We start from the raw sequence: 113,638 nt of genomic DNA on the forward strand, positions 1-113,638 counted from the left end.
GCCGTTCCGATCGGTGCTGCTCGGCCTGTTCTTCGTCGCGGTCGGCATGATGCTCGATCTCCACGCGATCGCGGCGCGGCCGCTGTTCGTGGTCGGCATGGCGGCGGCGCTGATCGTTACCAAGACCGCGATCATCATGGTCATCGGCCTGCTGTTCCGTATGACATGGCGGCAGGCGTTCGCGCTCGGGCTACTGCTGAGCCAGGGCGGCGAGTTCGGCTTCGTGCTGTTCGCACAGGCGCAGAACGCCTGGCTCATCAAGCCCGAGGCGGCGAGCCTGTTCGGCGCGATCGTCACGCTGTCGATGGCGACGACGCCGTTCCTGATGGCGCTGACCAAGCGGCTGCGCACTGAACCGATCGTCGCCACCGGCGACCGCGAGGGGCCACGCGCGGACGGCGCCAATGCGCTGATCGTCGGCTACGGGCGCTTCGGCCAGACGGTCGCGCAGATGCTGATCGCGCAAGGCATCCCCGTCACGCTGATCGACACGGACATCGAGATGATCGACGTTGCAGGCGAGTTCGGCGCCAAGGTCTATTACGGCGATGGCACCCGGCTCGACCTGCTCCGCCAAGCGGGCGCGAGCGAGGCCGAACTGATCCTGTTCTGTATCGACAAGGATCAGGTGACGCTCGATCTGGTTGAGGCGGTCCACACCGCTTTCCCCAAGGCCGGCATCTTCGTGCGCGCCTATGATCGGCGCTCGCTCATCAAGCTCAAAGGCAGCCCGGCAGCGGCGGTGGTGCGCGAAGTGCTTGAATCGGCGGTGAAGATGGCGCGGCTGGCGATGGCGAGCCTCGACATCGACGAAGAGGAAATCAACCGCAGCGAGGCCCATTACCGCGCGCGCGACAAGGAACGGCTCAAGGCGCAGCTCGACAGCGGCGATTTCCGCACCGAGGCGGCGCGGATGCTGGTACAGGATGCACGCGAGGAATTGCGGGAGGGCGGCTGATGAACTGGCTGGTAATTGCGGCGGCACTGTCGGGCGCGCTCGCGGTCGGCGCCGGTGCGTTCGGCGCTCATGGCGCGAGCGGGCAGGCGCAGGCGTGGCTCAAGACCGGCGGCGAATATCAACTGATCCATGCTGTCGCCGCGTTGGTTGCGGTGCAGATCGGCGCGCGCGGGCCGGGGTGGCTGTTCGTCGCCGGCGGCTTCGTGTTCGCGGGCACGTTGTACCTGATGGCGCTCGGCCTGCCGCGCTGGCTCGGCGCGGTGACGCCGATCGGCGGCGTGTTGCTGATTGCGGGATGGCTATGGCTCGCGTGGAGCGCGGCTCGGTAGCAATATTCTCACCGTTCGTCCCGAGCGAAGTCGAGGGACAGGCCCGGAGCGCAGGCGCTTCGATTTCGCTCGGCACGAACGGACGCTTTTACGCCGTCCGCTTGCCGTCGAGCAGCCGCACGATCGCCGAGAAATCCAGCGCGCCGTTGCCGGCGTCGGCGAAGCGCTGATACAGCTCCGCCGCACGCGCGCCCATCGGTGTGTCGGCATCGACCGAGGCCGCTGCCTCCATCGCCAACTTCAAATCCTTGAGCATCAACGCGGTCGCGAAACCGCCCTGATAGTCGCGGTCGGCGGGGGTCTCCGGGCCGACACCGGGCCACGGCGCGTAGCTGGTCAGCGACCAGCTTTGCCCCGAGCTGACGCTGGCGATCTCGAAGAATTTCTGCGGATCGAGACCGAGCTTGTCGGCGAGCAGGAACGCTTCGCATGTCGCGATCATTTCTGCGCCGAGCACCATATTGTTGCAGATCTTGGCCGACTGGCCCGCACCGCTCGCGCCGGCATGGATCACCGCCTTGCCCATCTGCGCGAGATACGGCTGCGCGCGCGCGAAGGCGTCGTCCGCACCGCCGACCATGAAGGTCAGCGTGCCCGCATTCGCCGCCGCGATCCCGCCCGAAACGGGGGCATCGACCATCGCGAACCCGTTGGCCGCAGCGCTTTCCGCGACGCGCTTGGCGGTCGCGACGTCGATCGTCGAACAATCGATCAGCAAGGCGCTTTGCGGCGCGGCGGCGAACACGCTGTCGGCATAGACCGTCTCGACATGCCGCCCGGCGGGCAACATCGTCACCACCGCATCGGCGCCGTCGCACGCTTCGGCCGCACTGGCGACCGGCACGCAGCCCGCCGCTTTGGCGCGATCGAGCGCATCGGCGGAGAGATCGAAGGCGGACACGTCATGCCCGTGCTTCGCGAGGTTCGCGGCCATGCCGCCGCCCATGTTGCCGAGCCCGATAAAGCCGATGCGTGCCATGTCTCTCTCCTTAGCGGCCGACCCAGACGGCCGGCCGTTTCTCGACGAAGGCGGTCATGCCTTCGCGCTTGTCCTCGGTGGCCGTGAGGAGCTGGAACAGCCGGCGCTCGCTCTGGATGCCCTGCGCCAGCCCGCTTTCGAACGCGAGGTTGACCATTTCCTTGTTCACCATCGCGGCGAGCGGCGGCATCGCCGCGATCGTCGCGGCGGTCTTGAGCGCGTCAGCGAGCAGATCGGCGGCGGGCACGATCCGCGCGACCAGCCCCGAACGCTCGGCTTCCTCAGCCCCCATCATCCGCCCGGTCAGGCACATCTCCATCGCCTTGGCCTTGCCGACCGCGCGCGTCAGCCGCTGCGAGCCGCCCATGCCCGGCGCGACGCCGAGCTTGATTTCGGGCTGGCCGAACTTGGCGGTGTCCGAAGCGAGGATGAAGTCCGCCATCATCGCCAGCTCGCAGCCGCCGCCGAGAGCGAAGCCGTTGACCGCTGCGATCCACGGCTTGCGCGTGCCGACCACGCCGCTCTGCCAGCCGGAGAAGAAATCCTGCAGGAAGAAATCGGCGGCGGGCTTGTCGACCATCTCCTTGATGTCGGCACCCGCCGCGAACGCCTTCTCGCCGCTGCCGGTCAGCACCGCGCAGCGCTGGCCGGGATCGGCGTCGAACGCTGCGAACGCGTCGATCAGATCAGCCAAGACTTCGGTGTTGAGCGCATTGAGCGCCTGCGGGCGGTTGAGCGTGATGAGCGTGACGGCGTCATGCCGTTCGACCAGGATATTTTGATAGGTCATGCCGGTGTCCAGGCCTCATGTGCGGGGAGGGGTGCGAAGATCGCGTCGATCGTGGCGTCGCTCACGCCTTCGGGCGTGGCGGGGTTCCAGCGCGGCGCATTGTCCTTGTCAACGATCAGCGCGCGCACGCCCTCTATGAAGTCGTGCCGCTGCGCGAGCCGGGCGGCGACCGCATATTCCTGCCGCATCTCGTCGGCGAAGTCGGCCATCGCCGCACCCTCGGCGAGCAGGCGGAGCGAGACCTTCATCGCCTGCGGAGACTTGGTGCCGAGCGTGGCAAGCTGCGCCGCTGCCCATTCGCCCGGATCGGCGGCGAGCGCCGTCAGCACGTCTTCCAGCCGGTCGGAAGCGAACAGCCGGTCGATCTCGACGCGGTGCGACAGGATTGCCGCATCGGGGGCACGGGCGTTGGCATCATCGAGGATCGTCGCGACGGCCTGCGGTGTTGCCGCGACCGCAGCCTTGATCGTGTCGAGCGCCGTGGCAGGAACGAAGTGCGTCGCGAGGCCAAGCGCGAGGCATTCCGCGCCATCGAGCCGATAGCCGGTCAGCGCGATATATTGCCCGATCCGCCCCGGCAGCCGCGACAGATACCAGCCGCCGCCGACATCGGGGAACAGGCCGATTCCGGTCTCGGGCATGGCGAATTTGGTGTTCTCGGTCGCGACCCGGTAGCGCGCGGGCTGCGAGATGCCGACCCCGCCGCCCATCGTGATCCCGTCCATGAACGCGACGATCGGCTTGGCATAGGTGAACAGCCGGTGGTTGAGCTGGTATTCGACGCGGAAGAACTCGCGTGCCGCGCTGCCGTCGCCGGCGCCGCTCTCCGCGATCATGCGGATATCGCCGCCCGCGCAAAACCCGCGGCCCTCGGCATGGTCGATCAGCACCGCTTCGATCGCCGGATCGCGCTCGGCGGCAGCGAGCGCATCGAGCATCGCCACGCACATGCCGGTGTTGAGCGCATGGATCGCCTTGGGGCGGTTGAGGCGGATACGCAGCACCGCGCCTTCGGTCGTCGTGAGGACGTCGGTCACTTCAGCAGATCCCGGCCGATGATCATCCGCATCACCTGGTTGGTGCCCTCCAGAATCGAATGCACGCGCAAATCGCGCCAGAAACGCTCGATCGGATAGTCCATCAGATAGCCATAGCCGCCGTGCAGTTGCAGCGCGCGATCGGCCACCGCCGAACCCGTATCGGTGGCGAGCCGCTTCGCCATCGCCGCGAACCGCGTCTTGTCGGGCGCGCCGTCGCTCACCTTCGCCGCCGCCATGTAGAGCAGCGCGCGCGCCGCCTCCAGGTCGGTCACCATGTCGGCGAGCGTGAACTGGGTGTTCTGGAACTCGGCGATCGCCTTGCCGAACTGCTTGCGATCCTTGGTGTACGTCACCGCCTCGTCGAGACAGCGCTGCGCGCCCCCCAGCGAACACGCACCGATGTTGAGCCGCCCGCCGTCGAGCCCGCTCATCGCGATTTTGAAACCCTCGCCCTCGGCGCCAAGTAGATTCTCGGCCGGCACGCGGACGTTATCGAGAATGAGTTGCGCGGTCGGCTGCGAATGCCAGCCGAGCTTGCGCTCCTGCGCGCCGAAGCTGACGCCGGGCATGTCCTTCTCGATGACGAGGCAGGAAATGCCCTTGGGGCCGTCCTCACCCGTGCGGACCATGACGACATAGACTTCGTTTTCGCCCGCGCCCGAGATGAACTGCTTCGATCCGGTGACGACATACGAATCGCCATCGCGCACCGCGCGCGTCTTGAGCGCCGCCGCGTCCGATCCCGAGCCGGGTTCGGTGAGGCAATAGCTCGCGATTCGCGCCATCCCGACGAGATCGGGCAGATATTTCGCCTTAACGTCAGCGCTGCCGAACGTGTCGATCATCCACGACGCCATGTTGTGGATGCTGATGAACGCCGAGGTGGAAGGGCAGCCATAGGCCATCGCCTCCATGATGAGCGCCGCCTCCAGCCGCCCGAGCGCGATGCCGCCGCTCGCTTCCGAAACGTAGATCGCCCCGAACCCCAGCTCCGCCGCCGCGCGGATCGTGTCGCGCGGGAAGATGTGCTGCGCATCCCATTCCGCCGCGAACGGCGTGATGCGATCGGCGGTGAAGCGCCGGGCCAGCTCCTGGATCTCGCGCTGGTCGTCGGTCAGGTCGAACTGGGTCATGCGCTCATCACTTCCGCTTCAATTTCCACGCGCCACTCCGGCCGGATGAAGCCCGACACGATCAGCGTCGTCGTGGCGGGACGCGCCGTGCCGAACCAGCGGCCATGCACGGCCGCGACCGAGGGAAAGTCGGCGCGGTCGGTAAGATAGATGCAGGTACGCACCGTGTCGGCGATGTCGCCGTCGAGATCGGCGATCGCCTGTGCGACGATCGCGCAGCACCGCTCCATCTGCGCCGCAGCGTCGCCGGCCGTGGATGATCCATCCGGCTCGATCGGGGCGGTGCCGGCGACCATGATCTGGTTGCCGGTCCGTACCGCGCGCGAAAACCCAAGAACCGGCTCCAGCGGCGAACCACTGCTGACGCGACGCTTCATGCCACTATCACCTCACCCCATCGTCGGAATGACGAAAGCGTTCGCCGTATCGCCGACTCCGCCGTCGGGCCAGCGCTGCGTGACGGTCTTGACCTTGGTCCAGAACTTCACGCCTTCCATGCCGTGCTGGTTGGTGTCGCCGAACGCCGAGCGCTTCCAGCCGCCGAAGGTGTGATAGGCGACCGGCACCGGGATCGGCACGTTGATGCCGACCATGCCGACGTTGACGCGCGACGCGAATTCGCGCGCGGCATGGCCGTTGCGCGTGAAGATCGCGACGCCGTTGCCATATTGATGCTCGCTCGGCAGCCGCACCGCATGCTCGAAATCGTCCGCGCGTACGATCTGGAGGACCGGGCCGAAGATTTCCTCCTTATAGGCACTCATGCTGGTGGTGACATGGTCGAATAAGGTTGGGCCGACGAAGAAGCCGCCCTCATGGCCCTGCAATTCGAAGCCGCGCCCATCGACCACCAGCTCGGCGCCTTCGTCGACGCCGGTCTGAATCCAGTCCTCGATCCGCTTCTTGTGGATCGCGGTGACGACCGGGCCGTAATGCGCGTCGCTGTCGGTCGAGACGCCGACACGGAGCTTCTCGATCGCCGGGATCAGCTTCTCGCGCAGCGCGACTGCAGTCTTCTCGCCGACCGGCACCACCACCGGCAGCGCCATGCAGCGCTCGCCCGCCGAGCCGAACGCCGCGCCCGACAGATCGGCGACGACCTGGTCGAGATCGGCGTCGGGCATGACGATGCCGTGGTTCTTGGCGCCGCCCATCGCCTGCACGCGCTTGCCGGCCGCGACGCCGCGCGAATAGACGTAGTGCGCGATGTCGGACGAGCCGACGAAGCTCACCGCGCTGATCGCGGGATGGTCGAGGATCGCATCGACCATTTCCTTGTCACCGTGGACGACCTGCAAGATGCCTTCGGGCAAGCCGGCTTCGAGGAACAGTTCGCCGAGCCGCACCGGCACCGACGGATCGCGCTCGGAGGGCTTGAGGATGAAGGCGTTGCCGGTCGCGATCGCCACGCCCGACATCCACAACGGGATCATGCCCGGAAAGTTGAACGGCGTGATGCCCGCGCCGATGCCGAGCGGCTGGCGCATCGAATAGACGTCGATGCCGGGGCCGGCGCCCTGCGTATATTCACCCTTGAGGACATGCGGGATGCCGCAGCAGAACTCGATCACCTCGAGCCCGCGCTGAATGTCGCCCTTCGAATCGGCGATCACTTTGCCGTGTTCGGAGGAGAGCAGGTGCGCCAGCTCCTCCATGTTCTTCTCGACGAGCGCCTTGAACGCGAACATCACGCGCGCGCGGCGCTGCGGATTGGTCGCGGCCCAGCCCGGCTGCGCCTTCTGCGCGGCGGCGACCGCCCGGTCGAGATCGGCTTGCGTGCCGAGCGCGACGCGCGCCTGCACCGCGCCGGTGTTGGGATCGAACACATCGCCGGTTCGCGCCGATGTCGTGGCGCCCTGGCCGACGATGAGGTGGTCGATCTCGCGGATCGCGGTTGCCATGCGAAGCTCTCCTTGGTCGCGGGTCTTGTGCCGCACCCCCTCCTCGCCGGCAAGGGCTGCAAAAGCAACGGGTGGACTTGCAACACGAAGCTGCAATAACGCAGGTCCATGAACTGGGACGACATGCGCTTCTTCCTCGCCGTGACCCACGCCGGGCAGATTGCGCGCGCCGCCGTTCAGCTTGGCGTCGATGCCACCACCGTCACTCGGCGCATCCGGCGGCTCGAACAATCGCTTGGCCACACCCTGTTCGAGCAGCGCCGCGACGGCCAGCACCTCACCGAAATGGGCGAGCGGCTCGCGGCGAAGGCCGATGCGCTCGAACGCGCGATGTCGGACGTGACCGAGCAGGGCGCGCATCCGCTCGAAGGCGTGGTTCGGGTCAGCGCGTCGGAGGGGTTCGGGACGTGGTTCGTCGCGCCGAGGCTCGGCGCGTTCAGCGCGAATTACCCGCGTCTCAATGTCGATCTGGTCGCGAACAGCGGTTTTCTCAGCCCGTCCCGGCGCGAGACCGACTTGGCGATCGTGCTCGCGCGCCCGCGCAAAGGCCCGCTCGTCTCGCGGCGGCTGACCGATTACGCGCTGCGGCTATACGCATCGCGCACCTATGCCGAGCGCACGCCGATCAGCTCAAAGGCGGCACTGCGCGCGCATCCGCTGATCGGTTACATCCCGGATTTCCTCTACGCGCCCGAACTCGATTATCTCGAAGAGATCGACCCACAGCTCAGCCCCCGGCTGCGCTCATCGAGCATCAACGCACAGCATCGCATGGCGGCGGCGGGCGCGGGGGTGGCGGTGCTGCCGTGCTTCATCGGCGATACCGACCCTGCGCTGGTGCGCGTGCTCGACGATGTCCGCATCACGCGATCCTTCTGGCTCGCCACGCACCGCGACGTGATCGCGCTGCCGCGCACCCGCGCGTTCGTCGACTGGCTGGTCGGCGCGGCCACCGCAGATCGCGAGCTGCTGCTGGGCTTGTAGATAGCTCCGTTCGTGCTGAGTAGCGGCCGAGTAGCCCGCAGGGCGTATCGAGATGAGCAGGTCGGATCGGCCCCCGGACGATCCTGAACATGCCGGGGGCATGTTCACCTGCTCATCGTATCGCAGCACAGGGACCGAGTCCCACCTGTGCTTCGATACGGGCTCGATACGGCGCAAGCGCCTACTCGATCCCTACTCAGCACGAACGGGAAGAGAGTAGCGATAGTTGGCTCGGGTGGAGAACCCGACCGATCGCCGCTATAGCCCGACGTCAACGAACATGAGGAGCAGGACCATGACCGGCAACGTGAGCGGGATCGCCAGAACGGGGCGACACTAATGGCCGGTCTGTGGTTCGACGAGCTGAGCGTAGGTCAGGTCTTCCATCATGCGATCCGGCGGACCGTGACGGAAACCGACAATCTGCTGTTCTCGACGCTGACTCACAATCCCGCGCAACTGCACCTCGATGCCGAATATATGAAGGACAGCGACTACGGCCGCATTCTCGTCAATTCGACCTTCACGCTCGGGCTGATGGTCGGCGTGTCGGTGGGCGACACCACGCTCGGCACCGCGATCGCCAATCTCGGCTGGGACGAGGTCCGCTTCCCCGCGCCGGTGTTCATCGGCGACACTTTGCACATCGAGACCGAAGTGGCCGAACTGCGCGAGTCCAAATCGCGCCCCGAGGCCGGCATCGTCACCTTCCTCCACCGCGCCTATAACCAGCGCGACGAACTCGTCGCTTCGTGCCGCCGCTCGGGCCTGCAACGGAAGAAACCGGCATGACGCCGCTGCGCTCGTGGCTGTTCGTCCCCGGCGACAGCGAGAAGAAGCTCGCCAAGGTCGATGGCTGCGGTGCCGATGCGGTGATCCTCGATCTCGAGGATTCGGTTGCTCCCGCCAACAAGGGCATGGCGCGCGATCTGGTCGCCGCTTTCCTCAAGGCGCGACCTCGCGACGGTCGCACCGTGCAAGTGTGGGTGCGGGTAAACCCGTTCGATACCGGCCTGACCGCAGACGATCTCGCTGCGATCGTGCCCGGCGATCCCGACGGCATCATGCAGCCCAAGATCGACGGCCCCGAGGATGTCCGCGCGCTTTCCGCGCAACTCGACACGCTGGAAGCCGAGCATGGCCTTGCCGCCGGTGCGATCCGCATCCTGCCGGTCGCGACCGAAACGCCGCTCGCACCGTTCCGGCTCGGCGACTTCGCCACCGCCGGGCTGACCCGGCTCGCCGGTCTCACCTGGGGCGCTGAGGATCTCTCGGCGGCGCTCGGCGCCAGCACCAATCTCGGCGCGGATGGCGCCTGGGCGTTCACCTATCAGATGGTCCGCTCGCTGACGTTGCTCGCCGCGCACGCCGCCGGGGTGCCGGCGATCGATACCCTTTACGTCGATTTCCGCGACGACGCCGGGCTGCGCGCCGCCAGCCGGGCCGCGCGTGCCGAAGGATTTTCAGGCCGGCTCGCGATTCACCCGGCGCAGGTCGCCGGCATCAACGCCGCCTTCTCGCCGAGCGAGGAAGACATCGCTTTCGCGCGTCGCATCGTCGCCGCGTTCGAGGCCGCGCCGGCGGTCGGCACGATCGGGATCGACGGCAAGATGTACGATCTGCCCCACCTCAAGGCGGCGCGGCGCACGCTGGCGATGGCGGGCGGCTGAGGCCGGTCAGGGCGCTTTTACGGGAGCCTTAAGCGACGTCGGCAGGTCCGCCCATGCCGTCCCGGCGACCATCCGCGCGCGGCCAAGCTCGAACAATGCCTGCATCGCCGGCTGGCGGAAGTCGAGCGACGAGGATTTTTCGTCGGGCGGCACCGCCGCCACCCAGGTCGCGACATGGTTCTGCTGGCCGAACGCCGCGACGGTTGCAAGCGAGGTACGCTGCGTCGCCTTGCTCGCGGTGTCGAAGCTGCGCGACAGCAGCGACATCAGCGACCGCTTCGTCACCGCGAATTCGTCGTCGGCCTTGCCGTTGACGAGTACGTAGATGCTGCCGCCGGAGGTACGCCCCGCCGGCAGGATCAGCGCGGTATCGGGCAAGGCGAAGAACGCGCCGATCGTGCTGCCATCGACATGCAGTTCGTGCGCGACGTGGTTGCCCATCTGCGCCTCGATCATCACCGGCGGGAACACGCCCGGAATTGCGGCGGATGCGGTAAGCACGGTCGCGAACAGGTCGCGCGCCGCCGGGCCGCCACGCGCCGCGATCGCGCCCATGTCCCACACGACGAGGTCCTGGCTGTCGAGGTCGGTGGTCGCGACCAGCAGGCGGCGTCCGCGTGCCTGTTCGCGCGCCACCGCCGCCATCATCGCCGGCGTGACGAAGCTGTCGACCAGCCCGCGAAGCCGCTTGCCGGTGTAGATGCTATCGCGGAACAGCGGCTGTACGAACGGGAACGGCAGCAGGTGCGATGCGGTGCCGTCGGTGAAGCCCTTCTTCAGCTCGGCATCCCATTTCGGCCCGAGGAAGGCGAACGGCGCGATCAGCGCGCCCGTGCTCACCCCTGTCACGACGCTGAACTCAGGCCGGTTGCCCGCCCGAGTCCAGCCGTACAGCACGCCAGCGCCGAACGCGCCGTTCGCACCGCCGCCCGACAGCGCCAACATCGTCGGCGGATTGCCGGCGGCGTCGGGCCGGAACATCGCGCGCACCGCCGGATCGTTGATCCCGTAGCGGACGTGCGGGAAGCCGACCGGATAGGCGATGGCATGTTCCGCCTGCGTGAAGTCCTCGCGCGGGATGGTGACGCAACCGCTCGTCGTCAGCAGCAGCGCGGCGAGGAGGGCGCGTAGTGTCGGTCGAAAACCCAACCCTCCGTTCGTCCCGCGCGAAGTCGAGGGACATGAGGCAAGCGCTGCGTGTGGTGCCTCGACTTCGCTCGGCACGAACGGATTGGGACAGGGGGGGCGGCTGAACTGTGCGTCCGCCATCACCGTGGCTGCGCGTCGAGAAACGCCTCGACCGCGCCGAGATCGACCGCCTTGTCGACATAGCTGTCGCCGATGTCGCGCGCGAGCAGGAAGGGCAGGGTGCCGGCGTCCATCTTCTTGTCGTGGAGCATGTGCCCGACCAGCGTCTTGCCGCTCGCCGACACGCCCGCCGCAGCAAGCCCATCGGGCAGCCCGACCGCGCGCAGATGCTCCGCCACGCGCATCGCCGCTGCTTGCGGCGCGATGCCCTGCGCCGCCGAGAAGCCATAGGCCAGCGCCATCCCCGCCGCGACGCCCTCGCCGTGGAACAGCCGCTCGGAAAAGTCGGTCTCCGCCTCTAGCGCATGCCCGAAGGTATGGCCGAGGTTGAGCAACGCCCGCCGCCCAAGCGTCTCGCGCTCGTCTTCGGCGACGATCCGCGCCTTGGCCGCGACCGAATAGGCGATGGCATATTCGCGCAGCGTCAGATCGCCGGCGAGCAACGCGGCGCCGTTCGCCTCGCACCATGCGAAGAAATCCGCGTCGTCGATCAGCCCGTATTTCACCACTTCGGCATAGCCCGCGCGAAGCTGGCGCGGCGGCAGCGTCTCCAATACGGTCGGATCGATCAGCACCAGCGCCGGCTGGTGGAACGCGCCGATCAGATTCTTGCCCGCGCGCGTGTTGATCGCGGTCTTGCCGCCCACCGACGAATCGACCTGCGCCAGCAACGTCGTCGGCACCTGCACGAAGCCGCAGCCGCGCTTGAGGATGCTGCACGCGAAGCCGACCAGATCGCCGATCACCCCGCCGCCGAGCGCGATGACATGATCGCCGCGCTCTACGCCGAGATCGAGCAGCCGGTCGCTGAGCTGCTCCAGCATCGCCCAGCTCTTGGTCGATTCGCCCGGCGGCAGCACGATCGGCTCGCTGGCGACGCCCGCCGCCGACAGCGCCGCGCGCAGCGTTTCGAGATGGGGCAGCACGTTCTCGTCGGTGACGATCGGCATCAGCCGCCCGCGCGCCAGCGGCGCAAGGCGATCGGCGGCACAGGCGAGCAACCCGGCCTCGATCACCACATCATAGCTGCGCTCGCCGAGTCCGACGCGGACAGTCGTCATAATCCGATGGCCTTGAGAATGGCGTTGACGGTGGCATCGTGCGGCGCTTGCTGGCTGACGATGCGGAGATGCGCCTGCGCGTAGATCGGATTGCGCACCCGCGCCAGCTCCTCGAGGATCGCGCGCGTGTCGCCGTCGCGGAGCAGCGGCCGCGTATCGCGCCGCCCGACCCGTGCCACCAACACCTCGGGGCTGGCGTCCAACCACACCGACAGCGTGTTGTCGAGAATCAGCGCGCGGGTATCTTCCTGGATGAACGCACCGCCGCCGGTCGCGATCACGCGCGGCTCGCCGGTGATGAGCCGCGCGATCACCCGCCGTTCGCCGTCGCGGAAATGCGCTTCGCCGAATCGCGCGAAGATGTCGGAGACGGTCATCCCCGCCGCCGTTTCGATCTCGGTATCGGCATCGACGAAGGGCAAATGCAGCCGCTGCGCGAGGCGGCGGCCGACGGTCGACTTGCCCGCGCCCATCAGTCCGACGAGGACGATCGGCTGGCCGTGCCAGACAGGGTTGGGGGCGGGGCTTTGCAACATGGGAAACGGGCTATACAGCGCACCTGCCGCTCGGGCAAAAGGGCCTGCCGGGCCGGTTCTGCCCATTTGTTACAAGGTTTGCCAATGTCCCGCTCGCTGGTTGTGCTTCTGGTCGTGGTCGTCGTGCTCGTCGGCGGAATGTTTGTGCTGAGTGGCCGCGCGCACGAAAAGCCCCTGACCCATGTCGAGAAAGTTGTCACGCTTGCGAATCTCCAGGGCTGATCTTGCGCTCCCCGTTTTCGTCGGGGCACTGGCGGGGGTGATCGCGCTGGGCGTGGGGATACCCGCGCTCGGCCAGAGTTCGCCGCAATCGATCCTGCCGCCCGGTTTCGGTGAACCCGCGCCGACGCCGACGCCGCGCGCGACTCCTCGCGCTGCGGCGCCCGTCAACGCGGTGATCCGCACGCCGCCGAGCCCGCTCGCGCCGCCGCTGCCGGATAGCAACGGCGCGCCGCCGCCGGTGCCGCTCGCCGCTGCAACGCCGACGCCGACCGGCACGCCGGCTCCCGGCGTGATCGCGAATCCGGTCCGTTACGACATGCCGGCCTATGCGCGCCGCTGGATCGGGCGGGTCGGCCCGATCGATCTTGCCGCGGGCGGCTTGCCCGCGACCGCGTTCGGCGCCGCCCCCGGTCGCTATGTCGAAGCGCTGATGCGTGGGCTGAACCTGCCGATCGCCTCGCGCTGGCTCTCGATCGCGCTGCGGCGGGCCTTGGTTTCGCACGTCGATACGCCGCCCGGCATCAACGGCGCGGACTTCGCCGCCGAACGGGCGTGGCTCCTGCTGCGCATGGGCGAATCGGTCGCCGGTCGCGCGGTGGTGCAGAGCGTCGACAATCAGGATTACACGCCCAAGCTCTACGAAATCGCGATGCAGTCCGCGCTCGCCAACGGCGATCCGGCGGAATTGTGCCCGCTCGCCGAGGGTGGCTATGCGCTCGGTTTCGAACGCGGCTGGGTGCTGGCGCGGGCGATGTGCGCCGGGTTGGCCGGTCTTCCCGGCAAGGCGCAGCCGCTGATCGCGTCGGCCGACCGGAGCCGAGTCGCGACCGGCATCGATTTGTTGCTCGCGCAGAAGATCGCCGGCTCGGGCGCGCGCGGCCGGCAGGCGGTGACGATCGAATGGGACGGTGTCGATCGGCTCACCGCCTGGCGGTACGGGCTGGCGATGGCCTCGGCGACCGAAATCCCGACGCCGCTGCTCGACGGCGCCTCGCGCAACGTGATGGCGTGGCGCGCACAGTCGCCGCTGCTCGCCGCGCACATTCGCGCACCCGCCGCCGAAATCGCGGCAGCGCGCGGCGTGTTCTCGAGCGCAGCGCTGGTCGATCTTTACGGCGCGGTCTCGGAAGAAGGCGACGATTCGCTGCCCGAGGCGGCGATCGCGCGCGATCTCCAGACCGCCTATAGCGGCGGCGATATCACGACGCGTCTCGCGGCGATCACGTCGCTGTGGGATGCGCCAAAGGGCGCGAGCGCACGCTACGCGCGGCTGGTTCTCACGGCGGGCGCGGCGGCGCGCGTGCCGGTCGGCGCGCAGGGCGCGGATGCCGACCGTCTCGTCGCATCGATGCTCGCGGCGGGCCATGACGTGACCGCCCAGAAATGGCGCCGCGCGGTGGCGACATCGAGCGACGCCTGGGCGATGCTGGCGCTCGCCGATCCCGAGGGGCGGCGCTACGGCTATTCGGCGGTCAGCAATTACGCCGGCACCGGCGACGCGACGCTCAAGCGCAAGATGTTCTTCGTCGGCCTTGCCGGGCTTGGCCGGATGTCGCCGGGCGATATCGAACAGGGCGCGCAGGCGCTCGACGTGCGAATCGGACAGGAGAACGCTTGGACCCGCGCGCTCGCCCGCGCCGCCACGGCGAATCAGCCCGGCACGGTGGTGCTGCTCGCGGCGGTCGGCATGCAGACGCCGGCATGGTCGGGTGTATCGCCGGAAGCGCTGTACCATATCGTCGTGGCGCTCCGCGCGGTCGGGCTTGAGGGCGAAGCGCGGATGATCGCCGCCGAGGCGATCGCCCGGCTTTGACCGATCCGGCGCAGCCCGGCGCCGACCGCGCGTTGATCGAGCGCTTCCTCGAAATGATGGCGGCGGAGCGGGGGGCGGCCAGGAACACGCTCGCCGCCTATCGCAGCGATCTCGCGCTCGCGTCCGATATCCTCAAAGGCGCGCTCGTGGCGGCGACTGCCGACGACCTCACCCGCCTGTCGGCCACCTGGAGCGATCTGGCGCACGCCACAGTCGCGCGTAAATCCGCCGCGCTCCGCCGTTTCTTCGCCTTCCTCGCCGATGAAGGCCACCGCCCCGACGATCCCGGCGCGGCGCTGCCCCGGCCCGGCACGCGGCGGCCGCTCCCCAAGGTGCTGAGCCTCGCCGATGTCGATCGGCTGTTCGCGGTGATCGCCGAGCGACTCGCCGCCGAGCCGCTCGACATCCGCGACCTGCGGCTCGCGGCCTTGGTCGAACTGCTCTACGGTTCGGGCCTGCGCGCGACCGAACTGGTGTCGCTGCCGAGGAACGCCGTCGCGCCCGACCGGCCCTATTGCATCCTGCGCGGCAAGGGCGGGCGCGAGCGGATGGTGCCGATCTCGGACCGCGCCCGCGCCGCCGTCGCCGCGTGGCGCGCCTGTGTGCCCGCCGACCAGCCGTGGCTGTTTCCGTCGGGCAAGAGCTTCCTGTCGCGCGTGCGGCTGTTCCAGGTACTCCGCGCGCTGGGCGCCGAAGTGGGCATCCCGCCGGACCGGATCAGCCCGCACGTTCTGCGCCACGCCTTCGCCACCCACCTGCTCGCCGGCGGTGCCGACCTGCGCGCGCTCCAGACGATGCTCGGCCATGCCGACATCGCCACCACCGAAATCTACACGCATGTTGATGCCAGCCGCCTCGTCACGCTGGTCAACGAACGCCATCCACTCGCCGAAGCACGCGCACGCGCCGATGAAAAGCAGGCGACCGTGAAGCGCGCGTAACACCTACTCCCCTTCCATGACCGAGGGAGGGAGTAGGTCGCGCGCGCAACATGCCCGTTACGAACCATTGCCAATTCCGCGCCCACGCCGTAACCGACACGACCTGATGGCAACCTTCCTCGACTTCGAAAAGCCGATCGCCGAGCTTCAGGCTCGCATCGACGAACTGCGCGCAACTGCGGATGGCGGCACGGTGGATATTTCCGCCGATGTCGCCCGGCTCCAGGCCAAATCCGACAAGCTGCTACGCGACACCTACATCAAGCTCACGCCCTGGCAGAAGACGCTGGTCGCGCGCCACGGCGAGCGCCCGCATTTCGGTGACTATGTCGCGGGGCTGTTCGACGAATTCATGCCGCTCGCCGGCGACCGCGCCTTCGGCGACGATCAGGCGATCCTCGGTGGGTTCGCGCGGTTTCGCGGCCAGCGCGTGATGGTGATCGGCCACGAAAAAGGCCACGACACTGCGACTCGCATCCGCCACAATTTCGGCTCGGGCAAGCCGGAGGGCTACCGCAAGGCGATCCGGCTGATGCAACTCGCCGACCGGTTCGGCCTGCCGGTGCTGACTTTGGTCGATACTTCGGGGGCGTTCCCCGGCGTGCAGGCCGAGGAGCGCGGCCAGGCCGAGGCGATCGCACGTTCGACCGAGCAATGCCTCGCGCTCGGCGTGCCGATGATTGCGGCGATCGTGGGCGAGGGTGGCTCCGGCGGCGCGATCGCGCTCGCGGCGGCCAACCATGTGTTGATGTTCGAGAATGCGGTCTATTCGGTGATTTCGCCCGAGGGCTGCGCCGCGATCCTGTGGCGTACCAACGAACGCGCCGCCGACGCCGCCGAGGCGATGAAGGTAACCGCGCAGGATCTCAAAGGGCTGGGGGTGATCGATACGATCGTGCCGGAGCCGCTAGGCGGCGCGCACCGGGATCCGGCGGCGGCGATCGGCGCGTTGGGTGATGCGCTTGCCGAATCGCTCAGCGAGTTGAGCGGGCTGGATGCCGCTGCGTTGCGCCGTGCGCGGCAGGAGAAGTTCCTGGCGATGGGGCGCTTTTGACGGTCACGCGGCCGTTAGATTTTTCTAAATACTGTGGCGCAAAAAGAATGGCGGCGGGACCCGTGTTCCGCCGCCATTCCATTTCACTTGACTATTATGGTTTGGGAGTCATGCTGGTCGAAACGCTCTCGAAGGTGCTCGTAAGCTTCTGGCCTACTTGCGTCATCGCGGCGATCGCGGCAACGGCGATCAGAGCGGCGATCAGGCCGTATTCGATGGCGGTCGCGCCCTTGTTGTTCTTGATGAACTTGCGGATGGTCTGCATGTGTCCGGTCTCCAGTGGTGTAGTAGCTTCAGTTACCCGGCCGAACCGGATGTACCGGGCCAGCGAGATCCGTGTAGGCGGGCAGTCTTGATAAAAGTTTAAGGTGATCCGGGAACCAAATCGGATTTCCGTCACCGCCCCGGCGTGACGCTTTCGACCTTGCTGGCAACGTCGTTCCACATGGTCGTCGTGACGCGCGCGACGCCGAGGATCGCGACGAAGACCACGACCACGATGAGCGCGAGGATGAAGCCGTATTCGACGGCAGTCGCCGCACGCCGATCGCGCCACAGCGTTTTGATCATATTGGCGAACATGCGTCTTGCCCCCGGCGCGAATTTCCCGCTCTGGCTAGACGCTGGGTCTTAACGAACGGCGAAGGGACGCGGGTGATCGACAACAGCACCATCTTGCTCGTCGTCGCGGCGGCGCTGACCGATCCGCAAGGGCGAATCCTCGTGCAGCGTCGCCCGGCGGGCAAGGCGATGGCGGGGCTGTGGGAATTTCCCGGCGGGAAGGTTGAGCCCGGTGAGGCACCCGAGGCGGCGCTGGTGCGCGAACTGGCCGAGGAACTCGGCGTTGGCGTGGCGGCGGAGGATCTCACGCCGCTCACTTTCGCCACCGCGCCGGTCAGCGAGCGGACGCTGTTGCTGTTGCTTTACCGCTGTGACCGCTGGCAGGGCGAACCGCAGCCGATCGACGCCGACGCGCTCGACTGGCGTCGCCCGGCGGACTTGCGCGATCTGGCGATGCCGCCCGCCGACCTGCCCTTCATCGATGCGTTGGCGGCGTTCGAATCGCGCGCGCCGGAATAGACGTCGGGCGCGGCCGTCGCCGACCGCGCCCGAACCTGTTCAGGCCTTGATGACTTTATCCAGCGCGGCGCGGAACTTCGCCATGTCCTCCGCCGAGCCGACCGTCACGCGGTTCATCGTCGGATAGGCATCCCACGAACGGCCGATCTGCACACCTTCGGCGACGAACGCCGCCTGCATCGCTTTGGGGTCTTTGCCCGCGCCCCAATCGACCATGAACATGTTCGCCTGCGACGGGATATACTTCAGCCCGCGCTTCTTGAGGTGTGCCAGCGTCTCTTCGCGCACCGCGATCATCTCGTTGCGGCGCGCGACGATCTTGTCAGCGAGCGGTAGCACAGCGGTGCCGCACGCGACCGCCGTCATCGGCAGCATGTTGGTCACCTGCCCACCGTCATAGCGCATCATCTTCTTGTAGAGATCGGGATGGGCGATCGTCAGGCCGAGCCGCATACCGGCCATGCCGAACAGCTTGGAGAAGGTCCGCATCACGATCACGTCATTGCGCGAGCAGGCGAGCTTGGCGGCGCTCTGCGCGCCGGCGAAGTGGATATACGCCTCATCGACCAGCACCACCGAATCCTTCGGCTTGTTGGCGAGCAGCCACTCGATGTCCGCGATCGGCGTCAGCGTGCCGGTCGGGTTGTTGGGCGAGCAGATGTAATAGAGGCCGGCATTGGGATCGGCGGCGAGCATCGCCTTCACGTCATGGCGATAATCAGGGGTGAGCGGCACGCGCGTCGGCTTGACGCTCAGCCACGCGGCGGTACGCCAACTCTGCTCATAGGTCGGATTGGCCGTAACCAGCCCTTTCTGTGGCGAGCAGAAGGTGATGACCGCGCGGTTGAGCGGGTCGCTCGACCCTGGCCACGCCAGAATGCACTCGGGCGTAACGCCTTCGACCTGCGCAACCGCCGCGGCGAGCTTGGCATGCTCGTTATCCGGCTCGTAGCGGTTGCCGACCGATGCGATCGCCGATGCCGCCTGAACGCCTTCGGAGAAGGGACCGGTCCAGCATTCGTTCGAGCCGATCCGCACCGCGCCGATCACCGCTTTGGCGGACTGCTGCGCCTGCGCAGCCGTGGTGATGAACTGGCTGGCCGTCGCGCCCGCGCCGAGCAACATCGCGATTCGGCCGATCTGGCGGCGCGAATAGCCGCGATCGTGAAGGTCTTCCCGTGCTTCGCGGTCGAGTAAATCGGTGGTCATCATGCGCTCCCTGTTTTCACACCTCGCAAGGCCGCGTCTCGGCGACGGCCAAACGAACAGCGGCCCCCATGGAGTCGCACTGCGCACGCTCCGGTTCCGTGAGTCGGATCACACCACAGGACGGGAATGCTGTCCAGACGTTAAGAAAACAAATCTCCCGTGAGGAAATTAGCCGACCCGCACCAGCCCGGCCGCGAACCGCCTCGCTTTCTCGACATAGCTCGCCGCCGAGGCGGTGAGGTCCGCGATCTGCTCCTCACTCAAGTCGCGCATCGCGCGCGCCGGGCTGCCGACGATCAGGCTGCCGGGCGGAAAACTCTTGCCTTCGGTGACGAGCGCGCCCGCGCCGACCAGCGACCCCGCACCGATCACCGCGCGGTTGAGGATCGTTGCGCCCATGCCGACCAGCACGCCATCCTCGATCGTACAGCCGTGCAGGATCGCGTGATGCCCGATCGTGCAATCCGCCCCTACCGTCAGCGGTGTGCCCGGATCGGAGTGGAGCATCGCGCCTTCCTGAACGTTGCTGCGCGCGCCGACCGCGATCGTGGTGTTATCGGCGCGGATCACCGCCCCGAACCACACGCTCGCCTGTTCGCCGAGCCGCACGTCACCGATCACTTCCGCGCTCGGTGCGATCCACACACCGTCGGCAAGCGTGGGCTGCTGCCCCTCGAAGGCGTAAAGCGGCATCGGCGTTCCTTCGGGACGATCGTCGCCCCGGCGCAGGCCGGGGCCGGTGGGTGTATGGGCAACCGGCCCGACAGCAACGCAGCGGCCCCGGCCTGCGCCGGCGCGACGGTTACGCCTTCAGACAGGCGATCACCGCCGTGATCGCGACCGACGTATCCGCCACGTCGCGCACCTTGATCGAATCGATCCCCGCCGCGCGCACCGGATCGTCGTTCCCGCCCGGATAGATCGCGTCGCCCATGAACAGGATGTTCTCGAACACGATACCGGCATGGTCGCACAGCCGGCGCATGCCGTAAGCCTTGTCGATGCCCTTGCGGGTGATATCGACCGAGGTTGCGCCGCCGATGTTGATCGAATGGTCGGGGATCATCGTGCGCAGGATCGCCTGCAACTGGCGGCGCTTCTCCTGCTTGGGGTCCCAATGTTCCTTGGCCTCAAGCGGCGCCTGCTGGCCGAGCGCCGACAGCGTGATCTGGCTGCCGCGATCCTCGATCCGCTCGCCCCAGGTCTGCTCGCCGCCGAACCCGGCCTGATCCCACGCCTTGTTCAGAGCATCGAGCACCTGATCGCGCTCTTCCGGTGAGAAAGCATCGTTGTAAATCGTGTTCCATACGCCGTTCTGGAACCGGAACAGCTTGGTGCCGGTGGTCGGCATGATGAACAGCCGTTCGAGCTTGGCATCGGCCTGCATCCGGCCGACGACCTGCTTTTCGAACTGCGGCCAGTCGCCGCCCGAAATCACCGCGACCTGCGCCACGTCGAGCAAATTCTTGAGCAGTACGGACATTTCGTCGCCGATCGGTTGCTTGCTCTCGGCGAGCGTCCCGTCGAGATCGAAGGCAATCATGGTCTTCATCGTGAACCCCCCAGTGGCGAAAAGAACCTATCCGTAAAAAGGGCGCCCCGAACCCGGAGCGCCCTCATCACCGTAGCTGCCGTGGGGCAGCTCCGAAAGACCGTTACTTGGTAACGTTGTCGGCCTTCGCGTCGCCATCGGCGCGGACGTTGTCGGCCGTGTCGTGCGCGTTGTCGGCTGCGTTCGAGAGCACGTCCGAGGCGGTTGCGTTCGTCGTGTTGTCAGCCATCGCGTCCATGTTGTCTGCAGCCGAATCGATGTTGTCGGCGACCATGTCGGCGTTGTTTTCGATGGCGGCGGCTTCCGGGTTCTTGTTGCAGGCGGCGAGCGACATCAGGCCGGCGGCGACGAGAACAAGGGCGATTTTCTTCATGCGGTTGCTCCCAAAGCAGTCTGTAGTTTCGCGGCCAGCCCGATGCCGTCGCGAAGCGAAGTGTAACCAACGCGAAGCCGTAACGTTCCAAATCCCATTCATATCCCTCAATCGGAATATCGCGGGTTTGGTGCGTTACGTCTTGCGCTGGCTGGCTTTATTCCGCTGCGGGCGCTGGCGCAATCTCTTCCGGCGCATCCGCGACGACGGCGAGCATCGCGGTCCATGCGGCGACGTTCTGGCGCAACTGCTCGGGGTCGATCCGGTCGAGCGTATCCTCGGGGGTATGGTGCCAGTCGAAATAGCGCAGCGCCGACTGGTGGAGGTCGATTCCTGCCACGCCGAGCGCGAGCGTCGGCTCGACATCGGTGCCGCCATGCACCGCATCGCGCCCGCGCACCACGCCGATCGGCGCGAGCGCGACCGCCAGCCGATCCTCGACCGGCTTGGCGGCGGCTGCGAAGCTGGTGCTGAACTTCCACACCATATCTGCCCCCGAATCGGATTCGGCGGCGAGCGCGTGGCGCTCGTTGGCATGCGCCTTGGCATAGGCGATGCCGCCGAACCCGCCGGTTTCCTCGTCGCCGAACCACACGACGCGGATCGTGCGGCGGTGCTTGCCCGCTTCCATCAGCCGCTTGGCCGCCGCCGCCGTGATGGCGATGCCGGCGCCGTCATCGATCGCGCCGGTGCCGAGCTCCCAGCTATCGAGATGCCCGCCGATCGTGATGATGCCCGCCTTGGGGTCGGTGCCCGGCACCTCCGCCACGACGTTGCCCGAGGGGCGCGTGCCGACGAATTTGGGCGTCAGCGTCAGGTGGAGCGTCACCGGCTTGCCGAGCTTGACCATCCGTTCGAGATTCTCGGCATCGGCGACCGACAGCGCCGCCGCCGGAATCGGCGCGACGCCGGGCGCGAAATTGGTGACGCCGGTGTGCGGTCCGCGACCATGATCGGTGCCGATCGAGCGGATCACGATCGCGGCGGCGCCCTTCTTGGCGGCGACGGTGGGGCCAAGGAAGCGGGCGAGGCCGTTGCTGCCATAGCCCGATCCATCCTGAGTCGGCTGCATCGCGTTCGACACGAAGGCGATCTTGCCGGCGAGGCTGCCGTCGGGCGCGAGCAGCAAATCGTTGATGGTCTCGAAATACACCACCGGCGCGGTCAGCCCCTCAGGCGGGGTCGCGCCCGAATTGCCGAGCGCGGCGAGCCGCAGCGGCTGCGGATACGGCGTGATCACCTCGGCGGTCTCGGCGCCACGTTCCCAGACATTCTGGAGGTCGTAAGGTTCGATGTGAACGTTCTTGAAGCCGAGGCTCTTGAGCTTGGCCACCGCCCAATCCCGCGCGCGCCCTTCCTGCGCCGAGCCGTCCGGGCGCGGCCCGATCTCGGTGGTGATCCCCGACACGATATCCCATGCGACATCATCCTTCAGCGCCGCATCGCGAAGCGCCGCCACCTTGGCATCGGGCGCGACCGGCGTTGGCAACACGCGTTGCGCCAGCGCGGCGGCGGGGAAGGTGAGGGCGCAGGAAAGCAGCGCGAGGCGGAAGAGGCTCATTGGCTATCTCAATATCGTAGGAAGGGCGGACGCGAGTCCGAACGTAAAATGCTGGCGGTCGGACGTGAGTAAGGGAAGATCGAGCCGTTCGGCAATCGCGATGTGGATGGCGTCGTCAAATTGAGGCCTGAAACCGCCACAAACCGTCACGCCGGACTCGTTCCGGCGTCCACGGTGCTGCGCGCAAGCTCCGAAGTGCGGCAAGTCCAGCCCCCGGCGCTTACGTTGCCAATCGGCGCCGACATCCCTAAATGCCCCCTTAAATTCCAGTACTTCAAATCCCGCAATCTTAGCCCCGGAGCACGACCCCGAATGGCCGTCCAATATTCCTATGTCATGAAGGGCCTGACCAAGACCTTCCCGGGCGCCGCCAAGCCCGTGCTCAACAACATCCACCTCCAGTTCCTGCCCGACGCCAAGATCGCGATCATCGGCCCGAACGGCTCGGGCAAATCGACGCTCATGAAGATCATGGGCGGGATCGATCCCGATTACACCGGCGAGGCCTGGGCGGCCGAGGGCATCAAGGTCGGCTATCTGCCGCAGGAGCCGCAGCTTGATCCGACCAAGGACGTGATCGGCAACGTGCGCGACGGCGCCGGCCCGATCGCGGCGATGCTCGCGCGCTTCAACGCGATTTCGGCCGAAATGGGCGATCCCAAGGAGGACACCGATTTCGACGCGCTGATGGAAGAGATGGGCGATCTCCAGGCCAAGATCGACGCCGCCGACGGCTGGAGCCTCGACAGCCAGCTCGAGCAGGCGATGGAGGCTTTGCGCTGCCCGCCCGGCGACAGCCCCGTCACCAACCTGTCGGGCGGTGAAAAGCGCCGCGTCGCCTTGTGCAAGCTGCTGCTCGAAAAGCCCGACATCCTGCTGCTCGACGAACCGACCAACCATCTCGACGCCGAAAGCGTCCAGTGGCTGGAGAACTATCTCAAGGAATATACCGGCAACGTCATCCTCGTTACCCACGACCGCTACTTCCTAGATAACGTCGTCAACTGGGTGCTCGAGCTAGATCGCGGCCGCTATTACACCTACGAAAGCAATTACTCGGGCTATCTGGAAAAGAAGGTCCAGCGGCTCGGCCAGGAAGAGCGCGAAGAGCAGGGCAAGGCCAAGGCGATCGCTGACGAATTGGCGTGGATGCGTCAGACCCCCAAGGCACGCCAGACCAAGTCCAAGGCGCGTATCCGTGCGTTCGACGAGCTGATGGCGGCGCAGGAAAACCGTTCGATCGGCAAGGCGCAAATTCTGATCCAGATCCCCGAGCGGCTCGGCGGCAAGGTGATCGAGGCCAAGGGGCTGACCAAGTCCTATGGCGACAAATTGCTGTTCGAGGATCTCAACTTCACGCTTCCGCCGGGCGGCATCGTCGGCGTGATCGGCCCGAACGGCGCCGGCAAATCGACCTTGTTCAAACTCATCACCGGCCAGGAAGTGCCTGACGAGGGCACGATCGAGGTCGGCCAGACGGTGCGGCTCGGCTTCGTCGATCAGTCGCGCGACGATCTCAACCCGAACAACAACGTCTGGGAAGAAATCTCGGACAAGCTTGAGGTGTTCCGCTTCGGCAAGCAGGAGCTTGGCACGCGGGCGTATGTCGGCGCGTTCAACTTCAAGGGGCAGGACCAGCAGAAGAAGGTCGGCCAGCTTTCGGGCGGTGAACGCAACCGCGTTCACATGGCGAAGATGCTCAAGGAGGGCGGCAACGTCCTGCTGCTCGACGAACCGACCAACGATCTCGACGTCGAGACGCTGCGCGCGCTCGAAGAGGCGTTGGAGAGCTTCGCGGGCTGCGCCGTGGTCATCAGCCACGATCGCTTCTTCCTCGATCGCCTCGCCACGCACATCCTCGCGTTCGAGGGCAACAGCCATGTCGAATGGTTCGAGGGCAATTTCGAAAGCTACGAAGAAGACAAGCGCCGCCGCCTCGGCGACGCCGCCGACCGCCCGACCCGGCTGGCGTACAAGAAGCTGACCCGCTGACCCCCTGATCGGGCGGGGCGGGCTGGCGGTCAGAGCGTGTTCATCTCGACCGCCAGCCCCGCGATCGTCGCGGCGGCGATGCGTGCGCCGAACGCGATCTCGCGCTGTTCGGTATAGCTGTCGCCGTCGTGTCTCCACATCTGATGGATGACGGCCCTGTTGACGTCCACGACCCAATATTCAGGTACGCCTTCGCGCGCATAGATGCGCCGCTTGCGACCGAGATCGTTCTTCACGGTGGCGTCCGCCACTTCGATCACCAGCGCGAGCGAGGTGAGCGGGATCAACCCTTTGCCTTCGGGCTCGGCGGTGAGCGAGATGTCGGGTTCGGGTACGTTGTGCGGCGGCATCGCGATCGAGCCTTCGATCAGCGCTTCCAGATCGCTGCCGATGTAATCGAGTGTGTCGGCGATCAGGCGATACAGCCGCGATTTGATCCGCGCATGGGGCCGGTGCTGCGCGTTCCTATAGACAATTTCCCCCTCGATCAGCTCGGTTTTACCGTAAGCGTCGAAAGCGCCGAGTTCATCGAGCGTGAGATAGTCCGCGACCCGCAGTTTGACGGGCAGGGGTTCGATCGTGAGAGGCACGATTTCGCTCATCGCCGCATAGTATCCGTTCCCGGGCTGAATGTCAGTCGCCGTAGTACAAGCGGTGGCGTCCACCGTCAGGTCCGCACCGTACCACGAGCGCCGCGCGACACCAATCCGGTCGCGCCATTGCGAACCAGACCAACCGCCCGCCGCATTTTTGCTTTTGATACGAGACAACTTACCATCGCTTCCTTATACTGTCGGCATGGTTCCAGGCGTGGTGAAATTCGCATTGCTGGCCGCCGGTGCATCCGGCGCGTTCGCCGTTGCCGGCGTCGCGCAGGATCAACTCGGCTGGGGACGTGCCACGCAGGCGCTGAGCCAGCAGGACCCGGCGCGGGGCGCCGCGCTCTCCGCCGCGATCGCGCAGTGGAAGTCGCTCCAGCAGACCAGCGGCTATCCGTTCGAAAGCTATGCCAATTTCCTGATCGCTCACCCCGGCTGGCCCGCCGAGATGACGCTGCGCCGCGCCGCCGAGCGCGCGATTGACGGCACCACGCCGGTCTCGCCAACCACGACGGTCGCGTTCTTCCGCCGCTTCCCGCCGCTCACCGGCACCGGCAAGGTGCGCTTCGCCGAGGCGCTCGCGGCATCGGGCTATCGCGACGAAGCCAATCTCGCCGCGCGCAACGCCTGGGTGTCGGGCAGCCTGTCCGTCGCCGACGAGGCGAAGATCATCACCGGCTTTTCGGGTGCGCTGAGCCAGGCCGATCAAGACACGCGTATGGACATGCTGTTGTGGCAGGGTGCGATCTCCTCCGCGCAGCGCCAGCTCGCGCTCACCAGCGCCGCGCGGCGTCCGGTGTTCGCGGCGCGGCTCGCGTTCCGCAGCAACGCGCCCGACGCCTCCACGCAAGCCGCTTCGACGCAAAGCTGGGGCATGGCCGATCCGGGCTGGCTGGCCGATCGCGCGACGTGGCTTCGCAACAACGGCGGCTTCGGCGCCCGCGAACTGCTCGCGCGCCGCTCCACGCTCGCGACGCGGCCCGCCAATGTCGAGGCGTGGTATGAGGCGCTGCTCACCAACGCGCGCGGCGCGGCGGCGGATGCGCAATATGCCACCGCCTATGACATCGCCCGTCAGGTCGATGATGCCTATCCCGCCGGCACCGACGTCAGCGGCCAGCCTTATGGCGAGCGCGACGATTATACGAGCCTCGTCTGGCTCGCCGGCCAGACCGCGCTCAAGAACCTCGGTCGCGCCGCCGACGCAAGCACCTTGTTCGCGCGCTACGCCCACGCCTCGAAATCGCCGACCACCCAGTCGAAAGGCTATTATTGGGCAGGCCGCGCCGCCGAAGCCGCCGGGCAGCGCGATATCGCCACCGGCTATTACAACCAGGCCGCCGGCTTCCCCGACATGTTCTACGGGCAACTCGCCACCGAACGGCTCGGTCGCGTGCTCGCCGCGCCCGGCGCGCCGGTGATGCGCCCGGTCGATCCCGCCGTGCGCGCGGCCTTCTATGCCCGTGAGACCGTGCGCGCCGCGCAATATCTCGGCACCGCCGGCAATTGGCAGGACCAGAGCGCCTTCGTCCGCCAGATCGCCACCGACGCCAAGACCGACAGCGATCACGTCCTCGCCACCGAACTCTCGCGTACATTGGGCCGTCCCGATCTCGGCGTGATGGTCGGCCGCAGCGCGCTCCAGAACGGCCTCAGCGACTATTCGACGGTCGGCTTCCCGACGGTGCGTGTGCCCGCCAGCGCCAATGACGATTGGGTGATGGTCCACGCCATCGCCCGGCAGGAAAGCCAGTTCGATCGCGCCGCGATCAGCCACGCCGGCGCGCGCGGGCTGATGCAGTTGATGCCCGGCACCGCGCGCGAAACCGCCGCCAAGCTCGGCGTCGGCTATGACGCGAACAACCTGACCACCGATACCGATTACAACATCATGGTCGGATCGAGCTATTTCGCGCGGATTTACAACCAGTTCGGCAGCTATCCGCTCGCCGTCGCGGCGTATAACGCTGGACCCGGCAACGTGAACAAATGGCTGCGCGCCAATGGCGATCCGCGCACCGGTAGCGTCGATATCGTCGACTGGATCGAGGCGATCCCGATCTACGAGACGCGCAACTACGTCCAGCGCGTGCTCGAAAACGCGGTGGTGTACGATCTGATGAACCCCGAACACGCCCGTTCGCGCGGCGCGAACCGGATAAGCTGGTATCTCGGTAAGGGCCGGCCCGGCTGATTGCCGGCGGCGCGGCTTGCCGCGCCTGTGGCGATATCCGCCGCGAAACGACCAATAAAATACGAATATCGTATACCCTGCTGTTGACTGCACGTTACGCTCAAGTAATGAGACGTGCAGCCTAAACGGCTGAATATCTGTAAATACTCAAAAAAATTTTCTGTTGGGAGATCGCGGGAGAAGACGTGTCTTCCTCGCGGCGGGTCGTCGCGTCTCTAATTGGTATTGCGCCGGCCTGACCTGTTTCAAATGGGGATCGCGCACGCCATGACTACAAATGCTGTATCCAAATTGGGACTCTTCGTGAGTTTCGTCTTGGCGATGATTGGTGAAGCCGGCGCGCAAAAACCCGCAGAAGCGCCACCCGTCCCCACCAAGACCGTGAATCATGCCATGTTTCGGGCGATGCAGGCGTCGATCAACCGACGCCGCCAGCAGGAAGCCGGCCGTCGTCGCGCCGCAAGGAAGGGCGCAGGCGGCCCCAATCGCCCGGACTGTTCTCGCGCGAAGGGGGATTCCTGCCCATATAGCCCGTAAGCGCGCGTGACAGCGCGTTGACCCGGCATGATCCTGCGGTATCGCATCGCGGGATGACCGATCGACCCAATTACATCACCCCCGCCGGCTATGCGGTGCTGCGCGCAGAATATGACGCCTTGCTGGGCGATGAGCGTCCCAAATTGGTCGATGTCATCTCCTGGGCGGCGGGTAATGGCGACCGATCGGAGAATGGCGACTATATCTACGGTCGCAAGCGCCTGCGCGAGATCGACCGGCGGCTCGGCTTCCTCGCACGGCGCATGAAAGCCGCCAAGATCGTCGATCCGTCAGCGCAGGCCGACCGCACCCGCATCTGGTTCGGCGCGACCGCCACCATCGCCGACGAGGACGACGCCGAGCGTGTGCTGACTCTGGTCGGCGACGACGAAACCGACGCCGGGGCAGGCCGGATCGGCTGGAACGCCCCACTCGCCCGCGCTTTACGCGGCGCTGCTGTCGGGGATGTCCGCCGCGTCGTCCTGCCGGCGGGCGAGCGCGAGTATGAGGTGATAGCGATTTCGTATCCTGAGGCGGTGGGGCGGGGTGTTGTTGGTTCCGACTAGGCGTTTTAACCGTAGTCTTCTCGGAACAAGTACGATGATCGCAAACACGCGATTTGTGGACGGCATTCTTTCGCTCTCGGTGAAAGCCAGCGTTTCTAAAGGCCCACTTCGTCGTATTTTTGCGGTCTTGGTTTTGCATATGCGGAAATAAAAATCCGAGATCCACTTTGTTCGTTTCGAGTGAATTCGAGGTGGCGGCGGCTGGTGGGCGGGGCGCATTTTAAAGTAACCCAAGCGTGCATGCTAAGCTATTGAAGGGCAAGTATCTATAATTGGTCATTAATCCAAAACGGAGGCAGTAAAAACCGGTTGTTCGATTAGGTGCTTATTATATTTAAAAATATGTCTTAAACGGTGATTGCAATATTTCTGGCGAAGGACTCGTATTTCTGTTAATTGAAATCGACTCATATCGGGGGAGAGTCCGCGTGAGTTTCGGCCTAGAAAAAATTCTGCCTCTTGTTCCAGCGGTTGGGGGTGTCGTCCTAGTTCTTGCGGCTGTATATGCTCGAAGCCTCATCGACGTTCTTGGTAAGAGCCTGGACAAGCTTAACTCGCTGAAGTCGCTTCCCGCAAAAGACCGTGAATCCGCTCTCGAGGTAATTGAGATCGGCTTGAAGATCGATAAGATCGAGACTGCAAAATTAAGCGCGGCCCACAGATTTGAATTGATTAAAGCGGCTATGGAGGAGCGCACGACGAAGGCTTGGCAACGCTTTTGGTTGCTCGTTTTGACGGGCGCGATGATGCTGATCCTGGCGGCGGGTTGGTTCGCCTATTCGGTTCTTACTAAAAGCCGAGAAGATCAATTGAATGATGCGCTGACTCGTGATCCAGACGCATTTTCTCAGGTATTAGAAAGGAAAGGCTATTATAGTATCAAAGGAATGGGAATTGTAAATTCTCTTGCGAGTATAACGGGACTTGATACGAGTGATCTACGTAAGGCGATTGAGCAGGCGCAGGCGCTAGACCGCTGTGACCCAAGTAGTCGGGAGCCGTGCAACGTTACTCTTGTGCAACTACGCGCCCGCGCTCGAAGTCGGGAGGCGCCCTTCAACGATGTGGGAATATTCGTCACAGCCGCAAAGCCAGAGTATGATCCGCCTCGTCGTTTTTACGTGAACGTCACGGAATTCTTCCCGTTCAAGCATGTGCCAGTCGTTATCCGCAGCCTTGATGGGAGCAGATATCTGCGTCTTATGCCAAGGGTCGCGATCGTCGGCAGCACGGACAAAGATCTCATACATCTAAACGAGGCGCAAATAGGATATATTTTTGGAAATAAAAACCTTTTTGGTGGAAATAAGGGTGGGGCATCAACGGTAAAAGCGGTTGCCCTGCCGGTCACCCAGGACAACCCACAACTATTTGACCCATTTTGTTCAGATTTTTGGAAAAATAGAGATGCATTGTGCTTGCTAAAGGGGAAAACACTTGGTTTGGATGATTTAATTGACAGGGCAACTCGCGCTGTGAAATCATGATGATTAGGCGTGCTCTGGAGGGTTTTTCGAAGATTTGAATCCAAATAATGTATCAGCAAAATCAGAGACTTGGATTGCATCCTTGGATTGCATCATCGTTGCTTCTTTCAGAAAGCAGTCCGAGCAGTTTTCACCACTCCCGGTCTTTCCGTATCCGTTCGTCGCTCGCGCACGTAAATCTCGGGCCCATGTTCCACTTTGGCCACCGCGCCCCCGGACACCCCCACACCTCCCAAGCGACCGGCGCACCCCGCTTTGCGACAAGTCGCTGCAGACTCTATGGTCTTGTCGCCCGCGCGTGCTACGCGTCGCCTGCGGTTCGTGCGGTGTGCGGGCCATGTGCAAGGGAAGTCAGGTCGTAATGCAAGTCGTTCAGCGCGTTTTCGTGAGTGGCAAGGTTCAGAATATCGGGTTCCGCGATTGGTCGGTGCGCCGTGCGCGCGATTTCGGCGTGTCGGGCTGGGTGCGCAACCTGCGGGATGGTCGGGTCGAGCTGCTCGTCGCCGGTGAGGAAGAGGCGGTCGATGGCATGGTCGAGGCGGTTCGCGAAGGCCCCGAGAAGGCGCGGATCGACAATGTCGAGGCCCGCACCGATACCGAGCGCGCGCCCAAGGGCTTCACCAAGCGCTTCACCGCGTAAGGTTTTTTGAAGATGCGCGAGCGCGCGCATCTCGACGGTGCCGGCCCGCTCCCTCACCAAGACGAACAGGCTTTCGTTTCGCCGTCGGCGCTTGTAGGGCGGCGGGCATGTTCACAGGCTCGATCCCCGCTCTCGTCACCCCCTTCGCCGAAGACGGCAGCTTCGTCGAAAGCGCGTTTCGCGATTTCGTCGAATGGCAGATCGCGGAGGGCTCGGCCGGGCTGGTGCCGTGCGGCACCACCGGCGAATCCGCGACGATGGATTTCGAGGAGCATTTCCGCGTCGTGAAGACCTGCGTCGATCAGACGCGCGGCCGCGTGCCGGTGATCGCCGGCGCGGGCAGCAACGATACGCGCGTCGCGATCCGCAACATCAAGGCTGCCAAGGACGCCGGCGCCGATTGCGCGCTGATGGTGCCGCCCTATTACAACCGCCCAAGCCAGGACGGCATCTTCCGCCACTTCGCCGCGATCGTCGAGGCGTGCGACTTGCCGGTGCTGCTCTATAACGTGCCCGGCCGCACCGTCACCGATATCGCGCCCGAGACGATGGGCCGGCTCGCCGCCGCGTTCCCGGACAGCATCGTCGGCGTCAAGGATGCGACCGGCGCGCTGACTCGCGTTTCGCAGCAGCGCGCGGCGTGCGGCCCGGCGTTCGTGCAGCTTTCCGGCAACGACGAAACCGCGCTCGCCTTCAACGCGATGGGCGGGGTAGGGTGTATTTCGGTCACCGCCAACGTCGCCCCGCGACTGTGCGCCGAATTCCAGGCCGCGACCGACGACGAGGATTACACCGCCGCGCTCGGCCTCCACGACCGGCTGTTCGCGCTGCATCTGGCGATGTTCACCGATGCCTCGCCGGGGCCGGTCAAATACGCCGTCTCGAAAGTCATCCCCGGCTTCCCGACCGCTTTGCGCTTGCCGATGACCTGGCCGAACGAGGCTGCCCGCGCGGCAGTCGATGCGGCGATGGCGGCGGCTGGGGTTTTGTAGCGCGGAACGTCTGGAGATGGTGGGAGGCGGACAGCAGCGGCTGCCGGACGTCAGGCGGGAAGGTAGCCCGTCCGCTTCAGAAAGGCGGTGAGAGAGGCGGGAAAGTTTTTGAAGCGCGTAATGTGCCCGGGACCTCTTTGGGATTGGCAGAACCGTAGTAACCCAGAGAAGGGAAGCGCCGGCCAATGTTTGCATGTTCCACGCGATCTTCGGACGGAGGCTGCTCATCGCTCTCATCGGGATCGCCGACAGGTGTGTCGTGGTAGCTTAGGACAAGCTCATCCAAAACTCGCGCGAGCAAATCGATCGAAGGGGCTTCGCATTTCGTTACGAGATCGATGAAACGTTGAGCAGCGAGTATGTTTGGCGGAGACATAGTCACGTTAAAGCCGCTGCCTGTCCGCCGCTTCGCGGTAACGCCGAGCACGCGACCGCAGACGCCCGCCGCTGATCGTCACAATCAGAGCGGCTACAAGCGCTACCGAATGCCAGGCGGTCGCAAGATGCGTAGACGCGATTAGCGGCATCGTCATCAATCCCGAGATGACCATTCCAACTCCGATCCGATCGGCAATGACGGCGTTGAAACCCATAGTATCTTTTATCTTTCAGCCGGAGTCCGCACGCGCTCGCCTCGGCTACCCCCGCCGCAGCAGCGTGATCCGCCCCTTGCCGAACACGCGGCTGGTATCCTCGACGAAGCCTCCCACCTCCAGCGGTTCGCGCTTGGCGGTCTCCACGCTCACCAGCGTCGCTTCGTTGACCCAGCCGAGCCGCGCCAGCTTGTCGAGTGCGACCGCGCCGGCGCCGCTGTCATAGGGCGGGTCCATCAGGATCACGTCGAGCGGCTTGGGGGCGACGCCGAGCGCCATCACCGATTGCGCGCGCACATCGGCTTTCGCGCCGAGCTTGGCGATGTTGGTGCGCAGCGCGTCGAGCGCGGGCTTGTCCTGTTCGACGAACAGGCATGAGGCGGCACCGCGCGACAGCGCTTCCAGCCCGAGCGCGCCCGAGCCGGCGAACAGATCGGCGACCGCGAGCCCTTCGAAGCTACCGAGCCGGCTGGTCAGCATCGAGAACAATGCCTCGCGCACGCGGTCGGCGGTGGGGCGGGTGGCTTCGCCCTTGGGGGCGATGAGCGCGCGGCCGCGCCATTCTCCAGCGATGATACGCATTACTTACGGGTCCGTGTCGGGCGGGGTTTGGACGGGCGCGCCGGGCCGCGTGGCGGCGTCGGGCGGTCGGTGGGGGCGCCTTCGCGCTTGGGGCGCGGGTCGGTCGCGGTGCGGCGTGCGCGCGAGGTGCCCTCGCCGCGTGCCGGAGCAGGGGCGCCGGCCTTGGGCTTGGCGTCGTAGAAGCGCTTGGGCTTGATCGGGGCCGGGGTGGCGGGGCGATCCTCGGCGGGGCGGCTGTCGCGGGGCGACCAGGTGGACTCGCGCGCCGGGCTGGTCGTGGCGGCGCGGCGGGGGGCTGGCTTGGCGGCGTCGCGTGGCTGGCTGGCTGCGCTCGCTGGCCGTGCGCTGGGCTTGCGGGCCGGACGCGGCGCGTCGGCGAAGGCGGCGCGGTCTGCGCGCGCGGCGGTTTCGCGGGTGATGCGGGGTGCGGCGGGGCTGCGAGTCTTTGGCGCCGCAGACGCGGCTTGCCCCTCTCCCCGACCTTCTCCCCGCAAGCGGGGCGAGGGAGAGCGTTGTGGACGGCCCTCGTCGCTCAGCATGCGGATCGGCTCCGTCGACCGTGATCGCGCCGGCTGCGGCAGGTCGAGTCGAGTCGGGTTCTTGCGGAACGAGGCGACATCGTGCCCGCGCACCTCGCCGACCGCGCCGGGGGCGAGATCGCCCAGCACGAACGGGCCGTAGCGCGTGCGGATCAGCCGCGAGACCTTGAGGCCGAGATAGTCGAGCACGCGCCGCACTTCGCGGTTCTTGCCCTCGGTCAGGATCATCTCGATCCACACGTTGGCGCCGGTGCGCCGTTCCAGATTGGCGTCGATCGAGCCGTAGCGGACGCCCTCGATCTCGACGCCGTGGATCAGCTCTTCAAGCTGTTGCTGCGTGATCGGGCCGTAAGCGCGCGCGCGATAGGCGCGCTGCACGCCGGTCGCGGGCAGTTCGAGCTGGCGCTTCAGCTCGCCGTCGGTGGTGAGCAGCAACAGACCTTCGGTGGCGAGATCGAGCCGCCCAACCGGCATCACGCGCGGCAGCGTGTTGGGCAATCGGTCGTAGATCGTCGCGCGGCCGGCGGGATCATGCTCGGTGACGAGCAGGCCGGGCGGCTTGTGATACAGGAACAGCCGCGCCGGCGCGGGCGCCTCGACGGGCGCACCATCGACGGTGATTCCGTCGAGCGAGGCGAGAATCGTCGCCGGCGTGTCGATGACGGTGCCGTTGAGCGCGACGCGACCGTCCGCGATCATGCGTTCGATTTCGCGGCGCGAGGCGATGCCCGCGCGGGCGAGCAGCTTGGCGATGCGCTGGTCGGAGCGCGGTTGCGAGTCCGAAGGCGTTTTGGAAGTAGGGCGTTGCACCGCGATCCTATAGCGAATTTCGCTGTGCGCGCGCGCAAAATTTCTTGCGACCGATTCGGACACCGCGCGTTAAGAGACGCATCCGTAACGAGGACGCGTCAACCGCGTCGATGCGGTCAGGGAAGGCAGGACAACCGGGCATGCTGTTCGGGCGAAAAAAGCGGCGGATCAGTCGGTTGCTCATTGTCGAGGACGAGCCGCTCGTCGCCTTCGATACCGAGCATTTCCTGCGCGAAGCCGAGTTCGAGATCGTCGCGACGGTCGATCGCGTCGCCGATGCGCTCGCCGTGTTGCGCCGCCCGGAGGATGTCGATCTGGTGCTGGTCGACGTGCGGCTGTCCGACGGCAGCGGCATCGACGTGGCGCGCGTGGCGCATGAGGCGGGCGTGCCGGCGATGTTCGTGACCGGCGAATGCCCGATGGGCGGGCAGGCGGTGGCGGTGGGCTGCCTCGCCAAACCCTATGCGCAGCGCGACCTGCTCGGCGCGATCGCTGCGGTCGAGATGGTGATCGAGGGCAAGTTGCCTAAGCGCCTGCCGGGCGGGTTCACGTTGTTCAAGGCCGACTGAAAGTCGAAGCTGCGGCGCCGCGTGTATTCGCCGAACACCGTTGCAGACGTCACCCTGATCCCGTAAGCCCCGGCTGCGATGCGGGAACATCGCGATCCGGGGGGATGCATGCGACATACACTGTCTGCGGCGATGGCCGTTCTTTGCCTGCTGGCGTCGTCGACTGCGTTCGCGCAGGAAAAATCGGGCAACAAGCCCGGTTTCACCTTGCGGCCCGGCTCGACCAGGATTTTGCTGATCCGCCCGACCATCAAGGTCGGCGCGCAATCGACCGGCGGCATGTTCGAGCCGAATGCCGATTGGACCCAGCAGGCGCGCGACAATCTCGGCGCGGCGCTCGACGCCGCGCAACAGCAGCTTGGCAACCAGGTGATCGTCGCCCAGGAACCGATCGGCCCCGCCGCCGCGACGTTCGCCGGCTACCGCGCCTTGTTCTCGGTGCTGGCCGATTCGGTGATCGAGTATCAATTCTTCCCCGGCAACCGCCTCCCCACCAAGAAGCGCAAAGGCGCGTTCGAATGGACGATGGGGCCGGGCGTCGCCGAGATCGCCAAGGGCACCGGCTGCGATTACGCGCTCTTCATCTTCGATGAGGACCAATATGGCTCGACTGGCCGCAAATTCCTGCAGGTGTTCGCGGCGATGGCCTATGTCCAGGTAAAGTCTGGCGAACATCGCGGCTATGCCGGGCTGGTCGATCTGCACAGCGGCGATCTCGTCTGGCTCAACGCCGATCAGGCGATGGGCGGCGATGTCCGCACCGTCGAAGGCGCGCAGAAGCGGGTGCGCCAATTGCTGGAGAACTTTCCGGGCAGCACGCCGCCCGCCGCGCAGATCGCCACGGCAAGCGGGCAGTGACCTCCCGCCTGCGCCGGCTCGCGCTGCTCGGCGCGGCGGCGGTGTTCGGTGTCGCGGCGAGCGCGCCGAAGGAACCGCTGCCGCCGTATAGCGGCGCCTATGAGCCACAGACCGTCGACGAACGCGGGCTGTGGATGCAACTCGACGAGGCCGAGCGCAGGCTGCGCGACTCGGCGTTCGTGCTCAAGGAACCGGCGCTCACGGAGTATGTGCGCGCGGTGCTGTGCCGGACCGTCGGCACGGATCGCTGCCGGGGCGCGCGCATCTATGTGGTGCGCAATCCCGAGTTCAACGCGTCAATGGCGCCCAACGGCATGATGGTGGTCAATTCCGGGCTGTTGGTCCGGGTCCGGGACGAGGCCGAACTTGCCGCCATCCTCGGCCATGAATTCGCGCATTTCGAACAGCGGCACAGTCTGCACCGCTTCCAGCACACCCGCTCGATGACCGATGTGGTGGCGTGGATGAGCGTGGTCGCCGCCAGCGGCGCATCCTATCAGGTCCGCAGCACCGCCATCAATGTCGCCAATTCGGCGGTCGGATCGATGTTCGCGTTCGGCCGCGACGAGGAGCGCGAGGCCGACCTGCTCGGCGCGAAGTACATGATCGCCGCCGGCTACGATCCGAATGCGCTGCCTGATATCTGGAACCGCGCGATGGATGAGGCCGACGCCACCGCGTTCGGCCGCAAGCAGAAAAGCCACCGCTACGATCGTCTGTCGTTCTTCGCGAGCCATCCGACCGACCTCCAACGCGCGACCTATCTGCGCACGCTCGTCGCGGGGATGGGGCAGGGGGATGCCGGTCGGGAGCCGTTGCAGACGGCGGTGAAGCCGCTGCGCGGCGCGTTCCTCGCCGACCAGATCAAGCTCAACGATTTCGGCGGCACCGAATATCTGTTCGGCCAGCTCGCCGGCGACACCTGGGATGCCGAACTGCTCTGCGCGCGCGGCGATCTTTACCGCACGCGCGGCAATCCGCGCGATCTCGTCTCGGCGGCTGCCTTCTACACGCAGGCGATCGCGCTCGATCCCGCCAATGCCGACGCGTATCGCGGGCTCGGCCTTGCGCAACTTCGCGGCGGCGACGCGCACGGCGTTGACGCGCTCAAACGCTACCTCGCGCTGCGCCCCGATGCGCCCGACCACGCGATGATCCAGACCCTGTTGCCATGAAGGCTCAAACCATGACCTTGAGAAACGCCGTATCCGCGCTGATCGTGCCGGCCCTGCTGATGTGCGCCGCGCCGGCGAGTGCCGGCAACACACTGATCGCCAAGGGGCAGGCCGTCGCGGTCGCCAAATCGGCGCTGACGATCCTGCCCGACCGCGAGTGGAACAAGATGGGCGCGCGACCGGGCCGAAATTCGGAGACGTGGACGCTCGACGGCGATGGCCTGAACGATGTCACCTTCTACGGCGGGATCGAGACCGACCGCACCTTGTTCCGCGAAGTCAGCAAGCGCGTGAAGCCGCTGCCGCGTTTCAGCGCGACGATGCTGCTGACCGATATTCCGGCGCTGCTGGAAAACAGCTATCGCATCGCGCTCGCCACGCCCTTGATGACGATCGAGAGCGTCGCGCCCTGCGCCTTCGTCGGCGCGAAGGGTGTTACCTTCACCTACAGCTTCACGCGGCCGAACGAGGACGTGCGCCGCAAGGGCGAGGGCTATGCCGCGATCATCGCGGGCAAGCTCTACATGGCCACCTTCGAAGCGCCCGACATCTATTATTACGACCGCGACATCGCCGGCTTCCGCGCGCTCGTCGCCAGCGCGCGGATCGGAGCGCCGCCCCAATCCTGACGTCATGCCGGCGCGAGTCCGGGGTGGCGGTCAGCGCAGGTTACTGCGCGTCGTCATCCTGATTCTTCACCACGCCGCCGGTGCCGCCGACGCCGTCGGCCTCACCTTGCCGCGCGAGCGGATCGGGTTCCGGGCCGCCTTCACCACGCTCGACCGCGTCCTTGCGCGCCTCGACGATCTGCTGGAGATCGCTGCGGTCGTCCTTGCGCGGCGGATAGGCATCGGGGGATTCGGGCGCGCCGCTCATGCGAAATCTCCGAGGTCGGTGGGCTGTCCGGGCGCGATCGCCGGGTCGCTGGTCGGCATTGGTGCCGGCACATCGATATCCGGGGCGACCGGCGCCACCTCGGGCGGTGCGGTCTCGGGTGTACCGGGCTGGCTCGGCTGCGGGGGCAGTTCGGTGGGGGGTGTGGTTGCCATCGGGTTTCTCCTCTGTCCGACATCAAACGAACCGGCCCCGCGCGAAGTTTCACGAAGATTCCACGCGCGTGACTCCGTGGCTTGCCCCGCCGCCGATCCTTGCTATAGACGCCCCCCACACCCGACGGTGTCCTGTGCGGGCGTGGCGGAACTGGTAGACGCAGCAGGTTTAGGTCCTGCCATCGCAAGATGTGGGGGTTCGAGTCCCTTCGCCCGCACCAGTCGCCGCCGCATGCAGGGGCGCCGCGATTCTGATTCGTGAAGAGGCCTGAGAAGACCCATGCAGACTGTCGAGACGCTCAACGAGGGGCTCAAGCGCGCCTACACCCTGACCATCACGGCCGCCGAGATCGATTCGAAAGTCGATGCCGAGCTGAAGCGCGTCGCGCCGCAGATCAAAATGCCCGGGTTCCGCCCCGGCAAGGTGCCCGCCAATCTCGTCCGCAAGATGCATGGCCCGGCGCTGACTCAGGACGCGCTCAACTCGGCGATCCAGGAAGGCATCCAGACGCTGATCGCCGAACAGCGGCTGCGTCCGGCGATCCAGCCGTCGGTCGCGCTCGATGAAGGTTTCGAGATTGGCAAGGATGCCGAGGTCAAGGTTTCGCTCGAAGTCCTGCCCGACGTGCCCACGCCCGCGATCGACGGCCTCAAGCTTGAGCGCCTGACGGTGCCGGCCGGTGACGCCGAAGTCGATGCGCAGGTCGCCAAGTTCGCCGAGCAGCAGAAGAAGTGGGACGACGCCGCCGAGGACCATGAAGCCGCGCAGGGCGATCTCGTCACCGTCGATTTCGTCGGCAAGACCGCCGATGGCGTCGCCTTCGATGGCGGCACCGGCACCGACATGGGCGTCGAGATCGGCTCGGGCCGCCTGATCCCCGGCTTCGAGGACCAGCTTGTCGGCGTGAAGATCGGTGAAGAGCGCGTTCTCAACGTGACCTTCCCGGCGGATTACCCGGCCGAGAACCTCGCCGGCCAGCCCGCCACGTTCGAGATCACCGCGACCAAGGTGCAGACCCCGGGCGAGACCGTCATCGACGACACGCTCGCCACGTCGCTCGGCCTCGAGAGCCTCGAACAGCTCAAGGGCTTGCTCAAGGGCCAGATCGAGCAGGAGCTCAACGGCCTCACCCGCACCCACATGAAGCGCAAGCTGCTCGATCAGCTCGCCGAGGGCCATGATTTCGAAGTGCCGCCGACGATGGTCGAGGCCGAGTTCGACCAGATCTGGCAGCAGCTCCAGCACGAAGCGACTCACGAGGCCGATCCGGCCGCCGCGCTCGAAGAGATGGAGAAAGAGCGCGACGATTACCGCAAGATCGCCGAGCGGCGCGTTCGCCTCGGCCTGCTCCTGTCGGAGATCGGCCAGGCCAACGGCGTCGAAGTGACTCAGGTCGAGATGAACCGGCTGATCGCGCAGGCCGCCCAGCAGTATAACGCGGACGATCGTCAGCGTTTCCTCCAGTACATCCAGCAGGAGCCGATGGCGGCAGCCCAACTCCGCGCGCCGCTGTACGAGGACAAGGTTGTCGATTTCCTGTTCGAGAAGGCCGAGATCACCGATCGCGAAGTGACGCGCGAAGAGCTTCAGGAAGCGATCGAGAGCGAAGACGGCTTCGCCAGCGGCACGCATGTCCACGAGCATCACGATCACGACCATGATGAGCATGACCACGAAGGCCATGACCACGATCACGCTCACGGCGACGATCATGACCATGCCGACGAGACCGAGCTGAAGGCCGATGATTCGGCCGAGCCGGCCCCGGCCGAAGCGACCGCCGAGGAGCCGGTGAAGAAGGCTGCGACCAAGAAGCCAGCCGCCAAGAAGGCTGCGCCGAAGGCCGAAGCCGAAGCGGGCGAAGCCACCGCCGAGCCCAAGAAGCCGGCCAAGAAGGCCGCCGCCAAGAAGACCGAGGCCTGAGCCGCACGACCCCGCCGCGTGACCACACGCGGCGGGGTTGAGCAGCGTTGAGCGATTAGGGGCGGGACTTGTCAGAACCACGCATCGCCGTCCTGCTCCCCTGCTATAACGAGGAAGCCGCGATCGCCGCGACGGTGGCGGGGTTCCGCGCCGCGCTGCCCGGCGCCGACATATACGTGTACGACAACAACAGCCGCGACCGCACAGTCGAGGTCGCGCGCGCCGCCGGCGCGATCGTCCGCACCGAGCGCATTCAGGGCAAGGGCGCGGTCGTGCGCCGCATGTTCGCCGATGTCGATGCCGACGTCTATGTCATGGCCGATGGCGACGCGACGTATGACGCCGCCTCGGCGCCGGCGATGGTCGCCCGCGTGCTCGACGAACAGCTCGACATGATCGTCGGCGCGCGCATCACCCAGATCGACGCGGCCTATCGGCGCGGCCACCGCTTCGGCAATGCGGTGCTGACCGGCATGCTCGCGCGGCTGTTCGGGCGCAGCTTCACCGATATCCTGTCAGGCTACCGGGTGTTCTCACGCCGCTTCGTCAAGAGCTTCCCGGTGCTGTCGGCGGGGTTCGAGATCGAGACCGAGATCAGCGTCCACGCACTCGAACTGCGCATGCCGGTCGCCGAGGTCGCGACACCCTATTACGAGCGGCCGGAAGGGTCCGCCTCCAAGCTCAGCACCTATCGCGACGGCTTCCGCATCCTGCGCACCATCGTCCAGCTCTACCGGATCGAGCGCCCCGTGCTGTTCTTCGGCGCGATCGGTGTGGCGCTGGCGCTGATCGGCGTGCTGCTCGCGGTGCCGCTGGTCATCACCTACATGCACACGCATCTCGTGCCGCGCCTGCCCACGGCAGTAATGGTGACCGGCCTGATGATCCTCGCGGCGCTCTGCCTGTTCGCCGGGCTGATCCTCGACACGGTGGTGCGCGGCCGCCGTGAGATGCGCCGGCTCGCCTATCTCTCGCACCGCGCGCCGGGCGTGGAACGCCGCGAGGGTTAGCGGATCGCGCCAACCGCGCGAGGCGCACTTGCCAAGTCCCGACGGAGTGCCGATGTAGGCGACCGCAAGGGCATAAAGGACGTACAGATCATCATGCGCAACCCGTTCGACACCGGCGATTTCATGGCTCCCCTCAGCGCGGCCGGGCTTGTCGCCCCCGGATATCAGGGCCAGCCGACCCAGGCCGGCCTCGTTCCCATCGTCATCGAGCAATCGAACCGCGGCGAGCGCAGCTTCGACATCTATTCGCGGCTGCTGCGCGAGCGGATCATCTTCGTGACCGGCGGGGTCGAGGATCACATGGCCTCGGTCATCACCGCCCAGCTTCTGTTCCTTGAGTCGGAGAACCCGAAGAAGGACATCTTCATGTACATCAACTCGCCGGGCGGTGTCGTCACGGCGGGCATGGCGATCCATGACACGATGCAGTACATCCGGCCGCGCGTCGGCACGGTCTGCATCGGGCAGGCGGCGTCGATGGGCAGCTTCCTGCTGTCGGCGGGCGAGCCGGGGATGCGCGTGGCGCTGACCAACTCGCGGATCATGATCCACCAGCCCTCGGGCGGTGCGCAGGGCATGGCCAGCGACATCGAGATCCAGGCGCGCGAGATTCTGCGGATGCGCCATTTCCTCAACTCGCTCTACGCCAAATACACTGGCAAGACGCTGGAGGAGATCGAGAAGTCGATGGACCGCGACAATTTCATGTCGGCGGACGAGGCGAAGACGTTCGGGCTGATCGATCAGGTGTTCGATAAGCGCCCAGCGATCGCCGAAGACGGCAGCACTCCGCCGGCGCTGCCCGCCGTCTGAGGCCATGTTCGGGGGAGCGCCCCGTCGCCGGTCTACGGCGGTGGGGGGGCTTCCTTCGTCCGGGATATGACCGACCTGACAGGCGGTGCCGCGCCGCTTGTTACGCCGCAAACTGTGCCCATATCACCGCTCATCAGGCCGTAACCGCCGGGCTGAAGCGATATTCGGCATTGCCCGATAGCCAGAAACGCGCCTAGTCTGTTATGCTTTCGTCCCCACAAGGGGCATTGGGACACGAGATTTTATGACCAAGCTGAGTGGCGGCGATTCGAAAAGCACGCTGTATTGCTCCTTCTGCGGCAAGTCGCAGCACGAAGTGCGCAAGCTGATCGCCGGGCCGACCGTGTTCATTTGTGATGAGTGCGTCGAGCTGTGCAACGACATCATCCGCGAAGAGACCAAGTCCGCTCTGGTCTCGAAGAAGGACGGCGGCGTGCCGACCCCGCAGGAAATCTGCGACGTCCTCGACGATTATGTGATCGGCCAGAAGCGCGCCAAGCGCGTGCTGTCGGTGGCGGTGCACAACCATTACAAGCGCCTCAACCACGGCCAGAAGGGCGCGGATGTCGAGCTTGCCAAGTCGAACATCCTGCTCATGGGACCGACCGGCTGCGGCAAGACGCTGCTCGCCCAAACCCTCGCTAGAATCCTCGACGTGCCGTTCACGATGGCCGATGCGACGACGCTGACCGAAGCCGGTTACGTCGGCGAGGATGTCGAGAACATCATCCTCAAGCTGCTCCAGGCGTCCGACTATAACGTCGAGCGGGCGCAACGCGGCATCGTGTACATCGACGAAATCGACAAGATCAGCCGCAAGGCCGAGAACCCGTCGATCACGCGCGACGTGTCGGGTGAGGGCGTGCAGCAGGCGCTGCTCAAGCTGATGGAAGGCACCACCGCGAGCGTTCCGCCGCAGGGTGGCCGCAAGCATCCGCAGCAGGAATTCCTGCAGGTCGACACGACCAACATCCTGTTCATCTGCGGTGGCGCGTTCAGCGGCATCGAGAAGATCATCGGGGACCGTCTGCAGGGCAAGTCGATCGGCTTCGGTGCCTATGTCGCCTCGCCTGAGGAACGCCGGACCGGTGAGACGCTCAAGGCGGTCGAGCCCGAGGATCTGCTCAAGTTCGGACTCATCCCCGAGTTCGTCGGCCGCCTGCCGGTGATCGCGACGCTCGAGGATCTCGACGTGCCCGCGCTGGTGACGATCCTGACCGAGCCGAAGAACGCTTTGGTGAAGCAGTATCAGAAGCTGTTCGACATGGAGACGGTCAAGCTCGGCTTCACCGACGACGCGCTGACGCAAGTCGCCAAGAAGGCGATCGACCGCAAGACCGGCGCACGCGGGCTGCGCTCGATCCTCGAAGGCATCCTGCTCGACACGATGTTCGACCTGCCCGGCATGGACGGCGTCGACGAGGTGATGATCGACAAGGACGTGATCGAAGGCCGCAAGGAACCGATCCGCGTCTACGCGAAGAAGGACAAGGCGGGGGCTGGGGCGGCCTGACCGTATGGAGAGGCGGCGGGGCTTTGAAGTTCCGCCGCCTGCTCGCTTGCCTATTTTGACGTCGTTCGTTGGATGAGTTGGTAAACGGATCTGGCGTTTTCGATTTGCTGAAATTGCGGAGTCGCATCAAAGGCGGGCGACCAAGTCCCAAACCCGTTGTTTACGAAGAAAGACTGCGCCGCGCCGAACCGGATCGAGCCGGTTCCGTTTGTCTTCTCTTGCAATTCAAGTGCCGGTAGGCGCGCAAGATCAAGTGACTTGATCGAACTCGACCAGCCGGATCGGGAGATCAGGATGCGTTGATCGGTTACCGCATAGGTGATCGACCGGCGGACTGCGATATCGACAAGAAATCTGCCGACAATGACGTAGACGCCCATCACCAAGAATGGAATTCCGAAGAGCTTGAACTCAAGTGGAGCGTCGGTTGTCCAAACTTGAATATTCCAAAATAGCGCGAAGCCGCCCCAGAAGAGGCTGAAAGGGATCAAAAAAATCTCGACCGGTCGTAGAATCAGTCCGGTGCCGGGGGAGCCTGTCCACACGATCTTTTCACCCGGCAATAGGTGATTTGAAATTGTATTGCTCATAATTCTCCCCCTGAGCCTACTTGTGTGTAACGAGACCAACTAGGCCCCGACCTCACCGCGCCTTCTGCGCATCCCGCCACGCCTGAAACGCCTCCAGCGCCGCCGAACGGCGCAACACCCGAGCATCGGGATCGATCACGACATGCGCGCCCGCCGGCGCTGCGATCCGCCCGGTGCCGTCCGCCATTGCCAGCCTTACCGACCGGTCGCCGATCTGCACCGTCACCGGCATCGGGAAGACGCGCCCGCCCGGCGCCACCCAATGCAGGTTCAGCGTCCCGCCGCTCCGCTCGCTCAACAGATCGGGTAGCCCGGCCTGGCGCAGATAGACGTCGAAGAACCAGCCATAATCCTTGCCGGTCACCCGCGCGACGATCGCCTGATAGCCAGCGCTGGTCAGGAAATGCGGTGCGAAATTGCCCGGCCGGGGATCGCTGCGCCCGTACACTGCCAGCCGAGTCACCTCTCGAAACGCGCGGTCACCGATCAGCCAGCGCAGGGTGTGGAGCATCCACGAACCCTTGTAATAAATGTCCTGCCCCGGCCCGCCGCGATCGACGCGGTAAACATCCTCTTCGGTGCGGGAGGCACCCGACACCATAGGGCGCAGATTGGTGATCTTGTTGCGCTCGTCGTCGAGCATCGTCGCGTAGCGGGCATCGCCCTCGCGCCACCGCCCGTAGAACGGCTGCATGTAGGTGGCATAGCCCTCGTGCAGCCAGAAATCGTCCCAGTCGCGGGCGGAGAGTTGGTTGCCGAACCATTCGTGCGCGAATTCATGCTGGAACAGCCAGTCGAACCCCTCGGGCGCCTTGGCATAGCCATTGCCGTAGGCGTTGATGGTCTGGTGCTCCATGCCCTTGTGCGGCGTCTCGACCACGCCGAGCTTCTCGTCACCGAACGGATAGGGGCCGATCTCGCTCTCGAAGAAATCGAGCGTCGGCGCGAACTCGGCGAACAGCCCGCGCGCCTGTGCGTCTTCACCGGGCAGATACCAGTAGAACAACGGGATCATGTTGCCGAACCGGCTTTTGTAGCTGCCCGACAGTTGCTCATACGGCCCGATGTTGAGCGCGATGCCATAGGTGTTGGGGTGTTTGACTCGCCAATTCCAGGTCGTGCGCCCGTCGGCGAGCGTATCGACGCCGAGCAATTTTCCGTTGGAGGGCGCCTTCAGGCCAGCCGGCACGGTGATGTGCAGCGTCGCCGCGCCGGGCCGTCCGGTCGGGAAATCGAGGCACGGCCAGAACAGGTCGCAGCCATAGCCCTCGGCGGTGGTCGCCACCCACGGGCGGCCATCGGGGGTCTTGGCCCAGACGAAGCCATCGTCCCACGGCGCCTTCACCGCGACATGCGGCGTGCCGGCGTACGTGATACGCGCGACCACGCGCCCGCCCGCCACGAGGGGATGCGGCAGCGTGATGGCCAGCTTGCCGTCCGGGTTGGCCCATGCGCTCGCCGGCAGCGCCACGCCGTCGATCGCGATGTCGCGCACCGGCAGGTTGCGGTCGAGATCGACCAGCAGCCGCGTAAGCGGCGCGCGCGCGGTGAAGGTCAGCGTCGCCACGCCGGCGATGCGTTCCTCTGCGGGAAACACCTCGAAGCGCAGATCGGCTGCCTCGAACGAAAGCTTTGCCTGGTCGGGATCGACCGGCCCGCCTGATCGCGCGGTCTGCGGCGTCAGCGCCGGCTCGCCGGGGCCGGGCAGGTCGGCGGCGCCGAGCAGCAGCGCGGCGAGCGGCAAAACCGCTGTACAAACCCTCATGCCGCGACGATCGGAGAACGACGATTGATGGAAGCGCTCTGCGCACCATATAAGGAAGAACAAGGCGCGTCGCTTGCGCCCCTCGGAGTGTTCATGACCCAAATCTACCCTGTGCTGCCGCTGCGCGATATCGTTGTGTTCCCGCATATGATCGTGCCGCTGTTCGTGGGTCGCGACAAGTCGGTCGCTGCGCTGGAAGCGGCGATGGCTGCCGACAAGGAAATTTTCCTCGTCGCGCAGCTCGATCCGGCTGAGGACGATCCCGACCGCGACGATCTCTACGACATCGGCGTCACCGCCACCGTCCTGCAATTGCTCAAGCTGCCCGATGGCACGGTGCGCGTGCTGGTCGAAGGCAAGAAGCGCGCGAAGTTCACCGATCTCGACACCGCCGAGGGCCATCTGACCGCGTCGGTCGAGCTGGTGGAAGGTGCTGAGGGCGAAGAGGATCTCGACGCCGCCAGCAAGCAGGTCGCGCACGAAATCGCCGCGCTGATGCGTTCGGTGGTCGATCAGTTCGAAAATTACGCCAAGCTCAACCGCAAGCTGCCGGCGGAAACCGCGGTGCAACTCGGCGAGATCGAGGAGCCGAGCCGGCTCGCCGATTCGGTCGCCGCCAACATTTCGGTCAAGGTGTCGGACAAGCAGGCGCTGCTGGTCGAGACCGATCCGGGCAAGCGGCTCGAAATGGTCTATGCCTTCATGGAGGGCGAACTCGGCGTTCTGCAGGTCGAGAAGAAGATCAAGAGCCGGGTCAAGCGCCAGATGGAGAAGACCCAGCGCGAATATTACCTCAACGAGCAGTTGAAGGCGATCCAGCGCGAGCTCGGCAATGAAGGCGAGGAAGGCGAGGGCGACGAAATCGCCGAGCTGACCCAGAAGATCGCCACGCTCAAGCTCTCCAAGGAAGCGCGCAGCAAGGCGACCGCCGAGCTCAAGAAAATGAAGACGATGGCGCCGATGTCCGCCGAGGCGACCGTCGTGCGCAACTATCTCGACGTGCTGCTCGGCCTGCCGTGGGGCAAGAAGTCGAAGATCAAGCGCGACATTTCGGCGGCGCAGGCGGTGCTCGATGAGGACCATTATGCGCTCGAGAAGGTCAAGGACCGGATCATCGAATATCTCGCGGTGCAAGCGCGCACCAACAAGCTGAAGGGGCCGATCCTGTGCCTCGTCGGCCCGCCCGGCGTCGGCAAGACCAGCCTCGGCAAGTCGATCGCCAAGGCGACGGGGCGTGAGTTCATTCGCCAATCTTTGGGCGGTGTGCGCGATGAAGCTGAAATTCGCGGCCACCGGCGCACCTATATCGGCTCGCTGCCGGGCAAGATCGTCACCAATCTCAAGAAGGCCGGCACCAGCAACCCGCTGTTCCTGCTCGACGAGATCGACAAGCTCGGCCAGGATTTCCGCGGCGATCCGGCCTCGGCGCTCCTCGAAGTGCTCGATCCCGAGCAGAACGCGAAGTTCCAGGATCATTACCTCGAAGTCGATATCGACCTCTCGGATGTGATGTTCGTGACGACGGCGAACACGCTCAACCTGCCGCAGCCGCTGCTCGACCGCATGGAGATCATCCGGCTGGAGGGGTATACCGAGGACGAGAAGGTCGAGATCGCTCAGCGCCACCTGATCGCCAAGCAGATCGAGGTGCATGGCCTCAAGCCGGGTGAGTTCACGCTCACCACCGAGGGGCTGCGCGCGCTGATCCAATATTACACGCGCGAGGCGGGCGTCCGCACGCTGGAACGCGAGATCGCAAGGCTCGCGCGCAAGGCGCTGCGCCGCATTCTCGAAGGCAAGGACGTGACCGTCACGATCACGCCCGACAACATCGGGGATTTCGCGGGTGTGAAGAAATATCGCCACGGCCTCGGCGAAGAGGAGAATCAGATCGGTGCGGTTACCGGCCTCGCCTGGACCGAAGTCGGCGGCGAATTGCTGACCATCGAGAGCGTCACCGTGCCCGGCAAGGGCGCTGCCAAGGTGACCGGCAAGCTCGGCGACGTGATGAAGGAATCGATCGAGACCGCCTACAGCTTCGTCAAGGCGCGCTCGCCGAGCTATGGCATCAAGCCCAGCCTGTTCGCGCGCAAGGACATCCACATCCATCTGCCCGAGGGCGCGGTGCCCAAGGATGGTCCGTCGGCGGGTGTGGGTATCGTCACCTCGATCGTCTCGACGCTGACCGGAGTTCCCGTCCGGCGCGAAGTGGCGATGACCGGCGAGGTGACGCTGCGCGGCCGCGTGCTGCCGATCGGCGGATTGAAGGAGAAGCTGCTCGCGGCGCTGCGCGGCGGCATCACCACGGTGCTGATCCCGCAGGAGAACGAGAAGGATCTTGCCGAGATTCCGGCGAACATCCGCGACGGCCTCAAGATCATTCCCGTCAGCCATGTCGATGAGGTGCTGCGCCTCGCGCTCACCGCGCCGATCGAGCCGATCTCCTGGACCGAGGAAGATGATCTCGCCGCGCAGCCGCCAGCGGGTGTCGCCCCGATCGGCGGCGAACGTCGCCACTGATCGTTAACGCGGCGGAAGGACGAAATTCCGCCGCGTTTTAGCGAGGTTTATCGCATTTTGCTTTGACAGCCCCGGCCCGCCTGTCGTTACTGGAACACCGGCTTTCAAGCCGAGAATCAGTTTCCATTGTAACGGGGGTTCCGCGGGCATGAACAAGCAGGAGTTGATCGGCACGGTTGCCGACGCATCCGGTCTCGGCAAGGGCGATGCGAGCAAGGCGGTCGAGGCGGTGTTCGACGCGATCTCCGAGGCGCTCAAAAAGGGCGATGAGGTTCGTCTGGTCGGTTTCGGGACGTTTTCGGTGAGCAAGCGCAAGGCGTCGACCGGCCGCAACCCGCGCACCGGCGAGCCGATGACGATCAAGGCATCGTCGCAGCCGAAGTTCAAGGCGGGCAAGGGCCTCAAGGATTCGGTGAACTGACGATCCGAATCGGCTGGAGGGGCTGGACAAGCCCCGATGGCCTGTCTTAAGAGGCACGGAACAGGGCGGCGACGAGCCGCCCTATTTCGTTGGCGAAAGCCAAATGAAGCATCGCGGTCCCACCGGGGCCAAGGCGATGGGCGCGTAGCTCAGCGGTAGAGCACACCCTTCACACGGGTGGGGTCACAGGTTCAATCCCTGTCGCGCCCACCATGCCCGACGGCATGGAATTCCGTCACCCCGGCGAAGGCCGGGGCCGCTAGATATCTTGGCGGAACGGGTGGTCCAAACACAGCGGCCCCGGCCTTCGCCGGGGCGACGCATCATCCCCACCGCCGCTCGCGAAACCACTTGGTAATCACATACTTGGTGCCCGCGCGCACCTTCATGCCGTGGTGGATCGTCGCCGGGTTGAGCGTGCCGTCCGCGCGGCGGTTGTTCCACAAGATGAGCTTGCCGGTCTCGGGCTGGATGATCTTGTCGATCGCCTTGAAGCGCGTCGCGCCGCCGGCTTCGGGCGCGTTGAGATAGATCATCGCGGTCCAGGTGCGATTGCCGGCGACGCCGCAGAACCGCTCGAAGTCGATGCCGGTCGGCGTGAAATAGTCGGTATGCGGTTTGAACTCCTGGCCGACCGCATAGCGTTGCCCTTGCATCGGCTCGCCATGTGCGCCGTCGAGTCCGGTCAGCGCGAGCAGCTTCGCCTCGACTGCGGCCACCAGCGGATCGGCGGCATCGAGATCGCCGGTCTCGCTGGTGCGATAGCGCGAATCGCCGTCGTGGTCGGTCAGGGTGGATGGCCGGCGCACCGCGTCGATCCGCGCGCACAGCGCCGCGCAGGTTTCCGCGTCGAGGAAGTGCCGGCGCAGGAACAGCATAACCTTCGGGTTCGGCACGCGCTGCACCTCAGGCTGCGCGGCAAGATGCGCGGCGATCCCGGCCGAGGGTTCGCCGGAGCCGAAGCGGGGTACGGGGGGATCGATCGTGTGCATGGTCCGTGCGCTGTAGCCAAAAGCACACGCCGCCTGCCAGTGTGCGGCGCACACGCGGAAAAGGTTCACACGATCGCCCCGGGACTGTAACACGCTGTCCCTAGCGGTACGGCGGGTGCCGGGGTGGATTTTTGGAATGCGATTGGTTCTCGATCCGCGCGCCCGGGCGCTGTTGCGCCGGCTGCCCCGGGTCACGGTCTATTCGGCGGCCGAACTGGCGCTGATCGCGGTGCTGGCGGTGCAATGCGCGCGGCTGGTGTGGGCGGTGGTGACGCCGGTCGCGCCGCTCGGCGACTGGCGGCCCGTCGGAGTCTCGGTGCCCGGCGCGCCGGGGGACGTGCTGCGCAGCTTCGATCCGTTCTTCCGCCTCTCGGGCGGCGACGCGCAACCGTCGACCGTCACCTCGCTCCAGTTGACGTTGTTCGGTACGCGGATCGACGGCGCGATGGGCGGCGGCTCGGCGATCATCGCCGGGCCGGACGGCGTCCAGAAGAGCATCGCGGTCGGGCAGGAGGTCGCACCCGGCGCGACGCTCAAGGCGGTCGCGTTCGATCACGTCACGATCGACCGTGGCGGTGCGACCGAAGAGCTGTTCCTCGCGCAAGGCGATGCCGGCAGCACACCGCCGCCAGCCCCGCTGCCGCCCTCCGCGCCGCTGTTAACGCCGGGTGCGCAGCCGACCGGCCTCACGCTTTCGCAGCTTCGCGCCGAAACCGGCATCATCCCACGTGTCGATGGCGGGCGCGTGAGCGGTCTCGTCGTGCGGCCGCAGGGCGGCGCGACCGCGTTCCGTCAGGCGGGCCTGCGCGACGGTGATGTCGTCACCGCGATCAACGGCCGGCCGGTCAGCGGGGCTGGCGATCTCGAACGTCTCGGCGGGCAACTCGCCGGCGGCGGCACCCTCTCGATTACGGTCGAACGCGGCAGCCAGACGCTGCCGCTCGCCATCACGATAGCAGGTCCATGAACAAACTGATCCTTGCCCCGCTGCTCGCGCTCGCCTGCGTCGGTCCGATCGCCGCGCAGACGACGATGAACGTGCGCGATGCCGATGTCCGCGCCTTCATCGCCGATGCCGCGCGGGTGACCGGGCGGACCTTCATCATCGACGCGCGCGTGCAGGGCAAGGTGACGGTCGTCACCGACCGACCGCTGTCGCGTTCCGAATATTTCGAGGTGTTCCTTTCGACGTTGCGCGCCAACGGCCTCGTCGCGGTGCCGACCTCGAACGGCGCGTTCCGCATCCAACCGATCGACAACGCCGCATCGCAGCCGAGCCGGGTCGGCACCAATGGCGCGGCGCGCAACAGCCTCGTCACCGAGATCGTGCGGCTGCGCGCGATCGACGCCGCCTCGGCGGTCGATACGGTGCGCGGGCTCGTCAGCACGCAAGGCTCGGTGACGGCGAATCGCGGCGGTAATTCGGTGGTGATCGTCGATTTCGCCGATAACGTGCGCCGCGTCCGCGAAGTGCTGCGCCGGATCGACACCGACAACGCTTCCACCCGCGTGATCGCACTCAAGAACGCCGGCGCGCGCGAGATCGCCACCGCCTTGCAGGCGCTGGCCGGGCAGACGAGCGGCGGCGGATCGGCGCAACCCGGCAGCCCTTCGGCAGTGAGCGTCGTCGCGGTTACCAGTTCGAACGCGGTGGCGCTGCGTGGCGATGCGGCGAGCGTCGCACGGCTGGCGGCGGTCGCGCAGGATCTCGATGCGCGCGCCAAGAACGGCACCGAGATCAAGGTGATCTTCCTCGAAAACGCCGATGCCGAGCAAATGCTGCCGGTGCTCCAGCAACTCGTCGGCCAAGCGCCGACGCCGGTGCAGACCCAGCAGCTTTCGCAATCGACCTTCGGCGGCACCAGCGGCAGCGGATCGAGCGGATTCGGCGCCGGTACGCCCAACACCAACATCGTCCCTCCACAGAACCAGCCGGTGCAGGCTGGGACCGCACCGACGCAAGCTGCGGTCACCGCCGAGGGTGGCAAGACCGCCGCTGTCGTCACGCGCTTCGCCGGTGCCAATGCGATCGTCATCGCCGCGCCCGCCGAGGTGCAGCGGCAATTGTCCGAAGTGGTGCGCCAGCTCGATACGCGGCGCGAACAGGTGCTGGTCGAGGCGATCGTCGCCGAAGTGTCGGATGCAACCGCAAGCAAGCTCGGCGTCCAGTTCCTCCTCGCCGGGCTGCCGGGCAGTGGCGTGCCGACCTTCGCGACCAGTTACAGCAATTCCGCGCCCAATCTGCTGACCATCGCCGGCGCGGTCGGCGCTCGCTCGCTCGCTACCACCACGACTACGGTCAACGGCAACACCACCGTTACCACCACCAACAACGCGGTGAGCGATACGCTCGCCCAGTCCGCGCTCTCCTCCATCCTCGGCGCCACCGGCGGGTTCGGCGGCGGCGCGTTCAACATCGGCAAGAACGCGATCTTCGGCGCGATCATCAACGCGGTGAAGTCCGACACCACTTCCAACCTGCTGCAAGCGCCATCGCTGACCACGCTCGACAATCAGGAAGCGCGAATCCTCGTCGGGCAGGAGATTCCGGTCACGACGGGGCAGGCGCTCAGCCAGAATTTCGACAACGCCTTCCGCACCGTCCAGCGCGAGAACGTCGGCATTCAGTTGCAGGTCCGCCCGCAGGTCAATTCGAGCGGATCGATCAAGCTGATCCTGCATCAACAGGTCAGCTCGATCGCGGGGCCGGTCTCCAGCGACAACAGCGACCTGATCCTCAACAAGCGCGAGGTCGAGACGACGATGACGGTCGATGACGGCCAGATCGCCATCATCGGCGGGCTGCTCAGCGACGACGAGCGCCGCACGATCGAGAAGGTGCCGCTGCTCGGCGACATTCCCGCGCTCGGCCAGTTGTTCCGCTCCAAGGCGAAGCAGCGCACCAAGACCAATTTGATGATTTTCATCCGCCCGACCGTGTTGCGCACGCCGGAGGACACGCAGCGCCTCACCGCGCAGCGCTACGGCTATCTGCGGCTCCAACAGGGCCAGCAGAACCCGGTCGATGAGCCGTCGATCGACCAACTGGTGCGCGATTACATGGGCGCGGCCCCGCCAATCCCGAGCGCGCCGGTGCCCGGCAACATCGAAGACCCGCGCATCGGCGTGCCGGTGGTGCGCAACTCGACTCAGATCGTCCGACCGGAGAAATGACGATGGACTCGGTGCTCGACCTTGCCGAACCCGCACCGCTGCCCGCCGGCATCGTCTCCATCCCCTATGCGTTCGCGCGGCGCTTCGGCGTGGTGCTCGGCGGTGCCGTGGACGGGCATCTCTCGGTCGCGATGCGCGAGGGTGGCGATCCCAAGGTGCTGCTCGAACTACGCCGGCATCTCGCCCAGCCGTTCGATATCGGCATCGTGCCGGCGGATGCGTTCGATCGCCTGCTGTCCGATCGTTACGCGATGGACGGGCAGGCGGCGGCGATGGCGGCGGGCGGGATCGGCATGGCGGGCGAGCTCGACATCCTCGCCGGTGATTTGCCCACCGCCGACGATCTGCTCGACACCGCTGACGATGCGCCCGCGATCCGGCTCATCAACGGCATCATCGCCGATGCCGCGCGCAACGGCGTGTCGGACATCCATATCGAACCCTATGAGACTGGCCTGGTCGTGCGGATGCGGATCGATGGGGTGCTGCGCGAGACGCTGCGCATGCCGCCGCATGTCGCGCCGGTGGTGGTCAGCCGCGTCAAGGTGATGGCGCGGCTCGACATCGCCGAGCGGCGCATCCCGCAGGACGGTCGCATCGGGCTGACGTTGGGGGGCAAGCTGCTCGACGTGCGCGTCTCGACCTTGCCGAGCCGCGCGGGCGAGCGGGTCGTGTTGCGTATCCTCGACAAGGAGAATGCCGGCATCACGCTCGACGTGCTCGGCATGACCGAGGCGATGAATGCGATGCTCAAGGCCACGCTGACCGAGCCGAACGGCATCGTCCTCGTCACCGGGCCGACCGGATCGGGCAAGACCACGACACTCTACGCCGCGTTGCGCCTGCTCAACGACGGCACCCGCAATATCCTGACGGTGGAAGACCCGGTCGAATATGCGGTCGATGGCGTTGGCCAGACGCAGGTCAACCCCAAGGTCGGCCTCACCTTCGCGGCGGGCTTGCGCGCGATCCTCCGGCAAGACCCCGACGTGGTGATGGTCGGCGAAATCCGCGACCGCGAGACCGCCGAGATCGCGGTCCAAGCCTCGCTGACCGGGCATCTCGTGCTGTCGACCGTCCACACCAACGACGCGGTCGGCGCGATCACCCGCATGCGCGATATGAAGATCGAGCCGTTCCTGCTCGCCTCGACGCTGCGCGCGGTGATCGCGCAGCGGCTGGTGCGGCGCTTGTGCGAGCACTGCCGGCGGCCGGTGCAGGCGTCGGGATCGGTGTCGGCGTTGCTCGGCTTCGATACCGGCACGGTCGTCTATGAGGCGGTCGGCTGCGACGAGTGTAGCCACAGCGGCTTCAAGGGCCGGATAGGCGTGTTCGAGGCGGTACGGATCGACGAGACCTTACGCCGCCTCATCAACGACGGCGGCGACGAATCGCTGATCGCGCGCCATGCGTTCCTCCACGCGCAGAACCTTGGCGCGGCGGCGCGGCAATTGGTGCGCGAGGGCAAAACCACGCCGGAGGAGGCGGTACGCGTGTCGCGGCGTGATATGGCGGATGTCGAAGCGCCGCTGCTGCCTGAAGCTGAGGTCGCTGGCCGTGACTAACGCGCAACCTGCTCCCCTCCCTGAAAGGGAGGGGCTGGGGGTGGGTCGGCTCACGAGGAAACGCCTCGGTTGCCGCAACCCGACCCACCCCCGACCCCTCCCTTTCAGGGAGGGGAGTAGTAGAAGAAGGGCTGGCCGTGCCTGACTTCGACTATCTCGTCATCGACACAAAGGGCCGCGAGGTGCGGGGCCATGTCGCATCCCCCTCGATCGACGCCGCGCGCGCCACGCTCGATCGCAAGGGCCTGTACGTCCTAAAGCTCGAAGCCGGCGCGCCGCCGCCGCCACGCGGCAAGGCGTTGTTCTCCAACGTTCGCATCGGGCGGCGGCGGATGAACACCAAGCAGCTCACATTGTTTACGCGCCAGCTCGCCACGCTCAACCGCGTCTCGCCGCTTGAAGAGGCGCTCCGCACGATCACGCGGCAGACCGAGCAGGATCATGTCCGCGACATCGTCCATTCGGTCCATGCCGGCGTGGTGGAGGGGCGTCGCCTCGCCGACTCGATGGCGCGCGAGCCGAAGAGCTTCCCGCCGCTGTACCGCGCGATGGTCGCGGCGGGCGAGCGATCGGGCGCGCTGCCTGAAATCCTCGAACGGCTCTCCGCGCTGCTGGAGCGGCAGGCCGAGATCAACGGCAAGATCCTGACGACGCTCGCCTATCCGACCGTGCTCGCGCTGGTCGCGACCGCCGTCGTTACCGCGCTGATGATGTTCGTCGTGCCGCAGGTGGTCGAGCAGTTCGATACCGTCGGCCAGCAATTGCCTTTGCTGACGCGCCTCGTGATTGGCGTGTCGCACGCGCTGGTCGGCTGGTGGTGGCTGATCGTGCTGGTGATCGTGCTCGCCGGAATCGGCTTCTGGCAGGGCATGAAGCGCCCCGCGATCAAATACGCCTTCGACAGCCGGCTGTTGCGTTTTCCGTTGCTTGGCCGGCTGCTGCGCGATCTCCACGCCGCGCGGATGGCGCGCACGCTCGCGACGATGGTGGCGAGCCGCTTGCCGCTGCTCGACGGGCTGGTGTTGACCTCGGGCACGATCCACAACGCCCGGCTGCGCCGCGCGACCGACGAGATCGTCGAGGCGATCCGTGGCGGCGGCAGCCTGTCGGCGGCGATGCTGCGCGCGGGCGTATTCCCGCCGCTGCTCACCTATCTCGTCGCGTCGGGCGAGGCGGCGGGGCAGCTCGACGAGATGCTCGCGCGCGCCGCCGACTATCTGGAGCGCGAGTTCGACCGCTTCACCGCGACCGCTTTGTCGCTGCTCGAACCGCTCATCATCGTCGTGATGGGGGGCGTCGTCGCGACGATCGTGCTATCGATCCTGCTGCCGATCCTCCAGCTCAACACGCTGGCCGGCCAGTGATCTCATGAGGACCGACATGACCCGACCCCGCACCGTCAAACGCCGCCGCAAGCAGGACGGCTTTACCCTCGTGGAATTGATGGTGGTGATCGTCATCATCGGGCTGCTCGCCGCGATCGTCGTCATCAACGTCTTCCCGAGCGGCGACAAGGCGCGCATTACGCGCGCCAAGGCCGACATCGCCACGATCGAGCAAGCGCTCGAACTCTACAAGCTCTCGAACGGCGCGTTTCCGTCGACGTCCGATGGCCTGAACGCGCTCGTCAACGCGCCGGCGGGCGGCGATCCGTCCAAATACCAGAAGGGCGGCTATCTCAAGAAGCTGCCGCTCGACCCCTGGAACAAACCCTATCTTTATGCCTCCCCCGGCCAGCACGGCGAGGCGGACGTCTGGACGCTCGGCGCCGACGGCAAGGATGGCGGCGAGGGCGTCGATGCCGATATCGGTAGCTGGGAGTAACCGGAAGCCTGAGCGCGAGCAGGGCTTCACGCTGGTGGAGTTGATGATCGTCGTCACCATCATCGGCCTCGCCTCGGCGGCGGTCGCGCTGAGCCTGCCCGATCCGCGCGGCCGGCTGACCGACGAGGCGGCGCGCTTCGCTTTGCGCGCCCGTGCGGCGCACGATCTCGCCATCGTGCAGGCGCGCCCGGTCAGCCTCTGGGTGACGCCGGTGGGCTACGGCTTCGAAGTGCGGCGCGACGGGGCATGGCAAGCGATGTCCGATAAGCCGCTGCAAGTGACGAAATGGGGCGCGGGCACGCAGGCGACCACCGGCATCGCCGGGCGCGACCGCGTGGTGTTCGATTCGACCGGCATCGCCGACCGCCCTTTCGAACTGCGCCTGCTACGCGACGGCGAGGCCCGCGACGTGCATGTCGGTGCCGATGGGACGGTGCGGGTCGATGGTTGATCGCGCAATCCGTTCGTCTCGAGCGAAGTCGAGGGACCGATCGGGCGCGCAGGTGTCTCGACTTCGCTCGACACGAACGGTTTGGGTATCGATCATATCCCTCGACTTCGCTCGGGACGAACGGGGTTCGCGCGGCTTCACCCTCATCGAAATGATGGTCGCGCTTGCCGTGTTCGCGCTGGCCGCGCTCGCGCTGATCCGGCTCGAAGGCGCGACGATCCGGGGGGCTGGCATCCTCGATTCGACGCTGACCGGGCAGATCGTCGCGCGCAACGTCGCGATCGAGGCGGTGACGGATGCGAAGCCGCCCACGCTCGGCATCGCCAGCGGCACCGAGCAGAATGGCGGCAAGGCATGGCGCTGGACGCGCAACGTCGCCGCGACGGGGGACTCGCGAATCCTCAAGATCGACGTGACTGTGACCGACGGTGATGGCCGCCCGGCGGGCAGGCTGACGATGATCCGGTCGGGGAGTGGATCGTGACCCGCAGACACCACCGTTCCCCCGCGAACGCGGGGGTCCAGAGTCACGGACGCAACACTGCTTGGCCCTGGGCCCCCGCCTGCGCGGGGGCACGTTCGCGGGGCCGCGAACGTGGCTTCACGCTCGTCGAAGTGATGATCTCGCTCCTCATCTTCGGCATGCTGGCCGCCGCCGGGGTCGCGTTGCTGTCGTTCAGCGTGCGTGCGCAGGGGGTGATGGCGGGCAAGCTCGATGACACCTCCGCGCTCAACCGCCTCGCCTCGATGCTGCAAGCGGATCTCGCGCAGGCCTCGCTTCGCCAGACGCGCAATGATCGCGGCGATCCGCTGCCCGCCTTCACCGGCGAGCGCGGCTCCGGGGCCACCCCGATGATCCGGCTGGTGCGTGGCGGCTGGAGCAATCTCGATGGCGCGCGTCGCGCCGGGTTGCAGAAGGTCGAATACCGGCTCGACGGCGATACGCTCATCCGTATCGCCTATCCGATGCTCGACGGCGCGGCGCCGTATCCGCCGACCGCGATGCTCGTGAAGGTGCGGCAGGTCGGCCTGCGCTACCGCGTCAACGGCGCGTGGAGCGACCATTGGGAAGGTTCGCCGCAATCCCCGCTGCCGCAGGCGCTTGAGATGCGGCTGGTGCGCGACGACGGCACTGAGTTCCGCGAACTGTTCCTCGTCGGCACCGGCTATGGCGAACGCAAGGGTGGCTGAGCATAAGCCCTCCGAAACCGGCGCCGCGCTGCTGACGGTGCTGCTGCTCGTCGCGGTGATCGCGGTGCTGGCGGCGACCGCGCTCGAACGACTGCGTATCGCCATCAAGCTCGGCGGCAATGCGGTCGCGCTCGATCAGGCGCGCGCCTTCGCGGAAGCCGGCGAGGCGCTGGCGATCAACCGGATCAGCGATCTGCTCGGGCGCGACGCCACGCGCGTGTCGCTGGCGGGCGGGTGGAGCGACACGCCGATCCCGCTGCCGGTGACGGGCGGCATCGCCACGCTGCGCATCACCGACGGCGGAAATTGCTTCAACCTCAACGGCCTCGTCACCAAACAGTCCGACGGTCGCTATGTCGCCAATCCCGACGCAGCGACGCAATTTGCGAATCTGATCCGCCTCGTCGGCGCGCCCGCGCGCTCGCCCGAGGGGATCGCGGCGGCGGCGACCGACTGGATCGACAGCGACACGCAGGCGCTCAGCGGCGGCGCGGAGGACGGCGGCTATGCCGGCCTCGAAACGCCCTACCGCACCGCCAATACACTGATGACCGACCCGAGCGAACTGCGCGCGGTGATGGGTGTCACCCCCGAAATCTATGCGGCGCTGCGGCCTTGGCTTTGCGCGTTGCCGGTCGCCGAGCCGACGATGCCCAACGTCAATACGGTGCTGCCCGAACAGGCGCCGCTGCTCGCGGTGCTGATGCCCGGCGCGCCCAACGTCGCGGCGGTGCGCAGCGCGCTGCTGAGCCGGCCCGTGACAGGCTATGATGACACTTCGAAATTCTGGCAGTCGTCGGCATTCGGTGCAGCCGGGAACTATGGCGACGCGACACAGAAGAGCGCCGTCACCACCAAATGGTTCGCGCTGCGCACGGATGTGACCGTGAACGGCACCGATCTTCAACAAAACAGCCTGATCGACGCATCGACCCTTCCCGCACGGCTCGTCTCGCGGCAATGGGGCGAAGTGTCATGAGCGAAACCCTCGTCCTGTTCCTGCCCGGTGCGACCGCGCCGTGGCGCTGGCTTCGCGTCAAGGATGGCGTGGTCGCGGCGCGCGGCGAGGGGTTGCCGGTGCTGGCGCCCGATAGCGCGCCGCCGGTGGTGGTGACGCCAGCCGATGCGGTGACGTTGCACTGGGCCGAACTCCCCGATCGCTCTGCCGCGCAAGCGGTGACGGCGGCGCGCATCCTCGCCGCAGACGCGAGTGCCGCGCCGCTCAGCGACGTGCATGTCGCGGTCGGTCGCGAGGCGAGCGGCGGCGAACGTCCGATCGGCGTCGTCGCGCTCGCGCAGATGCGCGGCTGGCTCGACCTGTTGGCGGCGAACGGTGTCGAGGCAGGGGTGTTGTTGCCCGCCCCGCTGCTGCTGCCGCGCCCAGACAGCGGGTTCGTCGCGGCCGATCTGGAGGGGGAAGGCGTCGTGCGCGGCGCGACCACGGGGTTCGCCGACGAAGCCGGGCTGACCGAGCTCGTTACCGGCGGCGTCGCGCCGGAACGTCTGGACGGTGCGCAGCGCGATGCGGCGATCGTCGCGGCGGTGGCGGCACCCGCGCTCGATTTGCGGCAGGGCGTGTTCGCACGCCGCACGCGGTTCACGGTTGACTGGGCGCTGATGCGCCGGCTCGGCTGGCTTGGGCTGGGTATCCTCGGCGTCAGCCTCGCGATCACGATCGTGCAGATCGTGAAATATGATGTCGCCGCCGCCGATCTCGAACAGCGTGCCGATCTCGCCGCGCGCGCTGGTTTGCCGCAGGGCGAGACCGTCAACGATGCCGACCGCCAGCTCGACGCGCGGCTGGCGCGGCTGCGCGGGCCGGGGCTTGGCTTCAGCCGCACCGCCGCGACCGTGTTCAGCGCAGTGCGCGCGGTGCGCGGTGCGGAGGTGACAAATCTCGCCTTCGCGTCCGACGGCACGCTCCGCGTTGGCATCGCGGCGGACGGCGAGGGGGCGGCGACCGATCTCCAGCAGCGGCTTCGCGCCGCCGGCCTCACGGTCGATCCTGGCGCGGCGCTGACCGCGTCGGGCGGGCGGATCACGGGAACGCTGACGGTGAAGCCGCAATGATCGCGACGTTCAAACTCTGGTTCGACGGTCGCTCACGCCGCGAGAAGCACCTGCTGATCGTGATGGCGGCGCTGTTCGTCGTCACCATCGTCTGGGCATTGTACCTTCCGATCGGTGATGCGCTCGCGACGGCGAAGACGCGGTACACCGATGCGGTGATCCGCCTCGGCGAAACGCAGACCCGCGTGCGAGCGGTCGAGATGCTGCGCAGGCGTGGCGGCGCGCAGCTTGCCGGCCCGCTCGACACCGTGATCCGCGACCGGGCCAACGAAGCCGGGTTCGATCTCGCCAGCGTCGGGCCGGCGCCGGGCGGTGGCGTTCAGATCGCCATCGCCAAGGCGAAGCCCGCCGCGCTGCTCGGCTGGGTCGCGACGCTAGAAGGCAGCGGCATCCTCGTCGATTCGCTCTCGGCGACCGACAATGGCGACAAAACGGTGGCGGTGCAGATGACGGTCAAGGCGCAGGGCCAGTGAAGCGGATTCGCCTGACCACCGGCCCGGTCGCGATCTTCGGCGCGGTGTTCGTGGTGGCGCTGCTCGCCTTGCTGCCGATGCGCGTGGCGCTCGGCGCGATCGGCGTGGGCGAACAGGGGCTGACCGCACGCGCGGTCGAAGGCAGCATCTGGGGCGGCACGCTGCGCGAGGCGCAGGTCGGGCGGATCGCGCTCGGCGATCTGCATGTCGCGGTGTCGCCACTCGCGTTGCTGGTCGGGCGCGCGCGCGTTGCGCTGACCGGCAAGGCGACCGATCTCGGCCGCAGCGTCGATGGTGCGATCGAGATCAGCCGCCACAGCTTCGGTCTGTCCGGCATGAGCGCGAGCGTGCCGACCGGCAACATCTTCGCGCCCGCGCCGATTTCTTCGCTCGATCTCGATTCGGTCGATGTCCGCTTCGAGGGCGGCAATTGCGTGCGTGCGAGCGGCCGCGTGAAGGCATCGCTGAGCGGTGATATCGGCGGCGTCGCGCTGGGGCAGGGCATGGCGGGCGAGGCGCGCTGTGACGCGGGTGCGCTGCTGTTGCCGCTCGCCAGCCCGGCGGGGGCCGAAAGCGCGGTGCTGCGGCTGTGGCAGGACGGGCGCTACCATGCCGACCTGACGATCCGCTCCGATGATCCGGCCGCGGCGGACCGGCTTGCGCGCGCGGGATTCCAGCACGGCGACACGGGATATGTGCTTTCGATCGAAGGAAAGCTTTGACGGCCTTGACGGGTCGCCCTCCCGCCCGCTAGGAGCGCGCCTTCTAACGGCGATCGTAGTTCAATTGGTTAGAGCGTCGGCTTGTGATGCCGGATGTTGCGGGTTCAAGTCCCGTCGGTCGCCCCATTTTCCCGCACCGCTTTTGAGCGGCGAGCGCGCTCAGCGCTCCAGCAGGCGCGGCATCAATTCGACGAAGTTGCAGGGCTTGTGCCGGCTGTCGAGTTGGTCCTTGAGGATACCGTCCCAGCCGTCCTTCACCGCGCCGGTCGATCCCGGTAGCGCGAAGATATAGGTGCCGCGCGTCACGCACGCGCACGCGCGCGATTGCACTGTCGACGTGCCGATCGTCTTGAAGCTCAGCCAGCGGAACAGTTCGCCGAAGCCGGGAATCATCTTGTCGGCGACACGCTCGATCGCCTCGGGGGTTACGTCGCGCCCGGTCACGCCGGTGCCGCCGGTGGTGATGATGCAATCCACCTCGGGATCGTCGATCAGCGCGTGGAGGCGCGCGACGATCGTGTCCGCGTCGTCCTTGACGATCCGGCGCTCGGCAAGGACGTGCCCCGCCTCGGTCAGCCGTGCGATCAGCGTATCGCCTGACCGGTCGTCGGCGAGCGTGCGCGTGTCGGAGATGGTGAGCACCGCGATCCTGACCGGCAGGAACGCGGCGTTCAGGTCAATTGGCACTGGCGATCGAGATTGGCTTGATGCCGGTCGCGGTCATCCGTACCGCGCTCGCGCCCGGCATTCCGGGGAAGCGCGGCCACAGCCCTTGCGCGAGCGCGGCGCGGCTCGGCGAGGCTTTCTTGCCGGTCTGGCCTTCGTACACCCAGTAGTTGCGCAACACCGTCGTCACGTAGCCGCGCGTCTCCCAATACGGGATCGATTCGATATAGAGCAACGGATCGCCGCCATCGCGCGCCTGCGCGTTCCACAGCGACACCGGCAGCGGGCCGGCATTGTACGCCGCGATCACCTTGGGCAGCAGCCCGCCGGTGCAGGACTGGTCACGCAACTGTTCGAGATAGGACTGGCCGACTTCCATGTTGGCGCCCGGCCGCGACAGCGCGGCGCGGTCGTAGCTGCGGCCATGTTTGCGCGCGATGTCGCTGGCGGCGGCCGGCATCACCTGCATCAGCCCGAACGCACCCGCCGGGCTGGTGACGGTGGTGCGGAAGCGCGATTCCTGGAGCGTGTGCGCGAACACCAAAGCCTTATCGACGCGCCAGCCGCCATCGGGCGTCCAGTTGGGCGAGGGGAAGCGCGCCTCGACCGGCGGCGTCGCGCCGACCGGGCCGTTGTGCGACAGCCACACCAGAGTCGCCGGCAGGTTAAGCGCCTCGGTGAAGCGCACCAGCGCGGGGAATTCGGACGGATCGCCGATCCGCGCCTGCTGGCGGATCACTTCGTCGGCGAGGTCGCTCTCGCCGATTTCGGCAAGCGCGGCGGCGACGTGGATATTGGGGCGGCGCGACAACAGATCCCAGTCGCGCGCGAAGGCCGCAGCGCCGGCGTGCGGCAGCGGATCGCGGATACCCAACGCCTGCCGCGATAGCAGCCCGTAGAAGGTCTCGCGATATTGCGCCGCGCTCTTCAGCCGCGCCTCAATACGGTCGGGGCGCGCGCACACCATGTCGGCGCGGGCCGCCCAATACAGCCCGGCGGCGCGGAGCTCCACGTCGGACGCCCGCGCCGCGACTGTCTCGAAGCCGGTGCTGGCGGCGGTGCAGTCATGCTGGCGCCATGCTGCAAGCGCACCGACCCAATTGCCCTGCACCGCCCAGTCGCCATAGCCCGAGGACGCCTTGGCGGCCATCGTGCGTGCGTTCACATCGTCACCGGCGAGATAATACATCCACGCCACGCGCTGCTGCCACTCTGTCGTCGCATCGCTCGACAGGCCCGGCATCGATTCGAGCAGGGCTTGCGCCGAGGCGCCGTCATCGGCCTTCACGAACGGCTGCATACGGATGGCGAGTTCGCCGGCGACCATGTCGCTCTTGATCGCCTTGGCGCGCTGGCGCTGCGGCGCGCCGTCGATCCACGCGAGCTTGCGCGCGAACGGCAGCGCGGGCAGGCCGACGCCGCCGCGCGAGGAGGCGAGCGTGTAAATCTGCTGTGCCTGCGGCAGTTCGGGCGCATCGGCGAGCAGCTTCATCAGCGGGTCGAGATCGGCCTTGGGCGATCCCTTCGCGGTGACGAGTTCGGCGCGCGCGATGGCGTGGAGCGGGCCGGGCTTCATCGCGTCGAGCTGGAGCCGCGCGTCCTGCCATTTCTGCGCGCGAATGCTGGCGAAGACCGCGCTGTAACCGGCGCGCTGCTCAGCATCGAGTTGAGTGGGAATGGTGGCGACGGGGGTGGTGACGGCACCCGCCGTCACGGGAGCCGCCGGTTCGGCGAAGGCGGCGACGGGCAGCAGGCTAAGCGTACAAGCGAGAATGAACTTCGCGGTCACGATCCGGTTCCCCCGATCAACATCTGTAAATCTCTCCAGGCTTCCGCTTTTTGGGCTGGCCGTTCGAGCAAGAGGCGGGGGTGGAAACTCGCCACCGCCTCGGTTGTGTGCTCGTGTATGGCAGGCAAATGGTTAACGCGGCGTAAACTACCGCGCGCGCGCGTCACATCCATCGCAAGCAACGCCCGGCTTGTCGCATTTCCGAGGATTAGCAACCGCTTGGGCGCAACCAAAGCGACATGATGGCGTGCGATTTCGCCGAGCCGCTCCTCGACTTCCGGCGCGATCCGGCCGGCGAGCGGGCGCACCGTGCAGAGCGACGCGAGGTACACGGTCTCGCGGGTATGGCCGATCGCGGCGAGCATCCGGTCGAACAGCCGCCCCGCCGCGCCGTCGAGCAACCGCTCGCCATCCTCGCGTTCGGGCGTATCGACGAACACCATCAATTCGGCGGTGGGTGATCCCTGCGCGGCGAGCGGGATGCCGCCATTCCATCCCGCCTCGGGGGCATCCGGTCCCGTCCGCCACGCCAGGAACGCATCGAGCGTCGCCGGTAGCGGAACGACGACCGGGGCGGTGGGTTGATTGGCGACGATTCGTTTTGCGGCGGGCGGCGGCGCGGGGGCGGCGAACCAATCGCGCGGGGTTTCGTCGGCGAGCGAGTCGATGCCGGCGTCGCGCCACCATTCCAGCGCGCTCGCAACCGCATCCTGCCAAACGATATTCTGGTCTGCCCCCATGTGACCTTAGACTAGCATGTTGACGCAAAGGTCAATTCGCTGGCACGCGCAAATGGACAAGGCGTTGCGGTGGCACGACGAGCAAGCCCGACCGCGCCATATGAGGGAGATAATGATGAGCGAACGGGAGTCGATGCCATATGACGTCGTGATCGTGGGCGCTGGGCCGTCCGGCCTGTCCGCCGCGATCCGGCTGAAGCAACGCGCGGCCGAACAGGGCGCGGAGCTGTCGGTCTGTGTGCTCGAAAAGGGCTCCGAGGTCGGCGCGCATATCCTGTCGGGTGCGGTGATCGACCCGCGTTCGCTCGACGAATTGATCCCCGACTGGAAGGAGAAGGGCTGCCCGCTCGCCGAGGTGCCCGTTACCGACAACCAGCACTGGATCTTGTCGAAGATCGGCAAATTCGCGGTGCCGCACTTCATCACCCCCGGCTTCATGCACAACAAGGGCACCTACACCGGCAGCCTCGGCAATCTGTGCCGCTGGCTGGCGGGGCAGGCGGAGGAACTCGGCGTCGAGATTTTCCCCGGCTTCGCGGCGGCGGAAATCCTGTTCGACGAAGCGGGCGCGGTGATGGGCGTCGCGACCGGCGACATGGGCGTCGCGCGCGACGGCACGCACAAGCCCGATTACACGCCTGGCCTCGAACTCCACGCCAAATACACCTTCTTTTCCGAAGGCGTGCGTGGGCATCTCTCCAAGGAGATCATCCGCACTTTCGATCTGGCGAAGGATTCGCAGGCGCAGGTCTATGGCCTCGGCATCAAGGAATTGTGGGACATTCCGGCCTCCAGCCACGTCCCCGGCCGCGTCATCCACACGCAGGGCTGGCCCCTCAAGGAAACGCCGGGGTCGAACGGCGGCGGCTTCCTGTATCATCAGGCGGGCGGGCAGGTCGCGCTCGGCTTCGTGACGTGGCTGTCGTACACCAACCCGTATCTGTCGCCTTTCCAGGAAATGCAGCGCTGGAAGACGCATCCCGAGATCGCGGCGATCCTCAAGGGCGGCAAGCGCGTCTCCTACGGCGCGCGTGCGATCAGCGACGGCGGCTTGCAGTCGCTGCCCAAGCTGACCTTCCCCGGCGGCGTTCTGATCGGCGACAGCGCCGGCTTCCTCAACGTGCCGCGCATCAAGGGCACGCACACCGCTATGAAATCGGGCATGATGGCCGCCGAAGCGGCGGTCGAGGCGATCCTGTCGCAGCGCCAGCATGACGAGCTGGTCGCCTATCCGGCGGCGTTCGAGCGGAGCTGGGTCAAGGCGGAACTCTCCGTCGTCCGCAACGTCGTGCCGCTGGTCGAGAAGTTCGGCGAGATGGTCGGCGCCGGCCTCGCCAACGTGACGATGTGGCTGGAAAGCTGGGGCATCAAGATGCCCTTCACGATGAAGCACCACGCCAACCACAAGACCCTTTGGCGCAAGGATCAGGTCAAGCCGATCGACTATCCCAAGCCCGATGGCGTGCTGACCTTCGACCGGCTCTCCTCGGTGTTCCTGTCGAACACCAATCACGAGGAGGACCAGCCGGTCCACCTGACGCTCAAAGACCCGAACGTGCCGGTCGAATATGATCTGCCGCTGTATGACGAGCCGGCGCAGCGCTATTGCCCGGCGGGTGTCTACGAGATCATCGGCGTCGAGGAAGGTGACCCCAAGTTCGTCATCAACGCGCAGAACTGCGTCCACTGCAAGACGTGCGACATCAAGGACCCGACGCAGAACATCAACTGGGTGGTGCCGGAAGGCGGCGGCGGCCCGAACTACCCGAATATGTGACGCGCCGGGCCAGGCGCAGCAAAGCTGCGCCGCGCCTCAAGGCGCGTCCGGCCGGCGGCGCCAAAGCGCCGACCGACGGCGTGGCTTCGCCACGCCGCGCCAAACCGCGCCACTCGCCGCTTCTATCCGCCCGAAAGCGCGGCTAGGGACGCAGCCGATATCGACATGAAAACGGCAGCATGACCCAGACGATCGTCGAAACCGCGCCTGCGAAGATCAACCTCGCGCTCCACGTCCGCGCGCGCCGGGCGGATGGCTATCACGAGCTCGAAACGCTGTTCGCCTTCCTGCAGGACGGCGACGAACTTCGCTTCACGCCCGGCGCCCCCACCTTCGAGATCGAAGGCCCTTTCGCCGCCGCGCTGAGCGGGGAGGGCGACAATCTCGTCCTGCGCGCCGCGCGCGGCTTCGCCGAGGCGTTCGGCCTCGCGAGCGAAGGCGCGTGGGTGCTGGAAAAGAACCTGCCGGTCGCCTCGGGCATCGGCGGCGGATCGGCCGATGCCGCCGCGGCGCTGCGCCTGCTCGCGCGGGTCCGCGGCGTTGCGCTCGACGATCCTCGCCTGTTCGCGGTCGCCGACGCACTCGGCTCGGACGTTCCCGCCTGTCTGCTCGGCCGCGCAGCGCTCGGCACCGGACGCGGCGAGAAGCTCGAACCGCTGGGCGATCTCGGCGCGATTCCCGTGCTGCTGGTCAACCCCGGCATCGCCGTCTCGACCGGGCCGGTCTTCAAGGCGTGGGACGGCGTGGATCGCGGGCCGATCCCGGCGGGCACGACGATCGACCGCGCGCGCGCCGGTCGTAACGATCTCGAAGCGCCCGCCCGCACGATCGCGCCCGGCATCGGCGACGTGCTCGACCGGCTCGCGGCGACCGGGCCGGTGCTCGCGCGCATGTCCGGTTCGGGCGCGACCTGTTTCGCGCTCTACGAGAACGACGAGCAGCGTAGCGCCGCCGCCAACACCATTCGAACCGCCCAACCGGGTTGGTGGTGTCTCGAATCGCGACTCGCGTGACACTTTTTCGTCCCGTGGCGGCACGCCATCTGGTTAACGTAAACATCAATCGACGCTAATCCGCCATTGGCACCGGACTTGCTGAGCAAGCGCCGAACGGGTCCGCCGCCAAGTGCGTCGCGCCCGCCGATGGTCCTCGGTTCGTCCGCGCGCCATTGTGTGAGGGGCGGTGAACGTGTTTCATCGCCCCTTACCACGCCCTTTTCATCCCAAATGCGCAACAGACTTGCGTCCAAGGCCCTTCCCGCGACATAGGGCGCGCATCATGACCAATGTTTTCGACAAATCCCGTCTGCCGAGTCGTCACGTCTCGGTCGGTCCCGAGCGTGCGCCGCACCGCAGCTATTATTACGCGATGGGCATTCCCGAAGAGGATATTGCCAAGCCGTTCGTGGCATTGGCGAGCGCCGGCAACAACAGCGCGCCGTGCAACACCACGCTCGACGCGCAGGCCGACGCCGCTCAGCGTGGCGTGATCGCGGGCGGCGGTTTGCCGCGCCGGTTCAACACCATCACCGTCACCGACGGCATCGCGATGGGCCATCAGGGCATGAAGTCCTCGTTGGTCAGCCGTGAGGTCATCGCCGATTCGGTCGAATTGTCGGTGCGCGGCCATTGCTACGATGCGCTGGTCGGCTTCGCCGGCTGCGACAAATCCTTGCCCGGCATGATGATGTCGATGCTCCGGCTCAACGTGCCGTCGATCTTCGTCTATGGCGGATCGATCCTGCCGGGCCGTTTCCATGACCGCGACGTGACCGTGGTCGACGTGTTCGAGGTCGTCGGCAAATACGCCGCCGGCGCTTGCCCGCTCAGCGAAGTCCACGAGCTCGAAAAGGTGGCGTGCCCCGGCCACGGCGCTTGCGGCGGGCAGTTTACCGCCAACACGATGGCATGCGTCGGCGAGGCGATCGGATTATCCTTGCCGAACAGCAACATGACACCCGCTCCGTACAGCACGCGTGAACAGATCGCGGTCGCCGCCGGCGCGCAGGTGATGGAGCTGATCGCCCTGAATCTGCGCCCACGCGACATCTGCACGCGCGAGGCGTTCATCAACGCTGCCCGCGTCGTCGCGGCGACCGGCGGCTCGACCAACGCGGCGCTGCACCTGCCGGCAATGGCCAATGAGGCTGGCATCGATTTCGACCTGTTCGACGTTGCCGAGGCTTTCAAAACAACACCTTATATCGCCGATCTCAAGCCCGGTGGTAAGTATGTCGCCAAGGATATGTACGAGGCGGGCGGCGTCTACATGCTGATGAAGACGATGCTCAGCGGCGGTTTCCTCAACGGCAATTGCATGACCGTCACCGGCAAGACGCTCGGCGAAAATATCGATCAGGTGACGTGGAACCCCGACCAGAAGGTGATCTACGACATCAAGACGCCGATCACGCCGACCGGCGGCGTCGTCGGCCTGCGCGGCAGCCTCGCGCCCGACGGCGCGATCGTGAAGGTGGCGGGGATGCACCGGCTCGTGTTCGAAGGGCCGGCGCGCTGCTTCGATTGCGAGGAGGATGCCTTCGCCGCAGTCGAGGCGCGGGCGATCAACGAAGGCGAAGTCATCGTCATCCGCTACGAAGGCCCCAAGGGCGGCCCCGGCATGCGCGAGATGCTCTCCACCACGGCAGCGCTGTACGGCCTCGGCATGGGTGAGAAGGTCGCGCTCATCACCGACGGGCGGTTCTCGGGCGGTACGCGCGGCTTCTGCATCGGCCATGTCGGTCCCGAAGCCGCTGAAGGTGGCCCGATCGCACTGGTCGAAGATGGCGACAGCATCCGCATCGACGCGGAGATCGGCACGATCGATCTGCTCGTCGCTGATGACGTGCTGGCGACGCGCAAGGCGGCGTGGCGGGCGCGCACCAACGATTATCAGGCGGGCGTGCTGTGGCGCTATGCGCGCAACGTCGGTCCGGCCTATCAGGGCGCGGTGACGCACCCCGGGGCAAAGGCCGAAACGCATGTCTATGCGGATATCTAGCGCGATTCTGCTACCGCTCGCGCTCGCCGCCTGCGGTGAGCGCAACGCCGACACGGACACACTCGCCAATGTCGAGGCGCAGCAGCGCGCTGCGGCTGACGACGAAGGCCTGATCGAATGCGCGGCGAAGGGCGCCAGCGCCTTCACGCGCAGTTGCACGGTCGATCGCACCGACAGCGATCAGGGGCTGGTACTGACCGTGCGCCACAGGGACGGCGCCTTCCACCGCTTGTTGGTGACCAAGGACGGGCGCGGCGTGATCGCCGCCGACGGCGCCGAAAAGGCGGTGGTGACGATCCTCGGTCCGGGCCAGATTGAGGTCGCGCTGAGCGGGGATCGTTATCGCCTGCCGGCGACGGTGAAGGGCGCGGCCAAACCATCATGATCCGACCCGAAGGCCAGCCGATCCTCACCGCCGCCGCGATGCGCGCGGCGGAGGACCGGGCAATCGCCGCCGGCTCCAGCGTTGGCGCGCTGATGGAACGCGCCGGGGCAGGCGTCGCCGAAGCGGTGCGCCGGCTCGCGAGCGGCGCGCCGGTGCTGATCCTGTGCGGGCCGGGCAACAACGGCGGCGACGGCTATGTCGCGGCGCGCGTGCTCAAAGCCAACGGTGCCGAGGTACGGGTGGCGGCGCTAGGTGAGCCGAAGACCGAGGCGGCGCTTGCGGCGCGGGCCGCCTGGGGCGGGGCGGTCGAGGCGTTTGCCGAGGTTGGTGAAGCGCCGATCGTTGTCGATGCGCTGTTCGGCACCGGCCTCACGCGGTCGCTCGACGATGCAGTGGCGAGTGTGCTGGGCGAACGGGTGCGCGCCGCGCGAATTTCGATCGCGGTTGATCTCCCGAGCGGCATCGCGACCGACACGGGCGTCGAACTCAGCCCGGTCCCTGACGTTTCGCTGACCCTAGCGCTCGGCGCGCTCAAGCCGGCGCATCTGTTACAGCCCGCCGCCGCGCGGTGTGGCACGGTGCGGATCATCGACCTCGCCCTCGATCGATCGAGCCGCGACTGGACGATGACCAAACCCGCCATCGCCGCGCCGACCGCTTCCGATCACAAATATTCGCGCGGGCTGGTCGTGGTGATCGGCGGCGAGATGCCCGGCGCTGCGGCTCTCGCGTCGGAAGCGGCGATGCGCGCGGGCGCTGGCTATGCGATGCTGTTCGAGGATCACGCGGTATCCACGCCGCATGCGCTGGTGCGTCGCGCATGGTCAGCGGATGCCTTCGCCACGGCGCTCGATGGCAAGCGCCCGGACAAGACCGCGATCGTCGTCGGGCCGGGGCTGGGCAAGGGGGACTTCGCCGCCGCGAAGCTCGCGGTCGCGCTCGACAGCGCGTACAAGCTCGTCATCGACGGCGACGCGCTGCGTCTGCTCGACGAGGCCGTGTTCGCGCGCATCAAGGCGCGGTCGTGCCCCGTCGTGCTCACCCCGCACGCGGGCGAGTTCAACGCGCTGTTCGGCGCAGTCTCCGGCAGCAAGATCGAGGCCGCGCGCGATGCCGCCGCCCGCTCGGGCGCGATTGTCGTGTTCAAGGGGCCGGACACGGTCGTCGCCTACCCCGATGGGCGCACCCGCGTCGCGCTCGGCGCAAGCTCTTGGCTCTCGACCGCTGGCACCGGCGACGTCCTCGCCGGCACCATCGGCACCATGCTCGCGGGCGACACGCCCGCACCCGCCGAGGCGGGCGTGTGGATGCACAGCGAGGCCGCGCGCCGGCTCGGCGGTGCGTTCCTTGCCGACGATTTAGCGCGGATGCTCTCCGCCGTAAGGACATCGTTATGAACGAGCCGATCGTGCGCGTCGCGGCGCGCGGCGAGGGGGTGACGGCGAGCGGCCGCCATGCCGCTTTCGCCGCGCCGGGCGACACTCTGACCGAGACCGGCGAGATTATCGCCGGCCCGTATCATCAGACTCCACCGTGCCGTCATTTTCCGGCGTGCGGCGGCTGCCAGCTCCAGCATCTCGATGATGTGGCCTATGCGCAGTTCGTCGTCGATCGCATCGCCGGCGCGCTCGCGGCGCAAGGGCTGGACGCACCGATCCGTATGCCCCTGCTATCGCCACCACGCAGCCGCCGCCGTGCGGCGCTGCAGGCGGAGATGCGCGAGGGGCGGGTGAAGATCGGCTTCAGCGAGAACGCCAGCCACGCGATCGTCGATCTCGCCGAATGTCACGTACTGACACCAGAATTGTTCTTGATTCTAGTGCCTTTGCGGAAATTGCTCGCGCCGTGGCTGAAGAAGGGCCGCCGCGCGCGGCTGCATCTTACCGAGGCAGATCAGGGCATCGACCTGCTGATCGAGGGTATCGAGGCCGAAGGACTCGCCGCCGCCGAGGCGATCACCGCCTTCGCGCAGGCGAATGGCGTGGCGCGGCTGTCGGTCGACTCAGGGCTGGGGCCGGAAACGCGCTGGGAACCCGAGCCGATCACCATCACGCTCGGCGGCGTGCCGGTGCCGATGCCACCCGCCGCCTTCCTGCAAGCCACGCGCGAAGGTGAGGCGGCGCTGGTTGCGGCGGTGCGCGAAGGAGTCGGTAATGCCCGCACGCTCGCCGATTTGTTCGCCGGCCTCGGCACCTTCGCTTTGTCGCTGCCCGGCAAGGTCTATGCGGGGGAGGCTGCGCGCGACGCGATTCTGTCGCTCAAAGCGGCCGCCGCGCGCGCTGGCCGCACCCTGTTCGCCGATCACCGCGATCTGTTTCGCCGCCCGCTCACCAGCGCCGAGTGCGACAGGTTCGACGCCATCGTGCTCGATCCACCCCGCGCCGGCGCCCGCGAGCAGGTGCTGCAACTGGCGGCGTCCCGCGTGCCGGTGATCGTCTATGTTTCGTGCAATCCCAGCAGCTTCGCGCGCGATGCCGAGAGTCTGTGCAAAGCTGGCTACCGGATCGACTGGATACAGCCGGTCGGGCAGTTCCGCTGGTCCACCCATGTCGAACTGGCCGCGCGACTGAGCCGCTGACACTCAATAATCGGCGCGCAGGAAATACAGCCCGTCCGACGGCGCGTTGAACCCCAACGCGGCGCGGTCGCGCGCGTCCAGCGCCGCGCTGATATCGTCCGCGCTCCATTTGCCTTGCCCGACCAGCGCGAGACAGCCGACCATCGATCGCACCTGATGATGCAGGAACGACCGCGCCGACGCCGATACGACGATCCGGTCGCCGCTCGCGCTCACGTCGAGCCGGTCGAGCGTCCGTAAAGGGCTGTCCGCCTGGCAATGCGCCGAGCGGAACGTGGTGAAATCATGCCGCCCGATCAGCCGCCGCGCGCCCTCCGCCATCGCGGCGACGTCAAGCTCCTGCGGCACGCGCCACGCCAGCCCGGTCTCGAACGTGAGCGGCGCGCGGCGTGTAACGATCCGATAGGCATAATGGCGCGCCACGCATGAGAAGCGCGCGTGCCAGTCGTCCGCGACCGCCTCGCAGGTCAGGATCGCGACCGGATGCGGGCGCAGCTTGGCGTTGAGCGCTTCCATCAGCCGGAACGGCGCGATGTCGCGCGTGATGTCGAGATGCGCGCGCATCCCCGTCGCATGCACGCCGGCATCAGTGCGCCCGGCGGCATGGACCGCGATCGTCTCGCCGGTGATGGCGTGGGCGGCGGTCTCGATCGCGGCCTGAACGCTCGGGCCATGCGTCTGGCGCTGCCAGCCCATGAACGGGCGGCCGTCATATTCGACGGTGAGTGCGAACCGCGTCATGCCATGTCGGCCCAGCGACGGATGCGGCTCATAACTGTGTGCCTGCCGGGATCGGGAAGCCGCGCAGCAGGTCTTCCGCCGTCACTATGCCGCGCCCGGCGCGCTGGAGCAGGGTAGGGCGGATTTCGCCCGAGCCGCAGGCGATGGTGAGTGCGTCGTCCAGCACTTCTCCCTCTCCCCTCCGGGGAGAGGGCCGGGGAGAGGGGCTGTCCGAAGCGGTGCCGCCCGTGACAGCCCCTCTCCCGACCTCGCTGCGCTCGGCCACCCTCTCCCCGGAGGGGAGAGGGCTTAGCGTTGCCGCCAACACCTTGACCCGCTCGCCGGCCACCTCGAACCACGCGCCCGGCACCGGATTGAACGCGCGCACCTGCCGCTCGACCTGTTCCGCGCTCTGCGTCCAGTCGATCCGCGTCTCGGCCTTGTCGATCTTGGCGGCATAGGTGACACCGTCCTCGGGCTGCGGCACCGGCGGATGCGCGTCGATATCGCCCAGCACCGTCACCATAAGACGCGCGCCCATCGCGCTCAGCTCATCGGTCAATATGCCCGCGGTTTTGTCAGCGATCGGCGTGCGCCCTTCCAGCCGCACTGGCCCGGTATCGAGCCCCGCTTCCATCTGCATGATGCAAACCCCCGTCTCGGCATCGCCGGCGAGGATCGCGCGCTGGATCGGCGCGGCGCCACGCCAGCGCGGCAGCAGCGAGGCATGGACGTTGAGGCACCCGAGACGCGGCGCATCCAGCACCGCGCGCGGCAGGATCAGCCCATAGGCCGCCACCACCGCGATATCGGCGTCGAGCGCCGCGAACGCCGCCTGCGCCTCGGCATCACGCAAGCTTACCGGCGTCCGCACGTCGATCCCCAACGCCTCGGCCGCGCGCGCGACCGGGGTCGGGGTCAGCGCCTTGCCGCGACCGGCGCGGCGCGACGGCTGGCTGTATACCGCTGCCACCTGATGCCCGGCCTCGACCAGCGCGTGCAGCACCGGCACCGAGAAATCGGGGGTTCCCATGAAAATGATCCGCATGGGGGACGCTCTGGCCGCTTGTCGGGGGGCACTGCAACCCCCTATCTGTTCCGCAATGGCCTCTCCCGAAATCGACGCGCTCACCCAGGCGCTTTCCCGCCTGCCGGGGCTCGGCCCCCGCTCGGCGCGGCGCGCGGTGCTGCATTTGCTCAAGAAGCGCGAAGGCGCGCTCGGCCCGCTGCTCGCCGCGTTGACGGCGGTCGAGGCGCGGCTGACCGACTGCCATATCTGCGGCAACGTCGATACCACCGATCCGTGCGGGGTCTGCGCCGATCCGCGCCGAGACGCGCGCGCTTTGTGCGTGGTGGAGGAAGTGGCAGACCTGTGGGCGCTCGATCGTGCGCGGCTGTTCCCGGGGCGCTACCATGTCCTCGGCGGGCGGCTTTCGGCGCTGGAAGGTGTGCGCCCCGAGGATCTCGCCATTGATTCTCTGGTGCGCCGCATCGAGGCGGGCGGCATCGACGAGGTCGTGCTGGCGATGAACGCGACGCTGGAGGGTCAGACGACCGCGCATTATATCGCCGAGCGGATCGAGCGTTTCCCGGTGCGCGTCACGCAACTGGCGCACGGCCTGCCGGTCGGCGGTGAACTCGATTATCTCGACGAGGGTACATTGGCGCAGGCGCTTCGCGCGCGGCGGCCGGTCGCATAGTCGGAGGAAGCGGGGCGAGCCTTGCAGCCCGCCCCGAGATCAATCAGCAGCCGTTGCGACGGTTCTGCGCGGCGTCATGCTTCTTGTCGAGGTGACGACCGAGCAGTGCGCCGCCGACACCGCCAGCGACCGTGCCGAGCACACCGCCGCCGAGCACGTTGCCCAGCACCGCGCCACCAGCGCCGCCGGCGATCGCGCCGGTGGTGCCCGACGAGCGATGGCAATTCTGGTAATAGGTGCGGCTGTGATGGCGCTTGTAGCGGCGCGCATCGGCAGCCGACGGCATCGCGATGCCCGAAGCGACCAGCGACAGCGCGCTCAGCGACATAAGGATCTTACGCATTCGACATTCTCCCATAAAACCTTGGTAACGGTTGCGAAACGTCCGCAGCCGACCAAGGTTTCATGAAGCATCTTAGATTAATCGAAGCTGGCGCTTCTGTTAATCGAAGCTCGCACCCCAGCGGCGCTTGGTGCGAGTCTTCCACAGCCCGCGGTGGTAAGCATCCGATGCCAGCAGCGGCATCACCGAGCCAGCTTCCGCGAACACCATCTGCTCGATGCCGGTGTTGACCTTGCCCCACGATGCCGCTTCCTGCAGCGTCGAGGACGAGCAGGCGCCGTCCCGCACGTCCGCCACGGTGATCTGAACCGCGTATTTGTGGACCTGCACGTCGTCATGGCCGAGGATCTCGGCGCACACCACGGTATCCTGGATGAAGTTCTTCGGCACGCCGCCGCCGATCATCAGCAGGCCGGTGGTGCCGGCCTTGATCTTGATGTCGGTTAGTTCGCGGAAGTCGGCGATCGCGTCGAGCACCATGTAGGGCTTGCCCTCCTTGGCGCGGTCGACCTGGTGCTTGACCAGACCGAAGCCAGCCGACGAATCGACGAACGCCGGGCAGAAGATCGGCACGTCATGCTCATAGGCGAGCTTGACCAGGCTGTTCTCCTTCTTGCCGTTCTCGACGAGATACTTGCCCATCTCGCGGATGAACTCGCGGCTCGAATACGGGCGCGGCTCAAGGCTGTTGGCGATCTCGAGGATCGTGTGGTCGCAATCCTGAAGCTGCTCTTCGTCGATATACGTGTCGTAGATGCGGTCGATCAGCAGCGAGCGCAGCGTGTCGTCGTCCGGCACTTCGAGCGCCTGATAATGTTTGTGGCCGAGGCCCTCGAAGAAATCCATGTCGACGATCGACGCGCCGGTGGCGACCACGCCGTCGATCATGTTGTTGCGCAGCAACTCGGCATAGAGATCCATGCAGCCGCCCGCCGAGGTTGAGCCGGCGATGACGAGGAAGATCGAGCAATCGGGATCGGCGAGCATCTGGTTGTAGATGTCGGTCGCCCGGCCGAGATCGCGGCTGGTGAAGCTCATCTTCTTCATCGCATCGACGATCGGCCGCGCGTCGAATTTCGTGATGTCGATATGCTCGACAGTGGTCGAGAGCAGCTCGGCCTTGCGGTTGGTGTTGAGCGGTTCGGTCATGTCAGATCCTCAGCAAACTACGTCACCCAGCGTAAGCTGGGGTCTCGATGGGGCTGGCGTATCGCTCAGCCGTACGAGACCCCAGCTTGCGCTGGGGTGACGGACAATGTGGTGGTCGGGTGTTACAGCTTGACGACGTTCGAAGCGACCTGTGCGGGCGCCTCATCGTACAAAGACACCATCGGCTCGTCGCCGACGATCACCGTCTCGTCCGATCCGAACCCGTTGAACGCGGTCCGCATCGCCGATCCGTAGGCGCCGAGCATGCCGATCTCGAAATAATCGCCGGCCTTGGTGTCGGCGGGAAGGTAGAACGGCCCCGCCATATAATCCATGTCGTCGCAGGTCGGGCCGTAGAAGCTGAACGGCATCAGCTTGGCATGGCTGTCCGGCTCGCGAAGCAGCTCGACCGGGAAACGCCAGTCGATATGCGCCGCGTCGAACAGCGCGCCATAGGCGCCGTCATTGATGAACAGTTCGTCACCACGGCGCTTTTCCACGCGCACCAGGATCGAGCTGTATTCCGCGCACAAGGCCCGGCCCGGCTCGGCCCACAATTCGGCCGAATAGCTGACCGGCAGCGATTCGAACGCACGGTGGATCGTCTCGAAATAATGTTCGAGCGGGGGCGGCTCCATGCCCGGATACGACGAGGGGAACCCGCCGCCGACATCGATCACGTCAACCGTGACCGCCGCGTCGACGATCGCCGCACGAACACGCTCCATCGCGTTCGAATAGGCTTCCGGGGTCATCGCCTGCGAACCGACGTGGAAGCAGATGCCCAGCGCATCCGCCACCTGGCGGGTGCGGAACAGCAGTTCCTTGGTTTCGCCGGGCGCCGCGCCGAATTTCGAGGCGAGGCTGAGCTTCGAATGTTCGGACGACACACGCAACCGGACGCAGAGCGTCAGGTCTTCCGCTGCGCGGGTCGCACGGACGATCTTGTCCAGTTCCTCGATCGAATCGAGCGAGAACGTGCGTACGCCAAAGGTGAAATACGCCTCGTGGATCGCTTCCTCGGCCTTGACCGGGTGCATGAAGCACAGGGTCGCTTCCGGGAGCGTGCGCGCGACGAGCCGAACCTCGGCGATCGAGGCTACGTCGTAATGCGTGATGCCGCTATCCCACAGAATCTGCAGGAGTTCGGGCGAAGGGTTCGCCTTCACGGCATACATCGAGCGACCCGGAAACTTCTCAATGAAGAAGCGGGCGGCACGCGATGCGGCGTGCGGACGAACGAGCGTGACCGGTTGGACCGGCCCGTGCTTAGCGATATCGACTCCGGTGACGGTGGTCGAAATGGTGGTCGCTAACCCCAGCGCGCGATGATGCTTGTGCAATTCAAGGGACCTCCAATGTCGTGAGACAAGACGAAAAAAGCTGCCTTGCGGTTGGAAGTCCCATGGGGCAGCGGAAGCGCGAGATAGGGTCGGCGTTTTCCTATGTAAAGCGGTTTTAGACGCTCGGAGATAATATGTGACGATTTTACGACAGCCGACCCGGGCGGGGGTGCGTGATGCCGCTGCGAAAGTGGCCTCGGTGGTCCCGCCTACACCGCTGTTCGTGGCGGAGATTCAAGGCGTTGCGGTCGCCTTTAAAGCCGAATCGTTGCAGCCGATGGGCGCGTTCAAGCTGCGCGGCGCATGGCACCGGCTCACCGCGATCGACGCCGAATCGCGCTCGCGCGGTGTCGTCGCGTTCTCGTCGGGCAACCATGCGCAGGGGGTGGCGTGGGCGGCGAAGCGGCTCGGCATGCCGGCGCTGATCGTGATGCCCGCCGATGCGCCGCGCTCGAAACGCGACGGCACGCTCGCCTTGGGCGCCGAGATCGTCTCCTACGACCGCGCGACCGAAAGCCGCGAGACGATCGCCGCCCGACTCGCCGAGGCGCGCGGTGCGGTGCTGGTGCCGAGCTTCGACGATCCGTGGATCATCGAGGGGCAGGGCAGCGCGGGCATCGAAGCCGCGCAGCAGATGGCGGAGCGCGGGCTCGGCCCGGTCACGCACGCGCTGGTGCCGTGCGGCGGCGGCGGGTTGGCGGCGGGCGTTACGCTGGCGCTGCCCGACGCGAAGATCACCGTCGTCGAACCGGAAGGCTGGGACGACATGCGCCGCAGCCTGGAGGCAGGCTGGATCGAGGCGGTGGGCGAGGGCGCGCCACCGACCGCATGCGACGCGCTCCAGACGACACGCGTGTCGCCGCTGACCTTCGACGTGCTCTCGCGGCGCGGCGTGGAAGGTGTGGCGGTCAGCGAAGCGGAAATCCGCACCGCGCAACGCTGGGCGGCGGAACGGCTGCGGCTGGTGGTCGAACCGGGCGGCGCGGTCGGGCTGGCGGCGCTGCTGAGTGGCAAGGTGCGCGCGCAGGTGGGGATGCTGGTGGTGCTGTCGGGCGGCAACGTAGATTTGGCGGCGTATGGGCGGGTGTTGGCCGGGAGCGAATAGCGCCGCCCTATTGATATTATAACTAAACGGGTCTAATTATGGACTTGCATTCAACAGGGGTGGAGAATGCGAAAGATCGAGTGGATCGGGAGTAGCCTGAAAGATTTGATCGAGATGCCGGAAGCGGTTCGCGCGGAGTTCGGTCATGGCCTCTATCTCGCGCAAACCGGGCAAAGGCATCTGCACGCCAAACCCTATGGCGATAGCATAGAATTGATCGAGCGATCCGACGGCGACACCTATCGCTGTATTTACAACATCAAGATCGATGACGATATTTACGTGCTTCATGCGTTTCAGAAGAAATCAACAAGCGGCATCGCTGTTCCACGACACGACAAGGACACGATCGAAGCGCGGCTCAAGGCAGCGAAGCATCTCGCAGCCGAGAAGCGGAAGACCGCCCAAAACACTACGAAAGGAAAGTGACGTGACCGTCGAACATGTGGCGTCCAGCGGCAACGTCTTCGCGGATTTGGGGCTATCGAATCCCGAGGAGCGGCTGGTGAAATCCAGGCTGGCGGCCGCGTTGCAGCGGAGCATCGCGGAGATGGCGCTGACCCAGACGGCTGCCGCCGCCCTTACTGGTATCCCGCAACCCAAGCTCTCGAAAATCCTTCGCGGGCGGTTCGAGGGGATCAGCGAGACCTATATTGCCGAAGGGCTTCGCAAGCTCGGCCATGATGTGGAAATACACATCATGCCGCGACATGAGGGCGTCGGAGCGACGCGCGTGCTGGAAGCGGTATGATGTGAGAACGGCATGGGCGAAGCCCATGCCGTCGGTCGGCGCTGGCGCGCCGCCGGCCGGCTCGACATCGCGGACGCGGATTAGCTTCGCTAATCCGCTGCTCCGAACTCACCTGATAGGTGAGTTCGGGTCGAGCCGCATATCGAGATACTTGTCCACGCTGCCCATCAACTCCGGCATCTCATGCTCGAAGAAGTGGTTCGCCTTCGGGATCGTGTCGTGGTGGATGGTGATGTGCTTCTGCGTGCGGAGCTTGTCGACCAGCTTCTGGGTCGCGGCGGGTGGGGAGACCTCGTCGTTCTCGCCCTGGATGATGATGCCGCTCGCCGGGCAGGGTGCCAGGAAGGTGAAGTCATACATGTTCGCCGGCGGCGCCACCGAGATGAAGCCGCGAATCTCCGGGCGGCGCATCAGCAACTGCATGCCGATCCACGCGCCGAAGCTGAACCCGGCGATCCATGTCGTCGACGCTTCCGGGTGGAAGCTCTGCACCCAGTCGAGCGCGCTCGCCGCGTCGGAAAGCTCGCCGACGCCGTTGTCGAACGTGCCCTGGCTCTTGCCGACGCCACGAAAGTTGAACCGAAGCGTCGCGAAGCCGCGCCGCTGGAAGGTCTTGTAGAGTTCCTGCACGATGCGGTTGTTCATCGTGCCGCCCGCGGTCGGGTGCGGGTGGAGGATCATCGCGACCGGCGCGCGCGGGCGCGGAGCGGGGGAGAAGCGGCCTTCGAGACGGCCGTCGGGGCCGGGGAAAATGACTTCTGGCATCGAACCTGCTGACAAAAAATGGGGGCGCGTGCGGACACGCGGAAGTTGCGCGCTATATAGGCATGACGCGCCGAGGCGCAATCATTGTGAACCGGAGCCCGATTTGGCCGACCGCCTCTATCTCGATCACGCCGCGACGACGCCGACGCTGGACGTTGCGCGCGCGGCGGTGGCGGAGGGCATGACGCGCTGGGCCAACCCCTCTTCGCCGCATGCCGAGGGCCGGGCCGCGCGCGCCGCGCTGGAGCGGGCGCGGGGCGAGATCGCCGCCGCTTATGGCTGGCGAGGCGAGACGCTGCTGACCAGCGGCGCGAGCGAATCGCTGGCGATCGCGCTTGGCCGATCGGTGGTGGAGCGCCGCGTGTTGCTGGCGACAGAGCATGATGCCGCGATCCGCGCCGCGCCCGACGCGGTCATGCTCGCGGTCGATGCCACGGGATGGCCGTTGAGTGCAGGGCTCGACGCGGCACTGGCGGCGCCGGGCCGCGCGATCGTCGCGGTGCAATGGGCGAACAGCGAGACCGGCGTCCGGCAGCCCTTGCGTGCGCTGGCCGAGCCGATCCATGCGGCGGGTGCGCTGTTGCTGGTCGATGCGGCGCAGATGCCCGCAGGCGCGCAGCACGATCTCGCCGACCTTGCCGATTTCGTCGTCGTCTCCGGGCACAAGCGCGGTGGGCCGCCGGGGATCGGTGCGCTGCTCGTCCGCGATCTCGCCACGCTGACGCCGGTCGGCGGGCAGGAGCGCGGGTATCGCGCCGGCACGGAGAACCTGCCGGGCGCGCTCGGCTTTGCCGCTGCGCTCGCCGTGCCGGAGGATATCGCGCGCTATGCGGCGCTTCGCGAAAAGCTCGACGATGCGATCGCGCGATCGGGCGGCGAGGCGGTCGCGGCGGGCGTAACCCGCCATCCCGCAATCGGCGCCTACCGGATGCGCGGCCTCGCGGCGGCGACGCAATTGGTGCGCTTCGACATGGCCGGCATCGCGGTGTCGGCGGGCAGCGCCTGTTCGTCGGGGAGCATGAAGCCGAGCCACGTCCTCACCGCGATGGGCTGGAGCGCGGAGGCGACGCGCGAGGTGATCCGCGTCAGCTTCGGCCGCGCCACCACCGAAGCGGATATCGACCGCTTCGTCGCCGCGTGGCGCAGCATCGCCCGCAGCGTACAGGCGTTCGCGGCATGATCTATCTCGATTATCAAGCGACCACGCCGCTCGCGCCGGAAGCCTATGAAGCGATGCTGCCGTGGCTGCGCGACGATTTCGCCAACCCGCATTCGTCGCACGCCGCCGGGCGCAAGGCCAAGGCTGCGGTCGAGGCGGCGCGCGCGCAGGTCGCCGCGCTGCTGCCGCCGGGCGGCGATGTCAGCTTCACCAGCGGCGCTACCGAGGCGCTCAACTGGGCGATCAAGGGCACGGCCGGCGACATCGTCACGCTCGCCACCGAACATGCGGCGGTGCTCGATACCGTCGCAGACGCACGGGCGCAGGGGCGCAAGGTCACGGTGCTGCCGGTCGGCGGCGACGGTCTGGTCGATCTCGACCGCGCCGCCGAAGCGATCGTGCCCAACACCGGCCTCGTCGCGGCGATGCTCGTCAACAACGAGATCGGCGTGATCCAGCCGATCGCGGCGCTCGCCGATCTCGCCCACGCGGCCGGGGCGACGATGCTGTGCGACGCGGTGCAGGGCTATGGCCGTGTGCCGATCCCGCCGACATGCGATCTCGTCGCGGTTTCGGCGCACAAGATCCACGGGCCGAAAGGCATCGGCGCATTGTGGAGCCGCAATGGCATGGTGCCGGAGCCGTTGCTGCATGGCGGCGGGCAGGAAGCGGGCGGACGATCGGGCACGCTGTCGCCGGCCTTGTGCGCTGGCTTCGGTGTCGCGGCGCGGTTGGCGCGTGCGGGCGAGGCCGAAGATAGCGCGCATGTCGCGCGGCTGTTCGCCGCCACGCTGGCGCGGTTTGAAGCGGCAGGCTGGTTGCTCAACGGCTCGGCGGACCAGCGCTACAAGGGCAATCTCAACATGCGTCGCGATGGCGTCGATGTCGCACGGCTGATGTCGGAGTTGCGCGACATCGCTTTCTCCGCCGGCTCGGCCTGCGCAAGCGGCTCGGGACGGTCGAGCCATGTGCTGCGCGCGATCGGGTTGAGCGAGGCGCAGGCGCGTTCGAGCATCCGGCTCGGCTTCGGCCGCTATACACAGGAGGACGACCTGATCGCAGCCGTGGATCGCATCATCGCCGCCGCGCACGCGCAGCGGATCGCGGCATGATCGCCGTTACCTTCATCGCCGCGAACGGCACGCTTAGCACGGCGCAGGCGAACCCCGGCGACCGACTGCTCGAAGTCGCGCAAAACGCCGGCCAGCCGCTCGAAGGTACGTGCGAGGGGCAGATGGCATGCTCGACCTGTCACGTCATCGTCGATGCCGCCGATTTCGCGCTTTTGCCGCCGGCCAGCGAGGAGGAGGAAGACCTGCTCGATCTTGCCAGCGGCGCGACGCGGCACAGCCGGCTCGCCTGCCAAATCCGGCTCGAACGCGCGATGACCGTGACAATTCCCGGCGAATCACGGAACATGCAGGGCCGCTGATCATTACGCTCCCGTGCCCTCAAGGCATAAAAAGGAGCGAATGCCATGAAGTTGAAGCTGATCCTGTCGGCGTGTCTCGCCGTAGCCACGCTCGCCCCGGTCGCCGCCACCGCGCAGAGCCATGAGCGAGTCGTCCGCGAGCGTACCGTCGTGCGCCATAGCGTTCGCCACAATGAGCGCGGCCCCGGCTGGCGTCACCACACCCGCCGCGTCTGCAAGATGGAATGGCGCCATCATCGCAAGGTTCGCATCTGCCGCACTGTGCGCTGGTAAACCCGCGATACCGACGGGCGCGCTGCGAGGCGGCGCGCCCGAACCGCGATCCACTCTTGATCCGCAGGCTTTACGCGGCCATATGCGCAGCGGGAGTCGGGCGGGCGTGGTCGTCGCCAACTTGGTCAGGGCCGGAAGGCAGCAGCCACAACGATTTCGCCACGGGTCGCCCGGCTCCTACCGCACGCTGCACGAGAGGCAGCGAAGCTGCGTCGAGTATCCGCAGCGTGCGCGGTCGGCGGCGCTACAGCGCCGTCCGACGACGCGGGCTTAGCCCGCGGCGCGATTGCCCTGCCAATCCCGCCTGAATCATTGACGCGAGCCCAGCTCCGGGAGTTCAGTAACTCCGTTCGCCCTCGAACAATCTCGAGCAGCTCACCGGGTTACCGAAGAACAGGCCCCGCGCGATCACCCGTGCTTCGATACGGGCTCTCAATACGGCGCAAGGCCTGCGAAGTCTTTCCGCTCTCCAAGATCGCACACCTGCTCCCAGGCCGCGCGTCACGCAAAAATAAAACCATAATTCCACTCTCGACGACCCCGCCGCTCTTGACGTCGCTGCTCATAAATGGAATGAAAATTCCAATCGAGGCGGAGACCTCAGGAGAGGGCGTATCCGCATGTCGGTACGCCGTGCGCGTCCCTGCAGGGTGCGCCACCGTCATTCTCCGCACTCAAACTACCCGGCGTTTCGGACGCAGACAGCGGAGAGGTATCGTGACCACGATCAAGCGCGGCGTAAGCCTGTACAGTTTCCAGAATGAGACCTTTCAGGGCAAGATGAACCTGGAAGATTGCATCCGCACCTGCGCCGAACTCGGCGCTGACGGCATCGAGATCATCGGCGAGCAGACCTTCTGGGGCTGGCCCGAGATCGGCATCGACGACGCCAAGCTCGCCGAATGGCATCAGTTGATCGCCAAATATGAGTGTACCCCGGTCAGCCACGACTTCATGCTCGACTACAAGCGCTACAAGGATCGGCCGATGCCGTTCGACGAGCAGGTCGCGAGCGTGAAGAAGGACATCGACTTCGGCGCTGTGCTCGGCATGAAATACATCCGCGCGCTCGTTTCGATCGCGCCCGAAGTGCTGGTCGCGGCCGCGCCCTATGCCGAGGAAAAGAACATCAAGATCCTCATCGAAGTGCATGCGCCGCTGCATTTCGATCATCCGTGGATTCTCCGCCATGCCGAGGCTTTCGAAAAGTCCGGCTCGGACGCGCTCGGCTTTCTTCCCGACTTGGGCATGTTCCTGTTCAACTTCCCGCCGATCTGGGCCGAGAAGTTCAAACGCGTCGGCGTGCCGGCCAACATCGCCGACTATATCATCAAGGCCTATGAGGACCGGGTTCTCTCCGAATACGTCATCCTCAACGTCCGCGAGATGGGCGGCGTCGGTCCGGCGATCGCGATGGCCGAGACGCTGCGCCACAATGCCGCGTTCGAGCCCAAGCGGATGCTCGACTACATGCACCGCATCCACAACGTCCACGGCAAGTTCTACGAGATGACGCCCGACTATGTCGAGCCGTCGATCCCGTATGACGAGATCGTCCGCGTGCTCCAGAAGGGTGGCTACACCGGCTACATCTGCTCGGAATACGAAGGCAATCGCTGGATCGAGGATTTCCAGGAGCCCGATTCCGTCGAGCAGGTCCGTCGCCAGCAGGTGATGCTCGCCAAATTGGTCGGTGAAACGACCGTGCCGAGCCTCGCCACCCAATCCGTCGCCGCATAAGGGAGAGCAGTATCATGATGGACAACAAGATGATCTGCACCGAGCTGTTCGAGAACGTCGTCGAGAACGGCAAGACGATCGGCTTCGCCTTCCTCGGCCGGCTGCCCTATTATCGCGGCCTTGGCCTATCGATGATCGAGGACATCGCCGTCACCGTCGATGGCGCGCCGGCGGCGCGCGAGGACGTGCGCTTCTCGGTGCGCGGCAAGACCTACACGCTCGACGAGATGGAAACCGTCTATGACGATCGCTGGAACTTTGCTGAGAAGGCGAAGATCACCGTGCTGCGCGCCGGTGGCCTGACGCCGGGCAACCACCGCATCGAGTTCGCGGTGCGGATGCGCGTATCGTACCTTCCGTTCGTGCCGACCACCAAGGACACCAAGGACCTCGCGCTCGCCGCCTGATCCTTCTAAACTACCCCTCCTGTCGGGTCGGTCGCGCGCTGCGACCGGCCCGTTTTTGTTTGTGTTGTCGATGGGATGCCATACGGTTCCGATCAAACCGCTGTTCTAGAACGAATTGACGTTATGGTTCTAGAACGCGATAGGTCGGTAATGCCACGCCGTACCAAAACCGCCGAGCCGATGCTCATTCCCGAATCGGTCAGCCGCCAGCCCCAGCAGGGGCGCAGCAAGGCTTCGCTCGGGCGCATGCTCGGCGCCGCCGAGAAATTGATGCTCGAACGCGGTAACGAGGATTTTACGCTCCAGGAAGTCAGCAAGGCGGGCAAGGTCTCGATCGGCTCGATCTATCTGCGGTTCGAGAGCAAGGACAATCTCGTCCGCGCGGTGATCGGCAACGAACTCGAACGCATTGCCGTCGACGAAGCGACGATGATGGCCGATGTCGTCGCCGGCTCGCCGGATTTGGCCGCGTTCATGCCGCGCTACGTCGAGGCCTATGCCGAGGTGCTGCGCCAGCACGCGCCGCTGCTGCGCCTGTCGATGCAGCGCGCCTCGTTCGATCCGCTCGTGTCCGAACCCGGCAAGCAGCGCGCGTTCCGCTCGGAAGAAGCCGCCGTCGCCGCGATGCTCAGCTACCGCGCGGAATTTTGCGGCAATCGTCACGAACAAAAGGCGAAGGCGGCGTTCAACATCATCTTCGCGACCTTGGCGCGCCAGCTCAGCCTCGGCTCGACCGGCGAGTCGGCCAGCCTGCGCGATTGGGCCGAACTCAAGGCCGAACTCGGCCGGATGTGTTTGACCTATCTCAAACAGGCCGAATAGCGCCCTTCCGGGCACGGGGCGGCGGGCCTATGGCCGGCCACGCATCTTTCCCGAAGGACCAGCCGTGGCGACCACCGAACCCGACACCCAGCCGATCGCCGACGCCCTCGCCAAACACGCGTTCCTGCACATGCCTGCACCGGAAGCGCGTGATCTGCTCGGCTGGTCGCAATCCGAGTGGGTGCTGTTCGCCGGGTCTTGGGATCGGCTCGGCCCCGATCGCTACATGGCCGATGGTGGGCGCTACCGCCGCCGTCGCCACGCCACCTTCGAAGCCAGTGCCGGCGCGTTCCATCGCAAACCGCACCAGCCGCATTTCCAGAGCCGCGACTATAACCCGCTCAACGGCGACGTGCAGCGCTGGTTCGATCCGATTGAACCCGAAGTCGCCGACAGCCCGATCCTGCGCGCGATCTTCCGGCATTTCACCCCGCTGTTCGACGCGCTCGACCAGCGCGACGCGGGCGCACCGTGGCACAGCGAAGTCCACCAGTTCCGTATCGAAACCTCGCCCGCGCAGATCGGCCGTCCGACTCCCGAGGGTCTTCACCGCGATGGCGTCGACTGGGTGCTCGTCATGCTGATCGCGCGCGAGAACGTCGCCGAAGGCGTGACCGAGATCGGCGCCGACGACGGCACGCCGCTCGGCCGCTTCACGCTGGGTACGCCCGGCGAAGCGGTCGTGCTCGACGATCGCCGCATTCGCCACGGCGTCACGCCGATCGTCACGCGGGACGGCACGCCGGCCCACCGCGACGCGCTCGTCGTCACCTGGCGCGCGGACTGACGCAAGGCGACAGGAACGGAGCCGGCTCCCCGGCGGTTGTGACGATGCCCCTCGCGTTTGGGTGGCGGACAAACGGGGCAACAGGTGGACAAGCAGGGGCATGATGCCGTCAATCCGTGGCACATGCCATTCGCGGCATGGCGAGCGGTCGCACGGCGGACTTGGGCGGAGACAGGCAAGGACAACATCGGGCTGATCGCGGCCGGCGTCGCTTTCTACGGATTCCTCGCGCTCATCCCGCTGCTCGGCGCGACTGTGCTCGTGTACGGCATCGTCGCCGATCCGCCGACCGTAATGCGCGACATGACGAAATTGACCTCGGTGATGCCGGCGGACGTCGCCAAGCTGATCGGCGAGCAGTTGATGAACGTCGTCAAGACCTCCGACGGCAAGAAGGGGCTGGGGCTGCTCATCGCGCTGGCGCTGGCGCTGTTCGGCGCGCGCAATGGCGCGGGCGCGGTCATCACCGCGCTCAACGTCGCGTATGAGGAGCAGGAGACACGCAGCTTCATCCACGTCAATCTGCTGGCGCTGACGATCACGACGGCGGCCGTCATCGTTGCGATGCTGGCGCTGGCGGCGATCACCGCGCTCGGATACCTCGAAGCGCTCATCCCCAACGCACCCGAAACCCTGATCGCGATCGGCAAGATTGCCGTGTACGCTTTGCTGATGCTGGCCGGCGCGGCTGGCGCTGCGACCTTGTACCGCTACGGTCCGTCGCGGCGGCGCGCGCGCTGGATCTGGCTTACGCCGGGGTCGCTGTTCGCGGCGGTGATGTGGCTCGCGTTGACGGTGGGCTTCGGCATCTACGTCGCCAATTTCGGCAATTACAATGCGACCTACGGCTCGCTCGGTACGGTCGTGATCACGCTGACGTGGCTGTATCTGTCGAGCTATATCCTGTTGTTCGGAGCGGAGCTGAACGCCGAACTCGAACACCAGACCGCGCGCGACACGACGAACGCCGACGCGCCGATCGGCGAGCGCGGTGCGTGGGTGGCGGATCACGTTGCTGAGGACACGCACACCGCCGATGATGCTATCCCGCCACAGCCGGTCGGCGTTACCGCGCCAAACTCCTCGTCGATGCCGAGCGCTATTGTCGCAAGCCGGATCGTCGCGCGGGCAGGCGGCTTTGCCGGGCTGCCAAAGGGCGGTCTTGCTGCGACGGTGGCTGCGAACCTCGGCTTGTCCTTGCTCCGCAGAGGGCGCGGTTGGCCGGGTCTCGCGCTGCTCGGCGGAACCGCCGCGCTGGTGTGGCTGCGCCGCGACCGATCCAGGGAACATATTATGATCAAGGCTATATTCTTCGACGTCGACGGTACGCTCGTCGACAGCAACGAACAGCACGTAACCGCGTGGCACGATGCCTTCGCGGATCAAGGCTTTCGCGTCGACCGCGAAGCGATTCGCGGCCAGATCGGCAAGGGCGGGGATCTCTTGGTCCCGGCATTGGTGCCGGATGCCAGCGAGGATATGCGCAAGCGTCTCTCGAAGCGGCACGGCGTCCTGTTCAAGCGCGCGCATCTCGATACCGTGAAACCGTTTCCAGCCGCCACGGCGTTGATCCGGCGGGTTCACGAGAGTGGGCGGAAGGTTGTGCTCGCATCCTCCGCCGACGCGAAGGAGGTCGGGCATTATATCGAGCAACTGGGCATCAGGAACGCTTTGCACGCGATGACCACGATCGACGATGCGGAGACCTCAAAGCCCGCCGGTGACATCTTCGCGGCGGCGCTGGCGAAGGTGAAGCCGCTGACGCCGGACGAGGTGATCGTGGTTGGGGACACACCCTATGATGTCGAAGCGGCGAGCAAATGCGGCATCCGCACGGTCGCGGTGCGATCGGGTGGCTTCGCGGATGATGTGCTGCTCGATGCGGGCGCCGTCGCGCTGTACGACGACGTGGCGGCGTTGCTCGCGCGGTTCGACGAATCCCCGCTGAGCCAATAGAATAGACTGCGATCTCCCGCACCGCGTAAGGCTGCGACCGGGCAGTCGAGGAGACGAAAGTGTCGGACGGACGGTGTATCGGTCGCAAACGCTTCGAAATGTCGGATCAGGAGATGTTCGCGCGCATTTCGGGCGATCGCAATCCGCTCCACCTCGATCCATTGGCGGCGCGACGGACTCAGGCCGGCGTCGTGGTGGTGCATGGCGTCCACGCGATGTTGTGGGCACTCGAATGCTGGCTGGAGTCTGGCGGCGTCGCGACCGTGTTCGGGATCAGCGCGCGGTTCGATAAATTCATCGAGGTCGGCGATCTGGTCGAAGCACGCGCCAGCACGACACGCAACGGTACGCGCCTTGAGACATATTCGGGACGATCGCGTCTGGCCGTCTTCAACCTTCGGCATGAGGAGCGGGCGGTTCCGGCTCTTGAGGATGATGTCGGATTCGCGTTGGACGTGATCGAAATTCCGTTCGAACCAAGATCGCTCGACTTTGACGCTGCTGCCCAGTCTGCGGGCATCATGCAGGTGCAGGAGATTGCCTCGCATTTTCCCGCCTTGCGCCACGCGATCGGAGGTGCTGCCACCGGAGGGCTGGCCGGCGTGTCGACCCTCGTCGGGATGATAACGCCGGGATTGCACTCGATCCTCGCCGGCATCGATATCACGTTCGACGCGCTTGCGACGCCTGCCGGCCAGATCGCCTTCAAGGTCGAACGCGCGCGACCGGACGTCAGGCTTCTGGACATCGCCGTTCGTGGCTGTGGCCTTGGCGGCACGGTGAGGACGTTCGTGCGCCCGCCGCCGATCACGCAGCCGACGACCCAGGACATGCGCGCATTCGTCGGCGCCACCGATTTCGAAGGTCGCAATGTCCTCATCATCGGCGGATCGCGCGGCCTTGGCGAACTCGCCGCCAAGTTGCTGGCAGCGGGCGGCGCCAACGTGACGATCACCTATCTGGTCGGGCAGTCCGAAGCGGAAGCGGTGCAGGCCGATATCGTCGAGGGTGGAGGCCGCTGTGAAATCCTGCGCTACGATGCGCTTCACGATCCGTCTTCGCAGCTTGGCAATGCGTTAGATCGCGTTGATCAACTCTATTATTTCGCCACGACCAAGATCTTCGTTCGCACCGAAGACGCGTTCGACAGTGCAATCTTCCAGCGCTTCTACCAAGTGTACGTGGAAGGTTTCTCGCGCATTTGCACCTACCTGTCAGACCGGGGAGAGGGTGCGCGCGCCTTCTACCCGTCCTCGGTCGCGGTCACCGACCGCCCGCCGTCGATGACCGAATATGCGATGGCCAAAGCCGCCGGCGAAATCCTGTCCGCAGACATCAGCCGCTTCGTTCCGCACGTCGAGACCGTGATGCGGCGTCTTCCGCGCCTGCTCACCGATCAGACCGCCGGTACGCCGTGGATCGAGACGCCCTCAGGCGTTGACGCAATCCTCGATATCGTTCGCGAGATGAACCGTTAGCGCATCACTGTCGGGCGACGCTCCAGCGATCTACGTTAAGGTGGCCAACGCCCACCACCGGCTCGACGCCGAGCGAGATACCCCACAGCCACTCGTCCCCGGTGATCGTCTTGTTGGCGCGCAGCCAGGCGAGCGCGGCCAGCATGTCGAGCGTGCCGGTGCGGATGTCCTGCGCGCGTTCGGGTCCGAACATGCAGAACTTGTCCTCGATCCGCACCGCCCAACGCATTCCGTCGGGCGCCACGAACACGCCGATCGGTCGCGCATTTTCGAACCAGGTGCGTGAGTGTTGCGGCATATGCAGGAACCAGCCGATCTCGAGCACCTTCGCATCTGGATCGGTGTCGCTCGAGCGCAGATAGACTTCGGAAAGTACGTTGCCGTCGCCATTGCTGTTCTCGATCGTCCACGCGAACGTCTGACTGAACGCGCGAACGTCGCGCACGCGCTTGGGCGGGACCGCGACATCCGGTTCCCCGCCATCGTAATTGCCGTGCATCACCGCGCTATACGCCCACACGCCAGGGCCGTTGGTCGGCCCGAACGGCGGCCACCGCCAGTAGAATTGCGTGTCGTTGGGGAATTTCTTGAGGTTGACGACGATGTGGTCTGCGCGGGGCGCCCACAATTTGGTCAACGCCGACATTTCGCCGCCCCACGGTTGCGAATAGGCGAAATACGGGCCGCTCGTGAACGGCGTTTTCGCCGGCACCCGGATATGTCCTTCCGGGGCGGACGGGACGGTCGCCCAGACCACCGCCGCGAGGCCGACCACGGCGACGACGACGACGCCCAGCACGATCCGCAGCACCGCCCATATGTTGAAACTACGCATATATGGGCCTCGTTGCTGTTTTGCGAACCGCCCGACCCGTATCGTCTGGCAAACCGCAGGTCACCCTCTTTATCAATACGCTGACCCGCGCGACAGGGTTCTGCCGCTTGCTTTGCCGCAGCCGGTGGATAAAGCGCAAGGACACACGGGTGACGAACCGAACGCGAGGCGATGAACCAGTATGCGGACACGGCTCGATTGGCTGCTGACCAGCGCTGACATTCCGTACCTGACATCGGACGAATCCTTGTCCGATGCGGTACTTGTCGAGCAGGTCCGGCAATTGGGCCAGTATGAACTCGGCTTTTCACAAGTCTTCAAGCTCGATCGGCGCTTGCGCAAGATCACCGATCCCGCTCGCTATGCCGGTGTGCTGACGCCACTCCGGCTCGCGGTGCTCGGCGCCTCCACGCTCGACCATCTGTTGCCGGCGCTGCGCGCCGTCGGGGCGCGTCACGGCTTCCTGATCGATTGCTATCTCGCCGAATATGGCCAGTATCTCCGCGAGATCGCCGATCCCACTTCCGGGCTGCACGCCTTCGCGCCCGAAGTCGTGCTGATTGCGCTCGATACGACCCACTTCGTCGGCGAACAGATCAGCGACGCGCCGGACGCCGCGCTCGACGTGACGATGGATCGACTTCGCTCGGCGTGGCGCACAGTGATCGAACAGTTCGGCGCGCAGGTGATCCAGCAAACCGCTTTGCCGCGGATGCTGCCCTTGATGGGATCGAACGAGCACGCCCTCCCGGGTTCCCCGGCGCGCATGGCCACAGCGTTGAACGCGCGCCTGCGCTCAGCCGCAACCGACGAGGGGATCGACCTGCTGGCGATCGATGATGCCGTCGCAATCGACGGTCTCGACGCCTGGCACGATCCGGTGCTGTGGCTGAAGGGCAAGCAGGAGGTCTCACCAGCCGCCGCACAACATTACGCGGAACTGGCCTTGCGACTGGTCTCGGCCCGGCGCGGACGCTCCGCCAAGTGCCTGGTGCTCGATCTCGACAACACCCTGTGGGGTGGCGTCATCGGCGATGACGGGGTGAACGGCATCGTGCTCGGGCAGGGCAGCGCGGAAGGCGAAGCCTATCTCTCGCTGCAACGCTACGCGCTCGATCTGATGAAGCGCGGGGTATTGCTCGCGGTCTGTTCGAAGAATGACGAAGCGGTGGCGCGCGAAGCGTTCGAGCGTCACCCTGACATGATCCTGAGGCTGGAGCATATCACCAGCTTCGTCGCCAATTGGGACGACAAGCCGACCAACCTGAGCCGCATCGCCGACGAGATCGGTATCGGCCTCGACTCTCTTGTGTTCGTCGATGACAATCCGTTCGAACGCAATCTCGTCCGGCGCGCGCTGCCGATGGTGCGCGTGCCTGAATTGCCCGACGATGCCGCACTTTACGCCAGAACGCTCGCTCGCGCCGGCTATTTCGAGGCGTTGGCACTGACCGAGGAGGATCGCGAGCGCACCGCGCTCTACGCCGCCAACGCCGCCCGCGAGAAGACGCGTACCGGCGGTCTGGACATTACAAGCTATCTGGAAAGCCTCCAGATGGTGCTGGAGTGGAAACGCTTCGATGCGGCTGGCCAGCAACGGATCGTCCAGTTGGTCAACAAGACCAACCAGTTCAATCTCACCACCCGCCGCTACTCCGACGCGGAAATCGCTGCGCTCATCGCCGACCCGCACCTCCTTGCCTTGCAGTTCCGGCTGCGCGACACGTTCGGCGACAACGGTGTTATCGCGATCGTGATCGGCCGCCTCACGCCCGGCGGCGAGGTTGATCTGGAGACATGGCTGATGAGTTGCCGTGTGCTCGGGCGTGGGGTCGAGGCTGCTTGCTTGGCAGTGATCGCAGCCGAGGCGAAACGCATGGGGGCCGCCGCATTGTTCGGTCGTTACCTGCCCACCGATCGGAACGACATGGTACGTGAGCATTATCCGCGCCTAGGATTCGTGCAGATCGACGTGGCAACCGATGGCGAAACGCACTGGCGCTTCGATCTTGACCGTCCGATACCCGACGCGCTTAATATCCGCGTTGTTGATATTCAGGGGACCTCGGCGTGAGCGAAGGGCAGACGCGCCGATGAAAGCGGCGGCAAAGCAGGTCTTGCTTCTGCTAAACCTTATCCGCCTATGGCCCACGCTTCTGATCATCGCCTTCAGCGGGTCAGACGCGCCGATCCGCGCCGACATCCGCCGCTGGTGCGCGATCCTGTTCCATGAGGAACCGGCCGGATTCGCGCTGCTCCATCGTCACATGCATTTGATGGTGTTCTTCCGGGAATATCGGAACCTCGTGTATCTGCGCCTGCCGTTCGCGCGTGCCTATCGCTGGATGATGCCGCCGCTCGACAGCCTGCACCTCGACATTCCCGATCTCGGCCCGGGCTGTTTCATTCAGCACGGCTTCTCGACGATGGTCGCGGTGGAGCGGATCGGTGCCAATTTCTGGCTCAACCAGCAGGTCAGCATCGGCTATTCGAACGACGACGACTGCCCGACGATCGGTAATGATGTCACGGTGCGGCCCGGCGCGAAGATTGTCGGCAAGCTTCGGATCGGCGATGGCGCGACGATCGGGCTCAACACGGTGGTGACGGGAAACGTGCCGGCGGGCGCTACCGTGTTCGGCGTTCCCGGTCGCGTCATCTGGCGCAACCGCGTCGATACCTGATACGCTTCCCGACAGATACAAGAGGACCGACCGATGCAGCACGACGAGATCGTTGAGGAACTCACCGGCATCTTCCGCGACATTTTCGACGAGGACGATCTGGTGTTGCGCGACGACATGACCGCCGCCGACGTGGCGCGGTGGACTTCGCTCAGCCACATCAACCTCATCCTCGCGGTCGAAGACGCGTTCGACGTCAAGATCGGTTCGGGCGACATCGAGAAGCTCACCAATGTCCAGGCGCTGATATCGTTGATCGAACGCAAGACCGCGCGGTGATCTTCGCGATGGGTGACGGTGGGCGTCTCGACCGCGACGGGGTAGGGGGCATTTCATGTTGATCACGAACCTCGCCCCGATCGCCGACCTGCTCGCCTGTCCGGCGTGCGGCGCGGGCCTGAGCATGCCGGTCGATGGTGGACCGGCGGCATGTACGGCATCCGAGTGTTCCTCAACATCCTTCGATCAGGTCGGCGGGCAGGATGTGCTGATCGAATTCGGCAGCAGCGTGCTGAACCGCGAGACGATGCTCGCGACGGGCGGCGCAAGCGTGTGGAAACGCGACCGGCTGCGCTGGTGGTTTGGGCGGATCGTCTACGGCATCAACCCGATCGCCCGTCATTTTGCGCGCACGGTCATCGCCGAACTCGAACGATCGCCGCGCGAACAGCCACTCCTCCTCATCGTCGGCGGCGGTGCGATCGGCAGCCGGGCCGAACCTCTGTACGAATCGGACAAGGTCGGAGTGGTGGCACTCGACATCTACGCCTCTCCGAACATCACCTTCTTGGCCGACGCGCACCGTATCCCGCTCAAGGACGCCAGCGTCGATGCGGTGTGGATTCAGGCCGTGCTCGAACTGACCGTCGATCCGATCCAGGTCGTCAGCGAAATCCGCCGCGTGCTGCGTCCGGGCGGCCAGGTGTTCGCGACGACGGCCTATCTTTGGTCGGTCTGCGAAGGCGCCTATGATTACTCGCGCTGGACGCCGAGTGGCTTGCGCTGGATGTTCCGACACTTCGAGGTGCTTGCGCTCGGCAGCGCCTCGGGGCTCGGCACCGGCGTGCTGCTTGCGCTCCGGGCGCTCGCCCAATCGCTGTTACGCAGCAAGAAAGCCGGGCATGTCGCGACCCTTCCTTTCTTCTGGCTGCGCTTCCTCGATCGCTTTACCGGCACGCGTGTCGCGCTGGACGCGGCCCCGGCGTTGTTCTTTCACGGGCGACTGGCGGAACAACCGATCGACGTCCCGGAACTGGTGCGATTCTACGACGACCAGATCAGGCTGGAGCGCGAAGGCCGCCGCGTGAGAGAAGGCTGATCTTGCAAGACCCTGCCGGTTAGACGAACAGATCGGGCCGACGCACCCGCAACGCGAGCAAGACCGTGACCAATTTTCCGTCCGGCAGGCGATTGGTCTCGTAGCGCGCCCATAGCTCGGTCAGCGCGATCTCGTGAACGGTGATGTTTTCCTGTTCTTCCACAAGCCCGCCGCCAGCGGCGATACGGTCGGCATCGTCATAGGTGGCGAGGAAATAGTCGAGCCGCTCAGTCGCGTTACTCGGCGTCGGCCAGAGGCAGCCGATATGATCGAGCGTGCCGAGGCGCACCCCGGCTTCCTCCATCGCCTCGCGGCGCGCACATTCCTCCGGGTCGGCGCTGTCGAGTTTGCCGGCGATCGCCTCCAGCATGTCGGGGAAACCGAGCAAGGTCACCGGCGCACGCGGCATCGAGACGACCAGCGCCATGCCGGTTCCCGGATTATAGGGGAGGACGACGACGGCCCTGCCGAGTTCGATGACGTGCCGGTCGAATGTCACGCCATCGGGCGCGCGCAATCTCACCATCACCAGATTGAGCCAACCCTGGTAGATGGAGCGGACGGAGTCGATCGCGAACATGGCGGGCCTATGCCATCGCGCTCTGCCCTACGCCAGCTTACGTCTCGAACCCGTCGTGCGGCTCGCGATGTCCGAACTGCTTCGTGCGCGCAAACATCTGCGCATCGCCCGACTTGCGCCGGGCGATGCTTTCAGATCACGCGGTTTCGTCCGCCTTGCGACGCGTGCGCTTTGCGGGCGTAGCCGCCGCGCTCGCGTCGTTTGCAGCCGGCGCTTCCTCGGGGGCGGGCGCTGCGCCGCGACCCTTGCGGCCGAGACCGATCTTCTGCGCCATTGCCCGCCGGGCGAGCGAATAGTTTTCGGAGACCATCGGATAGTCCGGGCGCAGATTGTAGCGCTCGCGATATTGCACATCGGTGAGGCCATGCGTCGAAAGGTGGCGCCGCAACGTCTTGTAGGGCTTGCCGTCGATCATCGAGATGATGTGATCTTTCGACGCGAGCGACTTGCGGACCGACACGGCGGGCGTGAACGCATCGGCGGCAGCGGTTTCTTCGCCGGTCCCGTCCGACCCGGTCGTTCCTGAGTCGAGTTCGAGAAGGGTGCCGTGCATCGTGCGCAGGAACGCTGGCACATCTTCGGCCGACACGCGGTTGTTCTGGTTGCCGAGCCACGCGATGGTCAGTTCGGTGGCGAGTTCGATGGAGTTCAAGGTTTCTTCAGCCATGACAATATGTCCGTATGATCGAGCGGCGATATACGCGCGCTGCAGGAGAGGCGTTCATTTGGAACCGCGCTCTTATGTCCAATGTTTTACCATAACGCAAATCATGGTTCGCCGCTTATCTTCATGCCGGCGCCCGCTGTGACGACACGGCAGCCCAAGCGCCTTTTCACCAACTTCGCTTTGAAGAATTTCCGTTGGTCCAGTGGGCCTGGGAAAGATCAGCACAGAATCACGGCGTCCGAATTGTTCTTGCGCAAAGGTTGCAATAGCCGCGACCCGCGATCCGGCACAGCAACGTGAATTGCCGCGCCCCGTCCACGCGGAAGGTGAACTGTGACGCGATCCGCAGACCCGAGCGGGCCAGGAATTTTTACGGTAGCGCTAACAGTCTCCACGGGCCGCTGCTAAGCGTTGGCGGCGACGCAAGATCATGGATTCGGTGTCGGCTGAATGGGAGGATGGCAGGATGAAGAGGTTTCTCGGTACGACGCTGGCGGTGGCCGCGTTGCTCCCCGGTTTCGCAGCGCGGGCCAGCGCTGATCCGCTGACACCGACCGGCCGCTGGTCCGCCTATACGTCCGGCCATGCGCAAACCCCGCCGATGGGCTGGAGTAGCTGGAACGCCTTCGCCACCGATATCGACGAGACCAAGATCATCGGTTCAGCCCAAGCGCTGGTCGACAGCGGACTGGCGGGCAAGGGCTATCGCTACGTCAACATCGACGATGGCTGGGCGATCAAGCGCCGCCTGACCGACGGTAATCTCGTCATCCGTACCGCGCGCTTTCCCTCCGCCGTGGCGGGCGCCGATCTGCCGACGTTCCGACCGTTCACCGACCGGGTCCACGCGATGGGTCTCAAGGTCGGCATCTATTCGGACCTTGGCCGCAACACCTGTTCGCAAGCCTATTCGCCCGACGATACCGATCTGCCCAAAGGCACAGTGCGGGAGCGCGAAGTCGGGCTGTACGGACATATCGATCAGGACATCGCCCTGTTCTTCGCGACCTGGGGTTTCGACTTCATCAAGGTCGATGGCTGCGGGCTGCGCGCGTATGGCGCCGACAGCGAGAAGGTGAAATCCGGCGCGTACCGAGAACTCAAGCCGCTGCTGGACATGGATTCGGTCGCGCGCTCGGATATTCCTGCGGTTCAGGCGGAGTTCCGGCAGATCAATGCGGCACTGGTCCGCAACAACCCCGACGGCGACTTCCTGCTGTCTTTGTGCATCTGGGGCGCGGGCAACGTTCGCGCCTGGGGCAAGGATTTCGGCAGCCTCTCACGCACCAGCGACGATATCAATCCGAGCTGGGGCCGGATGCTCACCAACTTCGACAGCGCCGCGAAGCGCGCCTTTTACGCGCATCCCGGTTCGTGGAACGACCCCGACATGCTGTACATCGGCAAGGGCGATTTCGATGCGAACCACATCACCGAGGCGCGTTCGCACCTCTCGATGTGGGCGATGATCGACGCACCGCTGATGATCGGCATGGACTTGCGGCAGGCGCCGAAAGCGTTGCTCGACGTGTTCGGCAACGCCGATGTGATCGCGGTTAATCAAGACCCCGCCGGGCACCAGGCAGTGGTCGCATTCGATAGCGACGAGGTGCAGACCTTCGTCAAGACGCTCAGCACCGGCGACAAGGCCGTCGCGATCTTCAACCGCAGCGCCGCGCCGATCGACGTCGATCTGACCGCCGCCCAGATGAAGTTCCGGGGTGACGCCGACATCGCGCTTGCCGATCTGTGGACCGGCAAACAGCAGAGCTTCCGCGGCATGACCAAGCTTCACCTCGAACCGCATCAGACGCTGATGTTCAAGGCGCGCGGCACCCGCGTGCTCGCCGATGGCCTGTACCTTTCCGAACAGCCCGGCAACGTCAATCCGGCGGTCGATGGCGTCGTCGAACCTGCGCCCGATCCCATGATCCACCGCTCGGCCTCGGGCTGGCAGGGCACCAAGGGTAGCGGCGAGCGCCCGATCTACGCCGGCTGGGGCGGCGCGCAGGCCGATAGCGCGCCGTATGGCGAGGCGCTCCGCATCGCCGGCAAGACCTTCGACACCGGCGTTGGGGTGTTGGCCAATTCGCGGCTGGAGGTGCGCAACCAGAGCTATCGCCGCTTCACCGCCACCGTCGGGGTCAACGATTCGGCACGCAACCGGAGTGCTGTCATCTTCACGGTCTATGGCGACGGCAAGCTGCTCGCCACCAGCAAGCCGCTCAAATGGGGTGATGCCGGCGAGCCGCTGACCGCCGACGTGGCGGGCGTCAAGATCATCGAACTCGTCGCGCGCGCGGCTGTAGCCGATCCCGCGACGCTGCCGGTGACATGGGGCGAGGCGGCGTTGCTGTCTCGTTAACCGGCGGCGGCGATGAGCGCATCCTGAAGCCGCAGCATCGGTTCAGGGTCGCCCATCGCCCGGCTGGCGGCATCGCGGAGCAGGTCGCGTGATCTGCTCCAACCCGCCGTATCGCGGGCGTGGTTCGCCCAGGCGACCGCGCGCTCGACATAGGCGTCGGGCGTCTCGGTGATCCCGTCGAGCATGCCGATGTCGCGGAGCAGCCCGGCGGCCATGCGCTGGCGCAGGAAGCGGCCTTCGAGCGTGACGATCGGCAGGCCGCGCTGAACCGCCTGCAACGCGGTCGTGAAGCCGGAAAAGGCCGGACAATCGAGATACACGTCCATCGCGTCGAGAAAGCCGTTGAACCTGCGCGACGTCATCCAAGACGCGACCTTGATGTAGCGATCGGGATCGAGCCCCGCCTCAGCGAAGCGGTCCCGCAGCCGCGCGACGAGCTGTTTACCCGCCCATTGCTGACGGTTCGGCATGACCAGCCAGAATTCGCACGCGCCGCTGCCCTTGGCGATGCGCGTCAACAGCGCGTCGTCGGCGGGATCGAACTTGATCGGCTGCTGGCAGAGCGCGAACCGTACCACGTCCGCCGCCCGCTCAGGCCCTTGCCACGGCTCGCCTCCTTCCGCCGTCCATTCAATGCTCACGCCGGTGCGTGGCAACCGCACCAGCCGCTCGCGATAGTGCCGGTCGGCGTCCGGCCCTTCCAGAGCTTCGCCGCTGAAGAACAGATCGATCGTCGGCAGGCCGGTGGTGATCGGATGTCCCCAGCCAGCGGCTTGCACCGCCGCCAGACGTTGGCTCGCGAGCGCGCCCGTCACCGGGTCCATGCCAACCTCCGGGTACAGGATGATGTCGGGCCGATACTCGACGATCTTCGCGCGCCATGCCGCAACGTTCCGCTCGCCGCCGACAAACGTATCGACGTTCGCCGCCGCCCATGCGGTATGCTCGTCGGTGCGCGCGCCGGTGTGAAACACCGCAACATCGAAGCGGCTGCGATCGAGATGAGTCAGCAAGCCTTGCAGGTTGACACGCCAGACCGGATGGTCCCGCACATGCGCGCTGACGATCAGGAGACGGAGCCGCCCGGTCCGCGCTTCGCGATCCGGTACAGGCTGCGGCGTGGCGACGAGATCGCCGTAGCGGCATAGGTCGGCTGTGACATCCACGGGTCGATAGGCGAGGTAGAACGGCTGGCTGCGCCCCGCCGCAGCACTCAGGCCCTGCGGATGGGTTGCAAGCGCGTCCAGCGCGGCCGCGAAAGCGTGCGGCGTTCCCGCCGCCGCTTCCGGTGTGGCTGGCATGATCGGGATCGCGGTCATGGCAAGGGCAAGTCGCGCATCTGCACGATCCGGCTGGAGCACCAGCGCCTGACGATATGCCGCCGCCGCATCGCCGGACTGCCCCAGATCCTGAAGCGCATTGCCGAGATGGACATATGCCTCGACATAATCCGGCTTGAGCGTGATCGCGCGCCGGTAACATGGCAACGCTGCCTCGACCTCCTCGCGCGCAATCAGCGCCAGTCCGAGATTGTTGTGCGCGGCGGCGAGCGCCGGCTCCAGTTCGATCGCCCGGCGATAGGCCGCGATCGCCGCGTCGCTCCTGCCGAGCGCGTGCAGGATATTGCCGCGATTGACGTGCTTGCCAGCGTCGAGTGGTCGCAGCGCAAGCGCGCGATCGATCGCGGCTAGTGCCTCCTGCGCCTCGCCCTGCTGCACGAGCAGACCGGCAAGGCTGGCGTGCGCCTCGACATGCTCCGGCTGGAGCCGGATCGCCTGACGATACGCGGCGACTGCGTCGGCTTGCCGGCCGAGCTGGCCGAGTACGTTGCCGAGATTGTGGTGAAACGCCGCGACACGCCCGTTCTGCCCGATCGCGCGTCCGATCAGATCGAGCGCCGCATCATTGTGGCCCCGCTGGTGCGCGACCACGCCGAGGAGATGCAACGCGTCGACATTGCGCGGCTCGATCGCGAGGACCGCACGATAGCCTTGCTCGGCGTTGCCCAATTGGCCGGTCTGGTGATGCCGCATCGCCGTCGTCAGCAGGTTTCTTGCCTGCATCACGGATGTGCCTGACGGACAGAAAAAGCGGCTGTGCGCTCGAAGACCGCACAGCCCGCCCGCAATGATCTCGCTCGCTTCGCTGTCACCATTCCGGCTTGATACTGCCCCGCACGCTCGCGGTCACTTGCTCTTGAGGTGCTGGCTGAAGAACGGCAGCACGAACTCCTGCACGCGCGTCGCGACATTGCTGGTGTGGGTGCCCGAATAGATCGTGAAGCTGTTCGCCACCCCGTAATCATCGAGGATCTGGTGGAGCTTGCCCGCGTCCACCTTCAGGCTGTCCTGATCGCCGACATCGATCGCGATCGCGCTGTAGCGCTTCAGATTGCCGATATATTGATCGACAAAGGCGAGCGGCGCGTTCGCCGCCCATTTCGCCAGCACCTCGGGCTGGGCGACGCCGTTCTTGGTCGGCAGGTCGAGATACAGCGGCGGCGCCTTGGGGTTGGGCGACCATGCGGCGGCGGCGGCGAGCTGGGCGCGCAGCATGAACGGCAGGCTCGCCGACTCCGCTGGCGATTTGAGCGCTTCGAGCGTCGCGGCTGCCTGCGGATCGGCCGGCGCGGCGGTGCGGGCGGAGAGGCAGCACGGGCTCATCATGTAGATCGCGCCGAACATGTCCGCATGCCGCATGCCGATGCGCGCGGTGCCATAGCCACCCATCGAATGGCCGGCGAGGCCACGGCTCGCCCGGTTGGCGATCGTCCGGTAATGCCCGTCGACATAGGCGATCAGGTCGCGCGAGATGAACGTCTCGAAGTCGCCGGTCGTTACCGAACTGGAATACATCGATCCGTTATGCACCGTCTTCGAATCGGGCAGGACGAGGATCATCTCCTTGGCGCCCTTGGCGAACGCGCCCGCGCTCGCGTCGGTCAGATGGATTTCCTTGCTCCACTGCTCGGCGCCGATCGAATAGCCGTGCAGTGCATAGACCACCGGATAGCGGCGCTTGGGCGCTTTGGCGTAGCTCGGCGGCAGCACGACGAGCACATCGCGGTCGGCGGATTCGCCTTCCAGATTGCCCTCGATCGACGGCGCATGGACCTTGATGTGCTCGATCGTCACTGGCGGCGCGTTGGGCACCGCCGGCGGCGGGTTGGTCGTGACCTGCGCAAGTGCGATCGAGGGCGCGCAGGTGGCGAGCGCCAGCGCGAGGTGCCAGGCTTTGAAACGCGTGTTCATCGGGTCGGCTCCTGATGGGAAGAAACGGTAGCGGTCACGGCGCCTTGAAGGTCCAGCGGCCGGCATCGCTGGCCGGATCGAACGTGGCGAGCGTCGGCGTGCTCGCGCCGATCGTGACCAGCGCGACGTCGCGCCGGCTCGCCGATTTGACCTTCGGCGTGATCCGGTATGACCCGTCGATGAGCTGGTCGATCCGCCACAATTGTTCCGGCGCGCCGGTGAACGCTGGGGCGGTCACGACCTCGTCATCGGGCGTCGCGGCCAGAGCGCGGTCGGTGCCGGCGACGACGATCTTGTAATAAGGCGACCCGAAATAGCCGCCCGCGCCTGCGAGCGGGGTGATCGTCCACTGCTGATGCGGGCGGATCATATATTCGCCGAGATCGACCGCGATCTTGTCTTTCGGCCAGGTCGCCTGATCCTCGGCGAGCGTCTGGTCGGGAACGGGGACGATCGGCGTGTCGGGCTTGGCGAAAAACGAACGGCGCGGATCGAACGCGATGCGAACGAAATCCACGTTCAACTGCAGCGCGTTGCCGCTACGCTCGGACGTGATCTCGTACGTCCCCGCCTTGAGGTTATCGCCCGCGATCGGCCAGCCGTCGCGCCACAGCAAAGGCTGGATCGCCAGCACGCTACGCCCGCTGCGGTCCATGTCCGCCTCATAGTGCATCGAGAATTTCTCCATGCCGCCGCCAAGATCGATCAGCCCGAAATGCCCCGGCCCGAAAGTCCGACCGCGCCCGTCGATCACCAGCTTGCCGCCACCCTTGAGCAGCGGCACGCCCATGGTGTCGAGATACGGCCCGGTCACGCTCTTCGCGCGGCCGACGCGGATGTTGTACGACGAGTTCGGCCCGTCGCAGCAAGTGCCGTGCGTGCCGAGCAGATAATACCAGCCGTCGCGGTACATCAGCGCGGTGGCTTCCATGTCGATCGCGATATCGACCGGCTGGTTGCCCGCCAGCCGCATGCCGGTCTTGGGATCGAGTTCGACGATGCGGATGAAGCCGTAATAGGTTCCGTAGCTCAGCCACAGCCGGCCATCGACGAGGAGAAAGGCCGGGTCGATCGCATCGGCATTCTCGACGCCGTCGGTGGAGGCGACCACGCCGACATCGTGATAGCCGAAATCGGGCGATTTGGGATCGAGCGACTTGGTCCACATCATCTTGATATTGCTGGCGTGGCCACCGTTCATGCCGCCACCGCCGACCGCATAGGCGACATAATAGCGGTCGCCGATCTTGATGACGTCGGGCGCGAGGCCGCCGCCGGGCCGTTCGCCGCCGCTGTGCCACGTCCAGCCATCTTCGGAGACGAGACCGCCGCCACGCGTGCCGAACGTGTAATATTTCCCGTCCGATTCCATGATCGTCGAGGGATCGTGGATGAACGGCTCACCCGCGAGTTGCGCGCTGGCGGCGCCGGGCAGCGACAGCAAGGCCGCTAGGGCGGTGGCGAAATGCCGCATGGTGTCTCCAGCCATCACTTCACGTCCACGCTGATGTCGCGGATCGGCTTGCCGTCTTCATCAAGGAAGCGGACGCAGAAATCGCTCAGGCCGGGGCCGTTGATGACCGCGCCGCGAAGCACGTTGCGCCCCTTGGCGAGCGTCAGTCGCGGAGAGAGCACGTCGTCCATCACCATGCGCCGGTCGCCTGACAGCATCACCGCCTCCTTGCCGTTGAGCCACCACATCGACGCCGCGTTCGAGCCGACCGCGAGCCGCACGTTCTTCATCTCGCGCGGGCTATGCACCACCGTCACCGCGTTGAAGATCACGCCATAGGTCGGTTTGCCGAGCGCAGCGGCGAAGGTGAACAGCGTCACGTCGAACGGCACCGCATCGAAAGCGTGCCAGCGCAGCGGCGCGGCGCCCTTCACCGTCTCGCCATCCTTGGGAAGCGCAGTGAACTGGCCCGGAAAATAGTGCGTGGTCAGCGCGGTGCGGACGTAACTGTTGGTGAAGCCCGAATTGCTGCGGTTCGGCTTGACGATCGGTTCGAGCAGCAGCCAGCGCTGAAGGAAGCCGTCGGCATCGGGCGCCTTCGCCGCGCCGATCGCCGGCTGGAAATAGGGCGCGAGGCTGGGCGGGGCGGGGGTGTCGGCATCCGCCGCGCTCGCCAGTGCCAGCCACGCCATCCCTGCCGCGACCGGCAACGCTTTCGTCATCATCCGCATCTTCCTTTTCGACGTGTTCACCGCCGCGTGAGCAGCCCGCTCGTATCCAGCCATTGCATCATCGCCGCGAACCAGCCGGTGCTGGTGGTGCCTTGTTTGCCGAGGCCGAAACCGTGGCCGCCATGTTCGTAGAGGTGGAACTCGACCGGCCGGTTCGCCTTCTGCCACGAGTCGATCAGCCCGAAGCCCTTGTGCGCGAACAGCGGGTCGTCGCTCGCCAGCGCGGCAAACATCGGTGGTGCGTCGGCGGGCACCGACACCGCTTCCATCGAACCGTAGATCGGCGCGATGAAGGCGGGCTTCAGCTCGGGCGCGGCCAGCGCCACCGCCATCGTCGTCATCGCGCCCGCCGAAAAACCGATCATCCCGACCCGCGCCGGATCGACTCGCCATTCGGCGGCACGGCTCCGCACCAGCGCGAAGGCGGCGCGCGCATCGGCGATCTGGTCGGACAGACCCGCGACGGCATCCTCGGGCTTGAGGCGCGAGTCCGCACGGCCCGCGCTCGCGAACATCGCGCCCACCGCCTGTTCGAACTGCGGCATGCCGGCGGGTGTCGGCTTCAGACGGTATTTGAGCACGAACGCGGCCACGCCCCGCGCCGCGAACGCCTTGGCGACGCGCCAGCCCTCATTCTCCATCGACAGCATCAGGAAGCCGCCGCCGGGCGCGACGATCACCGCCGCGCCGGTCGCCTTGGCCGGATCGGGCAGGAACGGGGTGAGCGTTGCGGTGCTGACGTTGCGCGTCATCGCCACGCCATATTGGCTGAACCACGCTTCCGGCGCGGTCGATCCGCTCACGCCGCCGGTCTTGAGCGCGATTGCGCCCGGCTCGGCCGGCGCCGCCATCGGCGTCATGCGCGCGTCCTGCGCCACCACCGGCGCCGCGCCCGTCAGCAGCGCGGCCGCCAGCATCAGATGTCGAAAAGCGCCCATCGTTTTCCCCTCTCGTCGTCGTTTAGCCCAGCAGGATGCGGCGCGCCGCCCCTTCGGGATCATCGACCATCCGGCACTGGCTATCGAACACCATCGTCTGGCAGCGGGCCGGATCGGTCGGCGTCCAGGCGAGGCCGGGCTGGCTCGGATTGCCGGTGCGCGCGAAATTGGCCCAGGCGGTCGCCATCGTCCGCGCCAGCCGCTGCGCGTCGGGCGTGTTGCCGGTGCCTTGGTCACACCGCGCGGTATTGTCGAAGCAGAAGGCCAGCTCGGCGGTGTGCCATGCCCCCGCGACGCCATCGAGTTGCGGTGACTGCCATTGGAACAGATATTGGAACACCGGCGCCGCTTTTTGCGCATATTTCAACGCGACCATGCTCTGCACTCGGTTGCGCGCCGACAGCCCCTGCACCCCGTAGGATAGCGTGCGGATCGCCTTTTCGGGATGCGCCTGTTTCATCGCCGCGATCAGCGCATCGGCCTTGGTCGCACCCATTTGCTTGGTGAGATCGGCGCGCCACTCCGCCTCGCTCGGGTTCGAGCCGAAGCGCATGCCTTCTTCGCTGACGTTGCCGATCATCACGGGAATGTCGCGCGAGATGTCCGGTGCAACTTCGGAGAACGAACGCACGTCGATGACCTTGCCGTCGAGCGTAGGCCCCCAGCCGACGCGCGGTGTCGTCGAGGGGCCGGGCGGCCCGCGCATCGGCCCGTTGATGTCGGTCGCGACACGGTTGCCGGTCTCGAACAGCGTCTTCCAGTCCGCCCTCTGCAACGCGCCGATATCCCGCGCGCCAAGTTCGCGGACCAACCGGCGCGAGAATTCACGCGATTGCTCGGCGGTCGGGAGCGCACCGCCACCGCCGGATTGCACCGCCGCGCGGTGGATCATGCCCTTGCCCGCGCGCATTCCCAGCAACGTCGTCACCTTCGATCCGCCACCCGACTGGCCGTAGATCATGACCTTGTCGGGATCGCCGCCGAACGCCGCGATATTCTCCTGCACCCAGCGCAGCGCGGCGATGCAGTCGGTCATGCTGACGTTGACCGATTCCTCATAGGCGCTGCCGCCCAATTCGGTGAGATCGAGGAAGCCGAGAACATTGAGCCGATGGTTGATCGAAACCTGCACGACATCATGATGCCGCGCCATCTGCGCGCCATCATGCGAGGCGAGCTCATAGGACGAGCCGAAACTATACCCGCCACCGTGGAAATAGACCATCACCGCGCGATTGCCGCTCAGCGACGGGGTCCAGATGTTGAGCTTGAGCATGTCCTCGCCGAGGAAGCCGTCATCCCATTGCTGGAGGAAGGTATGCTCGGTCGCGCGGAAGCTGTGCAGCGTCTGCGGGCAGTTCGCGCCATAGGCGAGCGCGGGATAGTCCTCGGTCCAGCGCTTCGGCGGCTTGGCGGGCAGCCAGCGGTTCTCGCCCGACGTGTCATCGCCGTAAGGCACGCCTTTGAAGGTGAAGACGCCGCCCGAAACGTAGCCGCGCACAGGTCCATATTGCGTCTTGGCGACCGCGCTATGCGGCGTGGAACAGGTTCCCGATGCCGACGGGGCAGCGGCACGCGCGGCCGATGCGGCGATCGGGGCCGCCGCCAGCCCGGCACCGACCAGTGCGGACCCTAACAGCGCCTCGCGGCGATCCAGCAACATGTCTTTCCGAATCATCATCACTCTCCCCATGCGTGCCGCTCGGTGGATGGCGGCTTGTCGTTGCTATGGTCTCGATTTGCCGGCCTCGGCGTGTTTCAAAGCACCCAAAAAAACGGGGTGCCGCGAACGGCACCCCTGAGGCTGGGGGAAACGGCAATGGCGTCAGGCTGCGGCGCAGCACGGACACTACGGCATTGGATCGATGCAGGCGCGCGGTTCGGCGACGCGAATTTCGGATTGTCGGCACAGCCAAGCGTAATGCTCATACTCCTCCCCGATCCTGCATCTGTTCTCTTTGATATCGTCATCGGCATGCTGGTCAGCATGTGGTGCCGTCTGCAACGCGGCACCCTTTGGCAGATCGTCCGGCTATCGTCCGAGCTACCCCGTTAGACCAAGTGGTAACGCTATCATATTTCGCCCGCAAGCTCTTTCTAGCACCTATCGTTGGGCGAGGAATTTTCTCGGATCAGAAAGGAATGGGGCAGGTGATAGCGATCTCGTTAACCGCAGGTGTGTCCAGTTTTTGCCACACCGTTCAAACCACGTAACTCAGCGCGAACACCCCAGCGAGGCCCGCGACCGAGATCACCGTCTCGACCATCGACCACGTTCGAAACGTATCCGGCGTCGAGGTGCCGACATAGCTCTTGACCAGCCAGAAGCCGGGATCGTTGACATGGCTGAAAAACACGGATCCCGCGCCGATCGCCAGCACGGTCAGTTCGGGCGACACGCCCGAGGCCGCGACCACCCCCGGCATGATGCCGACGGCGGTGATCGTCGCCACCGTCGCCGATCCGGCTGCGAGCCGGATCGCGACCGCGACCAGCCAGCCGAGCAACAGCGGCGACACCGGATAGGCGAGCACCAGCCGCGCGAGCAGATCGGACAGCCCCGCCGTCACCAACACCTGCTTGAGCGCACCACCCGCGCCGATCGCGAGCAGGATCGCGCCTGCGCTCGCCATCGTCTCATGCCACACCGCGTCCTGCACGGTCGCTTCGGCCAGCCGCCGCCCGAACAGCAAAGGCAGCGCGAGCAGGTTGGTGACGAGCAGCACCAGCACCGGATTGCGCGCCGCCGCCAGCAACGCCGACCCGGCGACCGGAGGAATGAGCTGGCCCAGTTCGCCGATCGCGATCAGCAGCACCGGCAACACTACGATCAGCAGCGATATCGCACGCGGCGGCGGCGTCAGATCAAGCGTGTGATCGCTCAGCACGGTCGGCGTCAGGCGCACGCCGGGCGCGACCACGCGCGCCAGCAGCGGCCCCGCCAGCACCGCGACCGGAATGGCAATCAGGATACCGTACAGCATCGTCAGGCCAAGACTGGCGTGCAGCGCTTCCACCGCCAGCAGCGGACCCGGATGCGGCGGCACCAGCGCGTGAACGACACCGAGCCCAGCCAGCGCCGGCATGATGAGCCGCAGCTTGGCGGCGTCATTGTCTTTCTGGTGCGGCATCGCCTCGGCGGCGGCGACCACGATCGGCAGCAGCAGCACCAGCCCGGTTTCGAAGAACAAGGGCAGGCCGATGATGATCGCCACGCCTAGCGTCGCCCACGGCGCGGCGCGCACGCCGGTCAACCGCAACGCACTCGTCGCCAGCGAGGCCGCCGCGCCGGAAAGATGGAGCATCGCGCCTAGCGACAGCCCCAGCGCCACCACCAGCCCGGTCCCGCCGATGATGTCGCCGACGCCTTTTTGCACCGCCTTGCCGGTATCGACGAGTGGCAGCCCGGCGAACAGTCCGACCGCAAACGCGCCGCATAATAAACCTATGAAGGGATGCAGCCGCACGCGCACGATCAGCACGACGGACAGGATGATGCCGGCGATCGCCGCGATCACCAGCCGCCAGTCTTCACCGCTCATAAGAAGCTACGCCGCTGGGCACATCGAATCGCCATCCATCCCCTCCGCCAATCGTGCGATCTATATCGTCGTGCAGTCTAGGCTTCGCGCCATGATTGCGCATCTACGACCAAAAGTCATGTTTACGTTAACATCATGCGCTGGTACGGGGAAGTGCTTCGATCGACTGCGAAATACGTGGCGCATCGGGTTTGCCGCTCGGCCCGGTCATTGGCGCGACGCGGCCATTTGGGAGGATATGATGAAGGCAGCGTTTCTGGTCGGCACGATGCTGGCCGCGGTGGCGCCAACGTTTGCGGCCGCCAAGTCGACATCGGTCTATCAGTCGCTTCCGGATGATCCGCGCGCGGTGATCGTCAAGGGCGTCGGCGATGGTCGCGCCGACGATACCGCCGCGCTCCAACAGGCGATCGATGCGGCGGCGGCATCGACCGGCAGCGGCCTCGTCTTCGTGCCCGCCGGACGTTACCGGATCAGCCGCAGCATCCTGTTGCGCTCTGGCGTGCGCGTGTTCGGTGTCGGCAAGACGCGCCCCGTGATCGTGCTCGGCGATGACACGCCGGGGTTCGCCAGCGGCATCGGTGCGATGGTCGCCTTCACCGGCGAGGACCAGTTCCGCTCCGGCAAGCCGGCGGTGCCACCGCGTACCACCGTCCCGTTCGATCCGACCATCTTCGACGCGACCCAGACGACCTTCTATTCCGCGCTGTCGAATGTCGATTTCGAGATCGGGCGCGGCAATGCCGGCGCGGTCGCGGTGCGCTTCCGCGTCGCGCAGCATGCCTATCTGCGCCATATCGACTTCGATCTCGGCTCGGGTTTTGCCGGAATCTATCAGGTCGGCAACGCCTGTGAGGATCTCCATTTCTACGGCGGCCGCTACGGCATCGTCACCGAGAAGACCGCGCCGATGTGGCCGTTCACCTTGCTCGATTCGACCTTCGAGGGGCAAAGCGACGCCGCGATCCGCGAGCATGAAGTCGGGCTGACCCTGGTCAACGTCGCGATCCGCGACACGCCGATCGGGATCGAGATCGATCGCGGCTATTCGGATTTCCTGTGGGGCAAGAACGTCCGCTTCGAGAATATCGCCAAGGCCGGCGTGCTGATTTCCAACGAGAAGGACGTCCACACCAAGATCGGCTTCGACAATGCCGTCGCCCAAAACGTGCCGGTGTTCGCACGGATGCGCGAGAGCAATACGGTCGTGGCGGGTGTCGGCGCGCGCTACCGCGTGCGAGATTTCTCCTACGGCTTGAAGCTCGCCGGCCTCGGGCAGATGGGAGACTTTGCCACCGACGCCGATATCGTCCCGCTCGCGCGCATGCCGGCGGCGCCGGCACCGGCGATCCGCGCGATGCCGCCGGTCTCGGCCTGGGCGAACGCGCGCGATCTCGGCGCAAAGGGAGACGGCGAGGCCGACGATACCGCCGCACTCCAACGCGCGATCGACACGCACCGCGTCCTCTACCTGCCGGTCGGACGTTATCTTCTTACCGATACGCTCAGGCTGCGGCCCGACAGCGTGCTGATCGCGCTGCACCCCGCGCGCACGCGGCTGTTCCTGCGCGACGACACGCCCGCCTTTGCTGGCGTCGGCAGCCCCAAGGCGCTGCTCGAAAGCGCGAAGGGTGGCGATGCGATCGTGTCGGGCCTCGGCCTGTGGGCCGGCAGCGTCAATCCACGCGCATCCGCTTTGGTGTGGAGGGCGGGTGCCGCCTCGATGGTCAACGACGTGCGGATCGAAGGCCCCGCATTGCGCGACGGCACCATGCAGGCCCGCCCCGGCGATCCGCGCGTGCGCCAGGACGGGCAACCGGCGAGCATCTGGGTGACCGACGGCGGCGGCGGCACGTTCGCGGCGATCTGGTCGCCCAACACGCTCGCCTCGGCCGGCTTCCGCGTTTCCGACACCACCACGCCCGGCCATGTCTACGAACTCTCCGCCGAGCACCATTACCGGCATGAGATCGTGCTCGAGAATGTCGCCAATTGGGAGTTCCTCGGCCCGCAGACCGAGCAGGAGGTCCGCGACGGCGTCAATGCGGTCTCGACCGAGTTCCACAACAGCCGCAACATCCTGTTCACCAATTACCATTCCTACCGTGTGACGCGCACCGCCAAGCCGATGGACACCGCGATCCGGTTGTTCAACTCGGGCGATATCCGCTTCCGCAACGTGCAGGTGAACGCCGAGAGCGGCTTCGCGAGTTGCGACACCAAGGGTTGCGGCACCTTCGCGCGCGCGAGCAAATACCCGTTCGACAACGCAATCACCGACGCGACTCGCCAGCAGCAGGTCCGCGAACGCGACTTCGCCAAGCTCGACGTGCCGCCGGCGCCCGCCGCCGCCGCGACGGCGAGCGCAGTGCCGGTGACGCAAGGCGTAGAGAAACTCGCCGATGGCTTCTACTCGATCGCCGGCGCGGCGACCGACGCGAAGGGCAAGCTCTACTTCATCGACCGCTTTTTCCACCGCATCCACGGCTGGTCGCGCGAGGGCGGGCTGGAGACGATCGCCGACCTGCCGCTCGATCCCGTCAGCCTTGCGGTCGATCGGTCGGGCGATCTGATGGTGCTGTCCTCGGCGGGGCGCGACGGCACCGTCTACAGCATCGATCCCGCCCGGCCGGCGACGGTGCGGGTGATCGCGCCGACGCCCGTCAAGCCGCATCCCTCCGCCACGACTTTGCTCCCGGGCAACGTCTGGGCCAATGGCGAGTTCGACGACCGCATCGATCCCAAGACCTACACCTATCCGACACTCGCCGACTTCTTCACCACCAAGATGGGCGAGGCCAAGCCGCTCGAATATGTCTCGCCCGACGGGTCGCTGGTGCTGCCGGCTTTCCGCGTGTGGAATCAGGGGCCGGACGATCAGCAGGGCTGGCGCTGGTCCGATCCGCTCGACGCCTACGGCTTCGTCGGTGCCGCGCCGGGCGCACGCGTGACGCTGACCAACGCTTCGGAGAACCGCACCTATAGCGGGCTGGTCGGGGCAGGGGGCAGCGTCACCGACCTCAAGATCGTCGCCGATCGCGGCGGCGAGAGCGCCCTGCGCGGGGCGGACGGGACGCTGTACGTCGCCAATGGTCAGGTGTTCGTCTACGCACCCGATGGTGCGCTGCTCCGCCGCATCGATGTGCCGGAACGCCCGCTGCAACTCGTGCTGGGCGGGCGCGACGGCCGCACCCTGTTCATCCTCACCCACCACGCCTTGTACGCTACTGCGGTGTGACGCGCGCGGTGGCGGCGGGCTGATGCCCGTCGCCAAGCGCCGTGCCCTCGTCATCCGCCCAAGACAAAAAAAAAGGGGCGCGGCGTGATGCCGCGCCCCATCGAGGGGGGAAGGGTTACAGCTTGAAGCGAACGCCGGCCCGATAGGTGCGGCCGAGCTGATCGTAGAGCGACGGGTTGTTGAAGATCGTCGAATCCGCCGGATCGACATCGAACATGTTGTCGATCTTGGCATAAGCGGTGATGTCCTTGGTCAGATTGTAGCTGCCGCCGACATCCATGTAGAACCGACCGGGATAGAAGTTGTTGTCGATGGTCGGGTGGTTGTTGTTTGAAACCGGACAATTGCTCTGGCACACGATATATTTGTTGCCGAAGGTGCCGTCGCTGAACCAGCGTTCCTGGAGCAGGAACGAGAATTGGTCGGTGTCGTAGCTCTGGGTCGCCAACCACTTCCAACTCGGTGTGTTGCTGGTGTTGTCCCCCGCAGTATCGACCGGGATGGTGCCCGGCAGGCCGGTGTCAGTCACGAACTTCATGACGTGCGTAGCGAGTGCGCGCACGGTGAAGTTGCCCGGCAGGCCAAGCGGCCGCTGCCAGCGGTAGCTCGCTTCGATATCGAAGCCCTCGGTGTCGTATGAGGCAAGGTTGAACGCCTGCGCGTTGATGAAGTACGGGCCGGTTGGGTCGCTCAGGTTGGTGGCGCCGCAGGTCGAGAGCACGAGCTTCTGGAAGCAGAGCTGGATTATGTCGTTCGCGCTGAGGCTTGAGATCACGCCTTCGATCTTGAGCGTGTACCAGTCGAACGACAGGCTGAGACCCGGCAACCAGTGCGGATTGGAGAGCGTGATGCCCGCCGTGGTGTTGCGGGCGATTTCCGGCTTCAACGCGGTGTTGCCGATCGCATTCTGGACGGCCACGACGGTCTCGCCGGTGAACGGATTCAACGTGCCGGGCAGCGTCTGTGTGACCGGCGCCGCGAACAGTTCCGAGAGGTTCGGTGCGCGCACGTCGCGCGACGTGACCGCACGAATGCGAACGCCGTCGATCGGGAGTGCCCAGGTGCCGCCGATCTTCCACGCCCAGACGACGCCCGAGGTGCTGTAATCGGTAACACGCGCCGCCCCGTTCAAATTGGCATGGCCGAGCGCATCCGAATTGAGGATCGGCAGGTTTGCCTCGAAGAAACCTTCCTTGACGCTGTAGGCACCGTGGCCGTTCTTGTAGGTGCCGGCATACCAGTTGGCGTTGCCGCTGGCGTTCACGAACGGATCGGCTGGATAGGCGCTGTTATACGCGGTGTTGGCGGAGCCGGCGCCGTAGGGATCGGCCGTCACTTTGTAGAATTCGTGACGGAATTCACCGCCGAACGCGATCGAGAGCGGGCCGGCCCACAAATCGAGCGGCGCGCCCGAGAAGTTGATGCTCAACACGTCCTGGGTCTGGCGCGTGCGCTGATACGGGCCAGCTTCGGGCATGACATAGCTCAGCGCTTCTGCCGAGGGATTGCCGCCGATGATGTTGAGCGGCTTACAGCCACTCGCCTGAGCCACCGGGTTACGGCAGACGATCTGGCCACCCTGATACACCGCGTCGATCGCCTGGGTGAAGCGACCATTGAGCAGGATGTTGTTCACATCGACGTTGGTGTAGTTCGTGCCGTGTTCACCGTAGATGTCGTAGGACCATTCGGTCCCTGCGACCGGCACACGCCCCTTGGCGCCGGCGACGAAGCGATATTGGCGGCGGTTGGTGTAAACGCGCGTGTTGCCGAGCGCGGCGTTGCTGGTGCCGTACTGGAAGTTGGTGATCCCCGCCGTGCCGCATGCGTTCCGAATCTCCTGGGGCAGATACGCATTGTCGCACTGGATGGTCAGGCCGGGCTTGTTCTGGCCGTTGATCGGCTGGTTGTTGGTCTTCACCTGACCGACGTTCGCGGTGAAATACAGCTCGTTGTCGGGTGCGATGTCGAAACCGACGCGGGTGTAACCGTTCACCCGCTGAAGCGCGGATTGAAGCGACCGGCCCACATCGACGTTGCCCGAGAGATCGCCGCCGACGCAGGAACCGCCAAAACAGCCCGTGACACCGCCACCCGGCGCGCGCGTCGGTACGCCGTTCGATCCGTACTGGAACTGGAACGGCCGGCCAGACTGGTCGAACGCGGTTCCCTGAAGCGGTCCGCCAGTGATGAGGCCGTATTTGGTATAGGTGTTTGACTGAGTGTTGTTGCGAATGAGGTACTGCGGCGAACCGTCGTTGAGGACGTTGCGGTTGATCATCGAGGTTTGGTGGAACCACTTGCGGCCGCCGGCCATGTTCAGGCCGTAATTGCCGCCGCCAACACCATCGTCATGCGCGTATTCGCCGCTGGCGACGACATGCAGGCGATCGCCGAAAAAGCTATGGCCGAACGCTAACTGCGCCAGCACCTGCTTGTTATCGCCATAGGTGGTGATACCGCCCTGGACGTTACCC

108 protein-coding genes, 3 tRNA genes and 1 other RNA gene (2 of these 112 only partly in view) are annotated in these 113,638 nt (G+C 66.1%); 68 read left to right on the forward strand and 44 right to left on the reverse strand.

The features are described 5' to 3' along the window. Positions 1 to 958, forward strand: partial view of a cation:proton antiporter domain-containing protein gene (locus tag EWE75_RS01890; RefSeq protein WP_130155007.1) — the 3' portion only. Its footprint begins 800 nt before the window's first position; the window shows 958 of its 1,758 coding nt (coding positions 801-1,758); the start codon falls outside the window, past its left edge; the stop codon is at positions 956 to 958. After that, the gene (locus EWE75_RS01895; protein ID WP_130155008.1) at positions 958 to 1,287 is read left to right on the forward strand and encodes a DUF423 domain-containing protein; all 330 of its coding nucleotides are present in this window, start codon (positions 958 to 960) and stop codon (positions 1,285 to 1,287) included. The genes EWE75_RS01890 and EWE75_RS01895 overlap by 1 nt, the downstream gene beginning before the upstream one ends. Before the next feature lie 88 nt (positions 1,288 to 1,375). Here EWE75_RS01895 and mmsB read toward each other — a convergent pair whose 3' ends face one another. From mmsB to EWE75_RS01925, 6 genes are read right to left on the reverse strand one after another with little or no spacing between them, the layout of a single operon-like run. Next, positions 1,376 to 2,266, reverse strand: coding sequence for a 3-hydroxyisobutyrate dehydrogenase (mmsB, locus tag EWE75_RS01900; RefSeq protein WP_130155009.1), 891 nt, complete (start codon positions 2,264 to 2,266; stop codon positions 1,376 to 1,378). Between the two features lie 10 nt (positions 2,267 to 2,276). Further along, a complete protein-coding gene (locus EWE75_RS01905) occupies positions 2,277 to 3,056 on the reverse strand; it encodes an enoyl-CoA hydratase-related protein (protein WP_130155010.1) in 780 nt (259 codons plus the stop codon). Continuing rightward, the gene (locus EWE75_RS01910) at positions 3,053 to 4,093 is read right to left on the reverse strand and encodes an enoyl-CoA hydratase/isomerase family protein (protein ID WP_130155011.1); all 1,041 of its coding nucleotides are present in this window, start codon (positions 4,091 to 4,093) and stop codon (positions 3,053 to 3,055) included. Before EWE75_RS01910 ends, EWE75_RS01905 begins: the two co-directional genes overlap by 4 nt. Beyond that, a complete protein-coding gene (locus tag EWE75_RS01915; protein ID WP_130155012.1) occupies positions 4,090 to 5,229 on the reverse strand; it encodes an acyl-CoA dehydrogenase family protein in 1,140 nt (379 codons plus the stop codon). The genes EWE75_RS01910 and EWE75_RS01915 overlap by 4 nt, the downstream gene beginning before the upstream one ends. Beyond that, the gene (locus tag EWE75_RS01920; protein ID WP_130155013.1) at positions 5,226 to 5,606 is read right to left on the reverse strand and encodes a RidA family protein; all 381 of its coding nucleotides are present in this window, start codon (positions 5,604 to 5,606) and stop codon (positions 5,226 to 5,228) included. Before EWE75_RS01920 ends, EWE75_RS01915 begins: the two co-directional genes overlap by 4 nt. A gap of 12 nt (positions 5,607 to 5,618) precedes the next feature. Beyond that, positions 5,619 to 7,118, reverse strand: coding sequence for a CoA-acylating methylmalonate-semialdehyde dehydrogenase (locus tag EWE75_RS01925; RefSeq protein ID WP_130155125.1), 1,500 nt, complete (start codon positions 7,116 to 7,118; stop codon positions 5,619 to 5,621). Between the two features lie 120 nt (positions 7,119 to 7,238). Between EWE75_RS01925 and EWE75_RS01930 the strand changes: the two genes are divergently transcribed. The 3 genes from EWE75_RS01930 (at position 7,239) to EWE75_RS01940 (ending at position 9,784) form a co-directional block, all read left to right on the forward strand. Next, positions 7,239 to 8,114: a LysR family transcriptional regulator gene (locus EWE75_RS01930; RefSeq protein ID WP_130155014.1), complete on the forward strand. Its 876-nt coding sequence runs from the start codon at positions 7,239 to 7,241 to the stop codon at positions 8,112 to 8,114. A gap of 339 nt (positions 8,115 to 8,453) precedes the next feature. After that, positions 8,454 to 8,906: a MaoC family dehydratase gene (locus tag EWE75_RS01935; RefSeq protein ID WP_130155015.1), complete on the forward strand. Its 453-nt coding sequence runs from the start codon at positions 8,454 to 8,456 to the stop codon at positions 8,904 to 8,906. Continuing rightward, a complete protein-coding gene (locus EWE75_RS01940) occupies positions 8,903 to 9,784 on the forward strand; it encodes an HpcH/HpaI aldolase/citrate lyase family protein (protein WP_130155016.1) in 882 nt (293 codons plus the stop codon). The genes EWE75_RS01935 and EWE75_RS01940 overlap by 4 nt, the downstream gene beginning before the upstream one ends. Positions 9,785 to 9,790: 6 nt before the next feature. Here EWE75_RS01940 and EWE75_RS01945 read toward each other — a convergent pair whose 3' ends face one another. From EWE75_RS01945 to EWE75_RS01955, 3 genes are all read right to left on the reverse strand, one after another. Further along, on the reverse strand, positions 9,791 to 10,933 hold the full coding sequence (locus EWE75_RS01945) for a patatin-like phospholipase family protein (RefSeq protein ID WP_165388236.1): 1,143 nt from the start codon (positions 10,931 to 10,933) through the stop codon (positions 9,791 to 9,793). A gap of 119 nt (positions 10,934 to 11,052) precedes the next feature. Further along, a complete protein-coding gene (gene aroB, locus EWE75_RS01950) occupies positions 11,053 to 12,153 on the reverse strand; it encodes a 3-dehydroquinate synthase (protein WP_130155018.1) in 1,101 nt (366 codons plus the stop codon). After that, positions 12,150 to 12,689, reverse strand: coding sequence for a shikimate kinase (locus EWE75_RS01955; RefSeq protein WP_130155019.1), 540 nt, complete (start codon positions 12,687 to 12,689; stop codon positions 12,150 to 12,152). Before EWE75_RS01955 ends, aroB begins: the two co-directional genes overlap by 4 nt. 84 nt (positions 12,690 to 12,773) lie before the next feature. Here EWE75_RS01955 and EWE75_RS24875 point away from each other — a divergent pair, with 84 nt between their 5' ends. The 4 genes from EWE75_RS24875 (at position 12,774) to EWE75_RS01970 (ending at position 16,719) form a co-directional block, all read left to right on the forward strand. Continuing rightward, positions 12,774 to 12,911 (forward strand): hypothetical protein, encoded by a 138-nt coding sequence (locus EWE75_RS24875; RefSeq protein WP_165388237.1) that lies wholly within the window; start codon positions 12,774 to 12,776, stop codon positions 12,909 to 12,911. Further along, a complete protein-coding gene (locus EWE75_RS01960) occupies positions 12,892 to 14,724 on the forward strand; it encodes a hypothetical protein (protein ID WP_130155020.1) in 1,833 nt (610 codons plus the stop codon). The genes EWE75_RS24875 and EWE75_RS01960 overlap by 20 nt, the downstream gene beginning before the upstream one ends. Beyond that, entirely contained in the window at positions 14,721 to 15,665 is a 945-nt protein-coding gene (locus EWE75_RS01965) for a tyrosine-type recombinase/integrase (RefSeq protein ID WP_130155021.1), read from the forward strand. The genes EWE75_RS01960 and EWE75_RS01965 overlap by 4 nt, the downstream gene beginning before the upstream one ends. Before the next feature lie 106 nt (positions 15,666 to 15,771). Further along, positions 15,772 to 16,719 carry an acetyl-CoA carboxylase carboxyltransferase subunit alpha gene (locus EWE75_RS01970; protein WP_130155022.1) on the forward strand — a complete coding sequence of 316 codons (948 nt, stop codon included), beginning with the start codon at positions 15,772 to 15,774 and terminating at the stop codon, positions 16,717 to 16,719. A 94-nt stretch (positions 16,720 to 16,813) separates the two neighbouring features. Here EWE75_RS01970 and EWE75_RS01975 read toward each other — a convergent pair whose 3' ends face one another. Continuing rightward, the gene (locus EWE75_RS01975) at positions 16,814 to 16,984 is read right to left on the reverse strand and encodes a Flp family type IVb pilin (protein ID WP_130155023.1); all 171 of its coding nucleotides are present in this window, start codon (positions 16,982 to 16,984) and stop codon (positions 16,814 to 16,816) included. Positions 16,985 to 17,115: 131 nt separating this feature from the next. Beyond that, positions 17,116 to 17,301 carry a Flp family type IVb pilin gene (locus EWE75_RS01980; protein WP_130155024.1) on the reverse strand — a complete coding sequence of 62 codons (186 nt, stop codon included), beginning with the start codon at positions 17,299 to 17,301 and terminating at the stop codon, positions 17,116 to 17,118. Between the two features lie 75 nt (positions 17,302 to 17,376). On the opposite strand from EWE75_RS01980, the gene EWE75_RS01985 reads away from it, so the two are divergent. Further along, complete coding sequence (locus tag EWE75_RS01985; RefSeq protein ID WP_130155126.1) at positions 17,377 to 17,799, forward strand: (deoxy)nucleoside triphosphate pyrophosphohydrolase; 423 nt, start codon at positions 17,377 to 17,379, stop codon at positions 17,797 to 17,799. Between the two features lie 39 nt (positions 17,800 to 17,838). On the opposite strand, the gene EWE75_RS01990 is transcribed toward EWE75_RS01985, so the two are convergent. The 5 genes from EWE75_RS01990 to EWE75_RS02010 all read right to left on the reverse strand — a co-directional run bounded on the left by EWE75_RS01990 (position 17,839) and on the right by EWE75_RS02010 (position 22,494). Further along, a complete protein-coding gene (locus EWE75_RS01990) occupies positions 17,839 to 19,008 on the reverse strand; it encodes a pyridoxal phosphate-dependent aminotransferase (RefSeq protein ID WP_130155025.1) in 1,170 nt (389 codons plus the stop codon). A gap of 168 nt (positions 19,009 to 19,176) precedes the next feature. Further along, positions 19,177 to 19,701, reverse strand: coding sequence for a gamma carbonic anhydrase family protein (locus EWE75_RS01995; protein ID WP_130155026.1), 525 nt, complete (start codon positions 19,699 to 19,701; stop codon positions 19,177 to 19,179). Positions 19,702 to 19,810: 109 nt separating this feature from the next. Further along, on the reverse strand, positions 19,811 to 20,560 hold the full coding sequence (locus EWE75_RS02000; RefSeq protein ID WP_130155027.1) for an HAD-IIB family hydrolase: 750 nt from the start codon (positions 20,558 to 20,560) through the stop codon (positions 19,811 to 19,813). 103 nt (positions 20,561 to 20,663) lie between these two features. Further along, positions 20,664 to 20,933 (reverse strand): hypothetical protein, encoded by a 270-nt coding sequence (locus tag EWE75_RS02005; protein WP_130155028.1) that lies wholly within the window; start codon positions 20,931 to 20,933, stop codon positions 20,664 to 20,666. 157 nt (positions 20,934 to 21,090) lie between these two features. Beyond that, positions 21,091 to 22,494, reverse strand: coding sequence for a M20/M25/M40 family metallo-hydrolase (locus EWE75_RS02010; RefSeq protein ID WP_130155029.1), 1,404 nt, complete (start codon positions 22,492 to 22,494; stop codon positions 21,091 to 21,093). A 312-nt stretch (positions 22,495 to 22,806) separates the two neighbouring features. On the opposite strand from EWE75_RS02010, the gene ettA reads away from it, so the two are divergent. Further along, entirely contained in the window at positions 22,807 to 24,486 is a 1,680-nt protein-coding gene (gene ettA, locus EWE75_RS02015) for an energy-dependent translational throttle protein EttA (RefSeq protein ID WP_130155030.1), read from the forward strand. 29 nt (positions 24,487 to 24,515) lie between these two features. On the opposite strand, the gene EWE75_RS02020 is transcribed toward ettA, so the two are convergent. Continuing rightward, the gene (locus tag EWE75_RS02020) at positions 24,516 to 25,076 is read right to left on the reverse strand and encodes a Uma2 family endonuclease (RefSeq protein ID WP_231708156.1); all 561 of its coding nucleotides are present in this window, start codon (positions 25,074 to 25,076) and stop codon (positions 24,516 to 24,518) included. A 208-nt stretch (positions 25,077 to 25,284) separates the two neighbouring features. On the opposite strand from EWE75_RS02020, the gene EWE75_RS02025 reads away from it, so the two are divergent. From EWE75_RS02025 to dapA, 5 genes are all read left to right on the forward strand, one after another. Beyond that, positions 25,285 to 27,279 carry a lytic transglycosylase domain-containing protein gene (locus tag EWE75_RS02025; protein WP_130155032.1) on the forward strand — a complete coding sequence of 665 codons (1,995 nt, stop codon included), beginning with the start codon at positions 25,285 to 25,287 and terminating at the stop codon, positions 27,277 to 27,279. A 590-nt stretch (positions 27,280 to 27,869) separates the two neighbouring features. Beyond that, complete coding sequence (greB, locus tag EWE75_RS02030; RefSeq protein WP_130155033.1) at positions 27,870 to 28,382, forward strand: transcription elongation factor GreB; 513 nt, start codon at positions 27,870 to 27,872, stop codon at positions 28,380 to 28,382. A 428-nt stretch (positions 28,383 to 28,810) separates the two neighbouring features. Next, positions 28,811 to 29,869, forward strand: coding sequence for a hypothetical protein (locus tag EWE75_RS02035; RefSeq protein WP_130155034.1), 1,059 nt, complete (start codon positions 28,811 to 28,813; stop codon positions 29,867 to 29,869). 385 nt (positions 29,870 to 30,254) lie between these two features. Continuing rightward, positions 30,255 to 30,509 carry an acylphosphatase gene (locus EWE75_RS02040; RefSeq protein WP_345789364.1) on the forward strand — a complete coding sequence of 85 codons (255 nt, stop codon included), beginning with the start codon at positions 30,255 to 30,257 and terminating at the stop codon, positions 30,507 to 30,509. A 107-nt stretch (positions 30,510 to 30,616) separates the two neighbouring features. Beyond that, on the forward strand, positions 30,617 to 31,501 hold the full coding sequence (gene dapA / locus EWE75_RS02045) for a 4-hydroxy-tetrahydrodipicolinate synthase (RefSeq protein WP_130155036.1): 885 nt from the start codon (positions 30,617 to 30,619) through the stop codon (positions 31,499 to 31,501). A 638-nt stretch (positions 31,502 to 32,139) separates the two neighbouring features. Here the strand turns inward: dapA and rsmD are convergent. After that, the gene (rsmD, locus tag EWE75_RS02050; protein WP_130155037.1) at positions 32,140 to 32,676 is read right to left on the reverse strand and encodes a 16S rRNA (guanine(966)-N(2))-methyltransferase RsmD; all 537 of its coding nucleotides are present in this window, start codon (positions 32,674 to 32,676) and stop codon (positions 32,140 to 32,142) included. Beyond that, positions 32,676 to 34,025: a pseudouridine synthase gene (locus EWE75_RS02055; protein WP_231708157.1), complete on the reverse strand. Its 1,350-nt coding sequence runs from the start codon at positions 34,023 to 34,025 to the stop codon at positions 32,676 to 32,678. Before EWE75_RS02055 ends, rsmD begins: the two co-directional genes overlap by 1 nt. A 140-nt stretch (positions 34,026 to 34,165) precedes the next feature. Here EWE75_RS02055 and EWE75_RS02060 point away from each other — a divergent pair, with 140 nt between their 5' ends. The 4 genes from EWE75_RS02060 to EWE75_RS02075 all read left to right on the forward strand — a co-directional run bounded on the left by EWE75_RS02060 (position 34,166) and on the right by EWE75_RS02075 (position 37,256). Continuing rightward, the gene (locus tag EWE75_RS02060) at positions 34,166 to 34,594 is read left to right on the forward strand and encodes a response regulator (protein ID WP_130155038.1); all 429 of its coding nucleotides are present in this window, start codon (positions 34,166 to 34,168) and stop codon (positions 34,592 to 34,594) included. 108 nt (positions 34,595 to 34,702) lie between these two features. After that, entirely contained in the window at positions 34,703 to 35,452 is a 750-nt protein-coding gene (locus EWE75_RS02065) for a hypothetical protein (RefSeq protein ID WP_165388238.1), read from the forward strand. Further along, positions 35,449 to 36,627: a M48 family metallopeptidase gene (locus EWE75_RS02070; protein ID WP_231708158.1), complete on the forward strand. Its 1,179-nt coding sequence runs from the start codon at positions 35,449 to 35,451 to the stop codon at positions 36,625 to 36,627. The genes EWE75_RS02065 and EWE75_RS02070 overlap by 4 nt, the downstream gene beginning before the upstream one ends. Before the next feature lie 11 nt (positions 36,628 to 36,638). Then, positions 36,639 to 37,256, forward strand: a complete 618-nt coding sequence (locus EWE75_RS02075) for a hypothetical protein (protein ID WP_130155039.1) — start codon at positions 36,639 to 36,641, stop codon at positions 37,254 to 37,256. 40 nt (positions 37,257 to 37,296) lie between these two features. Here EWE75_RS02075 and EWE75_RS02080 read toward each other — a convergent pair whose 3' ends face one another. Together EWE75_RS02080 and EWE75_RS24880 are read right to left on the reverse strand one after the other, a co-directional pair. After that, the gene (locus EWE75_RS02080; protein ID WP_069205879.1) at positions 37,297 to 37,503 is read right to left on the reverse strand and encodes a hypothetical protein; all 207 of its coding nucleotides are present in this window, start codon (positions 37,501 to 37,503) and stop codon (positions 37,297 to 37,299) included. After that, positions 37,500 to 37,676, reverse strand: a complete 177-nt coding sequence (locus EWE75_RS24880; protein ID WP_165388239.1) for a hypothetical protein — start codon at positions 37,674 to 37,676, stop codon at positions 37,500 to 37,502. Before EWE75_RS24880 ends, EWE75_RS02080 begins: the two co-directional genes overlap by 4 nt. A 136-nt stretch (positions 37,677 to 37,812) precedes the next feature. Between EWE75_RS24880 and EWE75_RS02085 the strand changes: the two genes are divergently transcribed. From EWE75_RS02085 to clpX, 5 genes are all read left to right on the forward strand, one after another. Then, positions 37,813 to 37,897: transfer RNA gene (locus EWE75_RS02085), tRNA-Leu, on the forward strand. 59 nt (positions 37,898 to 37,956) lie between these two features. Further along, positions 37,957 to 39,600, forward strand: coding sequence for a trigger factor (gene tig / locus EWE75_RS02090; RefSeq protein ID WP_130155040.1), 1,644 nt, complete (start codon positions 37,957 to 37,959; stop codon positions 39,598 to 39,600). 68 nt (positions 39,601 to 39,668) lie between these two features. Then, entirely contained in the window at positions 39,669 to 40,610 is a 942-nt protein-coding gene (locus EWE75_RS02095) for a glycosyltransferase family 2 protein (RefSeq protein ID WP_130155041.1), read from the forward strand. A gap of 93 nt (positions 40,611 to 40,703) precedes the next feature. Then, a complete protein-coding gene (gene clpP, locus EWE75_RS02100; RefSeq protein ID WP_130155042.1) occupies positions 40,704 to 41,423 on the forward strand; it encodes an ATP-dependent Clp endopeptidase proteolytic subunit ClpP in 720 nt (239 codons plus the stop codon). Between the two features lie 244 nt (positions 41,424 to 41,667). Continuing rightward, positions 41,668 to 42,936, forward strand: a complete 1,269-nt coding sequence (clpX, locus tag EWE75_RS02105) for an ATP-dependent Clp protease ATP-binding subunit ClpX (RefSeq protein WP_130155043.1) — start codon at positions 41,668 to 41,670, stop codon at positions 42,934 to 42,936. Between the two features lie 50 nt (positions 42,937 to 42,986). Here clpX and EWE75_RS02110 read toward each other — a convergent pair whose 3' ends face one another. Then, positions 42,987 to 43,526 (reverse strand): PH domain-containing protein, encoded by a 540-nt coding sequence (locus tag EWE75_RS02110; protein ID WP_130155044.1) that lies wholly within the window; start codon positions 43,524 to 43,526, stop codon positions 42,987 to 42,989. 52 nt (positions 43,527 to 43,578) lie between these two features. Continuing rightward, positions 43,579 to 45,291, reverse strand: coding sequence for a M1 family metallopeptidase (locus tag EWE75_RS02115; RefSeq protein ID WP_130155045.1), 1,713 nt, complete (start codon positions 45,289 to 45,291; stop codon positions 43,579 to 43,581). Positions 45,292 to 45,384: 93 nt separating this feature from the next. Here EWE75_RS02115 and lon point away from each other — a divergent pair, with 93 nt between their 5' ends. The 3 genes from lon to EWE75_RS02130 all read left to right on the forward strand — a co-directional run bounded on the left by lon (position 45,385) and on the right by EWE75_RS02130 (position 48,445). Beyond that, a complete protein-coding gene (gene lon / locus EWE75_RS02120) occupies positions 45,385 to 47,811 on the forward strand; it encodes an endopeptidase La (protein WP_130155046.1) in 2,427 nt (808 codons plus the stop codon). Between the two features lie 148 nt (positions 47,812 to 47,959). Then, complete coding sequence (locus tag EWE75_RS02125; protein ID WP_093223901.1) at positions 47,960 to 48,232, forward strand: HU family DNA-binding protein; 273 nt, start codon at positions 47,960 to 47,962, stop codon at positions 48,230 to 48,232. A gap of 138 nt (positions 48,233 to 48,370) precedes the next feature. Beyond that, positions 48,371 to 48,445 (forward strand) — tRNA-Val (locus EWE75_RS02130). Positions 48,446 to 48,555: 110 nt separating this feature from the next. Here the strand turns inward: EWE75_RS02130 and EWE75_RS02135 are convergent. Further along, a complete protein-coding gene (locus EWE75_RS02135) occupies positions 48,556 to 49,224 on the reverse strand; it encodes a prolyl hydroxylase family protein (RefSeq protein WP_130155129.1) in 669 nt (222 codons plus the stop codon). A gap of 136 nt (positions 49,225 to 49,360) precedes the next feature. Here EWE75_RS02135 and EWE75_RS02140 point away from each other — a divergent pair, with 136 nt between their 5' ends. The 13 genes from EWE75_RS02140 to EWE75_RS02200 all read left to right on the forward strand — a co-directional run bounded on the left by EWE75_RS02140 (position 49,361) and on the right by EWE75_RS02200 (position 60,820). Continuing rightward, positions 49,361 to 50,191, forward strand: coding sequence for a type II secretion system protein N (locus EWE75_RS02140; protein ID WP_130155047.1), 831 nt, complete (start codon positions 49,361 to 49,363; stop codon positions 50,189 to 50,191). Next, entirely contained in the window at positions 50,188 to 52,398 is a 2,211-nt protein-coding gene (gspD, locus tag EWE75_RS02145) for a type II secretion system secretin GspD (protein WP_130155048.1), read from the forward strand. Before EWE75_RS02140 ends, gspD begins: the two co-directional genes overlap by 4 nt. After that, positions 52,395 to 53,963, forward strand: coding sequence for a GspE/PulE family protein (locus EWE75_RS02150; protein WP_427915759.1), 1,569 nt, complete (start codon positions 52,395 to 52,397; stop codon positions 53,961 to 53,963). The genes gspD and EWE75_RS02150 overlap by 4 nt, the downstream gene beginning before the upstream one ends. A 137-nt stretch (positions 53,964 to 54,100) precedes the next feature. Beyond that, positions 54,101 to 55,327 carry a type II secretion system inner membrane protein GspF gene (gene gspF / locus EWE75_RS02155; RefSeq protein ID WP_130155049.1) on the forward strand — a complete coding sequence of 409 codons (1,227 nt, stop codon included), beginning with the start codon at positions 54,101 to 54,103 and terminating at the stop codon, positions 55,325 to 55,327. Between the two features lie 16 nt (positions 55,328 to 55,343). Further along, positions 55,344 to 55,787 carry a type II secretion system major pseudopilin GspG gene (gene gspG / locus EWE75_RS02160; protein WP_165388240.1) on the forward strand — a complete coding sequence of 148 codons (444 nt, stop codon included), beginning with the start codon at positions 55,344 to 55,346 and terminating at the stop codon, positions 55,785 to 55,787. Next, a complete protein-coding gene (locus EWE75_RS02165; RefSeq protein ID WP_130155051.1) occupies positions 55,762 to 56,238 on the forward strand; it encodes a GspH/FimT family pseudopilin in 477 nt (158 codons plus the stop codon). Before gspG ends, EWE75_RS02165 begins: the two co-directional genes overlap by 26 nt. A 94-nt stretch (positions 56,239 to 56,332) precedes the next feature. Next, positions 56,333 to 56,722 carry a type II secretion system minor pseudopilin GspI gene (gene gspI / locus EWE75_RS02170; protein WP_282432659.1) on the forward strand — a complete coding sequence of 130 codons (390 nt, stop codon included), beginning with the start codon at positions 56,333 to 56,335 and terminating at the stop codon, positions 56,720 to 56,722. Further along, on the forward strand, positions 56,719 to 57,429 hold the full coding sequence (gene gspJ, locus EWE75_RS02175; protein ID WP_282432658.1) for a type II secretion system minor pseudopilin GspJ: 711 nt from the start codon (positions 56,719 to 56,721) through the stop codon (positions 57,427 to 57,429). Before gspI ends, gspJ begins: the two co-directional genes overlap by 4 nt. Continuing rightward, entirely contained in the window at positions 57,422 to 58,408 is a 987-nt protein-coding gene (gspK, locus tag EWE75_RS02180) for a type II secretion system minor pseudopilin GspK (protein ID WP_231708160.1), read from the forward strand. The genes gspJ and gspK overlap by 8 nt, the downstream gene beginning before the upstream one ends. After that, positions 58,405 to 59,499, forward strand: a complete 1,095-nt coding sequence (gspL, locus tag EWE75_RS02185) for a type II secretion system protein GspL (RefSeq protein ID WP_130155054.1) — start codon at positions 58,405 to 58,407, stop codon at positions 59,497 to 59,499. Before gspK ends, gspL begins: the two co-directional genes overlap by 4 nt. Next, the gene (gspM, locus tag EWE75_RS02190; protein WP_130155055.1) at positions 59,496 to 59,972 is read left to right on the forward strand and encodes a type II secretion system protein GspM; all 477 of its coding nucleotides are present in this window, start codon (positions 59,496 to 59,498) and stop codon (positions 59,970 to 59,972) included. The genes gspL and gspM overlap by 4 nt, the downstream gene beginning before the upstream one ends. Then, on the forward strand, positions 59,969 to 60,694 hold the full coding sequence (gene gspN / locus EWE75_RS02195; RefSeq protein WP_130155056.1) for a type II secretion system protein N: 726 nt from the start codon (positions 59,969 to 59,971) through the stop codon (positions 60,692 to 60,694). The genes gspM and gspN overlap by 4 nt, the downstream gene beginning before the upstream one ends. Before the next feature lie 49 nt (positions 60,695 to 60,743). Beyond that, positions 60,744 to 60,820, forward strand: a tRNA-His gene (locus EWE75_RS02200). A gap of 33 nt (positions 60,821 to 60,853) precedes the next feature. Here the strand turns inward: EWE75_RS02200 and moaB are convergent. The 3 genes from moaB to EWE75_RS02215 are packed head-to-tail and all read right to left on the reverse strand — an operon-like array spanning position 60,854 to position 63,889. Further along, complete coding sequence (moaB, locus tag EWE75_RS02205; RefSeq protein WP_130155057.1) at positions 60,854 to 61,381, reverse strand: molybdenum cofactor biosynthesis protein B; 528 nt, start codon at positions 61,379 to 61,381, stop codon at positions 60,854 to 60,856. After that, positions 61,371 to 63,149 (reverse strand): lytic transglycosylase domain-containing protein, encoded by a 1,779-nt coding sequence (locus EWE75_RS02210; protein ID WP_427915760.1) that lies wholly within the window; start codon positions 63,147 to 63,149, stop codon positions 61,371 to 61,373. Before EWE75_RS02210 ends, moaB begins: the two co-directional genes overlap by 11 nt. Further along, positions 63,146 to 63,889 carry a uracil-DNA glycosylase family protein gene (locus tag EWE75_RS02215; RefSeq protein WP_130155058.1) on the reverse strand — a complete coding sequence of 248 codons (744 nt, stop codon included), beginning with the start codon at positions 63,887 to 63,889 and terminating at the stop codon, positions 63,146 to 63,148. The genes EWE75_RS02210 and EWE75_RS02215 overlap by 4 nt, the downstream gene beginning before the upstream one ends. Before the next feature lie 115 nt (positions 63,890 to 64,004). Between EWE75_RS02215 and EWE75_RS02220 the strand changes: the two genes are divergently transcribed. From EWE75_RS02220 to EWE75_RS02245, 6 genes are all read left to right on the forward strand, one after another. Beyond that, positions 64,005 to 65,666: an electron transfer flavoprotein-ubiquinone oxidoreductase gene (locus EWE75_RS02220; RefSeq protein WP_130155059.1), complete on the forward strand. Its 1,662-nt coding sequence runs from the start codon at positions 64,005 to 64,007 to the stop codon at positions 65,664 to 65,666. 179 nt (positions 65,667 to 65,845) lie between these two features. Continuing rightward, positions 65,846 to 66,679, forward strand: a complete 834-nt coding sequence (locus EWE75_RS02225) for a 4-(cytidine 5'-diphospho)-2-C-methyl-D-erythritol kinase (protein WP_130155060.1) — start codon at positions 65,846 to 65,848, stop codon at positions 66,677 to 66,679. A 265-nt stretch (positions 66,680 to 66,944) separates the two neighbouring features. Beyond that, complete coding sequence (gene ilvD / locus EWE75_RS02230; RefSeq protein WP_130155061.1) at positions 66,945 to 68,666, forward strand: dihydroxy-acid dehydratase; 1,722 nt, start codon at positions 66,945 to 66,947, stop codon at positions 68,664 to 68,666. Beyond that, positions 68,653 to 69,051, forward strand: coding sequence for a hypothetical protein (locus tag EWE75_RS02235; RefSeq protein WP_345789365.1), 399 nt, complete (start codon positions 68,653 to 68,655; stop codon positions 69,049 to 69,051). The genes ilvD and EWE75_RS02235 overlap by 14 nt, the downstream gene beginning before the upstream one ends. Continuing rightward, complete coding sequence (locus EWE75_RS02240; protein ID WP_130155063.1) at positions 69,048 to 70,448, forward strand: NAD(P)H-hydrate dehydratase; 1,401 nt, start codon at positions 69,048 to 69,050, stop codon at positions 70,446 to 70,448. The genes EWE75_RS02235 and EWE75_RS02240 overlap by 4 nt, the downstream gene beginning before the upstream one ends. Next, complete coding sequence (locus EWE75_RS02245; RefSeq protein ID WP_130155064.1) at positions 70,445 to 71,629, forward strand: class I SAM-dependent RNA methyltransferase; 1,185 nt, start codon at positions 70,445 to 70,447, stop codon at positions 71,627 to 71,629. Before EWE75_RS02240 ends, EWE75_RS02245 begins: the two co-directional genes overlap by 4 nt. Positions 71,630 to 71,632: 3 nt before the next feature. Here EWE75_RS02245 and truA read toward each other — a convergent pair whose 3' ends face one another. Then, a complete protein-coding gene (gene truA / locus EWE75_RS02250) occupies positions 71,633 to 72,370 on the reverse strand; it encodes a tRNA pseudouridine(38-40) synthase TruA (RefSeq protein ID WP_130155065.1) in 738 nt (245 codons plus the stop codon). A 28-nt stretch (positions 72,371 to 72,398) separates the two neighbouring features. Beyond that, a complete protein-coding gene (gene fmt, locus EWE75_RS02255) occupies positions 72,399 to 73,397 on the reverse strand; it encodes a methionyl-tRNA formyltransferase (RefSeq protein ID WP_130155066.1) in 999 nt (332 codons plus the stop codon). Positions 73,398 to 73,452: 55 nt separating this feature from the next. Here fmt and recR point away from each other — a divergent pair, with 55 nt between their 5' ends. Next, a complete protein-coding gene (gene recR, locus EWE75_RS02260; protein ID WP_130155067.1) occupies positions 73,453 to 74,049 on the forward strand; it encodes a recombination mediator RecR in 597 nt (198 codons plus the stop codon). A gap of 43 nt (positions 74,050 to 74,092) precedes the next feature. Here recR and EWE75_RS02265 read toward each other — a convergent pair whose 3' ends face one another. The 3 genes from EWE75_RS02265 to EWE75_RS02275 form a co-directional block, all read right to left on the reverse strand. Further along, positions 74,093 to 74,392, reverse strand: coding sequence for a hypothetical protein (locus EWE75_RS02265; RefSeq protein ID WP_130155068.1), 300 nt, complete (start codon positions 74,390 to 74,392; stop codon positions 74,093 to 74,095). Positions 74,393 to 74,491: 99 nt separating this feature from the next. After that, a complete protein-coding gene (locus tag EWE75_RS02270; protein ID WP_130155069.1) occupies positions 74,492 to 75,541 on the reverse strand; it encodes a 1,9-bis(guanidino)-5-aza-nonane synthase in 1,050 nt (349 codons plus the stop codon). Between the two features lie 122 nt (positions 75,542 to 75,663). Beyond that, a complete protein-coding gene (locus tag EWE75_RS02275) occupies positions 75,664 to 76,884 on the reverse strand; it encodes a type III PLP-dependent enzyme (RefSeq protein WP_130155070.1) in 1,221 nt (406 codons plus the stop codon). A 136-nt stretch (positions 76,885 to 77,020) separates the two neighbouring features. Between EWE75_RS02275 and EWE75_RS02280 the strand changes: the two genes are divergently transcribed. The 3 genes from EWE75_RS02280 (at position 77,021) to EWE75_RS02290 (ending at position 78,740) form a co-directional block, all read left to right on the forward strand. Beyond that, entirely contained in the window at positions 77,021 to 77,989 is a 969-nt protein-coding gene (locus EWE75_RS02280) for a threonine ammonia-lyase (RefSeq protein WP_206364653.1), read from the forward strand. 66 nt (positions 77,990 to 78,055) lie between these two features. After that, positions 78,056 to 78,418 (forward strand): type II toxin-antitoxin system RelE/ParE family toxin, encoded by a 363-nt coding sequence (locus EWE75_RS02285; protein WP_130155071.1) that lies wholly within the window; start codon positions 78,056 to 78,058, stop codon positions 78,416 to 78,418. 1 nt (position 78,419) lies between these two features. After that, positions 78,420 to 78,740 (forward strand): helix-turn-helix domain-containing protein, encoded by a 321-nt coding sequence (locus EWE75_RS02290; protein WP_206364654.1) that lies wholly within the window; start codon positions 78,420 to 78,422, stop codon positions 78,738 to 78,740. 108 nt (positions 78,741 to 78,848) lie between these two features. On the opposite strand, the gene EWE75_RS02295 is transcribed toward EWE75_RS02290, so the two are convergent. After that, positions 78,849 to 79,505, reverse strand: a complete 657-nt coding sequence (locus tag EWE75_RS02295; RefSeq protein WP_069205844.1) for an alpha/beta hydrolase — start codon at positions 79,503 to 79,505, stop codon at positions 78,849 to 78,851. A gap of 103 nt (positions 79,506 to 79,608) precedes the next feature. Between EWE75_RS02295 and EWE75_RS02300 the strand changes: the two genes are divergently transcribed. From EWE75_RS02300 to EWE75_RS02350, 11 genes are all read left to right on the forward strand, one after another. Then, a complete protein-coding gene (locus EWE75_RS02300) occupies positions 79,609 to 80,685 on the forward strand; it encodes a cysteine desulfurase family protein (protein ID WP_130155073.1) in 1,077 nt (358 codons plus the stop codon). Then, the gene (locus tag EWE75_RS02305) at positions 80,682 to 81,776 is read left to right on the forward strand and encodes a cysteine desulfurase family protein (RefSeq protein WP_130155074.1); all 1,095 of its coding nucleotides are present in this window, start codon (positions 80,682 to 80,684) and stop codon (positions 81,774 to 81,776) included. Before EWE75_RS02300 ends, EWE75_RS02305 begins: the two co-directional genes overlap by 4 nt. After that, complete coding sequence (locus tag EWE75_RS02310) at positions 81,773 to 82,096, forward strand: 2Fe-2S iron-sulfur cluster-binding protein (protein WP_130155075.1); 324 nt, start codon at positions 81,773 to 81,775, stop codon at positions 82,094 to 82,096. The genes EWE75_RS02305 and EWE75_RS02310 overlap by 4 nt, the downstream gene beginning before the upstream one ends. A gap of 45 nt (positions 82,097 to 82,141) precedes the next feature. Further along, positions 82,142 to 82,369, forward strand: a complete 228-nt coding sequence (locus EWE75_RS02315; RefSeq protein ID WP_130155076.1) for a hypothetical protein — start codon at positions 82,142 to 82,144, stop codon at positions 82,367 to 82,369. An 89-nt stretch (positions 82,370 to 82,458) separates the two neighbouring features. Continuing rightward, positions 82,459 to 82,553, forward strand: an RNA gene (ffs, locus tag EWE75_RS02320) — signal recognition particle sRNA small type. 530 nt (positions 82,554 to 83,083) lie between these two features. Next, the gene (locus EWE75_RS02325) at positions 83,084 to 84,109 is read left to right on the forward strand and encodes a sugar phosphate isomerase/epimerase family protein (protein ID WP_130155134.1); all 1,026 of its coding nucleotides are present in this window, start codon (positions 83,084 to 83,086) and stop codon (positions 84,107 to 84,109) included. Between the two features lie 14 nt (positions 84,110 to 84,123). Further along, positions 84,124 to 84,516 carry a C-glycoside deglycosidase beta subunit domain-containing protein gene (locus EWE75_RS02330; RefSeq protein WP_130155077.1) on the forward strand — a complete coding sequence of 131 codons (393 nt, stop codon included), beginning with the start codon at positions 84,124 to 84,126 and terminating at the stop codon, positions 84,514 to 84,516. Positions 84,517 to 84,666: 150 nt separating this feature from the next. Further along, positions 84,667 to 85,338 (forward strand): TetR/AcrR family transcriptional regulator, encoded by a 672-nt coding sequence (locus EWE75_RS02335; protein ID WP_130155078.1) that lies wholly within the window; start codon positions 84,667 to 84,669, stop codon positions 85,336 to 85,338. Positions 85,339 to 85,468: 130 nt separating this feature from the next. Next, positions 85,469 to 86,125 carry a 2OG-Fe dioxygenase family protein gene (locus EWE75_RS02340; RefSeq protein WP_130155135.1) on the forward strand — a complete coding sequence of 219 codons (657 nt, stop codon included), beginning with the start codon at positions 85,469 to 85,471 and terminating at the stop codon, positions 86,123 to 86,125. Positions 86,126 to 86,209: 84 nt separating this feature from the next. Next, positions 86,210 to 88,081, forward strand: a complete 1,872-nt coding sequence (locus EWE75_RS02345) for a YhjD/YihY/BrkB family envelope integrity protein (protein WP_231708162.1) — start codon at positions 86,210 to 86,212, stop codon at positions 88,079 to 88,081. 59 nt (positions 88,082 to 88,140) lie between these two features. Further along, a complete protein-coding gene (locus EWE75_RS02350) occupies positions 88,141 to 89,559 on the forward strand; it encodes an SDR family NAD(P)-dependent oxidoreductase (RefSeq protein ID WP_130155079.1) in 1,419 nt (472 codons plus the stop codon). A 4-nt stretch (positions 89,560 to 89,563) separates the two neighbouring features. Here EWE75_RS02350 and EWE75_RS02355 read toward each other — a convergent pair whose 3' ends face one another. Then, positions 89,564 to 90,394 carry a hypothetical protein gene (locus tag EWE75_RS02355; RefSeq protein ID WP_130155080.1) on the reverse strand — a complete coding sequence of 277 codons (831 nt, stop codon included), beginning with the start codon at positions 90,392 to 90,394 and terminating at the stop codon, positions 89,564 to 89,566. Between the two features lie 181 nt (positions 90,395 to 90,575). Here EWE75_RS02355 and EWE75_RS02360 point away from each other — a divergent pair, with 181 nt between their 5' ends. The 4 genes from EWE75_RS02360 to EWE75_RS02375 are packed head-to-tail and all read left to right on the forward strand — an operon-like array spanning position 90,576 to position 94,396. Continuing rightward, positions 90,576 to 92,468 (forward strand): HAD-IIIC family phosphatase, encoded by a 1,893-nt coding sequence (locus EWE75_RS02360; protein WP_130155081.1) that lies wholly within the window; start codon positions 90,576 to 90,578, stop codon positions 92,466 to 92,468. Between the two features lie 19 nt (positions 92,469 to 92,487). Beyond that, positions 92,488 to 93,078: an LbetaH domain-containing protein gene (locus EWE75_RS02365; RefSeq protein WP_165388242.1), complete on the forward strand. Its 591-nt coding sequence runs from the start codon at positions 92,488 to 92,490 to the stop codon at positions 93,076 to 93,078. A 33-nt stretch (positions 93,079 to 93,111) separates the two neighbouring features. Next, positions 93,112 to 93,357, forward strand: coding sequence for an acyl carrier protein (locus tag EWE75_RS02370; RefSeq protein ID WP_130155083.1), 246 nt, complete (start codon positions 93,112 to 93,114; stop codon positions 93,355 to 93,357). A 55-nt stretch (positions 93,358 to 93,412) separates the two neighbouring features. Beyond that, positions 93,413 to 94,396, forward strand: coding sequence for a class I SAM-dependent methyltransferase (locus EWE75_RS02375; RefSeq protein ID WP_130155084.1), 984 nt, complete (start codon positions 93,413 to 93,415; stop codon positions 94,394 to 94,396). A gap of 19 nt (positions 94,397 to 94,415) precedes the next feature. Here EWE75_RS02375 and EWE75_RS02380 read toward each other — a convergent pair whose 3' ends face one another. Next, positions 94,416 to 94,976 (reverse strand): NUDIX domain-containing protein, encoded by a 561-nt coding sequence (locus tag EWE75_RS02380; RefSeq protein ID WP_130155085.1) that lies wholly within the window; start codon positions 94,974 to 94,976, stop codon positions 94,416 to 94,418. 136 nt (positions 94,977 to 95,112) lie between these two features. Beyond that, positions 95,113 to 95,643, reverse strand: coding sequence for a Ros/MucR family transcriptional regulator (locus tag EWE75_RS02385; RefSeq protein ID WP_130155086.1), 531 nt, complete (start codon positions 95,641 to 95,643; stop codon positions 95,113 to 95,115). A gap of 466 nt (positions 95,644 to 96,109) precedes the next feature. Between EWE75_RS02385 and EWE75_RS02390 the strand changes: the two genes are divergently transcribed. Further along, complete coding sequence (locus EWE75_RS02390; RefSeq protein WP_130155087.1) at positions 96,110 to 98,008, forward strand: NPCBM/NEW2 domain-containing protein; 1,899 nt, start codon at positions 96,110 to 96,112, stop codon at positions 98,006 to 98,008. Here the strand turns inward: EWE75_RS02390 and EWE75_RS02395 are convergent. The 7 genes from EWE75_RS02395 to EWE75_RS02425 form a co-directional block, all read right to left on the reverse strand. Then, positions 98,005 to 100,071, reverse strand: coding sequence for an O-linked N-acetylglucosamine transferase, SPINDLY family protein (locus tag EWE75_RS02395; RefSeq protein ID WP_130155088.1), 2,067 nt, complete (start codon positions 100,069 to 100,071; stop codon positions 98,005 to 98,007). The genes EWE75_RS02390 and EWE75_RS02395 overlap by 4 nt on opposite strands. A 123-nt stretch (positions 100,072 to 100,194) precedes the next feature. Further along, on the reverse strand, positions 100,195 to 101,259 hold the full coding sequence (locus EWE75_RS02400; RefSeq protein ID WP_130155089.1) for an alpha/beta hydrolase: 1,065 nt from the start codon (positions 101,257 to 101,259) through the stop codon (positions 100,195 to 100,197). Positions 101,260 to 101,293: 34 nt separating this feature from the next. Beyond that, a complete protein-coding gene (locus EWE75_RS02405) occupies positions 101,294 to 102,748 on the reverse strand; it encodes a family 43 glycosylhydrolase (RefSeq protein ID WP_231708163.1) in 1,455 nt (484 codons plus the stop codon). Next, a complete protein-coding gene (locus EWE75_RS02410; protein ID WP_231708164.1) occupies positions 102,748 to 103,437 on the reverse strand; it encodes an acetylxylan esterase in 690 nt (229 codons plus the stop codon). Before EWE75_RS02410 ends, EWE75_RS02405 begins: the two co-directional genes overlap by 1 nt. 23 nt (positions 103,438 to 103,460) lie before the next feature. After that, positions 103,461 to 104,381 (reverse strand): alpha/beta hydrolase, encoded by a 921-nt coding sequence (locus EWE75_RS02415; RefSeq protein WP_231708165.1) that lies wholly within the window; start codon positions 104,379 to 104,381, stop codon positions 103,461 to 103,463. Positions 104,382 to 104,403: 22 nt separating this feature from the next. Continuing rightward, the gene (locus tag EWE75_RS02420) at positions 104,404 to 106,062 is read right to left on the reverse strand and encodes a carboxylesterase/lipase family protein (RefSeq protein WP_231708166.1); all 1,659 of its coding nucleotides are present in this window, start codon (positions 106,060 to 106,062) and stop codon (positions 104,404 to 104,406) included. Positions 106,063 to 106,582: 520 nt separating this feature from the next. After that, positions 106,583 to 107,923: a GntP family permease gene (locus tag EWE75_RS02425; RefSeq protein WP_130155091.1), complete on the reverse strand. Its 1,341-nt coding sequence runs from the start codon at positions 107,921 to 107,923 to the stop codon at positions 106,583 to 106,585. A 238-nt stretch (positions 107,924 to 108,161) separates the two neighbouring features. On the opposite strand from EWE75_RS02425, the gene EWE75_RS02430 reads away from it, so the two are divergent. After that, the gene (locus tag EWE75_RS02430; protein WP_130155092.1) at positions 108,162 to 111,161 is read left to right on the forward strand and encodes a glycosyl hydrolase family 28-related protein; all 3,000 of its coding nucleotides are present in this window, start codon (positions 108,162 to 108,164) and stop codon (positions 111,159 to 111,161) included. A gap of 115 nt (positions 111,162 to 111,276) precedes the next feature. Here EWE75_RS02430 and EWE75_RS02435 read toward each other — a convergent pair whose 3' ends face one another. Then, positions 111,277 to 113,638: the 3' portion of a TonB-dependent receptor domain-containing protein gene (locus EWE75_RS02435; RefSeq protein WP_206364655.1), read on the reverse strand. Its footprint extends 605 nt past the window's final position; only the last 2,362 of its 2,967 coding nucleotides appear in the window; its start codon lies off the right edge, out of view — the gene reads right to left on this strand; it ends in the stop codon at positions 111,277 to 111,279.

The organism is Sphingomonas populi, assembly GCF_004208535.1.
Lineage (GTDB): Bacteria > Pseudomonadota > Alphaproteobacteria > Sphingomonadales > Sphingomonadaceae > Sphingomonas > Sphingomonas populi.

Coding starts and splice junctions, on each gene's coding strand:
- tig (WP_130155040.1), top strand. CDS start 37,957: ATGCAGACTGTCGAGACGCTCAACGAGGGGCTCAAGCGCGCCTACACC.
- EWE75_RS01995 (WP_130155026.1), bottom strand. CDS start 19,701: ATGCCGCTTTACGCCTTCGAGGGGCAGCAGCCCACGCTTGCCGACGGT.
- EWE75_RS02395 (WP_130155088.1), bottom strand. CDS start 100,071: ATGCAGGCAAGAAACCTGCTGACGACGGCGATGCGGCATCACCAGACC.
- EWE75_RS01970 (WP_130155022.1), top strand. CDS start 15,772: ATGGCAACCTTCCTCGACTTCGAAAAGCCGATCGCCGAGCTTCAGGCT.
- EWE75_RS02410 (WP_231708164.1), bottom strand. CDS start 103,437: ATGATGACGAAAGCGTTGCCGGTCGCGGCAGGGATGGCGTGGCTGGCA.
- EWE75_RS02335 (WP_130155078.1), top strand. CDS start 84,667: ATGCCACGCCGTACCAAAACCGCCGAGCCGATGCTCATTCCCGAATCG.
- EWE75_RS01955 (WP_130155019.1), bottom strand. CDS start 12,689: ATGTTGCAAAGCCCCGCCCCCAACCCTGTCTGGCACGGCCAGCCGATC.
- EWE75_RS02330 (WP_130155077.1), top strand. CDS start 84,124: ATGATGGACAACAAGATGATCTGCACCGAGCTGTTCGAGAACGTCGTC.
- EWE75_RS02295 (WP_069205844.1), bottom strand. CDS start 79,505: ATGCCAGAAGTCATTTTCCCCGGCCCCGACGGCCGTCTCGAAGGCCGC.
- EWE75_RS02380 (WP_130155085.1), bottom strand. CDS start 94,976: ATGTTCGCGATCGACTCCGTCCGCTCCATCTACCAGGGTTGGCTCAAT.
- EWE75_RS02135 (WP_130155129.1), bottom strand. CDS start 49,224: ATGCACACGATCGATCCCCCCGTACCCCGCTTCGGCTCCGGCGAACCC.
- EWE75_RS02305 (WP_130155074.1), top strand. CDS start 80,682: ATGATCTATCTCGATTATCAAGCGACCACGCCGCTCGCGCCGGAAGCC.
- EWE75_RS02390 (WP_130155087.1), top strand. CDS start 96,110: ATGAAGAGGTTTCTCGGTACGACGCTGGCGGTGGCCGCGTTGCTCCCC.
- EWE75_RS02355 (WP_130155080.1), bottom strand. CDS start 90,394: ATGCGTAGTTTCAACATATGGGCGGTGCTGCGGATCGTGCTGGGCGTC.
- EWE75_RS02375 (WP_130155084.1), top strand. CDS start 93,413: ATGTTGATCACGAACCTCGCCCCGATCGCCGACCTGCTCGCCTGTCCG.
- clpX (WP_130155043.1), top strand. CDS start 41,668: ATGACCAAGCTGAGTGGCGGCGATTCGAAAAGCACGCTGTATTGCTCC.
- EWE75_RS02360 (WP_130155081.1), top strand. CDS start 90,576: ATGCGGACACGGCTCGATTGGCTGCTGACCAGCGCTGACATTCCGTAC.
- clpP (WP_130155042.1), top strand. CDS start 40,704: ATGCGCAACCCGTTCGACACCGGCGATTTCATGGCTCCCCTCAGCGCG.
- ettA (WP_130155030.1), top strand. CDS start 22,807: ATGGCCGTCCAATATTCCTATGTCATGAAGGGCCTGACCAAGACCTTC.
- aroB (WP_130155018.1), bottom strand. CDS start 12,153: ATGACGACTGTCCGCGTCGGACTCGGCGAGCGCAGCTATGATGTGGTG.
- EWE75_RS01940 (WP_130155016.1), top strand. CDS start 8,903: ATGACGCCGCTGCGCTCGTGGCTGTTCGTCCCCGGCGACAGCGAGAAG.
- EWE75_RS01895 (WP_130155008.1), top strand. CDS start 958: ATGAACTGGCTGGTAATTGCGGCGGCACTGTCGGGCGCGCTCGCGGTC.
- fmt (WP_130155066.1), bottom strand. CDS start 73,397: ATGCGGATCATTTTCATGGGAACCCCCGATTTCTCGGTGCCGGTGCTG.
- gspM (WP_130155055.1), top strand. CDS start 59,496: ATGATCGCGACGTTCAAACTCTGGTTCGACGGTCGCTCACGCCGCGAG.
- EWE75_RS02110 (WP_130155044.1), bottom strand. CDS start 43,526: ATGAGCAATACAATTTCAAATCACCTATTGCCGGGTGAAAAGATCGTG.
- EWE75_RS02125 (WP_093223901.1), top strand. CDS start 47,960: ATGAACAAGCAGGAGTTGATCGGCACGGTTGCCGACGCATCCGGTCTC.
- EWE75_RS02420 (WP_231708166.1), bottom strand. CDS start 106,062: ATGATGATTCGGAAAGACATGTTGCTGGATCGCCGCGAGGCGCTGTTA.
- gspG (WP_165388240.1), top strand. CDS start 55,344: ATGACCCGACCCCGCACCGTCAAACGCCGCCGCAAGCAGGACGGCTTT.
- EWE75_RS02075 (WP_130155039.1), top strand. CDS start 36,639: ATGACCTTGAGAAACGCCGTATCCGCGCTGATCGTGCCGGCCCTGCTG.
- EWE75_RS02235 (WP_345789365.1), top strand. CDS start 68,653: ATGCGGATATCTAGCGCGATTCTGCTACCGCTCGCGCTCGCCGCCTGC.
- EWE75_RS24880 (WP_165388239.1), bottom strand. CDS start 37,676: ATGGCAACCACACCCCCCACCGAACTGCCCCCGCAGCCGAGCCAGCCC.
- EWE75_RS02000 (WP_130155027.1), bottom strand. CDS start 20,560: ATGAAGACCATGATTGCCTTCGATCTCGACGGGACGCTCGCCGAGAGC.
- EWE75_RS02405 (WP_231708163.1), bottom strand. CDS start 102,748: ATGGCTGGAGACACCATGCGGCATTTCGCCACCGCCCTAGCGGCCTTG.
- EWE75_RS02365 (WP_165388242.1), top strand. CDS start 92,488: ATGAAAGCGGCGGCAAAGCAGGTCTTGCTTCTGCTAAACCTTATCCGC.
- EWE75_RS01920 (WP_130155013.1), bottom strand. CDS start 5,606: ATGAAGCGTCGCGTCAGCAGTGGTTCGCCGCTGGAGCCGGTTCTTGGG.
- EWE75_RS02400 (WP_130155089.1), bottom strand. CDS start 101,259: ATGAACACGCGTTTCAAAGCCTGGCACCTCGCGCTGGCGCTCGCCACC.
- EWE75_RS02415 (WP_231708165.1), bottom strand. CDS start 104,381: ATGGGCGCTTTTCGACATCTGATGCTGGCGGCCGCGCTGCTGACGGGC.
- ilvD (WP_130155061.1), top strand. CDS start 66,945: ATGACCAATGTTTTCGACAAATCCCGTCTGCCGAGTCGTCACGTCTCG.
- EWE75_RS02240 (WP_130155063.1), top strand. CDS start 69,048: ATGATCCGACCCGAAGGCCAGCCGATCCTCACCGCCGCCGCGATGCGC.
- EWE75_RS02310 (WP_130155075.1), top strand. CDS start 81,773: ATGATCGCCGTTACCTTCATCGCCGCGAACGGCACGCTTAGCACGGCG.
- EWE75_RS01930 (WP_130155014.1), top strand. CDS start 7,239: ATGAACTGGGACGACATGCGCTTCTTCCTCGCCGTGACCCACGCCGGG.
- EWE75_RS02245 (WP_130155064.1), top strand. CDS start 70,445: ATGAACGAGCCGATCGTGCGCGTCGCGGCGCGCGGCGAGGGGGTGACG.
- EWE75_RS02370 (WP_130155083.1), top strand. CDS start 93,112: ATGCAGCACGACGAGATCGTTGAGGAACTCACCGGCATCTTCCGCGAC.
- lon (WP_130155046.1), top strand. CDS start 45,385: ATGACCCAAATCTACCCTGTGCTGCCGCTGCGCGATATCGTTGTGTTC.
- EWE75_RS02225 (WP_130155060.1), top strand. CDS start 65,846: ATGACCCAGACGATCGTCGAAACCGCGCCTGCGAAGATCAACCTCGCG.
- EWE75_RS01935 (WP_130155015.1), top strand. CDS start 8,454: ATGGCCGGTCTGTGGTTCGACGAGCTGAGCGTAGGTCAGGTCTTCCAT.
- dapA (WP_130155036.1), top strand. CDS start 30,617: ATGTTCACAGGCTCGATCCCCGCTCTCGTCACCCCCTTCGCCGAAGAC.
- EWE75_RS02150 (WP_427915759.1), top strand. CDS start 52,395: ATGACGATGGACTCGGTGCTCGACCTTGCCGAACCCGCACCGCTGCCC.
- EWE75_RS02430 (WP_130155092.1), top strand. CDS start 108,162: ATGATGAAGGCAGCGTTTCTGGTCGGCACGATGCTGGCCGCGGTGGCG.
- recR (WP_130155067.1), top strand. CDS start 73,453: ATGGCCTCTCCCGAAATCGACGCGCTCACCCAGGCGCTTTCCCGCCTG.
- EWE75_RS02285 (WP_130155071.1), top strand. CDS start 78,056: ATGCGAAAGATCGAGTGGATCGGGAGTAGCCTGAAAGATTTGATCGAG.
- gspL (WP_130155054.1), top strand. CDS start 58,405: ATGAGCGAAACCCTCGTCCTGTTCCTGCCCGGTGCGACCGCGCCGTGG.
- EWE75_RS02005 (WP_130155028.1), bottom strand. CDS start 20,933: ATGAAGAAAATCGCCCTTGTTCTCGTCGCCGCCGGCCTGATGTCGCTC.
- EWE75_RS01980 (WP_130155024.1), bottom strand. CDS start 17,301: ATGTTCGCCAATATGATCAAAACGCTGTGGCGCGATCGGCGTGCGGCG.
- EWE75_RS02140 (WP_130155047.1), top strand. CDS start 49,361: ATGCGATTGGTTCTCGATCCGCGCGCCCGGGCGCTGTTGCGCCGGCTG.
- EWE75_RS02165 (WP_130155051.1), top strand. CDS start 55,762: ATGCCGATATCGGTAGCTGGGAGTAACCGGAAGCCTGAGCGCGAGCAG.
- EWE75_RS02060 (WP_130155038.1), top strand. CDS start 34,166: ATGCTGTTCGGGCGAAAAAAGCGGCGGATCAGTCGGTTGCTCATTGTC.
- EWE75_RS02270 (WP_130155069.1), bottom strand. CDS start 75,541: ATGACCGAACCGCTCAACACCAACCGCAAGGCCGAGCTGCTCTCGACC.
- EWE75_RS02425 (WP_130155091.1), bottom strand. CDS start 107,923: ATGAGCGGTGAAGACTGGCGGCTGGTGATCGCGGCGATCGCCGGCATC.
- EWE75_RS01905 (WP_130155010.1), bottom strand. CDS start 3,056: ATGACCTATCAAAATATCCTGGTCGAACGGCATGACGCCGTCACGCTC.
- gspD (WP_130155048.1), top strand. CDS start 50,188: ATGAACAAACTGATCCTTGCCCCGCTGCTCGCGCTCGCCTGCGTCGGT.
- EWE75_RS01990 (WP_130155025.1), bottom strand. CDS start 19,008: ATGACCACCGATTTACTCGACCGCGAAGCACGGGAAGACCTTCACGAT.
- EWE75_RS02315 (WP_130155076.1), top strand. CDS start 82,142: ATGAAGTTGAAGCTGATCCTGTCGGCGTGTCTCGCCGTAGCCACGCTC.
- EWE75_RS02080 (WP_069205879.1), bottom strand. CDS start 37,503: ATGAGCGGCGCGCCCGAATCCCCCGATGCCTATCCGCCGCGCAAGGAC.
- EWE75_RS02115 (WP_130155045.1), bottom strand. CDS start 45,291: ATGAGGGTTTGTACAGCGGTTTTGCCGCTCGCCGCGCTGCTGCTCGGC.
- EWE75_RS01975 (WP_130155023.1), bottom strand. CDS start 16,984: ATGCAGACCATCCGCAAGTTCATCAAGAACAACAAGGGCGCGACCGCC.
- EWE75_RS02215 (WP_130155058.1), bottom strand. CDS start 63,889: ATGGGGGCAGACCAGAATATCGTTTGGCAGGATGCGGTTGCGAGCGCG.
- EWE75_RS01915 (WP_130155012.1), bottom strand. CDS start 5,229: ATGACCCAGTTCGACCTGACCGACGACCAGCGCGAGATCCAGGAGCTG.
- truA (WP_130155065.1), bottom strand. CDS start 72,370: ATGACGCGGTTCGCACTCACCGTCGAATATGACGGCCGCCCGTTCATG.
- mmsB (WP_130155009.1), bottom strand. CDS start 2,266: ATGGCACGCATCGGCTTTATCGGGCTCGGCAACATGGGCGGCGGCATG.
- EWE75_RS02220 (WP_130155059.1), top strand. CDS start 64,005: ATGAGCGAACGGGAGTCGATGCCATATGACGTCGTGATCGTGGGCGCT.
- EWE75_RS24875 (WP_165388237.1), top strand. CDS start 12,774: ATGTCCCGCTCGCTGGTTGTGCTTCTGGTCGTGGTCGTCGTGCTCGTC.
- EWE75_RS02010 (WP_130155029.1), bottom strand. CDS start 22,494: ATGAGCCTCTTCCGCCTCGCGCTGCTTTCCTGCGCCCTCACCTTCCCC.
- rsmD (WP_130155037.1), bottom strand. CDS start 32,676: ATGCGTATCATCGCTGGAGAATGGCGCGGCCGCGCGCTCATCGCCCCC.
- EWE75_RS02385 (WP_130155086.1), bottom strand. CDS start 95,643: ATGGCTGAAGAAACCTTGAACTCCATCGAACTCGCCACCGAACTGACC.
- EWE75_RS02065 (WP_165388238.1), top strand. CDS start 34,703: ATGCGACATACACTGTCTGCGGCGATGGCCGTTCTTTGCCTGCTGGCG.
- EWE75_RS02025 (WP_130155032.1), top strand. CDS start 25,285: ATGGTTCCAGGCGTGGTGAAATTCGCATTGCTGGCCGCCGGTGCATCC.
- greB (WP_130155033.1), top strand. CDS start 27,870: ATGACCGATCGACCCAATTACATCACCCCCGCCGGCTATGCGGTGCTG.
- EWE75_RS02265 (WP_130155068.1), bottom strand. CDS start 74,392: ATGCGTAAGATCCTTATGTCGCTGAGCGCGCTGTCGCTGGTCGCTTCG.
- EWE75_RS02340 (WP_130155135.1), top strand. CDS start 85,469: ATGCCTGCACCGGAAGCGCGTGATCTGCTCGGCTGGTCGCAATCCGAG.